At 70.3% G+C, this 115343-nt stretch carries 84 protein-coding genes and 3 pseudogenes (1 of these 87 cut by a window edge); 45 read left to right on the top strand and 42 right to left on the bottom strand.

All coding sequences use genetic code 11. The annotated features are described in order from the left end of the window. From KUM49_RS31215 to iolC, 6 genes are all read right to left on the bottom strand, one after another. On the bottom strand, positions 1-1255 hold the 5' end (the start) of the coding sequence (locus tag KUM49_RS31215; protein WP_217240318.1) for an alpha/beta fold hydrolase. It extends 1391 nt beyond the left edge of the window; the window shows 1255 of its 2646 coding nt (coding positions 1-1255); it begins with the start codon at positions 1253-1255; its stop codon lies beyond the left edge, outside the window. 627 nt (positions 1256-1882) lie between these two features. Next, positions 1883-3385, bottom strand: coding sequence for a CoA-acylating methylmalonate-semialdehyde dehydrogenase (gene mmsA / locus KUM49_RS31210; protein WP_217240317.1), 1503 nt, complete (start codon positions 3383-3385; stop codon positions 1883-1885). Positions 3386-3399: 14 nt separating this feature from the next. After that, entirely contained in the window at positions 3400-5283 is a 1884-nt protein-coding gene (gene iolD / locus KUM49_RS31205) for a 3D-(3,5/4)-trihydroxycyclohexane-1,2-dione acylhydrolase (decyclizing) (RefSeq protein WP_217240316.1), read from the bottom strand. Then, complete coding sequence (gene iolB / locus KUM49_RS31200) at positions 5280-6095, bottom strand: 5-deoxy-glucuronate isomerase (protein WP_217240315.1); 816 nt, start codon at positions 6093-6095, stop codon at positions 5280-5282. Before iolB ends, iolD begins: the two co-directional genes overlap by 4 nt. A gap of 7 nt (positions 6096-6102) precedes the next feature. Then, positions 6103-7020 carry a deoxyribose-phosphate aldolase gene (locus KUM49_RS31195; RefSeq protein WP_308406821.1) on the bottom strand — a complete coding sequence of 306 codons (918 nt, stop codon included), beginning with the start codon at positions 7018-7020 and terminating at the stop codon, positions 6103-6105. Continuing rightward, the gene (gene iolC / locus KUM49_RS31190) at positions 7017-7967 is read right to left on the bottom strand and encodes a 5-dehydro-2-deoxygluconokinase (protein ID WP_217240314.1); all 951 of its coding nucleotides are present in this window, start codon (positions 7965-7967) and stop codon (positions 7017-7019) included. The genes KUM49_RS31195 and iolC overlap by 4 nt, the downstream gene beginning before the upstream one ends. A 124-nt stretch (positions 7968-8091) precedes the next feature. Between iolC and KUM49_RS31185 the strand changes: the two genes are divergently transcribed. The 3 genes and pseudogenes from KUM49_RS31185 to KUM49_RS31175 all read left to right on the top strand — a co-directional run bounded on the left by KUM49_RS31185 (position 8092) and on the right by KUM49_RS31175 (position 10142). Further along, complete coding sequence (locus KUM49_RS31185; RefSeq protein ID WP_217240313.1) at positions 8092-9009, top strand: sugar phosphate isomerase/epimerase; 918 nt, start codon at positions 8092-8094, stop codon at positions 9007-9009. Positions 9010-9332: 323 nt separating this feature from the next. After that, positions 9333-9533, top strand: coding sequence for an AlpA family transcriptional regulator (locus KUM49_RS31180; protein ID WP_217240312.1), 201 nt, complete (start codon positions 9333-9335; stop codon positions 9531-9533). A gap of 49 nt (positions 9534-9582) precedes the next feature. Beyond that, positions 9583-10142, top strand: a pseudogene (locus tag KUM49_RS31175) (GNAT family N-acetyltransferase). On the opposite strand, the gene KUM49_RS31170 reads toward KUM49_RS31175, so the two are convergent. Then, complete coding sequence (locus KUM49_RS31170) at positions 10123-11166, bottom strand: zinc-dependent alcohol dehydrogenase family protein (RefSeq protein ID WP_217240311.1); 1044 nt, start codon at positions 11164-11166, stop codon at positions 10123-10125. The pseudogene KUM49_RS31175 and the gene KUM49_RS31170 sit on opposite strands and share 20 nt — an antisense overlap. A 44-nt stretch (positions 11167-11210) precedes the next feature. Next, positions 11211-13418, bottom strand: coding sequence for an MMPL family transporter (locus tag KUM49_RS31165; protein WP_217240310.1), 2208 nt, complete (start codon positions 13416-13418; stop codon positions 11211-11213). 124 nt (positions 13419-13542) lie between these two features. Between KUM49_RS31165 and KUM49_RS31160 the strand changes: the two genes are divergently transcribed. After that, positions 13543-14199, top strand: a complete 657-nt coding sequence (locus KUM49_RS31160) for a TetR/AcrR family transcriptional regulator (protein WP_217240309.1) — start codon at positions 13543-13545, stop codon at positions 14197-14199. A 96-nt stretch (positions 14200-14295) separates the two neighbouring features. Next, positions 14296-14535, top strand: coding sequence for a heavy-metal-associated domain-containing protein (locus KUM49_RS31155; RefSeq protein WP_217240390.1), 240 nt, complete (start codon positions 14296-14298; stop codon positions 14533-14535). A gap of 893 nt (positions 14536-15428) precedes the next feature. Here KUM49_RS31155 and KUM49_RS31150 read toward each other — a convergent pair. The 3 genes from KUM49_RS31150 to KUM49_RS31140 all read right to left on the bottom strand — a co-directional run bounded on the left by KUM49_RS31150 (position 15429) and on the right by KUM49_RS31140 (position 19830). Beyond that, complete coding sequence (locus KUM49_RS31150) at positions 15429-16718, bottom strand: citrate synthase (protein ID WP_217240308.1); 1290 nt, start codon at positions 16716-16718, stop codon at positions 15429-15431. A 211-nt stretch (positions 16719-16929) separates the two neighbouring features. Next, positions 16930-19173: an ATP-dependent RecD-like DNA helicase gene (locus KUM49_RS31145; RefSeq protein WP_217240306.1), complete on the bottom strand. Its 2244-nt coding sequence runs from the start codon at positions 19171-19173 to the stop codon at positions 16930-16932. 291 nt (positions 19174-19464) lie between these two features. Beyond that, positions 19465-19830, bottom strand: a complete 366-nt coding sequence (locus KUM49_RS31140) for a hypothetical protein (RefSeq protein WP_217240305.1) — start codon at positions 19828-19830, stop codon at positions 19465-19467. Positions 19831-20030: 200 nt separating this feature from the next. Between KUM49_RS31140 and KUM49_RS31135 the strand changes: the two genes are divergently transcribed. The 5 genes from KUM49_RS31135 (at position 20031) to rbsD (ending at position 26014) form a co-directional block, all read left to right on the top strand. Continuing rightward, the gene (locus KUM49_RS31135) at positions 20031-21101 is read left to right on the top strand and encodes a LacI family DNA-binding transcriptional regulator (protein ID WP_217240304.1); all 1071 of its coding nucleotides are present in this window, start codon (positions 20031-20033) and stop codon (positions 21099-21101) included. Beyond that, entirely contained in the window at positions 21098-22633 is a 1536-nt protein-coding gene (locus KUM49_RS31130; protein WP_217240303.1) for a sugar ABC transporter ATP-binding protein, read from the top strand. Before KUM49_RS31135 ends, KUM49_RS31130 begins: the two co-directional genes overlap by 4 nt. Next, the gene (locus KUM49_RS31125; protein WP_217240302.1) at positions 22623-24572 is read left to right on the top strand and encodes a substrate-binding domain-containing protein; all 1950 of its coding nucleotides are present in this window, start codon (positions 22623-22625) and stop codon (positions 24570-24572) included. The genes KUM49_RS31130 and KUM49_RS31125 overlap by 11 nt, the downstream gene beginning before the upstream one ends. Before the next feature lie 66 nt (positions 24573-24638). After that, positions 24639-25628, top strand: coding sequence for a ribokinase (locus tag KUM49_RS31120; protein WP_217240301.1), 990 nt, complete (start codon positions 24639-24641; stop codon positions 25626-25628). Beyond that, a complete protein-coding gene (gene rbsD, locus KUM49_RS31115) occupies positions 25625-26014 on the top strand; it encodes a D-ribose pyranase (RefSeq protein ID WP_217240300.1) in 390 nt (129 codons plus the stop codon). The genes KUM49_RS31120 and rbsD overlap by 4 nt, the downstream gene beginning before the upstream one ends. Positions 26015-26256: 242 nt before the next feature. On the opposite strand, the gene KUM49_RS31110 is transcribed toward rbsD, so the two are convergent. From KUM49_RS31110 to KUM49_RS31100, 3 genes are read right to left on the bottom strand one after another with little or no spacing between them, the layout of a single operon-like run. Then, the gene (locus KUM49_RS31110) at positions 26257-27057 is read right to left on the bottom strand and encodes a sugar phosphate isomerase/epimerase (protein ID WP_217240389.1); all 801 of its coding nucleotides are present in this window, start codon (positions 27055-27057) and stop codon (positions 26257-26259) included. Between the two features lie 32 nt (positions 27058-27089). Beyond that, complete coding sequence (locus KUM49_RS31105; protein WP_217240299.1) at positions 27090-28241, bottom strand: dihydrodipicolinate synthase family protein; 1152 nt, start codon at positions 28239-28241, stop codon at positions 27090-27092. Then, on the bottom strand, positions 28238-29389 hold the full coding sequence (locus tag KUM49_RS31100; RefSeq protein ID WP_217240298.1) for a Gfo/Idh/MocA family protein: 1152 nt from the start codon (positions 29387-29389) through the stop codon (positions 28238-28240). The genes KUM49_RS31105 and KUM49_RS31100 overlap by 4 nt, the downstream gene beginning before the upstream one ends. 328 nt (positions 29390-29717) lie before the next feature. Here KUM49_RS31100 and KUM49_RS31095 point away from each other — a divergent pair, with 328 nt between their 5' ends. From KUM49_RS31095 to KUM49_RS31080, 4 genes are all read left to right on the top strand, one after another. Continuing rightward, on the top strand, positions 29718-30764 hold the full coding sequence (locus KUM49_RS31095; RefSeq protein WP_217240297.1) for a LacI family DNA-binding transcriptional regulator: 1047 nt from the start codon (positions 29718-29720) through the stop codon (positions 30762-30764). 241 nt (positions 30765-31005) lie between these two features. After that, positions 31006-31626: a dihydrofolate reductase family protein gene (locus KUM49_RS31090; protein WP_217240388.1), complete on the top strand. Its 621-nt coding sequence runs from the start codon at positions 31006-31008 to the stop codon at positions 31624-31626. Between the two features lie 118 nt (positions 31627-31744). Beyond that, positions 31745-32677, top strand: coding sequence for a bifunctional helix-turn-helix transcriptional regulator/GNAT family N-acetyltransferase (locus KUM49_RS31085; protein ID WP_217240387.1), 933 nt, complete (start codon positions 31745-31747; stop codon positions 32675-32677). Between the two features lie 11 nt (positions 32678-32688). Then, positions 32689-33489: a sugar phosphate isomerase/epimerase gene (locus tag KUM49_RS31080; protein WP_217240296.1), complete on the top strand. Its 801-nt coding sequence runs from the start codon at positions 32689-32691 to the stop codon at positions 33487-33489. 201 nt (positions 33490-33690) lie between these two features. Here the strand turns inward: KUM49_RS31080 and KUM49_RS50820 are convergent. Then, positions 33691-33777 (bottom strand): annotated as a pseudogene (locus KUM49_RS50820) (hypothetical protein); the annotation flags it as partial. Positions 33778-33955: 178 nt separating this feature from the next. Further along, positions 33956-34684: an SDR family oxidoreductase gene (locus KUM49_RS31075; RefSeq protein WP_217240295.1), complete on the bottom strand. Its 729-nt coding sequence runs from the start codon at positions 34682-34684 to the stop codon at positions 33956-33958. A gap of 76 nt (positions 34685-34760) precedes the next feature. Between KUM49_RS31075 and KUM49_RS31070 the strand changes: the two genes are divergently transcribed. Beyond that, on the top strand, positions 34761-35138 hold the full coding sequence (locus KUM49_RS31070) for a MerR family DNA-binding transcriptional regulator (RefSeq protein ID WP_217240294.1): 378 nt from the start codon (positions 34761-34763) through the stop codon (positions 35136-35138). Positions 35139-35197: 59 nt separating this feature from the next. Here the strand turns inward: KUM49_RS31070 and KUM49_RS31065 are convergent, their stop codons facing one another. Both KUM49_RS31065 and aroA read right to left on the bottom strand, forming a co-directional pair. Continuing rightward, positions 35198-35833, bottom strand: a complete 636-nt coding sequence (locus KUM49_RS31065) for a GNAT family N-acetyltransferase (protein WP_217240293.1) — start codon at positions 35831-35833, stop codon at positions 35198-35200. Between the two features lie 13 nt (positions 35834-35846). Continuing rightward, complete coding sequence (aroA, locus tag KUM49_RS31060; protein WP_217240292.1) at positions 35847-37082, bottom strand: 3-phosphoshikimate 1-carboxyvinyltransferase; 1236 nt, start codon at positions 37080-37082, stop codon at positions 35847-35849. 397 nt (positions 37083-37479) lie between these two features. On the opposite strand from aroA, the gene KUM49_RS31055 reads away from it, so the two are divergent. Together KUM49_RS31055 and KUM49_RS31050 are read left to right on the top strand one after the other, a co-directional pair. Further along, positions 37480-39351 (top strand): glycoside hydrolase family 3 protein, encoded by a 1872-nt coding sequence (locus tag KUM49_RS31055; RefSeq protein ID WP_217240291.1) that lies wholly within the window; start codon positions 37480-37482, stop codon positions 39349-39351. A gap of 117 nt (positions 39352-39468) precedes the next feature. Continuing rightward, complete coding sequence (locus tag KUM49_RS31050) at positions 39469-40116, top strand: hypothetical protein (protein ID WP_217240290.1); 648 nt, start codon at positions 39469-39471, stop codon at positions 40114-40116. A gap of 37 nt (positions 40117-40153) precedes the next feature. Here KUM49_RS31050 and KUM49_RS31045 read toward each other — a convergent pair whose 3' ends face one another. From KUM49_RS31045 to KUM49_RS31020, 6 genes are all read right to left on the bottom strand, one after another. Further along, positions 40154-41614: a S28 family serine protease gene (locus KUM49_RS31045; RefSeq protein WP_217240289.1), complete on the bottom strand. Its 1461-nt coding sequence runs from the start codon at positions 41612-41614 to the stop codon at positions 40154-40156. A 176-nt stretch (positions 41615-41790) separates the two neighbouring features. After that, positions 41791-42183 carry a hypothetical protein gene (locus KUM49_RS31040; protein WP_217240288.1) on the bottom strand — a complete coding sequence of 131 codons (393 nt, stop codon included), beginning with the start codon at positions 42181-42183 and terminating at the stop codon, positions 41791-41793. Between the two features lie 124 nt (positions 42184-42307). After that, positions 42308-46033, bottom strand: coding sequence for an ABC transporter ATP-binding protein (locus KUM49_RS31035; RefSeq protein WP_217240287.1), 3726 nt, complete (start codon positions 46031-46033; stop codon positions 42308-42310). A 149-nt stretch (positions 46034-46182) separates the two neighbouring features. After that, on the bottom strand, positions 46183-47196 hold the full coding sequence (locus tag KUM49_RS31030; protein WP_217240286.1) for an esterase-like activity of phytase family protein: 1014 nt from the start codon (positions 47194-47196) through the stop codon (positions 46183-46185). A gap of 61 nt (positions 47197-47257) precedes the next feature. Further along, entirely contained in the window at positions 47258-48109 is an 852-nt protein-coding gene (locus tag KUM49_RS31025) for a serine hydrolase (protein ID WP_217240285.1), read from the bottom strand. A gap of 312 nt (positions 48110-48421) precedes the next feature. Further along, the gene (locus KUM49_RS31020; protein WP_308406820.1) at positions 48422-51577 is read right to left on the bottom strand and encodes a VCBS repeat-containing protein; all 3156 of its coding nucleotides are present in this window, start codon (positions 51575-51577) and stop codon (positions 48422-48424) included. 343 nt (positions 51578-51920) lie between these two features. Here KUM49_RS31020 and KUM49_RS31015 point away from each other — a divergent pair, with 343 nt between their 5' ends. The 7 genes from KUM49_RS31015 to KUM49_RS30985 all read left to right on the top strand — a co-directional run bounded on the left by KUM49_RS31015 (position 51921) and on the right by KUM49_RS30985 (position 64937). Then, the gene (locus KUM49_RS31015) at positions 51921-58808 is read left to right on the top strand and encodes a polymorphic toxin-type HINT domain-containing protein (protein WP_217240284.1); all 6888 of its coding nucleotides are present in this window, start codon (positions 51921-51923) and stop codon (positions 58806-58808) included. 26 nt (positions 58809-58834) lie between these two features. Next, positions 58835-59338, top strand: a complete 504-nt coding sequence (locus KUM49_RS31010) for an SUKH-4 family immunity protein (protein WP_308406819.1) — start codon at positions 58835-58837, stop codon at positions 59336-59338. A gap of 380 nt (positions 59339-59718) precedes the next feature. After that, on the top strand, positions 59719-60600 hold the full coding sequence (locus KUM49_RS31005; RefSeq protein ID WP_308406818.1) for a polymorphic toxin-type HINT domain-containing protein: 882 nt from the start codon (positions 59719-59721) through the stop codon (positions 60598-60600). After that, positions 60600-61019, top strand: a complete 420-nt coding sequence (locus KUM49_RS31000) for a hypothetical protein (protein ID WP_217240282.1) — start codon at positions 60600-60602, stop codon at positions 61017-61019. The genes KUM49_RS31005 and KUM49_RS31000 overlap by 1 nt, the downstream gene beginning before the upstream one ends. 123 nt (positions 61020-61142) lie before the next feature. After that, the gene (locus KUM49_RS30995; RefSeq protein WP_217240281.1) at positions 61143-61478 is read left to right on the top strand and encodes a hypothetical protein; all 336 of its coding nucleotides are present in this window, start codon (positions 61143-61145) and stop codon (positions 61476-61478) included. 225 nt (positions 61479-61703) lie between these two features. Then, positions 61704-63932: a glycosyltransferase family 39 protein gene (locus KUM49_RS30990; RefSeq protein ID WP_217240280.1), complete on the top strand. Its 2229-nt coding sequence runs from the start codon at positions 61704-61706 to the stop codon at positions 63930-63932. 192 nt (positions 63933-64124) lie between these two features. Beyond that, positions 64125-64937: an endonuclease I family protein gene (locus KUM49_RS30985; protein WP_217240279.1), complete on the top strand. Its 813-nt coding sequence runs from the start codon at positions 64125-64127 to the stop codon at positions 64935-64937. 31 nt (positions 64938-64968) lie between these two features. Here the strand turns inward: KUM49_RS30985 and KUM49_RS30980 are convergent, their stop codons facing one another. The 3 genes from KUM49_RS30980 to speB are packed head-to-tail and all read right to left on the bottom strand — an operon-like array spanning position 64969 to position 68663. Continuing rightward, positions 64969-65958 (bottom strand): phosphotransferase enzyme family protein, encoded by a 990-nt coding sequence (locus KUM49_RS30980; RefSeq protein WP_217240278.1) that lies wholly within the window; start codon positions 65956-65958, stop codon positions 64969-64971. A 45-nt stretch (positions 65959-66003) separates the two neighbouring features. Continuing rightward, on the bottom strand, positions 66004-67698 hold the full coding sequence (locus KUM49_RS30975) for a thiamine pyrophosphate-binding protein (RefSeq protein ID WP_217240277.1): 1695 nt from the start codon (positions 67696-67698) through the stop codon (positions 66004-66006). Next, entirely contained in the window at positions 67695-68663 is a 969-nt protein-coding gene (speB, locus tag KUM49_RS30970) for an agmatinase (protein WP_217240276.1), read from the bottom strand. The genes KUM49_RS30975 and speB overlap by 4 nt, the downstream gene beginning before the upstream one ends. A 201-nt stretch (positions 68664-68864) precedes the next feature. On the opposite strand from speB, the gene KUM49_RS30965 reads away from it, so the two are divergent. Together KUM49_RS30965 and KUM49_RS30960 are read left to right on the top strand one after the other, a co-directional pair. Beyond that, entirely contained in the window at positions 68865-70334 is a 1470-nt protein-coding gene (locus tag KUM49_RS30965; protein WP_217240275.1) for a PucR family transcriptional regulator, read from the top strand. A gap of 85 nt (positions 70335-70419) precedes the next feature. Further along, positions 70420-71208, top strand: coding sequence for a phosphatase (locus tag KUM49_RS30960; RefSeq protein WP_217240274.1), 789 nt, complete (start codon positions 70420-70422; stop codon positions 71206-71208). A 4-nt stretch (positions 71209-71212) separates the two neighbouring features. On the opposite strand, the gene KUM49_RS30955 is transcribed toward KUM49_RS30960, so the two are convergent. From KUM49_RS30955 to KUM49_RS30915, 9 genes are all read right to left on the bottom strand, one after another. Continuing rightward, on the bottom strand, positions 71213-72082 hold the full coding sequence (locus KUM49_RS30955) for an acyl-CoA thioesterase II (RefSeq protein ID WP_217240273.1): 870 nt from the start codon (positions 72080-72082) through the stop codon (positions 71213-71215). Positions 72083-72117: 35 nt separating this feature from the next. After that, positions 72118-73275 (bottom strand): acyl-CoA dehydrogenase family protein, encoded by a 1158-nt coding sequence (locus tag KUM49_RS30950; RefSeq protein WP_217240272.1) that lies wholly within the window; start codon positions 73273-73275, stop codon positions 72118-72120. A 179-nt stretch (positions 73276-73454) separates the two neighbouring features. Then, complete coding sequence (hisG, locus tag KUM49_RS30945) at positions 73455-74312, bottom strand: ATP phosphoribosyltransferase (RefSeq protein ID WP_217240271.1); 858 nt, start codon at positions 74310-74312, stop codon at positions 73455-73457. Between the two features lie 33 nt (positions 74313-74345). Further along, positions 74346-75695: a hypothetical protein gene (locus tag KUM49_RS30940; RefSeq protein ID WP_217240270.1), complete on the bottom strand. Its 1350-nt coding sequence runs from the start codon at positions 75693-75695 to the stop codon at positions 74346-74348. Next, the gene (locus KUM49_RS30935) at positions 75692-76699 is read right to left on the bottom strand and encodes a RimK family alpha-L-glutamate ligase (protein ID WP_217240269.1); all 1008 of its coding nucleotides are present in this window, start codon (positions 76697-76699) and stop codon (positions 75692-75694) included. The genes KUM49_RS30940 and KUM49_RS30935 overlap by 4 nt, the downstream gene beginning before the upstream one ends. 46 nt (positions 76700-76745) lie before the next feature. Further along, entirely contained in the window at positions 76746-77924 is a 1179-nt protein-coding gene (locus KUM49_RS30930) for an ATP-grasp domain-containing protein (protein ID WP_217240268.1), read from the bottom strand. Next, positions 77917-79128: an MFS transporter gene (locus tag KUM49_RS30925; RefSeq protein ID WP_217240267.1), complete on the bottom strand. Its 1212-nt coding sequence runs from the start codon at positions 79126-79128 to the stop codon at positions 77917-77919. The genes KUM49_RS30930 and KUM49_RS30925 overlap by 8 nt, the downstream gene beginning before the upstream one ends. Then, positions 79125-80342: an acetyl-CoA carboxylase biotin carboxylase subunit family protein gene (locus KUM49_RS30920; protein WP_217240266.1), complete on the bottom strand. Its 1218-nt coding sequence runs from the start codon at positions 80340-80342 to the stop codon at positions 79125-79127. The genes KUM49_RS30925 and KUM49_RS30920 overlap by 4 nt, the downstream gene beginning before the upstream one ends. Before the next feature lie 31 nt (positions 80343-80373). Next, positions 80374-81414, bottom strand: a complete 1041-nt coding sequence (locus KUM49_RS30915) for a pyridoxal-phosphate dependent enzyme (RefSeq protein ID WP_217240265.1) — start codon at positions 81412-81414, stop codon at positions 80374-80376. A 137-nt stretch (positions 81415-81551) separates the two neighbouring features. On the opposite strand from KUM49_RS30915, the gene KUM49_RS30910 reads away from it, so the two are divergent. The 4 genes from KUM49_RS30910 (at position 81552) to KUM49_RS30895 (ending at position 85615) form a co-directional block, all read left to right on the top strand. Next, positions 81552-83309: a non-ribosomal peptide synthetase gene (locus KUM49_RS30910; RefSeq protein WP_217240264.1), complete on the top strand. Its 1758-nt coding sequence runs from the start codon at positions 81552-81554 to the stop codon at positions 83307-83309. 11 nt (positions 83310-83320) lie between these two features. After that, positions 83321-84067 (top strand): thioesterase II family protein, encoded by a 747-nt coding sequence (locus tag KUM49_RS30905; protein WP_217240263.1) that lies wholly within the window; start codon positions 83321-83323, stop codon positions 84065-84067. Continuing rightward, entirely contained in the window at positions 84064-85314 is a 1251-nt protein-coding gene (locus tag KUM49_RS30900; protein WP_308406816.1) for a cytochrome P450, read from the top strand. The genes KUM49_RS30905 and KUM49_RS30900 overlap by 4 nt, the downstream gene beginning before the upstream one ends. Before the next feature lie 154 nt (positions 85315-85468). Then, a complete protein-coding gene (locus tag KUM49_RS30895) occupies positions 85469-85615 on the top strand; it encodes a hypothetical protein (protein ID WP_217240262.1) in 147 nt (48 codons plus the stop codon). A 5-nt stretch (positions 85616-85620) separates the two neighbouring features. Here KUM49_RS30895 and KUM49_RS30890 read toward each other — a convergent pair whose 3' ends face one another. Both KUM49_RS30890 and KUM49_RS30885 read right to left on the bottom strand, forming a co-directional pair. Next, complete coding sequence (locus tag KUM49_RS30890; RefSeq protein ID WP_308406815.1) at positions 85621-88656, bottom strand: BTAD domain-containing putative transcriptional regulator; 3036 nt, start codon at positions 88654-88656, stop codon at positions 85621-85623. A gap of 290 nt (positions 88657-88946) precedes the next feature. After that, positions 88947-89546 (bottom strand): TetR/AcrR family transcriptional regulator, encoded by a 600-nt coding sequence (locus KUM49_RS30885; protein WP_217240260.1) that lies wholly within the window; start codon positions 89544-89546, stop codon positions 88947-88949. Positions 89547-89641: 95 nt separating this feature from the next. Here KUM49_RS30885 and KUM49_RS30880 point away from each other — a divergent pair, with 95 nt between their 5' ends. Genes KUM49_RS30880 through KUM49_RS30865 form a run of 4 tightly spaced genes read left to right on the top strand, consistent with a single transcriptional unit; the run spans position 89642 to position 95456 of the window. After that, a complete protein-coding gene (locus KUM49_RS30880; protein ID WP_254402043.1) occupies positions 89642-91294 on the top strand; it encodes a carboxyl transferase domain-containing protein in 1653 nt (550 codons plus the stop codon). 14 nt (positions 91295-91308) lie between these two features. Next, positions 91309-93336, top strand: coding sequence for an acetyl/propionyl/methylcrotonyl-CoA carboxylase subunit alpha (locus tag KUM49_RS30875; RefSeq protein ID WP_217240258.1), 2028 nt, complete (start codon positions 91309-91311; stop codon positions 93334-93336). Beyond that, a complete protein-coding gene (locus KUM49_RS30870) occupies positions 93333-94289 on the top strand; it encodes a hydroxymethylglutaryl-CoA lyase (protein ID WP_217240257.1) in 957 nt (318 codons plus the stop codon). The genes KUM49_RS30875 and KUM49_RS30870 overlap by 4 nt, the downstream gene beginning before the upstream one ends. A 6-nt stretch (positions 94290-94295) precedes the next feature. Beyond that, entirely contained in the window at positions 94296-95456 is a 1161-nt protein-coding gene (locus tag KUM49_RS30865; protein WP_217240256.1) for an acyl-CoA dehydrogenase family protein, read from the top strand. Between the two features lie 56 nt (positions 95457-95512). Here the strand turns inward: KUM49_RS30865 and KUM49_RS30860 are convergent, their stop codons facing one another. Beyond that, positions 95513-97225 (bottom strand): glycosyltransferase, encoded by a 1713-nt coding sequence (locus KUM49_RS30860; RefSeq protein ID WP_308406814.1) that lies wholly within the window; start codon positions 97223-97225, stop codon positions 95513-95515. Between the two features lie 59 nt (positions 97226-97284). Then, positions 97285-97440: pseudogene (locus tag KUM49_RS50350) on the bottom strand (glycosyltransferase family 2 protein); the annotation flags it as partial. Positions 97441-97903: 463 nt separating this feature from the next. On the opposite strand from KUM49_RS50350, the gene KUM49_RS30855 reads away from it, so the two are divergent. From KUM49_RS30855 to KUM49_RS30825, 7 genes are all read left to right on the top strand, one after another. After that, positions 97904-99262 (top strand): VCBS repeat-containing protein, encoded by a 1359-nt coding sequence (locus KUM49_RS30855; protein WP_308406813.1) that lies wholly within the window; start codon positions 97904-97906, stop codon positions 99260-99262. 501 nt (positions 99263-99763) lie between these two features. Beyond that, a complete protein-coding gene (locus tag KUM49_RS30850) occupies positions 99764-100810 on the top strand; it encodes an ABC transporter substrate-binding protein (RefSeq protein WP_217240255.1) in 1047 nt (348 codons plus the stop codon). A gap of 134 nt (positions 100811-100944) precedes the next feature. Next, positions 100945-101814, top strand: coding sequence for a siderophore-interacting protein (locus KUM49_RS30845; RefSeq protein WP_217240254.1), 870 nt, complete (start codon positions 100945-100947; stop codon positions 101812-101814). A 164-nt stretch (positions 101815-101978) separates the two neighbouring features. Next, a complete protein-coding gene (desA, locus tag KUM49_RS30840; protein ID WP_217240253.1) occupies positions 101979-103445 on the top strand; it encodes a lysine decarboxylase DesA in 1467 nt (488 codons plus the stop codon). Further along, positions 103429-104709 carry a lysine N(6)-hydroxylase/L-ornithine N(5)-oxygenase family protein gene (locus tag KUM49_RS30835; RefSeq protein WP_217240252.1) on the top strand — a complete coding sequence of 427 codons (1281 nt, stop codon included), beginning with the start codon at positions 103429-103431 and terminating at the stop codon, positions 104707-104709. The genes desA and KUM49_RS30835 overlap by 17 nt, the downstream gene beginning before the upstream one ends. Next, positions 104706-105269, top strand: coding sequence for a GNAT family N-acetyltransferase (locus KUM49_RS30830; protein ID WP_217240251.1), 564 nt, complete (start codon positions 104706-104708; stop codon positions 105267-105269). Before KUM49_RS30835 ends, KUM49_RS30830 begins: the two co-directional genes overlap by 4 nt. Beyond that, on the top strand, positions 105266-107047 hold the full coding sequence (locus KUM49_RS30825; protein ID WP_217240250.1) for an IucA/IucC family siderophore biosynthesis protein: 1782 nt from the start codon (positions 105266-105268) through the stop codon (positions 107045-107047). Before KUM49_RS30830 ends, KUM49_RS30825 begins: the two co-directional genes overlap by 4 nt. A gap of 73 nt (positions 107048-107120) precedes the next feature. On the opposite strand, the gene KUM49_RS30820 is transcribed toward KUM49_RS30825, so the two are convergent. Together KUM49_RS30820 and KUM49_RS30815 are read right to left on the bottom strand one after the other, a co-directional pair. After that, positions 107121-108710 (bottom strand): beta-N-acetylhexosaminidase, encoded by a 1590-nt coding sequence (locus KUM49_RS30820; protein WP_217240249.1) that lies wholly within the window; start codon positions 108708-108710, stop codon positions 107121-107123. A 93-nt stretch (positions 108711-108803) separates the two neighbouring features. Continuing rightward, positions 108804-110024: an RNA-guided endonuclease TnpB family protein gene (locus tag KUM49_RS30815; RefSeq protein WP_217240248.1), complete on the bottom strand. Its 1221-nt coding sequence runs from the start codon at positions 110022-110024 to the stop codon at positions 108804-108806. Between the two features lie 281 nt (positions 110025-110305). Here KUM49_RS30815 and KUM49_RS30810 point away from each other — a divergent pair, with 281 nt between their 5' ends. The 4 genes from KUM49_RS30810 to glmS all read left to right on the top strand — a co-directional run bounded on the left by KUM49_RS30810 (position 110306) and on the right by glmS (position 115325). Next, on the top strand, positions 110306-111184 hold the full coding sequence (locus tag KUM49_RS30810; RefSeq protein WP_217240247.1) for a DUF4429 domain-containing protein: 879 nt from the start codon (positions 110306-110308) through the stop codon (positions 111182-111184). Between the two features lie 149 nt (positions 111185-111333). Beyond that, positions 111334-113064: a hypothetical protein gene (locus KUM49_RS30805; RefSeq protein WP_217240246.1), complete on the top strand. Its 1731-nt coding sequence runs from the start codon at positions 111334-111336 to the stop codon at positions 113062-113064. A 137-nt stretch (positions 113065-113201) separates the two neighbouring features. Next, a complete protein-coding gene (locus KUM49_RS30800) occupies positions 113202-113459 on the top strand; it encodes a hypothetical protein (protein WP_217240245.1) in 258 nt (85 codons plus the stop codon). 48 nt (positions 113460-113507) lie between these two features. Further along, positions 113508-115325, top strand: coding sequence for a glutamine--fructose-6-phosphate transaminase (isomerizing) (glmS, locus tag KUM49_RS30795; RefSeq protein ID WP_217240244.1), 1818 nt, complete (start codon positions 113508-113510; stop codon positions 115323-115325). The last annotated feature ends 18 nt before the right edge of the window (positions 115326-115343 follow it).

The following is a 115343-nucleotide window of genomic DNA, read 5'->3' as shown; positions in this document are numbered from 1 at the left end:
GCGCCGACTCGAAGCGGGCGAACTGGCCGGGGAAGTCCAGCGAGACGCCGACCCCGAGCGAGGAGAGCTGGGCGAGGCCGCCGCCGCCGAGGCCGGGAAGGGCCGAGACGGCGGGCGGGTTGGCGCCCGCCGGGTTGGCGAAACTCTGCTCGCGGCCGGTCAGGGCGAAGGTCTTCCGTCCGCTCTCCAGGCCGGGGTACGTGTCGTCGCTCGCGCCCCGCCGCAGCGCCTGGCCGTCGGTGGAGTCGACGCCTCCGGTGCGGGTGATGCGGAAGGCGGGGCCGGTGTCGGCGGCCTTGTCGTCCTTGAGGTACCGGTCGAACCAGGACTGCACGCGTGCCTGGACGCGGCTCGTCTCCATGTCGCCGCCGTCGTGGCCGCCCGCGATCCAGTCGACGTCGACCGGGGCGCCGTTGGCGCGGATCGCCTTCGCTGCCGCGTCGGCCTGGCCGAGCGGGAAGAGGGAGTCGGTCTGGCCCTGCATCAGCAGGGTGGGCACCTTGATGCGGCCGCCGACTGCGGACGGCGAGCGCTCCTGAAGGAGCTTGACGGCCTCCGGGTCCGGGGTGCCGGACTCGGCGACCCGTTCGTACATCTGGCACAGCTGCGGCTCGAACTTCTCGCAGCCGCCGCCGGAGTTGACGAAGATGCCCGCCCACAGCTTCTTGAACACGCCGTTCGGGAAGAGGGCGTCGGCGAGGTTCCAGTAGGTGATCGCCGGGGCGATGGCGTCCACCCGGTCGTCGTACCCGGCGGTCTCCAGCGCGATCGCGCCGCCGTAGGACGCGCCCGCCATGCCCACGCGCGGGTCGCCGGCCTTGTCGAGCTGGACCTGCGGCTGCTTCGCGAGCCAGTCGATGAGCTCGCGTACGTCGGCGACCTCGCCCCTCGGGTCGTTGAGCCCGATCCTGCCGGTCGACTCGCCGAAGCTGCGCGCCGACCAGGTCAGGACCGCGTACCCGTCCCGGGCGAGGTCCTGGGCCTGCTGCCGTACGTCGTTCTTGCTGCCGCCGAAGCCGTGGGCGAGGAGGACGGCGGGGCGGCGTCCCGCGTCGGGGGACGTGAAGTACGAGGTGTCGATGCGCACCCCGCCCCCCATGTCCATGACCCGGTCGGTACGGCGTACCGGCGGCGCGTCGTCGTCGGCGGCCGTCCATGTCCCGGCGCCGGCGAGCACCACGACGGCGGCCACGGCGGCGCCGAGCCGTCGTGGCCGCCGGAGCAGGTCTTGCAGCCGGGGCAGTCGAAGATCCATGCGTCAACGGTACGGGGTGAAACTGTCGGGAAGTTATCTACCGGGGGGTTGTAGCTGCTCGCCGGAGAGTGTGCATGAGGTCGAGTTAGCTCGCTCGTGTGATGGTCCGCTCGCAAGCTTGGGGGCCCTGGGCCGATCGGGTTAACGTGATCGTGCGATCTGGGACGCCGGGTACGGCGCCAGTGTGCGGGGCCCCCGCTCCACCAGAGGATGGTTCGGGGCCTCCCCGTCGCCTCTGGCCGTACCCACCTGGCCAGCTCGCGCAGGGAACTGGCCTCCCGGGATCGGACCACGCACAGGATGCATGTCGCCGCCCCAGGGTCGAGTACGCCGGGGACCAGTGCGCCCAAGACCGTTCGGGGCGTGCGGCTGAATGGGCTCACTCGCGCTCAGTCCTCAGGAACGGCGAACCACGCCCCATCCCTACGGGGACGGTTTCGTGTACCGCGGGCGTGGTACGGCGGCTGAGAGCTCGGTGGGCTCTGTTGTCGGGCGGGTGCGGGTGCGGGTGGCTGATCACGCCCACGCGGCGGAGCCGCATATTGAGCACAGCCCCGCGCCCCTGATGGCCGCGCAGCGGCCATAAAACGGGGCCGTCCGTGTCACGGACGGCCCCGACTGTCGGTGTCAGTGGTTGCGCGGGAAGCCCAGGTCGACGCCGGCCGGGGCGTCCGCCGGGTCGGGCCAGCGGGTGGTGACGACCTTGCCGCGGGTGTAGAAGTGCGTGCCGTCGTTGCCGTAGATGTGGTGGTCCCCGAAGAGGGAGTCCTTCCAGCCACCGAAGGAGTGGTAGCCGACGGGGACCGGGATCGGGACGTTCACGCCGACCATGCCGGCCTCGATCTCCATCTGGAAGCGGCGGGCCGCGCCGCCGTCCCGGGTGAAGATCGCGGTGCCGTTGCCGAACGGCGAGCTGTTGATGAGGGCCACGCCCTCGTCGTACGTGTCGACGCGCAGCACGCACAGCACCGGGCCGAAGATCTCGTCCTGGTAGGCCTTGGCCGACGTGGGCACCTTGTCGAGCAGCGAGATGCCGATCCAGTGACCGTCCTCGAAGCCGTCGACCGTGTAGCCGGTGCCGTCGAGGACGACCTCGGCGCCCTCGGCCGCCGCGCCCTCCACGTAGGAGGCCACCTTGTCGCGGTGGACTGCGGTGATCAGCGGGCCCATCTCGGAGGTCGGGTCGTTGCCGGGACCGATCTTGATCTTCTCGGCGCGCTCGCGGATCTTGTCGACCAGCTCGTCGCCGATCGCGCCGACCGCGACCACGGCCGAGATGGCCATGCAGCGCTCGCCCGCGGAGCCGTAGGCCGCCGAGACCGCCGCGTCAGCCGCCGCGTCCAGGTCGGCGTCCGGCAGGACCAGCATGTGGTTCTTGGCGCCGCCCAGGGCCTGGACGCGCTTGTGGTTCGCCGAGGCGGTGGTGTGGATGTGGCGGGCGATCGGAGTCGAGCCGACGAAGGAGACGGCCTTGACGTCCGGGTGCTCCAGGAGGCGGTCGACGGCCACCTTGTCGCCGTTGACGACGTTGAAGACGCCGTCCGGCAGACCGGCCTCGGCCAACAGCTCGGCGATCTTCAGGGAAGCCGACGGGTCCTTCTCGGACGGCTTCAGGACGAAGGTGTTGCCGGTCGCGATGGCGATCGGGAACATCCACATCGGGACCATCGCCGGGAAGTTGAACGGCGTGATGCCCGCGACGACACCGAGCGGCTGCCGGATGGACGAGACGTCCACGCGGCTGGCCACCTCGGTCGACAGCTCGCCCTTCAGCTGCACGGTGATCCCGCACGCCAGGTCCACGATCTCCAGGCCGCGCGCGACCTCACCGAGCGCGTCGCTGTGCACCTTGCCGTGCTCGGCGGTGATCAGCTCGGCGATGGCGTCGCGGTTCGCGTCCAGCAGCGCCCGGAAATTGAACAGGATCGTGGTCCGCTTGGCGAGCGACGAGGTGCCCCAGGTCGCGTAGGCGTCCTTGGCGGCGGCGACGGCGGCGTCCACCTCCTCGACGGAGGCGAACGCGACCTTGGTGGTGACCGCGCCGGTCGCGGGGTCGGTAACCGGCCCGTACGTACCCGACGCGCCTTCGACGGTCTTGCCGCCGATCCAGTGGTTGACGATCTTCGTCATGACCGAGTGCTCCTTCACAGATGGCGGCGTCGGGTGGAGACGTGCCGTTCGTACAGCTCACGTGCCTTCACCGCGGAGGGTCGGGTCGCGGTTTCGGCCACAGGTACATCCCACCAGGCCTGCGCCGGCGGCGGGCCCGACACTGTGTCTGCCGTTTCCGTCTCGACGTAGACACATGTGGGAGTGTCGGCCGCACGGGCTTCGGCGAGCGCGGCCCGCAGATCCCGTACGGTCTTCGCGCGCAGCACGCGCATGCCAAGGCTCGCCACGTTCGCGGCGAGGTCCACGGGGAGCGGCGCCCCCGTGTAGGTACCGTCCTGGGACTGGTAGCGGTACGCGGTGCCGAACCGCTCGCCGCCCACCGACTCCGACAGTCCGCCGATGGACGCGTAGCCGTGGTTCTGGATGAGGAGCATCTTGATCGCGATCCCCTCCTGTACGGCCGTCACGATCTCCGTCGGCATCATCAGATAGGTGCCGTCGCCGACCAGCGCCCACACGGGCCGATCGGGTGCCGCCATCTTGACGCCGATGGCTGCCGGAATCTCGTAGCCCATGCAGGAGTAGCCGTACTCCAGGTGGTACTGGTCCCGAGAGCGCGCCCGCCACAGCTTGTGCAGGTCGCCGGGGAGCGAACCGGCCGCGTTGATGATCACGTCCGACTCGTCCACGAGGGCGTCCAGCGCGCCGAGCACCTGGGACTGCGTCGGCCGTACGTCCGGCTCCTCGGCCTCGTAGCAGGCGTCGACGCGCTGCTCCCAGCGCTCCTTGTCCAGGGTGTACTCGCTGACGTACGCGTCCGTGACCCGGTGCGCGTGCATGCCCAGGGACTGGGTCAGCTCCTGGAGGCCGCTGCGGGCGTCCGCGACGAGCGGCATGCCGGCGAGCTTGTGGCCGTCGTAGGGGGCGATGTTGAGGTTGAGGAAGCGGACCCCGGGCTTCTCGAACAGGGTGCCGGAGGCGGTGGTGAAGTCGGTGTAGCGGGTGCCGACGCCGATGATCAGGTCGGCCAGGCGGGCGAGTTCGTCGGCCGTGGCGGTGCCGGTGTGGCCGACGCCGCCGACGTCCTGGGGGTGGTCGTGGCGCAGGGAGCCCTTGCCGGCCTGGGTGGAGGCGACCGGGATGCCGGTGGCCGCCGCGAACTCGGCCAGGGCCTCCTCGGCGCGGCTGTGGTGGACGCCGCCGCCGGCGATCAGCAGGGGGCGCTCGGCCGCCCGGATCGCGGTGACGGCCTCGGCCAGCTCGGTCGCGTCGGCGCCCGGCCGTCGTACGACCCAGGTGCGCTCGGCGAAGAACGCGTCGGGCCAGTCGTACGCCTCGGCCTGGACGTCCTGCGGGAGGGCGAGGGTGACCGCGCCGGTCTCCACCGGGTCGGTGAGCACCCGCATGGCCTGGAGTGCGGCCGGGATGAGGGCTTCCGGGCGGGTGACGCGGTCGAAGTACCTCGACACCGGGCGCAGGCAGTCGTTGACCGACACGTCGCCCGCGTACGGCAGTTCCAGCTGCTGGAGGACCGGGTCGGCGACCCGGGTGGCGAAGGTGTCACCGGGGAGCAGCAGGACCGGGATGTGGTTGATCGTGGCGAGCGCGGCACCGGTGACCAGGTTGGTCGCGCCGGGGCCGATGGAGGTCGTGACGGCGTGGGTGGACAGGCGGTTCGACTGCCGCGCGTAACCCACGGCCGCGTGCACCATGGACTGCTCGTTGCGGCCCTGGTGGTACGGCATCTCGTCGGCGTACTCCACGAGCGCCTGGCCGAGCCCGGCGACGTTCCCGTGGCCGAAGATGCCCCAGGTCGCGCCGATCAGCCGCTGCCGTTCGCCGTCCCGCTCCGTGTACTGGGCGGCCAGGAAACGCACCAGCGCCTGTGCGACCGTCAGCCTCGTCGTCGAGGTCATCGGTAACCCTCCGTATGGTCCGGGTGGAAGCAGATCCGCCATTCCCGGGTCTCGCCCGGGCCCGCCATGACGTTCAGGTAGTACATGTCGTGGCCGGGCTGGGCGATCGACGGGCCGTGCCATCCGTCGGGGACGAGGACGGCGTCGCCGGAGCGGACCTCCGCGAGGACGTCCGAACCGCCCTCACGGGAGGGGGATACGCGCTGATAGCCGAATCCGTTCGGGCCGTCGATCTCGAAGTAGTAGATCTCCTCCAGCTCCGCCTCCTCGCCGGGCCGGTGCTCGTCGTGCTTGTGCGGCGGGTACGAGGACCAGTTGCCGCCGGGCGTGATCACCTCGACGGCGATCAGCTTGTCGCAGTCGAAGGCGTCGGCCGAGGCGAAGTTGCGGACGTGGCGGGTGCAGTTGCCGCTGCCACGCTGTTCCTGCGGGACCTCCGGCGCGGGGCCGTAGCGGGCGGGGAGTCGTCGCTCGCACTTCGCTCCTGCCAAAGCAAAGCGGCCGCCCGCGCCGGAGGCGATCTGTGCCCGGGCGTCACGGGGCACGTACGCGAAGTCGGTGACTCCGCTGAACACGCTTTCCCGGCCCAGGAGTTGGAACTCGCTGCCCTCTGTTTGCACAGTACAGCCGCCTTGCAGCGGGACGACGATCCACTCGCTGTCCCCGGCGTCGAAGGCGTGCGTGCCGCCGGGCTCCAGCTCGACGATCCGCAGGCTGCTGTAGGTCCAGCCGGCCCGCTTCGGGTCGATGTCGACGGCGTACTGGGCGCCCGTCGTGGCGCCCTTCGCGAGGTACAGGTCGTTGCTCGTCATGCGGCCCTCACAGCAGTCCTACGGCGGTGTCCACGGCGGCGGCCACGTCGCCGTCCGCCGGGTACAGCAGCGAACGGCCGACCACCAGGCCGCGCACGGTGGGCAGTTGCAGGGCGCCCCGCCACTTCTCGTACGCCCCGTCCTGGTCGTCGCCGACCTCGCCGCCGAGCAGCACGGCGGGCAGCGTGGAGGCCGCCATGACCTCGGCCATGTCGTCGGGGTTCTCGGTGACCGGCACCTTCAGCCAGGTGTAGGCCGAACTGCCGCCGAGCCCGGAGGCGATGGCGATCGACTTGGTGACGGCTTCGGCGGACAGGTCGTTGCGGAGTTTGCCCTCGGCGGAGCGTTCGCTGATGAACGGCTCGACGAAGACGGGGAGCCGGCGCGCGGCCATGTCGTCGATGGCGCGGGCCGTGGACTCCAGGGTGGTGAGGGAGCCCGGGTCGTCGTAGTCGATCCGCAGGAGCAGCTTGCCGGCGTCGAAGCCGAAGCGCTCGATGTCCTCGGGGCGGTGGCCGGTGAAGCGGTCGTCGAGTTCGAAGCAGGCGCCCTGGAGGCCGCCGCGGTTCATCGAGCCCATGACGACCTTGCCGTCGAGGGCGCCGAGCAGCAGCAGGTCGTCGAGGATGTCGGCGGTGGCGAGGACGCCGTCCACGCCGGGGCGGCTCAGCGCCAGGCAGAGGCGTTCGAGCAGGTCTACGCGGTTGGCCATGGCGAACTTGCGGTCGCCGACCCCGAGGGCGCCGCGGGCCGGGTGGTCGGCGGCGACGATCATCAGCCGGCCGGCCTCGTTGAGCAGCGGGCGGCGGGAGCGGCGGGCGGCGGCCTCCGCGATCGCGTCGGGGTGGTGGGTGCGCAGACGGACGAGTTCCGTGACGTCGACGGAGGGCACGGGGCCGTTGCCGGCGGGGGCGACGGTGCTCACAGGACGGCTCCCGCCGCGAGGGCCGCCGTCACTTCGTCCGGCGTGGGCATCGCGGACGAGCACTCCAGACGGGAGGCGACGATGGCCCCGGCCGCGTTGGCGTGCCGCATGATCTTCTCCAGGTCCCAGCCCTCCAGCAGGCCGTGGCAGAGGGAGCCGCCGAAGGCGTCACCGGCACCGAGGCCGTTGAGGACGGTCACCGGCAGGGGCGGGACCTCGGCGGACTCGCCCTTGTTGTTGACGGCGAGGACGCCCTTGGGGCCCTGCTTGACGACGGCGAGTTCGACCCCGGCGTCCAGGAGCGCGCGGGCGGCGGCGTGCGGCTCGCGCACTCCGGTCGCCACCTCCACCTCGTCGAGGTTGCCGACGGCGACGGTGGTGTGGCGCAGGGCCTCTTCGTAGAAGGGGCGGGCCGTGTCCGGGTCCGTCCAGAACATGGGCCGCCAGTCCAGGTCGAAGACCGTGGTGCCGGCCTTGGCCCGGTGGGCGAGGGCCGCCAGGGTCGCCGTACGGCTGGGCTCCTCGCTCAGGCCGGTGCCGGTGACCCAGAAGATGCGGGCTTCGTGGACGGCGTCGAGGTCCAGCTCGTGGGCGTCGATCTCCAGGTCGGGCGCCTTGGGCCGGCGGTAGAAGTACAGCGGGAAGTCGTCCGGCGGGAAGACCTCGCAGAAGGTGACCGGGGTCGGCAGGCCGGGGACCGGGGTGACCCAGCGGTCGTCGACGCCGAAGTCCCGCAGCGCCTCGTGCAGGTAGGTGCCGAACGGGTCGTCGCCGGTCCGCGTGATCACCGCCGTGTGCCGTCCCAGGCGGGCCGCGGCGACCGCGACGTTGGCGGCCGAGCCGCCGAGGAACTTGCCGAAGGACGACACCTGCGGCAGCGGGACGCCCGTCTGCAGCGGATAGAGGTCCACTCCTATCCGCCCCATGGTGATCAGGTCGTACGCCATCGACTTCCCTTCGTGTCGGCTCTCCACGGCTTTCTAGCCCCGCATGGTGAGCCCTGTCAATGTTTTGTCCAGACATTCGGACCAGGGCTTGACACCCTCGCTCGGGATCCGCACGCTGGCGGCCATGACGTCGTTGTCACCTCAGACCTCACTGTCCCGCATCCGGATCGGATCGGCCCCCGACTCCTGGGGCGTCTGGTTCCCGGACGATCCCCGCCAGGTGCCCTGGCAGCGCTTCCTCGACGAGGTCGCGCAGTCCGGCTACGAGTGGATCGAGCTGGGCCCCTACGGCTACCTGCCGACCGATCCCGCCGTCCTCACCGAGGAGACCTCCCGGCGTGGCCTGAAAGTGTCGGCCGGCACGGTCTTCACCGGCCTGCACCACGGCGAGGCCGTGTGGGAGAAGACCTGGGACCACGTCGCGGACAACGCGGTCCTGGCGCAGGCGATGGGCGCATCCCACCTGGTGGTCATCCCGTCCTTCTGGCGGGACGACAAGACCGGTGAGGTGCTGGAGCCGGACACCCTCACGCCCGAGCAGTGGCGCAATCTCAGCTCCCTGACCGAACGGCTGGGGAGCCGGGTGCGCGAGGAGTACGGCCTGCAGATCGTCGTCCACCCGCACGCCGACACCCACATCGACAGCGAGGAGAACGTGGTCCGCTTCCTCGACGCCACCGACTCCTCGCTGGTGTCACTGTGCCTGGACACCGGGCACTACGCGTACTGCGGCGGCGACAGCGTCAAGCTCATCGAGACCTACGGCGAGCGGATCGGGTACCTGCACCTCAAGCAGGTCGACCCGGAGATCCTGGCGGACGTGCGGGCCGATGAGGTGCCGTTCGGGCCGGCGGTCGCGCGCGGAGTGATGTGCGAGCCGCCCACCGGGGTGCCCGAGCTGGGGCCCGTCCTGGAGGCCGCGCAGAAGCTCGACGTCGACCTGTTCGCGATCGTCGAGCAGGACATGTACCCGTGCGAGCCGGACAAGCCGCTGCCGATCGCGCAGCGGACGCGGGCCTTCCTGAGGTCCTGCGGGGCGTAGCCCCCACGGCCCCCGCAGGGCTCGCCGACGGCACGCCAGGCGTACGGCCGGCCGATCCGGAGGACACGGTCACCCACAAGTCAACACGCCCCGCCGACGAGCCCGCGTACGCCTTTGCGTCACCTCTGTCACAAGTACCCCCCTTGTGTCACGCATGTCGCAAGTACGCGGGTCTTGCGTCACAACCGGCGCCCAGGCCCTGCCCAGCCCTCGCGCCGCGTCGTTCACCGGTGCACAGGCTTTGTGATCGCCAGCGCTGTGCCCGGCTCCCCCGGACGGCCGCCCCCGGCCGCCGCCGCGGTACGCGCAGGGAGGGGCAACCCATGACCGACCGAAGGCTCTGGTCCTACAAGGACATCGCGGCGCACATCCGGGTGCAGCCGGACACCGTGCGCTCGTACCGCAAGCACGGGCTGCTGCCACCGCCCGACCACGTCGAGGGCGGCAAGCCCTTCTGGTACGCGCACACCGTCCGGGCGTGGGTGGCGTCCCGCCCGGGCAACCGGGGCCGACGAGAGTTCTGACTGCCGGAAAAACACCTGCGCCCCACTCGCCCGTGGGGCACAGTCCTCCATGGACTGCTCCGTCAAACCCGTCTTGACCGGCGAAAAGACCAGGCTGCGACCATTCACCGCGGCCGACGCCGAGCACGTCTGGGAGATCATCCAGGACCCCGAGGTCGTCCGCTTCACCTTCGAGCCGTCGACCGAACTCACCTTGGAGGGACTGCGCTCCTGGTACGGCTCCCGGGCCGGCCGGACCGCCTCGACCTCGCCGTCACCGACCGCGCCACCGGCGAACTCGTCGGCGAGGTCGTCCTGCACGAGTGGGACCGGCACGCTCGCAGTTGCACCTTCCGCACCCTCATCGGCCCCCGCGGCCGGGGCCGGGGGCTCGGCACCGAGGCCACCCGGCTCATCGTCGGTCACGGCTTCGAGCAACTGGGATTGCACCGGATCCAGTTGGAGGTCTACGGCAATAACCACCGAGCCCGGCGCGTGTACGAGAAGGTCGGCTTCGTGGTGGAGGGTGTCCGGCGGGATGCGGCGCTGCGCGAGGGCGAGTGGACCGACGAGGTGCTGATGTCCCTGCTCGACCACGAGTGGGCCGCCCTCAGCTCCACGGCTCGATGACGGTCACCCCCGCCCCCGGTGCCGCCCCCATCGCGGCCAGTGCGGACGGGGTCGCCTCCAGGGTGATCGTGGACGTGACCAGCAGGTCGGGTCGCAGCACTCCCGCACGGACCAGCTCCAGCATCGGCGGGTAGGTGTGCGCGGCCATGCCGTGACTGCCGAGGAGCTCCAGCTCCAGACCGATCGCGCGGGCCATCGGCACCGGTGTCGTGCCGGTCGGGGAGGGCAGCAGGCCGACCTGGACATGGCGGCCGCGGCGGCGCAGGCCGTTCACCGAGGCCGCGCAGGTGGCGGGCGAGCCGAGGGCGTCGAGGGAGAGGTGCGCGCCGCCGCCGGTCAGCTCGCGGACCGCCGCCGCCGTGTCCTCGGTGCCGGACGCGTCCACGCACTGCGCCGCACCGAACCTCCTTGCCAGGTCCAGGGCTTGAGGCGACACGTCGACGGCCACGACCCGCGCGCCCGACGCCGCCGCGATCATCACCGCCGACAGGCCGACGCCCCCGCAGCCGTGCACCGCGACCCACTCCCCCGCCGCCACCCTGCCCTGCTGCACCACCGCCCGGAACGCCGTGGCGAACCGGCAGCCGAGCGAGGCGGCGGTGGCGAAGGACATCTCGTCCGGGACCGCGACGAGGTTCACCTCCGCGTGGTCCAGCGCCACGTACTGGGCGAAGGAACCCCAGTGCGTGAAGCCTGGCTGTGTCTGCCGCTCGCACACCTGCTGGTCGCCCGCCGCGCAGGACGGACAGGTGCCGCAGGCGCACACGAAGGGGACGGTCACGCGATCGCCCGGGCGCCAGCCGGTCACCCGGGCGCCCACCGCCTCGACGACCCCGGCGAGTTCGTGCCCCGGCACATGCGGCAGCGTGATGTCCGGGTCGTGGCCCTGCCAGCCGTGCCAGTCGCTGCGGCACAGTCCCGTCGCCTCGACCCGCACCACGACCCCGTGCTCCGCGGGCTTCGGGTCGGCCACCTCCCGCACCTCGGCCGGCTCTCCGTACCGCTCGAACACCACTGCCCGCATATGCCTGCCCCGCCTGTCGCCGATCACCTCTGACTGACGGAACGCTAGCCGTGCGCCGCCACCTTGTCCCGGTCCCGCGTCACGGTCCGCTCGGGTCCGCCGCCGCCCTCGCTCAGGCCGAACCGCTGGTGGAACCGCCGCAGCGGCCCCGGCGCCCACCAGGTCGCCCGGCCCGTGAGGCGCATGACCGCCGGGACCAGGAGGCTGCGGACGATCATCGCGTCCATCACGACCGCCAGGGCGATGCCCAGGCCGAGCATCTTGGTGTTGGTCACCCTGGACGTGCCGATCGCGACCATCACCACCGCGAGGATGACCGCGGCCGCGGTGATCAGCCCGCCGGTGCGCTGGAGCCCGTGCCGGACCGCCTGGTCGTGGTCGCCGGTCTCGTCGTACTCCTCCTTGATGCGGGAGAGCAGGAAGACGCCGTAGTCCATCGACAGGCCGAAGGCCACGCAGAACATCAGGACCGGAAGGGTGGTCTCTATGGAGCCGGGGCTGGTGAAGCCGAGCAGGCCGGACAGATGGCCGTCCTGGAAGACCCAGACCACCGCTCCGAACATCGCGGTGAGGCTGAGCGCGTTGAGCACGACCGCCTGGATCGGTATCAGCACGCTGCCTGTCAGCAAGAACACCAGGAGCAGGGTGACGATCACGATGAAGGCGCCCGCGAGGGGCAGTTGTTCGGCTATCGCGTCCTTGGAGTCGACCAGCACCGCCGCCGCGCCGGTCACCTTGGTGTCGAAGGGGGCGTTGACGGCGCGCAGTTCGCCCACCAGGCGCTGAGCCGGGTCGTCGACGGCCTCGCCCTTCGGCAGCACCGTGAAGTACGCCGAGTCGCCCTTGACCAGCGGGCCGTCGACCCGCCGCACCTCGGACAGGTCCGCGATCCGCTCTTTGTACGCGGCGTACTGCGCCCGGGTCGCGGGTCCCTCGGCGAGCACGTCGAGTCCGCCGCCGGGGCTGCCGGGGAAGCCGTCCCGGATGTGATGCTGTACGACGTGGGACTCGGCGGAGGCGGGCAGTTGGCGGTCGTCGGCGGTGCCGAACTTCACGCCCAGGAAGGGCAGGCCGAGGAGGACGAGCACGGCGGTGGTGCCGAGGGCGAAGAAGGGGGCGCGGCGCATGACGAGGCTCGCGGTGCGCGTCCAGGCGCCACTGTCTTCCGTGGCCGCCCGCGGCGGCCCGCCGCGCCGGAACACGCGGCGCAGATCGAGGGAGTTGACCCGGTGGCCCAGCAGGACCAGGGCTGCCGGGAGCAGGATCAGCGCGGCCGCCGCGGCCAGCAGGACGACCGCTATGCCGGCGTAGGCGAAGGACCGCAGGAAGTACTGCGGGAAGAGCAGCATCGCCGCGAGGGAGACCGCGACCGTGAGCGCGGAGAAGAGCACGGTGCGGCCGGCCGTACGCAGGGTGGTGCCGACCGCCGTCAACGGCTCGGCGCCGGTGGCCAGTTCCTCGCGGAAGCGCCGGACGATGAACAGGGCGTAGTCGACGGCGAGGCCGAGCCCCAGGGCCGTGGTGAGGTTCAGTGCGAAGACGGAGACGTCGGTGACCTCGGTGAGGCCGCGCAGTACCGCGTTCGTGCCGAGTATCGCGACGATGCCGATGCCGAGCGGCAGCAGGGCGGCGACCGCGCTGCCGAAGACCATCACCAGCAGCACCAGTGTCACCGGCAGCGCGATGATCTCGGCGCGGACCAGGTCCTCCTGGATGATCGTCTGCATCTCGTGCCGGACGGCCACCGGGCCGCCCACCGTCACGTCCACCGGGCCGTTCCCGCCCCGGTACGAGGAGGCGATGCGGTCCAGGGTCCGGCCCATCTCCTTCTCGTCGCCGGTGATCCGGGCGGCGATCAGCGCCTCGTGGCCGTCCTTCGCGCGCAGAGCGGGGGCACCGGACTGCCAGTAGGAGCTGACGCCCACGACGCCCCGCTCCCCGGCCAGTCGCCCGGCGAGGCGCTCGGCTTCGGCGGCGACCGCCGGGGCGTCGACCGAGGCGCCGCCCGTGTCCACCAGGAGCAGGAGGTTGGGCTGGGAGTCGGGGAACTCGCGCTCCAGCGCCTTGGTCGCGTATGTCGACTCGGCGCCCGGATCCTCCCAGCCGCCGGCGCCCAACCGGTCGGCGACCCCGCTGCCGGCCAGCACGGCGAGCACGGTGACGACCAGGGCCGCGAGCAGCGACAACCGGGGTCGGGCGGTCACGAATCGGGTCCAGCCGCCGGCGTGGGGCGGGTCGTTGACTTCGGTCATCGGGCGGTGTCCCCTTCACCCAGGAAGGCATAAAATGGCAAACACGAGAGATCGCTCGCGTTCCACCAGAATGCGAGCGACCGCTCGTGTTTGTCAACCGCGTTCGGAGACTTGGGGAAAACGCGTGCCCGAGAGCCAGGAGAAGCAGGAGAAGGAGCAGCCGCCGCGCCGCCGCCAGGCCCGCGGTGAGCGCCGGATCGCCCAACTCCTCGAAGCCGCCGCCAACGTCTTCTGCACCACCGGCTACACGGCCGCCAGCACCAACGCCATCGCTCGCGAGGCGGGTGTCTCGCCGGGCACGCTCTACCAGTTCTTCCCGAACAAGGAAGCGATCGCGATCGAGCTGGGCGACCGGCTCATGCACGAGATGCGGGAGACGTACGGCGAGGCGCTCGCACCGATCGACCCCGTGACCCCGCTAGAGGAGGCCGTCGGCGCCGCCGTCGAGCGGTTCATCGACTTCAACTGCGAGCACCCGGTGTTCTTCGCCCTGATGCACGGTCCCGACATCCCCGGCCGGATCACCGAGGCGCACGACGCGCTGCACGCCACCCTGCTCTCCCGCATCGAGGGTCTGCTCTCCTCGTTCCTGCCCGACGCGCCGCCGGCGGACCTCACCCGTACCGCACACATGTGCCTGGGCCTGTACAAGGCGGGCCTGGAGCTCGTCCTCGCCCACGAGGGTGCCGAGCGGGCGGCCTACATCCAGGAGCTGAAGAACGTCCTGGTCCGTTACCTCGACCCGCTGGTCGGGGAGAGACTCGGCCACCCCGGCCCCTAAGGCCTGCCCGGCGGTCCGCGACCCGCCTTGGAGATGTACCCCCTAGGGGTATAACGTACGGGGGTGAGTCCCACCCGTCCCGACGAGGAGAACGAGATGACCGCTCAGACCGACACCCCCGGCTCCGTCACCACCGTCTACAAGGTGAGCGGCATGAGCTGCGGGCACTGCGAGGGCTCCGTCTCCGGCGAGATCTCGGAGATCCCCGGCGTCAGCTCGGTGAAGGCCGTCGCCGCGACCGGTGAGGTCACCGTCGTGTCCGCGGCCCCGCTCGACGAGGAGGCCGTGCGCGCCGCCGTCGACGAGGCCGGCTTCGAGCTCGCCGGCAAGGCCTGAGCGCCGGCCTCCCGCCCCGGACCGCTCCGGCCGGCCGAACCGGTTCCGTGCGGTCCCGCCGAGACCGCCCGAGACCCGCCCAGGGGCCGGCTCGGCGATCGTCAGGCCTTCGTCGGCGTTCGCGGTGACGAACAGCCTCCGGCCGCGAACGTTCCGTTAGCGGAATCGCGAAGTGCGCCGTTGTTACCGCCGGGTTGGTCGAAGTCGAGGCCAAAGCCCCTCTGGAGTCCTGCGCTCGCCTCACATAAGCTCTTCACAAGGCTCGCGCATCATCCTTACGCTTGGGTCTCGTTCGCCGTATCCGGGCCCTTGCGCATCTAACGGACATATGCAAGAGACCCAGATCACAGTGATGCGAACGTAACCATCGAAGGGGATCGAAGGTCTAAGTTGACGGTGTCAGGAAGCGTCTTGGGGGGCGCCGACTGGCATCTGGGGATGTCTTGGGGGACGTCCTCAGAGATGCGTTGCCGGGGCACGCACACCGGGGAGCTTTGAGCGGCCCTCCCAGCGTGCGCTGTCCCGGCAGACCGCACACAGCAGTAGTACGACGAGTTCTGCTCGTTTTGCTCAACAGCGAATTTCAGGCGCTGGTTTTCTCACAGACGCCCGGCCGGATCCCGTGGGGGGAATCCGCACCGGGACATGGGAAGGCGCCCTGGACGCCGGCCCGTGGGGGGACCGTCGACAGGGCGCCTTCCGCTTTTGTGCGCCGGGCGGCCGCTCGCTGGGTGTTGTCAATACAGCTGGGGCCTGTCCGGCGGATCATGTCGCAGACGCGGGGCCTGGCACGCCCACCTGCGGCATGCCAGGCCCCGTTCACCTGCGTCGATGAGGCGCCGCGGCTGTCCTGCGAAGTGATCCGCCGGACAGGCTCTAGGCGGCCGCGTCGATCAACGCGCCTCGACCGGAACGAAGTCGCGCTCGACGACACCCGTGTAGATCTGGCGCGGACGGCCGATGCGGGAACCGGGCTCCTTGATCATCTCGTGCCACTGGGCGATCCAGCCCGGCAGGCGGCCGAGGGCGAACAGGACCGTGAACATCTCGGTCGGGAAGCCCATGGCGCGGTAGATCAGGCCGGTGTAGAAGTCCACGTTCGGGTAGAGGCTGCGCGAGACGAAGTAGTCGTCGGAGAGCGCGTGCTCCTCCAGCTTCAGCGCGATGTCCAGCAGCTCGTCGGACTTGCCGAGGGCGGACAGCACGTCGTGCGCGGCGGCCTTGATGATCTTGGCGCGCGGGTCGAAGTTCTTGTAGACCCGGTGGCCGAAGCCCATCAGGCGGACGCCGTCCTCCTTGTTCTTCACCTTGCGGATGAAGGAGTCGACATCACCGCCGGTGGCCTGGATGCCCTCCAGCATCTCCAGCACCGACTGGTTGGCGCCGCCGTGCAGCGGGCCCCACAGGGCGGAGATGCCGGCGGAGATCGAGGCGAACATGTTCGCCTGCGAGGAGCCGACCAGGCGGACCGTGGAGGTCGAACAGTTCTGCTCGTGGTCCGCGTGCAGGATGAGCAGCTTGTCCAGGGCGGAGACGACGACCGGGTCGAGTTCGTAGTCCTGCGCCGGGACCGAGAAGGTCATGCGGAGGAAGTTCTCGACGTAACCGAGGTCGTTGCGCGGGTAGACGAACGGGTGACCGATCGACTTCTTGTACGCGTACGCCGCGATCGTCGGAAGCTTGGCGAGCAGCCGGATCGTCGAGAGGTTGCGCTGCTTCTCGTCGAACGGGTTGTGGCTGTCCTGGTAGAACGTGGACAGCGCGGAGACCACCGACGACAGCATGGCCATCGGGTGGGCGTCCCGCGGGAAGCCGCGGTAGAAGTTCTTGACGTCCTCGTGCAGCAGGGTGTGCTGCGTGATGTCGGTCTTGAACGAGGTGAGCTCGTCGACGGTCGGCAGCTCGCCGTTGATCAGCAGGTAGGCGACCTCCAGGAAGGTGGAGCGCTCGGCCAGCTGCTCGATCGGGTATCCGCGGTACCGGAGAATGCCCGACTCGCCGTCGAGATAGGTGACGGCGGATTTATAGGCGGCGGTGTTGCCGTAGCCGCTGTCCAGAGTCACCAGACCGGTCTGGGCGCGGAGCTTCCCGATGTCGAAGCCCTTGTCGCCGACGGTGCTGTCGATCACCGGGTAGGTGTACTCGCCGTCGCCGTACCGCAGTACTACAGAGTTGTCGCTCACGTCATCCCTCACCGACGTTGTGCCTCTTCTTCGAGGTTGCCCTGACTGTCTCTACCATCCCCCATTTGGCGCACGAGAGTGCACTCGGGGTCGACCATTGGGCTTATCGGCGGCACTGAGTGCCGCCAACTCGCCATCCTGCCCCTCCCCAACCCGCTTCCGGAAGAGCTCTGTGACCCACATGACTCATTTGATCGATCATTTTTTGTGCTCACAGTCCCGAGAGCCGGAAGTCGAGCGCCGTACAGCGGCGTCCCGCGGACACCGTGCGCACCGCCTGGCCGATCGCTTTGCGTGATCCGACGAGGACGACCAGCCTCTTGGCACGGGTCACCGCCGTGTACAGGAGGTTCCGCTGGAGCATCATCCAGGCGCTGGTGGTGACCGGGATCACCACGGCCGGATACTCGCTCCCCTGGGAACGGTGGATGGTCACCGCGTACGCGTGGGCCAGCTCGTCCAGCTCGTCGAACTCGTACGAAACCTCCTCGTCCTCGTCCGTCAGCACCGTCAGGCGCTGGTCGACCGGATCGAGCGAGGTGACCACGCCCACGGTGCCGTTGAAGACACCGTTGGTGCCCTTCTCGTAATTGTTGCGAATCTGGGTGACCTTGTCGCCGACCCGGAAGACCCTTCCGCCGAACCTCTTCTCTGCCAGCTCCGGGCGCCCGGGGGTGATGGCCTGCTGGAGCAGCCCGTTGAGGTTGCCCGCACCGGCGGGCCCCCGGTGCATGGGGGCGAGCACCTGGACGTCCCGGCGCGGGTCGAGGCCGAACTTGGCCGGAATCCGCCGCGCCGCCACGTCCACGGTGAGCCGGCCGACCTCCTCCGTGTCGTCCTCGACGAAGAGGAAGAAGTCCTTCATGCCGTCGGTGACGGGGTGCTGCCCGGAGTTGATCCGGTGCGCGTTGGTCACCACGCCGGACTGCTGGGCCTGCCGGAACACGCGCGTGAGCCGCACCGCGGGGATCGGACCGCCTTCGGCGAGCAGGTCCCGCAGGACCTCGCCGGCGCCGACGCTGGGCAGCTGGTCCACGTCACCCACGAACAGCAGGTGCGCCCCCGGGGGTACGGCCTTCACCAGCTTGTTCGCGAGCAGCAGGTCGAGCATCGACGCCTCGTCGACCACCACCAGGTCGGCGTCCAGCGGGCGGTCCTTGTCGTAGGCCGCGTCGCCGCCGGGCTTCAGTTCCAGCAGGCGGTGGACGGTGGAGGCGTCCGCGCCGGTGAGCTCGGCGAGACGCTTGGCGGCGCGGCCGGTGGGGGCGGCGAGCACGACCTTGGCCTTCTTGGCGCGGGCCAGTTCCACGATCGAGCGGACCGTGAAGGACTTGCCGCAGCCGGGGCCGCCGGTGAGGACGGCGACCTTCTGGGTGAGCGCGAGCCGGACGGCGGCCTCCTGCTCGGGCGCGAGATCGGTCCCGGTGCGCGAGCCGAGCCAGGCCAGCGCCTTGTCCCAGGCCACGTCCTTGAAGCCGGGCATCCGGTCCTGGCCGGTGCGCAGGAGGCGCAACAGCTGGGCCGAGAGGGACAGTTCGGCCCGGTGGAAGGGGACGAGGTAGACGGCGGTGACGGTGGCGCCGTCCGGACCGGGCACCTTCTCCCGTACGACACCGGGGTCCTCCCCCTCCTCCGGGGGCGCCGCGAGCTCGGCGAGGCACTCGATGACCAGGCCGGTGTCGACCTGGAGGAGCTTGACCGCGTCGGTGATCAGCCGTTCCTCGGGGAGGTAGCAGTGGCCCTGGTCGGTGGACTGCGAAAGGGCGTACTGCAGGCCCGCCTTGACGCGCTCCGGGCTGTCGTGCGGGATGCCGACGGACTGCGCGATCCGGTCGGCGGTGAGGAAGCCGATGCCCCAGACGTCGGCGGCCAGCCGGTAGGGCTGGTTCTTCACCACGGAGATGGAGGCGTCGCCGTACTTCTTGTAGATGCGGACCGCGATGGACGTGGACACCTCGACGGTCTGGAGGAAGAGCATGACCTCCTTGATCGCCTTCTGCTCCTCCCAGGCGTCGGCGATCTTCTTCGTCCGCTTGGGGCCGAGGCCGGGGACCTCGATCAGGCGCTTGGGCTCCTCCTCGATGATCCGGAGGGTGTCCATCCCGAAGTGCTGGGTGATGCGGTCGGCGAAGATGGGACCGATGCCCTTGACCAGGCCCGAGCCGAGGTAGCGGCGGATGCCCTGGACGGTGGCCGGCAGCACGGTCGTGTAGTTCTCGACGGTGAACTGCTTGCCGTACTGCGGATGGGAGCCCCACAGGCCCTCCATCCGCAGGGACTCGCCGACCTGGGCGCCGAGCAGCGCGCCGACGACGGTGAGGAGGTCGCCGCCGCCTCGGCCGGTGTCGACCCGGGCGACCGTGTAGCCGTTCTCCTCGTTGGCGTACGTGATGCGCTCAAGCACGCCTTCCAACGTTGCCAATCGGCGGTCCGCTTCTGCCTCTTGCCTGGACATGATCCGACGGTACCGGCCAGGTCCGACAGCGGGAGCGGCTCCCGCCCTCCAGCCCGATCACCGACTTGTCAAAACCATGTGATCCGCTCCAGCACGCCTTCGAGCACGGCCAGTCGCCGCTCCCCGCTCCCCGATCCCTGAGCCATGATCCGACGGTACCGCCCGGCACCGACAGGCCCGGCCGGTACCGCGTGACTGCGGGGCCGGGCCAGGGCTGCGGCCGCCCTGGACGCACCGAGGACGCGGTGGCCCCGCGGACCGCGGCCGGACGGGCAGCGGATCCGTCAGCCGCTATCCCGCCTGCGACGTGACGTGGTCGAGCACCTTCTGGAAGTCCTCGGTCGGGGAGAACTCGACGAACTCGCAGTCCTCCAGGGCCACCGGGACATGGCCGGGCCCCCAGTAGTACGCCTGGCCCGCCGTGTACTCCTCCTCGCCGGCGGCCGTGAGCATCTTCAGCCGCCCCTTCAGCAGGTAGCCCCAGTGCGGGCACTGGCACGCGTCGCCGTCCAGGCCCTTCAGGGCGGGACCCATGTCCGTGCCCTGCGGCAGACGGAAGAAGCCGACGGACATGCCGCCTCCCATGGGCTTGGTGCGTACGTCCAGGCCGTCGTCTTCGAGAGCGACGGGTACCTCGTCGCGAGTCGCCGCTGTCATGACTCCTCCGCTCCGGCCCACCGGGGCCTCGAGAAAACGCCCCCGCGTCTCCAGCCTGGCCCGCCCCGCGGCCCTCCGCGACATCACGATCCGGTGTCGGGGTCTTGTGGACTCGCGTGTAATCGATTCCAATCCTCTCAGCGCAACGCATGTAATCGATTCCATGCATTCCCCGAGTTCCACAAGGAGGTGGAGCGGCGATGGCGAGCATCAAGGACGTCGCTGCCGAGGCGGGCGTCTCCGTCGCGACGGTCTCGCGCGTCCTGAACGACCATCCGTCGGTCAGCGCGGACGCACGCACGCGCGTGCTGGCCGCCGTCGAGGTACTGGGCTACCGCCGGAACGCCGTCGCACGGTCGCTGCGCACCGACCAGACCCACACCCTCGGCCTGGTCATCAGCGACGTGATGAACCCGTACTTCACCGAGCTGGCCCGCTCCGTGGAGGAGGAGGCCCGCACGCTGGGATACAGCGTCATCATCGGCAACGCCGACGAGCGGCCCGACCTCCAGGACCATCACGTACGGAACCTGCTGGACCGTCGGATCGACGGCCTCCTCGTCTCCCCGACCGACGGCGGGTCGCCGCTGATGCTCGACGCCGCGCGCGGAGGGACGCCGATGGTCTTCGTGGACCGGTGGATCCCGGGCGTGGAGGTGCCCGTGGTCCGGGCGGACGGGCTGGAGGCGGTGCGCGACCTCGTCGCCCATCTGCACGGCCTCGGTCACCGGCGGCTCGCGATCATCGCGGGCCCCGCGGCCACCACGACCGGTCAGGAGCGCGTGGCGGCCTTCAGGGCGGCGCTGCACGCGTACGGTCTCGGGCTCCCCGACGTGTACATCGGCCAGGGCGACTTCCAGGCCGGCAGCGGGCGGCGGGTCACCGAGGGCTTCCTCGACCTGCCCGAGCCGCCCGAGGTCGTCTTCGCCACGGACAACCTGATGGCCCTGGGCGCCCTGGACGCGATCCGCGCGCGCGGGCTGCGCGTTCCGGGGGACATCGCGCTGGCCGCGTTCGACGACATCCCCTGGTTCGTGCACACCGACCCGCCGATCACCGCGATCGCCCAGCCCACCGGCGAGCTCGGGCGGGCCTCCGTGCGCGCGCTGGTCGACCGCATCGAGGGACGGTCCCCCGAGTCCGTCACCCTCCCCGCCCGTCTCGTCGTACGCCGCTCGTGCGGCGAGACGGCAGAGCCACCGGCTTCCCCTGAGCCGCCCCCCGCACAGTCCCCCGCTGTGCGGCCCCCCGTAAGAAGGAGCCAGTCGTGAGCAACCAGGACGAGTTGCTACGCATCGAGGGCATACGGAAGGCCTTCCCCGGCGTGATCGCGCTCGACGGCGTCGACTTCGATCTGCGCCGGGGCGAGGTGCACGTACTCCTCGGTGAGAACGGCGCGGGCAAGAGCACGCTCATCAAGATGCTCTCCGGCGCCTACACGCCCGATGGCGGGCGGATCCTGGCCGGTGGCGAGGAGGTGCGCATCCATGGTGCGCAGGACTCCGAGCGCCTCGGGATCGCCACCATCTACCAGGAGTTCAACCTCGTTCCCGATCTGACGGTCGCCGAGAACATCTTCCTGGGACGGCAGCCGCGCCGCCTGGGGATGATCGACCGGAAGAGGATGGAGGCCGACGCCGCCGTCCTCCTGGAGCGGGTCGGCGTGAACGTGTCCCCACGCGCGCGCGTGCGGGAACTCGGCATCGCGCGCCTCCAGATGGTGGAGATCGCGAAGGCGCTGAGCCTGAACACGCGCGTGCTGATCATGGACGAGCCGACCGCCGTCCTCACCTCCGAGGAGGTCGAGAAGCTCTTCTCCATCGTGCGCAGGCTGCGCGAGGACGGCGTCGGCATCGTCTTCATCACGCACCACCTGGAGGAGATCGCCGCCCTGGGAGACCGGGTGATGGTCATCCGCGACGGCAGGAGCGTCGGGCAGGTCCCCGCCGACACGTCCGAGGACGAACTCGTGCGCCTCATGGTGGGGCGGTCGATCGAGCAGCAGTACCCGCGCGAGCGGGCCTCCGCCGAGGCGGGGGCCGCAGCCGCGTTGCTCACCGTCGAAGGGCTGACCCGGGACGGGGTCTTCCACGACGTCACCTTCGAGGTGCACGCCGGCGAGGTCGTCGGCATCGCGGGGCTCGTCGGAGCGGGCCGTACGGAGGTCGTGCGGGCCGTGTTCGGGGCGGATCCGTACGACAAGGGAGCCGTGAAGGTCTTCGGTGCCTCGGTCCCCAAGGACGACGTCAACGCGGCGATGGGCGCGGGTATCGGGCTGATCCCCGAGGACCGCAAGGGCCAGGGGCTGGTGCTGGACGCGTCCGTCGAGGAGAACCTCGGGCTGGTGACCATGCGGTCGGCGACCCGCGGCGGGCTCGTCGACCTCAAGGGACAGCGCGCCGCGGCCGCCCGGATCGCCGAGCAGCTCGGCGTGCGGATGGCCGGGCTCGGCCAGCACGTCCGGACGCTGTCCGGCGGCAACCAGCAGAAGGTCGTCATCGGCAAGTGGCTGCTCGCCGAGACCAAGGTGCTGATCCTCGACGAGCCGACGCGCGGGATCGACGTCGGCGCCAAGGTCGAGATCTACCAGCTGATCAACGAACTGACGGCCGCCGGCGCCGCCGTCCTGATGATCTCCAGCGATCTGCCCGAGGTGCTCGGTATGAGCGACCGGGTGCTGGTGATGGCCCAGGGCCGGATCGCGGGCGAACTGTCCGCGGACGAGGCCACGCAGGACGCGGTGATGGCACTCGCCGTGAGCAACCCCCCTACCACTGAACCGGAGGCCGGCCGTGGCCGCTGACACGCTCAAGAGCGGGGCGGGCGCCGGCGGCGCCGCGGCGGTCCGCCGCCTGCTCCTCGACAACGGCGCGCTCACCGCGCTGATCGTCCTCGTCGTCGCCATGTCGGCGCTGTCGGGCGACTTCCTGACCACGGACAACCTGCTCAACGTCGGTGTCCAGGCGGCCGTGACCGCCATCCTCGCCTTCGGCGTGACCTTCGTGATCGTCTCGGCGGGCATCGACCTGTCGGTCGGCTCGGTGGCGGCGCTGTCGGCCACCGTCCTTGCCTGGAGCGCCACGTCGCACGGCGTTCCGGTGGTGCTGGCGGTCGTCCTGGCGGTCGCCACCGGCATCGCGGCCGGCCTGGTCAACGGCTTCCTCATCGCGTACGGCAAACTGCCGCCGTTCATCGCGACCCTGGCCATGCTGTCGGTGGCCCGCGGTCTGTCGCTGGTGATCTCCGAGGGCTCACCGATCGCCTTCCCCGACTCCGTCTCGCATCTCGGGGACACCCTCGGCGGCTGGTTGCCGGTTCCGGTGCTCGTGATGATCGTGATGGGGCTGATCGCGGCCTTCGTGCTCGGCCGGACGTACATCGGCCGCTCCATGTACGCGATCGGCGGCAACGAGGAGGCCGCCCGGCTGTCCGGCCTGCGCGTGAAGAAGCAGAAGCTCGCCATCTACGCCCTGTCCGGCGTGTTCGCCGCCGCCGCGGGCGTCGTGCTCGCCTCCCGGCTGTCCTCCGCGCAGCCGCAGGCCGCCGACGGCTACGAACTGGACGCGATCGCCGCGGTCGTCATCGGCGGCGCCTCCCTCGCGGGCGGTACCGGCAAGGCGTCCGGCACGCTGATCGGCGCGCTGATATTGGCGGTACTGCGCAACGGCCTGAACCTGCTGTCGGTGTCCGCCTTCTGGCAGCAGGTCGTCATCGGTGTCGTGATCGCGCTGGCGGTGCTGCTCGACACCCTGCGCCGCAAGGCCGGTTCGGCCCCGTCGGCCGCGGGCCTGTCCGGCGGGGGCCGGGGCAAGCAGGCGACGACGTACGCACTGGCCGCGGTGGTCACCGTGGCGATCGTCGGCGCGACCTCGTTCCTCCACGGCGGTACCTCCTCGTCCTCGACGCCGAAGATGGGCCTGTCGCTGTCCACCCTCAACAACCCCTTCTTCGTGCAGATCCGGGCAGGCGCCCAGGCCGAGGCGAAGAAGCGGGGCGTGGACCTGACCGTCACGGACGCTCAGAACGACGCCTCCCAGCAGGCCAACCAGCTGCAGAACTTCACCAGTTCGGGCTACGACGCGATCATCGTCAACCCGGTGGACTCGGACGCGGCGGGCCCGTCGGTACGGGCCGCGGACAAGGCGAAGATCCCGGTCGTCGCCGTCGACCGGGGCGTCAACAAGGCCACCACGGACGCGCTGGTCGCCTCCGACAACGTCGCGGGCGGCGAACTCGCCGCACGGACGGTCGCCGAGAAGCTGGGCGGCAAGGGCAAGATCGTGATCCTGCAGGGCCAGGCGGGCACCTCCGCCGCCCGGGAGCGCGCCGAGGGCTTCACCAAGGGCCTCAAGGCCTACCCGGGCATCCAGGTGGTGGCCCAGCAGCCCGCGGACTTCGACCGCACCAAGGGCCTCGACGTGATGTCGAACCTGCTCCAGGCTCACCCCGACGTCCAGGGCGTCATCGCCGCGAACGACGAGATGGCCCTCGGCGCGGTCAAGGCACTGGGCTCCAAGGCCGGCACGTCCGTCCAGGTCGTCGGCTTCGACGGCACTCCGGACGGCCTCAAGGCGGTCGCGGCGGGCACGCTGTACGCGTCCGTGGCGCAGCAGCCGACCCAGCTCGGCCGGATCGCCGTGGACAACGCGCTGAAGGCGCTGGAGGGCAGGAAGGTCGAGGAGACGGTCAAGGTGCCGGTGAAGGTGGTCACGAAGGAGAACGTGGCCGGCTTCAGCGGCTGAACATCGCCGAGGGGGCGGGCGCCACGAGGCCGCCCGCCCCAAGTCACTGACCAGGGGAGTTCCTTCATGTACGACCACGACCTACTGGTCGTCGGGTCGGCCAACGCCGACCTGGTGATCGGCGTCGAACGACGCCCCGGAGCCGGAGAGACCGTCCTCGGCTCCGACCTGGCCGTCCACCCGGGCGGCAAGGGCGCCAACCAGGCGGTCGCCGCCGCCCGCCTCGGCGCCCGTACGGCCCTGCTGGCCCGGGTCGGCGACGACGCGCACGGCCGGCTGCTGCTCGACTCGCAGCGGGCGGCCGGCGTCGACACGGCGGGCGTCCTGGTGGGCGGCGCGCCGACCGGGGTCGCACTGATCACGGTGGACCCGTCGGGCGACAACAGCATCGTGGTCTCGCCGGGCGCGAACGGCCGGCTGACGCCGGAGGACGTGCGGGCCGCCGCCGGTGTCCTGCACGCCTCGCGCGTGGTGTCGGCGCAGCTGGAGATCCCGCTGGAGACGGTCGTGGAGGTCGTACGGAACCTGGCGCCGGACTGCCGCTTCGTCCTCAACCCGTCACCGCCGCGTCCCCTGCCCCAGGAGGTCCTGGCGGCCTGCGACCCGCTGATCGTCAACGAGCACGAGGCGAAGGTGATCCTCGGGGACGCCCTCGTCGGCGACCGGCCCGAGGACTGGGCGCGGACGCTGCTCGCGAAGGGCCCCCGGTCGGTCGTGGTGACCCTGGGCGCCGAGGGCTCGCTGGTGGCGTCCTCGGAGGGCGTGACCAGGGTCCCGTCCGTGAAGGTGGCCGCCGTGGACACGACCGGCGCGGGCGACGCGTTCACCGCGGCACTGGCCTGCCGGATCGGCGCCGGTGCGTCGCTCGAGGAGGCGGCGTCGTACGCGTCCCGGGTCGGGGCGGCGGCGGTGACCAGGCCGGGCGCGCAGGAGTCGTTCCCCACGGCGACGGAGGTCGAGGCCCTGTGCTGTGCCTCCCCGGGGGGCAACCCCCGGACCCCCGGCCGCGGGTCGGGCAACGCATCCGGAACGGCCCATGGAGGGGGGTCCTGTTGAAAAGGGGCGGAATCCTGAACCGCCACCTCTCCGGCGCGCTCGCCGAGCTGGGCCACGGGGACGGGTTACTGGTGTGCGACGCCGGCATGCCGATACCCGACGGGCCGCGCGTCGTCGACCTCGCCTTCCGGGCCGGGGTGCCGTCCTTCTCCGAGGTGCTGGAGGGGCTGCTGGCCGAGCTGGTGGTGGAGGGCGCGACGGCGGCGACGGAGGTACGGGACGCGAACCCGGAGGCCTCGGCACTGCTGGACGACCGCTTCCCAAACCTGGCCCTGGTCCCGCACGAGAGGCTCAAGGAGCTGTCGGCGGGGGTGCGCCTGGTGGTCCGGACCGGGGAGGCACGGCCGTACGCGAACGTGCTGCTGCGGTGCGGGGTCTTCTTCTGAACCATTGGCCGTGGTTCTCAGCCACCGGCGGGGAAAAACTTCGAGGGGGTCCGGTCCTTCGACCGGCCCCCCTCGGGTTTTCCCCTCCACATCAGAACCCCCGCGATCCCCCCGGATCCCCCTCCGAGAAGTCCTGATGCCATGTACGACACAGGATGGGCGGAAAGGGTTGCACGGGATCCGCGATTTTTTTTCGCAGCCGTGCCGACGGGCCCGGTGACACGTTCGCCCGGCTCACGCGCTCATCGGATCACGTGCTCCACGAACCGGGCCGCGGTCTCCGCGAGCACCTCTCGCCCGTCCCGCGCCCACAACGCGTCGTTGAACAGCTCGACTTCGATGGGGCCGGTGTAACCGGCCGCCTCCACGTGGGCCTTCCACTCCCGCATGTCGATGGAGCCGTCGCCGATCTGGCCGCGGCCGTTGAGGACGCCCTCCGGCAACGGGGTGGTCCAGTCGGCGAGCTGGAAGGTGTGGATACGGCCGCCGGCGCCCGCGCGGGCGATCTGTTCGGGCGCGGCGTCGTCCCACCAGATGTGGTACGTGTCGACCGTGACGCCGACCTGGCGGGCCGGGAAGCGCTCCGCGAGGTCGAGGGCCTGCGCGAGGGTGGAGACCACGCAGCGGTCGGCCGCGTACATGGGGTGCAGCGGCTCGATGGCCAGCTTCACGCCGTGTTCCTCCGCGTACGGGCCCAGCTCGCCGAGCGCGTCGGCGATCCGCTCCCGCGCACCGCGCAGGTCCTTGGAGCCGGCGGGCAGGCCGCCGGAGACCAGGACCAGCACGTCGGTGCCGAGGGTGGCGGCCTCGTCGACCGCCCGGCGGTTGTCGTCCATGGCCTTGGCGCGCTCGTCCGGGTCGATCGCCGTGAAGAAGCCGCCGCGGCACAGGGTGGTGACGTTCAGGCCGGCGTCGCGGACCAGCTTCGCCGTCGCCTCCACACCGTACGACTGGACCGGTTCGCGCCAGAGGCCGATTCCCGGTACGCCCAGTTCGAGGCAGGTGTCGACCAGTTCGGGCATCGACAGCTGCTTGACCGTCATCTGGTTGATGGAGAAGCGTTCGAGTCCAGTGCTCACTGGGTCACTCCGTACAGGCTCAGCAGGTTCTTCATCCGTTCCTCGGCCAGCTTCGGGTCGGGGAACAGGCCCAGTTGGTCGGCGAGTTCGTAGGCGCGGGCGAAGTGCGGGAGGGAGCGGGCCGACTGGAGGCCGCCGACCATGGTGAAGTGGCTCTGGTGGCCCGCGAGCCAGGCGAGGAACACCACGCCCGTCTTGTAGAAGCGGGTCGGCGTCTGGAACAGGTGGCGGGACAACTCGACCGTGGGGTCGAGCAGTTCGCGGAAGCCGGTCACGTTCCCGGTGTCGAGGACACGGACCGCTTCCGCCGCCAGCGGGCCCAGCGGGTCGAAGATGCCGAGCAGCGCGTGGCTGAAGCCCTTCTCGTCGCCCGCGATCAGCTCGGGGTAGTTGAAGTCGTCGCCCGTGTAGCAGCGCACGCCCTTCGGGAGCCGGCGGCGCAGGTCGATCTCGCGCTGGGCGTCCAGCAGGGAGACCTTGATGCCGTCGACCTTGTCGGGGTGGGCGGCGATGACCTCGAGGAAGGTGTCGGTGGCGGCGTCCAGGTCGGACGAGCCCCAGTAGCCCTCCAGCGCCGGGTCGAACATCGGGCCGAGCCAGTGCAGGATCACCGGCTCGGTGGACTGGCGGAGCAGGTGGCCGTAGACGTCGAGGTAGTCCTCGGGGCTCTTGGCCGCCGCCGCGAGCGCCCGCGAGGCCATGAGGATGGCCTGCGCCCCGGACTCCTCGACGAGGGCGAGCTGCTCCTCGTAGGCCGCGCGGACCTCTTCCAGTGTCCCGGCGGCGATCTGGTCGGTGCCGACACCGCACGCGATGAGGCCTCCGACGGCCTTGGCCTCGGCGGCGCTGCGGCGGATCAGCTCGGCCGCGCCCGCCCAGTCCAGGCCCATGCCGCGCTGGGCGGTGTCCATGGCCTCGGCGACGCCGAGTCCGTGGGACCACAGGTGGCGGCGGAAGGCGAGGGTGGCGTCCCAGTCGACGGCGGCGGGCGAGTCGGGCGACACGTCCGCGTACGGGTCGGCGACGACGTGGGCCGCGGAGAAGACCGTACGGGAGGTGAAGGCGGTGCCGGAGGTGACGGCGAGGGGTTCGGGACGGGGCTCGTAGGCCCGCAAGCCGCCCTTGAAGTCGGGGAGTCGGATGGTCACAGCGCGATCTCCGGTACGTCGAGACGGCGGCCCTCGGCCGACGACTTCAGGCCCAGCTCGGCGAGCTGGACGCCGCGGGCGCCGGCGAGGAGGTCCCAGTGGTAGGGCGCGTCGGCGTAGACGTGCCGGAGGAACAGCTCCCACTGGGCCTTGAAGCCGTTGTCGAACTCGGCGTTGTCGGGCACTTCCTGCCACTGGTCGCGGAAGACCTCGGTGGCGGGGATGTCGGGGTTCCAGACCGGCTTGGGGGTGGCGGACCTGTGCTGGACCCGGCAGTTCCTGAGTCCGGCCACCGCGGAGCCCTCCGTGCCGTCCACCTGGAACTCGACGAGTTCGTCGCGGTTGACGCGGACCGCCCACGAGGAGTTGATCTGGGCGATCGCGCCGCCGTCGAGCTCGAAGATGCCGTAGGCGGCGTCGTCGGCTGTGGCGTCGTAGGGCTTGTCGTTCTCGTCCCAGCGCTGCGGGATGTGGGTGGTGGCGATGGCCTGGACGGTCTTCACCCGGCCGAACAGCTCGTGCAGGACGTACTCCCAGTGCGGGAACATGTCGACGACGATGCCGCCGCCGTCCTCGGCACGGTAGTTCCAGGACGGGCGCTGGGCGGTCTGCCAGTCGCCCTCGAAGACCCAGTAGCCGAACTCGCCGCGGACGGACAGGATGCGGCCGAAGAAGCCGCCGTCGATGAGCCGCTTGAGCTTGAGCAGGCCCGGCAGGAAGAGCTTGTCCTGGACCACGCCGTGCTTGATGCCCTTGGCGTTGGCCAGGCGGGCGAGGTCCAGGGCGCCTTCGAGGCCGGTGGCCGTCGGCTTCTCGGTGTAGATGTGCTTGCCCGCGGCGATCGCCTTCTGCAGCGCCTCCTCGCGGGCGGAGGTGACCTGGGCGTCGAAGTAGATGTCGACGGTCGGGTCGGCGAGGACCGCGTCCAGGTCCGTGGAGATGTGCTCCAGGCCGTGCTGCTCGGCGAGCGCGCGCAGGGCGTGCTCACGCCGGCCGACCAGGATCGGCTCCGGCCACAGCACGGTGCCGTCGCCGAGGTCGAGGCCGCCCTGCTCGCGGAGGGCCAGGATGGAGCGGACCAGGTGCTGGCGGTAGCCCATGCGCCCGGTCACGCCGTTCATGGCGATACGCACCGTCTTGCGTGTCACGTCATTCCCTTCGTAGGCGTCGTACGCGGCGTTCGCGCGCGTTTCGTACGCGGTTGTGCGCGCCGCGTACGCCTAGGCCGGGTCGTCGGATTCCCGCCCCGCTGATGAGCGTTACAGCAAGCGCTTTCTATCTGATGAGAAGCTAGCCTCTGATCAGCGGTCCAGACAAGACCGTGACGGGGTTGAGTTGTTCGAGGGGGCGAACAACCGGGGGCGGGGGCTTTAAGGTCTGCTCGACACCGTTGGCTCTCCTGTGCAACGAGGGACCGGCGTTGGTCGGTGTGTGTACGACGAGGTACGACGAGATGCGCGACCGGAGGACGACGAGATGACGGTGACCCTGGCGGACGTGGCGGCCCGCGCCCAGGTCTCCCCCGCGACGGTGTCGCGCGTACTGAACGGAAACTACCCCGTGGCGGCGTCCACCCGTGAGCGGGTGCTGCGGGCGGTGGACGAGCTGGACTACGTGCTCAACGGCCCCGCGAGCTCCCTGGCGGCGGCGACGTCCGACCTGGTCGGGATCCTGGTGAACGACATCGCCGACCCCTTCTTCGGGATCATGGCGGGCGCGATCCAGTCGGAGATCGGCGGGCCGGGCGGACGCGCGGGGGGCGAGCGGCTGGCGGTCGTGTGCAACACCGGGGGCTTCCCCGAGCGCGAGCTGACCTACCTCACGCTGCTGCAGCGGCAGCGGGCGGCGGCCGTCGTGCTCACCGGCGGCGCGGTGGAGAACGTGCCGCACGCGGCGGCCATGACCTCGAAGCTGCGCAAGATGGCGGACGCGGGGACGCGGGTGGTGCTGTGCGGCAGACCGCCGGCGCCCGACACCCAGGCGATCGCACTGACCTTCGACAACCGCGGGGGCGGGCGGGAACTCACCGAACACCTCATCGGTCTCGGGCACCGGCGGCTGGGCTACATCGCCGGCCCCGAGGAACGCACGACGACCCGCCACCGGCTGGAAGGCCACCGGGAGGCGCTGAAGGCCCACGGCATCGACGAGGACCCGCGCTGGACGGTCTATGGACGGTACGACCGGCGGTCCGGCTACGAGGCCACCCTGGAGCTGCTGCGCCGGGATCCCTCGCTGACGGCGGTGGTGGCGGCGAACGACTCCGTCGCGCTGGGTGCGTGCGCGGCGCTGCGGGACTCCGGGCTGCGGATTCCGGACGACGTGTCGGTGGCCGGGTTCGACGATCTTCCCTTCAGCATCGACGCGGTGCCCGCCCTCACGACGGTACGGCTGCCGCTCGCGGACGCCGGGGTGCGGGCGGGGCGCATCGCGATGGGGCGGGAGGAGCCACCGCCGGGCGGGATCGCGACGATTCGGGGGGAGCTGATGGTACGGGGGTCCTCCGGGGTGCCGCGGGACTGAGCTCGCCGGTGCTTGCGGGGTGACCCGGCGTCGGTGCACCGGGGGCTCCGCCACCGGCCCCCGGGGCCTTTGCCTTGTTCTGGGGGCTGCGCCCCCAGACCCCGCTGTCGGCCCTGAACGGGCCTCGTCCTCGAACGCCGGACGGGCTGGATGGTGCGCACCGATGAGTTTTGCGCCGCACCCTGGTCTGTACAGCCGTAATCGCCGATCACGGCACCCGCGAGGAACCGGCGTGAGTCCCATGCGCATCTTCATCACCGCGTTCATCAGCCTGGACGGCGTCGTACAGGCGCCCGGCGGGGCGGAGGAGGACACCGACGGCGGGTTCGCGCACGGTGGCTGGACGCACCCGTTCTTCGACCCCGAGGTGGTCGGCGGGGCCTTCGACGGGGCGCTGCGGGAGGCGGACGGGCTGCTGTTCGGGCGGCGGACGTGGCAGGCGATGGCGGGGGCGTGGCCGGAGCGGGCGGGGGATCCTCCCCCGCAAGCGGGGGCACCCCCAGCCGACCGGATGAACTCCATCCCGAAGTACGTCGTGTCCCGGACCCTCACGGACGACCAGCTGACCTGGGACAACACCACCCGTATCGCCGGTGACGAGGCCGTCGCCCACCTCCGCAAGCTGCGCGAGAGCGACACCGGCAACCTGCTGATCATGGGCAGTCCCACCCTCTCCCGCACGCTGCTGAGCGAGGGCCTGGTCGACGAGCTGCGGCTCATCGTCATGCCGGTGATCCTCGGCGGCGGCAAGTCGATCTTCCCGGACGACGGGACCAAGGCCGCCTTCGAGCTGGTGTCGACGGCGACCGCGCCGACCGGCGCGCAGGTGTGCGTCTACCGGGCAGCAGCCAAGGACGCGTAACAGCGAGGGGCCGGGCGCCGCACGGGCATGGACGGGCGGCGTCCCTCGGCCTACGCTCGACCCGACGGTATCTCTGACTGAGTCAACCATCTGAGTCAACATCCGGGGGTCAATGATCATGACCGTCCAGGACATCCGTGCCTTCAACCGCTTCTACACGAACGTCATCGGCGCCCTCGACTACAGCCGCAAGCTCTACGCCCCCTACACCCTCACCGAGTCCCGCGTCCTGTACGAACTCGCGCACTCCCCGCGGACGGACGCGGCCGACCTGCGTGCCGAGCTCTCCCTGGACGCCGGGTACCTGAGCCGGATCCTGAACAAGTTCGAGCAGGACGGGCTGATCGAGCGGGCCCCCTCCCGCCTCGACCCCCGCCGGCGGCGCGTCTCACTCACCGCACACGGACGCGAGACGGCCGGACTGCTCGCCGAACGGGCGAACGAAAGCGTCGGCGCCCTGCTCGCCACCGTGCCGTCCGCCGAGCGTCCCCGCCTCAGCGAGGCGATGCGGACCGTGCGGGAACTCCTCTCCGACGGCCGCGCTCCCCGCCGCGAGGATGTCGTCCTGCGCGAGCCCGGCCCCGGCGACCTCGGCTGGATCGTGCAGCGCAACGCCGCGCTGTACGCGGCGGAGTACGGCTGGAACGCCGACTACGAGGGGCTGGTCGCGAGGATCGTCGCCGACTTCGCCCAGGACCACGATCCGCACCTGGAGCGGGTGTGGATCGCCGAGTCGGACGGACGGCCGGTGGGCTGCGTGATGTGCGTACGGGACGAGGCGCCCGCCACCGCCCGGCTGCGGCTGCTGCTGGTCGAGCCGGACGCGCGGGGGCTCGGCATCGGCGACCGGCTGGTCGGGGCGGTCGTCGACTTCGCGCGCGGTGTCGGCTACCGCGACCTCGTCCTGTGGACCAACGACGTCCTCGCCTCCGCGCGCCGCATCTACCAGCGCCACGGCTTCGTCCTCGTCGCCGAGAAACCCCACCGCTCGTTCGGAAAGGACCTGAACGGCCAGGACTGGCGCCTGGACCTCGGCGGCACCGGCGAGTGACAGTAGGGACCATGAAACTGGCGTTCTCCACCCTCGGTGTCCCCGGCCTGCCCCTCTCCGAAGTGCTGCGACTCGCGACCACGTACGGCTACCACGGTGTCGAGCTGCGCGCGGATCCGGAGGAGCCGGTCCATCCCGGCCTCGACCTCGCCCAACGCATGGACGTGGCCGCCGAGTTCAAGGCGGCGGGCGTGGAGGTCCTGGGCATCGCGGGGTATGCGCGGGTGGCCGCGCCGGGCGACGACGCCCCTGTGATCGAGGAGATCCGCCGCCTGCTCGACCTCGCCCGCGACCTGGGCGCCCCCTTCATCCGCGTCTTCCCCGGCGGTGCCGCCGAGCAGAGCCGGGAGGAGGCCGACGCCACGGCCGCCCGGCGCCTCGGCACGGCCGCCGAGTACGCCGCCGACCTCGGCGTCCGCATCCTCCTCGAGACCCACGACTCGCACCGCACCGGCGCCGACGCCATCCGCGTCCTCGGCCTGGTCGGCCACCGCCAGGTCGGCGCCCTCTGGGACGTCATGCACACCTGGCTGGGCGGCGAGCAGCCCTCCCAGACGTACGCGGCCCTGTCCCCCTACCTCGGATACGTCCAGGTCAAGGACATCGCCTCCCCCGACGACACGACCCCCCTGCGCCTCGGCGCCGGCGTCCTCCCCCTCACCGAGTGCGTCGACGTCCTGTCCCGCCACGGCTGGGACGGCTGGCTGTGCTGGGAGTACGAGAAGCGGTGGTACGAGGCGGCCGCCCCGCTCCCCGACCTGCTGCGCGCGGGCCACGACCACCTGGCCCGGCTGCTCAACGAATCGGCTTGACTTCCGCTCCCTGGGCTGAAGCCCGGGGATTCCAGCCACGGTCGGCTTACCGGCTCGGTGGGTTCCTGCTTCACCGCGCTGGGCCGGTACGGGTACCGGTCTTACGTGCGCTCGACAGGCTGACACCGCCAGTCCGGCGGCCTTGGAGACGTTGACCGCCACATTGATCTCCCAGTCGAGGACGGCCCCGCAAGCCCCCCATTCCCGCACGCGGATGTGCAGGGGCTTGGGGCCGTCCTTGACGCCGCAGTGCGAGCAGACCTGGGAGGTCGGCTCGAACCGTCCGATGCGGTGGAAGCTGCGGCCGAACTTCGCGGCCTTGTGGACCGCTGCCTCGCCGAGACCGGCCTGACCATCGGACCCGCCTGATCAGCGACGCGACACCACGAGTTCAACCTCAAGCAGAGGAGTTCGGGAGGCCGATGGAGAAGCAGCCGACCGAGGTCCGTGCGGCCCGAGGGGCCCCTCAGGCCGCCATCAGCGCCGCCAGGGCGCGGTCCATCGCGGCGTTGAACTCTTCCGGCGTCAGCGGCAGACGGGACTTGACGTCCCGACTCCACTGGTCGGCGAGGACCTCGGCGGAGCCCGCCTCGACACCGTCGAGCGCCGCGTCGGCCAGGTCCGACGGAGCGATCTTGTCCACGGGCAGGCCCGCCGCCATGTCGGTGTCGGCCAGGCCGAGGTGTACCGCTGTGACGAGCGTGCCCTGCTCGGCCAGCTCCAGGCGGACGCCGTTGGTCATGGCCCAGGCGGCGGCCTTGGTCAGGTGGTAGGCATTGGCGCCCTTGGCCCCGAACCACGACATGGCGGAGAGGACGTTGACGATCGCGCCCCCGCCGTTCCTGGCGAGCGCCGGCGCGAACTCCCGGATCATTCCCAGGTGGCCGAACATGTTGGTCTCCAGTTCGTGCCGCACCGCGTCCAGCGAACCGGTCACCAGGTCGGTCCCCGTACTGATTCCCGCGTTGTTGATGAGTAGCGAGACGTCCGGGGCGGCCTCGGCGGCGGCCCTCACGGATGCGGGATCGGCGATGTCGAGGGGCAGCACCTCGACCCCGGGCAGGTCCACGGTCTCCGGTCGGCGGGCCGTCGCGTAGACCTTGCGGGCGCCCCGTTCGAGCAGGCGCTGGGCGAAGGCGCGGCCCAGGCCGCGGTTGGCTCCGGTGACAAGGGCGACGGAGTTGTTGATGTCCATGGCCGGTACGCTAAAACCTGACGCTAACGTCAGAGGCAAGTGCTGGCCGTCAGGGCCAGGGGTGAGAGGAATCACCATGACTGTCACAGTGGCCGCGGACGAGCGGTTGATCCGCATCGGCGAGGTGGCACGAGGTGCCGGCGTCTCCGTGCGCGCCGTGCGCTACTACGAGCAGCAAGGGCTGCTCATCGCGGAGCGCAGCCCGTCCGGCCAGCGCCTGTACCGGCAGGACGCCATCCCCCTGGTCCGCTTCTTCCAGGAGATGTTCGCCGCCGGCCTCACCAGCCGAAAGATCGCCGAACTCCTGCCGTGCTGGGACGCCGGGCACACCGACGCCGGGCAACGAGCCATGCTGCGAGCCGAGCGCGAGCGCATCCAGGCCAAGGTCGACGACCTGCAGGCCACCCTGGACCACCTCGACGAGGTCATCGCGAGCACGGACACGCACCCGTAGACGCGGTCGGCCAGACGTCTCGTCAGCGATCGCGCCACCCGGGGCCGGACGGGCTCCCGCTACCCCCCTGCGCGCGCCGCCAGCCTCGCCACCCGTTCCTCCAGTCGCCCCCGGCACTGCGGCCATTCCGCCGCCGTGACCGAGAAGATCGCGGAGTCGCGCAGCCGGCCGTCCTCGCCCGGTGCCCAGGAGCGGGACCAGTTCCGCAGGACGCCCTCGAAGCGGGCGCCGACGCTCTGGATCGCCGCGCGGGAGCGCTCGTTGCGGGCGTCCGTCTTCAAGTCGACCCGGGACACGCCCCACTTCTCGAAGGCGTGCCGGAACAGCAGGAGCTTGGCCTCGGCGTTGATGCCCGTGCCCTGGGCCGGGCCGGCGAGCCAGGTGAAGCCGACCTCGACGGCGTCGAGCCGGTCGTCCGTCAGCCAGCAGCGGGGCTCCCAGTACGAGGTGGCGCCGACCACCTGTCCCGTGCGCGTCGAGACCTGGACGTACGGCGCGAGTCGTCCCGTGGTCGCGCGGGCCAGCTGTGCGTCGATGTAGGCGCCGACCTCGTCGGCCCTCGGTACCCACGTGAACTCGTAGGTGCCCCGGTCCGCTTCCGCCGCCTCCGCCAGGCCGGCCGCGTGCCGGTGCTCCAGCGGTTCCAGGCGGACCAACGCCCCCTCCAGAACCGGTCCCTGCAGCATGAAGCTCACCTTTTGCCGCCCCTCACAGCCGTGCGCGCAGCGCCCCGAACTCCTCATGGAAACCGGGGAAAGTCTTGCGTACGCATCCGGGGTCGTCGAACGAAATACCCGGCACGCGGAGCCCGGTGACCGCGAACGACATCACGATGCGGTGGTCGCCGTACGACGTGATCTGCGTGCCGGAGGCGGCGGGCAGCCCCGGGCGGACCTCGATCCAGTCGGGGCCCGTCTCCACCGCCACGCCCAGCCGTCGCAGGTTCTCCGCGCAGGCCTCCAGGCGGTCGCATTCCTTGACGCGGGTGTTCGCCACGTCCTCGATCCGTACCGGACCGGAGGCGAAGGGGGCGATCGCGGCCAGGGTCGGCATGGTGTCCGAGATGTCCCGCATGGCGATCGTGAGGCCGTGCAGCCGGCCGGTTCCCCTGACCGTCGTGCCGTCCGCGCGGACCGACACCTCGGCGCCGATCCGCCGCAGTACGTCCACGAATCCCAGGTCGCCCTGGAGTGAACCCGTCCCGAGGCCCGGGACGGTGACCTCGCCGCCGGTCACGGCCGCCGCAGCGAAGAAGTAGCTCGCGGTGGAGGCGTCGGGCTCGATCGCGTAGGTCGTCGCCCGGTAGCCGCCCGGCGGGACGACGAAGACGTTCCCGTCCCTGCGCACTTCGACCCCGAACGCCAGCATCATCGCGATCGTGATCTCCACGTACGGCACCGAGACGAGGTCCGTCACCGTGATCCGCAGCCCCGTCCGCGTCAGCGGGCCCAAGAGCAGCAACGCCGTGAGGTACTGCGAGGACTGACCGGCGTCCAGCGTCACCTCGCCGCCCTCGACGCCCGCCGCCACCACCGTCAGCGGGTGGTGGCCCTCCGCCTCCTCGTGCCGCAGGTCCACGCCCAGGTCGCGCAGGGCGCGGGTCAGGGGGAGCAGCGGACGTCGGCGCATCTGGGGCGACGCGTCGAAGCGGTACGTGCCGTGGCCGGCCGCCGCCAGGGTCGGCAGGAAGCGGGCCGTGGTCGCACCGTCGCGGCAGTACACGTCGGCGTCGGGCACCGCGGGGCCCTGGGGGCGGCCGTCGACCTGCCAGGCGTCCGGGGTCCGGCCGACCCGGTAGCCGAGCCGTACCAGGCCTTCCGCGAAGCCCTCCGTGTCGTCCGAGCGGAGCGGTCGTACGAGGGTGGTGACACCGTCGGCCGCGGCCGCCAGGAAGAGGGCGCGGGCGGTGATGGACTTCGAGCCTGGAATGTCGACTACGGGCATGCCTCGATGATCGCCCCCCGTTCGCGTCCCGCGCCGGGACGTCCACGGGATGGAACGCCTCCCGCCACACCCCCGGTGAACCCACCCGCCCCACGGCTACCGACTTCGGAAATACGGCCCGGGCGGGGAACCCCGCCCCGCCTTCGCTCGTCCAATCCGCAAGCTGTCGGAGAGTCACCGTGGTGCGGTGTCGGCCTCGCTGCTGGCTGCGAACGCTGACCCACCCTTCCGCCGTACTGCGGCCGGCAGCACGCCGCCATCGGCGCGCCCCCCTCCAACTGCGCCGATGGCGGCCCCTCTCTGGTTACTGTGCGCTCCCTTGACCGGCAGAAACTTCCCGGATATTGGTGACCTCTCGGAAGTTTCCTTCAGTGGCTCTCCTCCGGAAGGAGCACACGTGCCCGACACCAGCACGGGAAGCACGGGAAGCACAGGTCGCTCGGGAAGCACGGGAAGCTCGGAAAACACCGCAGGTCCCTCCAGACGTACCGTCCTCGCCGCCACCGCCGGTGCCACCGCCGCGCTGACGGTCGGCACACCCTCGTACGCCGTCGCCGACGACAGGGACCTGCGCATGCTGGTCTCCCGCATGAGCCTGGAGGAGAAGGTCGGCCAGCTCTTCGTGACGCGGGTCTACGGCCACTCGGCGACCGCCCCCGACCAGGCCGACATCGACGCCAACCTCAGGGAGCTCGGCGTGCGCACGGCCGCCGAGCTGGTCGCCAAGTACCGGCTCGGGGGGATCATCTACTTCAGCTGGGCGCACAACACCCGCAGCCCCCACCAGATCGCGGACCTGTCGAACGGGATCCAGAAGGCGTCCCTGGAGCGGCCGCGCGGGCTGCCCGTGCTGATCTCCACCGACCAGGAGCACGGCATCGTCTGCCGGGTCGGGAAGCCCGCCACGCTCTTCCCGGGCGCGATGGCCGTCGGCGCCGGCCGCTCCCGCGCCGACGCCCGCACCCTCGGCCTCGTCGCGGGCCGCGAACTGCGGGCGATGGGCATCCGGCAGAACTACTCCCCCGTCGCCGACGTGAACGTCAACCCGGCGAACCCGGTGATCGGCGTCCGGTCCTTCGGTGCCGAACCGGGCGCGGTGGCCGGGCTGGTAGCCGCCGAGGTCGCCGGGTACGGGCGCGCACGGATCGCCGCGACCGCCAAGCACTTCCCGGGGCACGGCGACACCGCCGTCGACAGCCACTACGGCTTCCCGGTCATCACCCACACGCGCGCCCAGTGGGAAGAGCTCGACGCGCCGCCCTTCCGGGCCGCCGTCCGCGCCGGCATCGACTCGATCATGACCGCGCACATCATGGTCCCGGCGCTCGACGACTCCGGCGACCCGGCCACCCTCTCCCGCCCCATCCTCACCGGCATCCTGCGCGAGAAGCTCGGTTACGACGGGGTCGTGGTGACGGACGCCCTCGGCATGAAGGGCGTACGGGAGAAGTACGGCGACGACCGTGTGCCGGTGCTCGCGCTGAAGGCGGGGGTGGACCAGCTCCTCGACCCTCCCCACCTGGACCTCGCGTGGAACGCCGTACTGAAGGCCGTACAGGACGGGGAGCTCACCGAGGCGCGGCTGGACGCGTCCGTCCTGCGGGTGCTGCGGCTCAAGGCGAAGCTGCGGTTGTTCGAGGAGCCCTACGTCAGCCAGGCCGGCGTCACCGACACGGTCGGCACCGCGGCCCATCTGGCGGCGGCCGACCGGATCGCGGAGCGGACGACCACGCTGCTGGTGAACCAGGGGCGGCTGCTGCCTCTGTCCCGGCGTACGCATCCCAGGGTGCTCGTCGTGGGGGCCGATCCCGCCTCGCCGTCCGGGACGACCGGGCCGCCCACCGGCGTGCTCGCGGGCGCGCTCACCGAACTCGGCTTCACCGCCACCGCCCTGTCGACGGGCACCGCCCCCTCGGCCGCCACGACCGCCACGGCCCTCGCGGCGGCGCGGGACGTGGACGCGGTGGTTGTGGGGACGTACAACGTCACCGCGACCAGCACCCAGAAGACGCTCGTCGAGCAACTGGTGGCGACCGGGAAACCGGTGGTGGCGGTCGCGATCCGCAATCCGTATGACGTGGCCCAGCTGCCCTCCGTGCCGGCCTGCCTGGCTGCCTACTCCTGGACCGACGTCGAGCTGCGGGCCGCCGCCCGGGTCATCGCGGGGCGCGTCTCACCGCGCGGGAAGCTGCCGGTGCCGGTGGTACGGGCGGACGATCCGGCGCGAGTGCTCTATCCCGTCGGGCACGGGCTGTCGTATCAGACGTAGCCCACATACGCCACGCAACCGGTGTACGCCCCCCCAAAAGGCTCAAAGCACCCTGCATGTCTGGCGTGCGCCCGCCACGTCGGGTCACGCTGGGCGGGGGGACCCGGGGGGATGGCGATGCGCGAGAGAAGTTCCGTGGGGGTCGTGTGCGCCCTGCTGGCGCTGCTGGCCGCCCTGTTGACGGGATGTTCGGGACCGGCGTCCGGTGCGGGCGGCGGTGGCGAGGAGGACGGGCGCCTCAGCACGGCGGTGCCGCCCTCGCCCTCGCGGACGGCCGGGTACGGCGCGGTGTTCCTCGCGGTCGACGAGTGCAGCTCCTTCGGCACGACCAGCTTCACCGAGGTGGCGTGCACCGGTGAGCGGGCGGCGGCCCGGGTCGTGGCCCGCCACGACGGCACGGTCGGCGACGGACCGCAGTGCCCGGCGACCACCGACTTCGTGCTGCACATCAGCGAACAGAGCCAGGTCTCCGACGAGGACGGCGACGGAGCGATCCCCCAGGGCTACGCCTGCATGCGCAATCTGAGCCCGCCGCACCCCGGCGACCCCGGCGGCGGAGGCGGCCCCCGCACCATCGTCGGCGACTGCGTCTACGCCCTGGGCGACGGCCAGGTCCGCGAGACCGCGTGCGACGGCAAGGGCGACAAGAAACCGGAACACAGGGTGACCAAGGCGGTCGACAAACGCACCCAGTGCCCGCTGTCGACGGCCCTGTACGTCCAACTGGGCGGCGAACACCCGGTGGGCTGCGCCCGGCCGGTGTGACCCCCGAAGGAGCCCGGGGCCGGGCGCAGCACGTGCGTTACGGGCGCAGCGCCGGCTCCCGCTCCACGTCCCGCTTGTCCAGCTTGGCGTCGAACTTCGCCAGCGGCTTCGCCGCCGACGGGTTCGCCTGGACGGTGGCGGAGGCGACGCCCGCCCACTCCAGGATCCGGGCCGTGGCGAGTGTCTTCTGGTCGGGGACCAGGCCGGCCACGTTGGCTCCGTGGTTCAGGCCGGGCGCCGTGAAGACGTACGAGTCCTTCGCGCCCTTGCCGAGGCGGAACGGCTCCGCGCCCCACGGGTCGTTCTGGCCGTAGACGAAGAGCATGTGGCGGGCGTTGTGCTTGACCCAGGTGTCCACGTCACGCATCGCGTACGGCTGGAACGTCATCGGGATGTCGCGCGGGACGAAGTTCCGCGGCGGCTGGTAGCCGTAGCGGATGTACTTCTTCTCGATGTGCGGGAAGACGATCGACGGCGCGCCGAGCTGCGTGCCCGCCTGGTAGTAGTACGGCGTGTACGGCGACAGGCCCTGGTCGGTGTAGAAGGAGAACCCGGAGATCGTGTCGATCGAGGTCCAGATCTCGTCGTCGGTCGCGTTCTTCGCGTCCGCCGGGATCGAGTCGCAGTCGGAGAGCAGGCTGTACTGCCAGAAGCCCCAGACGTAGTCGAGGACGACCGCCTCGTAGGCGCGGTCGAGGCTGCCGACGGTGGTGAAGGTGAAGCCGTTCTCGGCCGCGAGCGCCTCGTACTTCTTCTCCAGCGGCTCCCGGCGCACCAGCGCCTCGCGCTGCACCGCGTTCAGCCGGTCGCGGCACTCCTTGGTGCCGACGGTGGCGAAGAAGCGGTCGTAGGCCGAGTCCTCCTTGTTCACGACGTCGTTGGGGGCGACGTACGCGACGACACCGTCCATGTCCTTCGGGTAGAAGCGCTCGAAGTAGGTGGCGGTCATGCCGCCCTTGGAGCCGCCCGTGGAGATCCACTTCTTGGTGTAGATCTTCTTCAGCGCCTTGAAGATGCGGTGCTGGTCACTGGCGGCCTGCCAGATGTCCAGCTTGGTCCAGTCGGCCGGGTCGGGCCGGGACGGGGTGAAGAAGCGGTACTCCATGGAGACCTGGTTGCCGTCCACGATCTGGGTCGGCTCGCGGCGGCCCGGGTTCGTGGAGACGTTGTAGCCGCCGGTGTAGAAGACCGTCGGGCGCGAGACGTCCTTGTGCAGCAGGGTGATCCGCTGCTGGAACGTGCCCTTGGACGGCTTCCGGTGGTCGACCGGCTGGGTGTAGTTGAGGACGAAGTAGCGGTACCCGGTGTAGGGCTTCTCCTCGATCAGGCTCATCCCCGGTATGGAGAGGAGTCGTTCCTTGATGTCCGTGGCCGCGGTGGTGCCGGTGAGGCCAGTGGTGCCTGTGGCCTCCGGCTCGGCGGCTGTGGCCGCCCCCGCCGTGCTCAACGTGCCTATGAGCACCGTGAGCGCCAGCAGCCATCTGAGCGCCTTGCGCATGCACCCTCCCCTGTGAGTACAGATGTGCGCCGGAAGCTAGCGGAGCAAGTCGCCTCAGCACCAGGGGAGATGGGCCTTTGATGGGGAAAACCCTGTAGGAAGTCTGTGTATAGGCCTGTGGGTTCGGCCTGTGGTTTGGTCGATTGTTCGGTTGCTCGGCCCGTTCGGTCCGTGGTTCAGCACAGGAACCAGTCGGATTTGTAGGATCCGCCGCCCACCACGCCTTGGACCCGCACGCAGCGCTGACCGGCGTGTACGGTCCTCGGCCCGGCCCAGCGCCTGTACTGCCCCTCGTCCACGACCGGTTGAAGGCCGTACGCGTGCACGCTGACCTTCATGTAGCGCCGCGTGCCGGGCTTCTTGGGCAGCGTGATCGCGCAGATGTACCCGCGCCGCTTGTACACCTCCACGGAGCCGGTGGAGAACGAGAACGACTTGATTTTGCGCCCCTCGCAGGACGAGGCGGCGGCCTGCGCGTCCCCGGGCGCGGCCACGGCGAGCAGCCCGGACGCGGTCAGCACGGCCAAACCGATCGCCAGCCGTCGGCGGATCCCAGCACCCCTGTCCACAGGCGTCCCTCCCGTATCGCGCGATGAGCGTACTGGTGTACGGACGCGGGACAGGTGTCGGATGGTTGCCAGTGCCCCGCGGGACAGGTGTGTCGGATGTTGCCGGTGACCTGCCGTCGGCCAGTCAGGCCGCCGCGGGCTCGTCCTCCCCCACGAACGTCCGCCACAGCTCGGCGTAGCGCCCGCCGCGCGCGAGCAGTTCGTCGTGCGTGCCGTCCTCGGCGACCCGTCCGTGGTCCATGACGACCACCCGGTCCGCGCGGGCCGCCGTGGTCAGCCGGTGGGCGACGACGAGTGTCGTACGGCGGCCCGCGATGCGGTCCGTGGCCTGGTTGACCTGTGCTTCCGAGGCCAGGTCCAGGGCCGCGGTCGCCTCGTCGAGCAGGAGGACGTCCGGGTCGACGAGCTCGGCGCGGGCCAGCGCGATCAGCTGGCGCTGGCCCGCCGAGAGGTTGCGGCCGCGTTCGGCGACCTCGTGCAGGTAGCCGCCCTCCAGGGTGGCGATCATCTCGTGGGCGCCGACCGCGCGGGCAGCCGCCTCCACCTCGGCGTCGGTGGCGTCCGGGCGGCCGTAGGCGATGGCGTCGCGGACGGTGCCCTGGAAGAGGTAGGACTCCTGCGGGACGACGCCGAGGCGGTGGCGGTACGAGGTGAGGTCGAGGGCGCGGAGGTCCGTGCCGTCGACGGTCACCCGGCCGCCCGTCGGGTCGTAGAAGCGGGCGACCAGCTTGACCAGCGTCGACTTGCCGGCACCGGTCTCGCCGACGAAGGCGACCGTCTGGCCGGCGGGGATGCGCAGGTCGATGCCGGTCAGGGCTTCTTCGGGTTTACCGGTGGAGCCGTACGTGAAGTGGACGTCCTCGAAGGCGATCTCGCCCCGCAGGGAGAGGACTTCGAGCGGTTCGCCGGCGCTCTTGGTCGAGGTCGGCTCCTGGAGCAGCTCCTGGATGCGGCCCAGTGACACCGTGGCCTGCTGGTAGCCGTCGAAGACCTGGGAGAGCTGCTGGACGGGGGCGAAGAACAGGTCGATGTAGAGGAGATACGCGACCAGGGCACCGGTGGTGAGGGTTGCCGCGTCGACCCGTCCGGCGCCCGCGATCAGTACGGCGGCGGCGGCGACCGACGACAGGAACTGGACGAACGGGAAGTAGATCGAGATCAGCCACTGGCCCCGGATGCGAGCCCGGCGGTAGCTGTCGCTGCGCTCCGCGAACCGCCGGCTGCCGTCGTGCTCGCGGCGGAAGGCCTGCACGATCCTGAGCCCGGACACCGACTCCTGGAGGTCGGCGTTGACCAGCGACACCCGCTCCCGGGCCAGTTCGTACGCCTTCACGCTCGCCCGGCGGAAGAAGAACGTGGCGATGATCAGCGGGGGCAGGGTCGCGAAGACGACGAGGGCGAGCTGTACGTCGATCACCAGCAGGGCACCCATGATGCCGAAGAAGGTGACGACCGAGACGAACGCGGTGACCAGGCCGGTCTGCAGGAAGGTCGAGAGGGCGTCGACGTCCGTCGTCATCCTCGTCATGATCCGGCCAGTCAACTCCCGCTCGTAGTAGTCGAGTCCGAGCCGCTGGAGCTGGGAGAAGATCTTCAGGCGCAGGGAGTACAGGACCCGTTCGCCGGTCCGCCCGGTCATCCGGATCTCGCCGACCTGCGCGGCCCACTGGACGAGGACGCTGAGCAGGGCGAGGAGAGAGGCGGCCCAGACCGCGCCCAGGGCCATGTCGGTGACGCCGTCGTCGATGCCGTGCCGGATCATCACCGGGAGGAGCAGGCCCATCCCGGCGTCCACGGCGACGAGGCCGAGGCTCACGAGCAGCGGCAGGCCGAAGCCCCGCAGCAGCCTGCGCAGACCGTACGACTCCTCCGCGGCGACCGCCCGGGCCTCGTCGATGTCGGGGGTGTCGGTCGCCGGGGGCAGCGCGTCGACCTCCGCCAGGAGCTCGGGGGTGGCCGGGGTGCCGTCCATGGCGATGTCCCGGCGCTCCCGCTCCCCCGCCCAGAGCCGGGGCGTGATGCCGCTCTCGGCGTCGAACTCGGCGTCCAGTTCGTCCCGTACGGAGGTGTCCTCGGCCGGCTCGGCGGGGCGGGCGTGGCCGGGTGAGACGCCGCCGAGTTCGTCCGGGTCGGTGAGGAGGCGGCGGTAGAGGGCGGACCGCTGTTGCAGTTCCTCGTGGGTGCCGAGGTCGGCGAGCCGGCCGCCGTCGAGGACGGCGATGCGGTCGGCGAGGTTGAGGGTGGAGCGGCGGTGGGCGATCAGCAGCGTGGTCCGGCCGCGCATGACGTGCTGGAGGGCCTCGTGGATCTCGTGCTCGACGCGGGCGTCCACGGCGGAGGTGGCGTCGTCGAGGACCAGCAGGCGCGGGTCGGTGAGGATGGCGCGGGCGAGCGCGACGCGCTGGCGCTGGCCGCCGGAGAGGGTGAGGCCGTGTTCGCCGACCGTGGTGTCGTAGCCGTCGGGCAGTTCGACGATGAAACGGTCCGCCTGGGCGGCGCGGGCGGCTTTCTCGATCTCGTCCTGGGTCGCGTCCGGACGGCCGTACGCGATGTTGTTGCGGACCGTGTCCGAGAAGAGGAAGGAGTCCTCGGGAACCAGGCCGATCGCGGCCCGCAGCGAGTCGAGGGTGAGCTCGCGGACGTCGTGGCCGCCGATGAGGACGGCGCCGCGCGTCACGTCGTAGAAGCGGGGCATCAGCAGCGACACGGTCGACTTGCCGGAGCCGGAGGAGCCGACGACGGCGAGGGTCTCGCCGGGGCGGATCTCGAAGCTCAGCCCGTCCAGGACGGGGCGCTCGTCGTCGTAGCCGAAGGAGACGTCGTCGAACTCGACGGTCGCGGGCGCGTCGGCGGGAAGCTCCTTCGTGCCGTCCCGCATCGAAGGCTCGGTGTCGATGAGCTCCAGGACGCGTTCCGTGCCCGCACGGGCCTGCTGGCCGACCGTGAGGACCATGGCGAGCATGCGGACCGGGCCGACGAGCTGGGCGAGGTAGGTGGAGAAGGCGACGAACGTGCCGAGCGTGATGTGGCCGCGGACCGCGAGCCAGCCGCCGACCGCGAGCATCGCGACCTGGCCGAGGGCGGGAACGGCCTGCAGGGCCGGGGTGTACCTGGAGTTGAAGCGGATGGTGCGCAGCCGGCCGGCGAAGAGGCGGCGGCCGACCTCCCGGAGCTTCCCGGTCTCCTGGTCCTCCTGCCCGAAGCCCTTCACCACGCGTACGCCGCTGACGGCTCCGTCGACCACGCCCGCGACGGCGGCGGCCTGGGCCTGGGCGTACCACGTGGCGGGGTGCAGCTTGCTGCGGCTGCGCTTGGCGATCCACCACAGGGCCGGGGCGACGGCCAGCGCGACCAGCGTGAGCGGCGGCGACAGCCACGCCATGATCACCAGGGAGATGAGGAAGAGCAGGATGTTCCCGATGGTCATCGGGAGCATGAAGAGCAGGCCCTGGATCAGCTGGAGGTCGCTGGTGGCACGGCCGACGACCTGGCCGGTGGACAGTTCGTCCTGACGGCGCCCGTCGAGGCGGGTGATCGTCTGGAACATCTCGGTGCGCAGGTCGTGCTGGACGTCGAGGGCGAGGCGGCCGCCGTAGTAGCGGCGGATGAAGGTGAGGACGTACACGACGACGGCCGCGGCGATCAGGGCGCCCGCCCAGGGGGCCATGTCCCGGCTGTGGTCGCCGATCACGTCGTCGATGATCACCTTGGTGACCAGCGGGACCAGCGCCATGACGGCCATGCCGCCCAGCGAGGAGCCGAGGGCGAGAACGACGTCCGTGCGGTGGCGCCACGCGTAACCGCCCAGCCTGCGCGCCCAGCCCTGTGTCTCCCCCTGTTGCGCTGCCACGCCGGTGCCTTCCGTTCGTCCTGCTCGTCTGATCGTCCTGCTCGTCCGGAAGGCACCAACACGAATGGAAGCGGATTTCATCCCTCCGCAACAAGACGGGAGCGAAGCGGTCGGACGCGCACCCGCAGGTAGAAGAGGTCAGATGCTGGTCAGACGCGTACCCGCAGGTAGTAGAAGCGGGTCGTCTGTACCGCGTTCTGGTTGTCGTCGCTGACCAGGAGCACCTTGAGACCGCCCTTGCCCCTGCCGGTGATCGCCATCCCCTCGATGTTGTCGAGGAGCGGGTTCGGCTGGGGCTGCTTCGCCGTGGCGCCGAGGGACGGGCAGGCGGCGAGATCCGTGAGCAGGGTCTTCTTGATCAGGCGTACGCCGTCCTGACCTGTCAGGTTCTCGATACCGCTGGTGTCGGTCGCGCGGCGCGGGTCGGCCAGGTAGAGACGGACGGTGTTGCCGACGCCGGCGGTGAAGCCGCGTTCCAGGACGAGGAGGCGGCCGTCGGGGAGGGCCTGGACCTCGGGGACGCCGAGACCGGTGTCGGTGCGGTAGGCGTACTGGGCGCCGAGCTCGAAGGCCCTGGCGTGCCGCTGCCAGGTCTGGAAGCGGACGATGCCCGCGCTGTCGCCGGAGAGGGCGTACTCCATGGACGCGAGCAGGGTGCGACCGCCGGGGAGCATCGTCAGTCCCTCGAAGGTGCCGTTGGAGACGGCCCGGCCGGCCGGGGCTACCTGGAGGGAGGGCGGGACGGGGAGGCGGTCGAGGATGCGGCCGTCCGGGGAGTAACGGCGGATCGACGGTTCGGTCTCGGAGGTCACCAGCCGGGTGCCGTCACGGTCGATGACCAGCCCCTCGGAGTCGAGCGCGGTGCCGTTCTCGTCGGCGAGCGGGACGACGCCCTCGGGCTGGAGGGTCTTCGCGTCGAGGTCGAAGAGCGACGACCGGTCGGAGAGGGCGGCCGGCGAGCCGTCCCTGTCCACGGCGAGCGCGGAGAGGTTGCCGACGAAGGTGCCGTCGTACGTCGTCTTGTCGAGCGCGTCGGAGAAGCGGTCGATGGAGACGGACGGGGAGCAGGCGTGCGCGACGGCGTGTGCGGGACCGGCGGCGGTCAGGCAGGTGGCCGCCGCCAGGGCCGCGGAGGTGCTGGCGAGTACGGTTCTCAGGCGCATGGAGGTCACGGTAGGACGGCCCGGTGACGGGCGGGAGACCGGCTCGTGAAGCGTCGTGGCCTCAGCTCGCGGCGAGATCCCTGTGGACGACCTTCGCGACGCCCTGGATCGTGGCGACCCCGTAGTTCATGGTGCTGTTGCCGTGCGTGAGCACCGTGATCATGTAGTCGTGGCCGTTGCCCTTGAACGCGCCGACGCTGTGCACCCGCCAGCCGTTGGTGGCCCGCTGCAGCCAGCCGTTCTTGACGGCGACGGAGACTCCGGACGGCACTCCGTACGGCGTTCCCCAGCGCTGCGAGGAGATGACCTGGCCCATCAGCTTGAGGATGTAGGCGCGGGAGTTGTCACTCAGGACCGTGTTCTTCGCGGTGACCAGCTTGAGGAGCTTCTGCTCGTCGGTGACGGTGATCTGGGTCAGCCCCCAGTAGCCGTTCGCACCGGGCTTCGTCTGCGTCATCCCGGCCGCGGTGAGGAAGCCCTTGATCTTCGTCAGGCCGAGCTGCTTCCAGAGCGTGCTGGTCGCGGCGTTGTCCGACTTGGTGATCATGGCCTTGGCGAGCGTCGTCTCGCGGTCGGTGAGGTAGCGGTTGTGCTTCTTCGCGTCCCACAGCAGCGCGGCGAGCACGGTGACCTTGACGACGCTGGCGGAGTCGAAGGCCGTCGAGGGGCGCAGGGTGCACGTCGTCTTGGTGGTGCGGTCGTAGACACCGACGGCGACCGTGCCCTTGCGGGTGGCGAGGGCCGCGGTGATGTCCTTCCTCAGCTTGTCGGCGAGGCCCGCCTTGGCGGACGTACAGCTGACGGCCGGTGTGGCCGCGGCGGCGGGCGCGGCGGCGGCCACGACGGGGATGAGCACACCGGCGCCCACGCCCGCCGCGAGCACTCTCGCGCGTCTCGATATCCCTTGAGTCATGCCCCTGTTGACTCACGAGTTCGAGTGAATGGTTGTACGCATCGGCGTACGGGTTGGGCAAAGGCTGCACAAGGCGTTACTGGAGCAGTCGGGTTACGACGCCCACGCCGATCCAACCCGGCTGCCCGCACCCGGCCAGCAGTCAAGAACCCGCCCCGCAAACCCTCGGAGACCACGTCAGAACCACGTCGGTGGATCGAGGCTCGGACGGCGTCCGCCTGTCCGCCGGACGAAAGGAAAGGCGGCCGGTCGCGTGGTGCGACCGGCCGCCTCGTTCCGCGGTCCGGCAGTCCGGCAGTCCGGCAGTCCGGGTCAGGAGATCGACTTGATCGTCTGCCAGCCGCCGCCGCCGACCACCGCCGAGGGGCCCACCAGGCCGCTCCTGCGGCCGGGCACGAACACCAGGCCCGCCGTGGTGTTCGCCGTCGTGGCCCACAGGTCCGGGACGCCGTCACCGTCGGTGTCGCCGGAGGCGGTGAACAACGGACGGGCCGCCATGGTCCAACCGGTGGCGTACGGCGTGCGGCTGGAGCCGAGGCCCAGGGACGCCGGATCGGTGCCGCCGTCGGGGACCCCGTCGCCGTCCGCGTCCCCCCGGCTGCGGCCGTGGTACAGCCACAGCTCGCCGTTCTCGGTGTTGCGGGCGATCAGATCGGTGAAGCCGTCGCCGTCGACGTCCCCGGGCGAGGCGAGCTGCATCTTGGCCCAGCCGACGGCGCCGATGAGGTATCCGGAGTCGAGCGTGCCGTACGTGTAGCCCGGCAGGAACCACAACTGGTCGCCGATGACCGCGACGAAGTCGGGGTTGTACGCCTCGCTGTCCGGCGTGACGTCGCCGATCGACACGATCTGCTTGATCGTCGAGGGGTTGAGCGCCACGTCCGTCTCCGCGTCCGGGAAGACGTACACCTCCTGCTTGGTGTCCTCGGTGAACTCGCCCTGGCCGTCGTTGGGGTAGAGCCACAGCTTGCCGTCGGAGCGGCGGGCCACCAGGTCCTCGTAGAAGTCCTCGGTCCAGTCGCCGCGGTGGGTCAGCAGGGAGCCGCTCCAGCCGCCGCCCGAGGAGAGCGGGAGCATCGTCGCCATATTGCCGCCACCGATGCCGCCGTACAGACGCAGGTTGTCGGTGCCGTCGACGGCGAAGAAGTCGGGCATGCCGTCGCCGTTGACGTCGCCGGGCTTGTCCATGACGCCCGGACTCTTCACATAGAAGCGGTACGGATAGACCGGGCCGACGTTGCCGCCCGCGTCCACCATGCGCACGTACAGCGTGTGCGGTCCCGGCGTGAGCGGAGTGATCTTCGCCTGGGCCACGCCGCCCTTGGCCGCGGGCTTCGCCGAGGTGCTCGGCGGCGTGCGGTCCAGGCCGTACAGGTACTCGGTGGTGTCCGACACGCCGTTGGCGCCGAACTCGAAGACGCCCTCCGTGCGGGCCAGCGCGCCCTCGACCGGCTCGATGTCGGGCGTCGTCTCCGGGTACAGGTCGTCCTTCGAGTCGACGACCGGCATCACGGTCGGCGCGTTCGGGTCGAAGCCGAAGCGGCAGCCGGCCGCGCCCGACGTCGGCGTCCAGTCGGAGGCGAAGGCGGCGTCGGCGGTGTCCTCCGCCTGCGCCTTCCAGGAGAACTGCCCGTTGCTGGCGGTGATGTACTTGGCAAGCAGGTCCTTGCCCACGGTGACCTGGGCTCTCGCGCCCTTGGAGTCACTCGCCTTGACGGTGACCTTCACCCGTTTGTCGAAGATGATCCCGGGCGAGGCGTCGTGCTTGCCCGTCGCCCACAGGTGGAACTGGACGTTGACGTCACCGCCGTCCTGGTCCCAGACCTGCGCGGTGAGCTTCACGTCCGTGTTGCCGAGGGTGACGTACGACGAACCGTTCCCGCAGTCGGTGCTGCTGACCTTGGTGCTGGGGATGGTGTCGAGCGACCAGGGCGCCTTCGGCAGGCGGTTGAACTCGACGATCAGCTTGGCGTCCGGCTTGAACTTCTTCCAGCTGTACTCGTCCTTGTTGTCCTCCGCGCTCTGCGGGGCCCGCAGTCCGAAGGTGATGTTGGGCCACTTGGCGGCCGCCGCCTTGACCGCCGCGTCCTTGGCCGCGAAGTCGACCGGCGCGTTCGCGCAGCCCCAGTCCTCGTTGCCGTGGGCGACGCTGCGGCTGTCCTGGCGGGTGGACCAGGACGGCTGCTTGCTCCAGGTGGTCGCCGAGCTGATGGAACCGGTCAGGTACAGCTCGACCGGCTTGGGCGTGCAGGACCACGAGTGCGTCTCGGTGATCTGGAACTGGGCGTCGATCACCTTCACGCCCGCGAGGAACTTCGAGCCGACGCGGAAGAAGGAGCGGGCCGTGCCGCCCGTGGACGACTCGTAACCGACGCGCGCCTCGCTCGTCGTACCGCCGTCCCAGCCGGTGCCGTTCCAGTAACTGCTGGTCGGATGCGGCTTGTAGGCGATCGTCCAGGCCTCGCGGGTACCGGTCATCCGCGGGTCGATGTAGACCGGGAACTCGGTGTCCGCGGCGTCCAACAGCTTCTGGTCCGGCATCAGCGAGATCCGGTCGTCGGTGACTTCGACGCCGACCTCGCTGCTCTTGGTGCCGGGGGTGAGCGGGGAGGGCTCGGTATCGGCGGCCGCGGCCTGAACCGTGGCGGCACCCGCCGTACGCAGCGACTTGGCGCTGCCGGACGAGGAGGCGGTCCGGGCCTTTGTCCCGGACGAGGCCGTCTGCGGCGCCGTCTCCTCCTCCGCCGTGCCCGAGGAGTCCCACATCCGGGCCGTGGACGACGCGAACACCGTCTGCCCGGCCGCGTTGACCGCCCGGAGCGTGCCCGTCTCGGTGTCCTTCTGGACGTCCAGGCCCTCGGTGCGCAGACCGAAGCCGATCTCCGCCAGCTCCGGACGGTCGGCCGCCTCGGGCGTCTTCACGATCAGCGCCTGACTGAAACCGTCCAGGCTCGCCCGGACCGCCAGGTCGACGCCGGGGAACACCTCGCGGTAGGTCGCGGTGGAGCCGTCGAGAACCGGCTCCGGCAGGGCTTTCGGCCAGGTCAGGGCCAGTTCGCCGCCCTGGTCGGCGAGGGTCACCAGACGGGTGTCGCCGCCGGCGGAGAACGTGACGTGACCAGGTGCCGCCTTGGGCGAGATCCGGCCGGTCACCTCGGTGAGCGTCGTGTCCACCGGGGTCCAGGCGCCCTCGCGCTTCACGCGGACGGGCAGAGTGTGCTGGGTCTGGCGCAGGTTCCCGTTGGGTAAGGCGTGTGTCTCGCTGGTCTCGGTGCGGGCGGACGCCACCTCCACGGGCTCCCCGGTCCGGGCGGCCTCCTGGAGCGCGTGCTCCTCGGCGTTCGTGGCGGTCTCGGTCACCGTGGTCGAGTCGGTGTCGGCCGCCGCGGCCGTGAGCGATGTCATCGGTGTCAGCGGTGTCAGCCCGAGCGTCCCGCCGGCGAGCGCCGCGACGAGTGCGGTGCGCACTAAGCGCCTGGTCGGGCGCTGTCTTCGGGATGGTTGTGGCATGGGCGAATCCCCCCGGAGTCGTTGCCATGCGAGCCCCTTTCGGGGGTCGCTGCGCGCCCTTTCACGCGGGCCGCGACGCCGAACAGTACACGTCAACAGGGGAATTCTTTACGGACCCATGGGAGAAGTGGGGGTTGTCGCATGGCCTTGGAATTACTTGTCAGGATGATCGAGAGCGCTTACTGTCTGACCGTTCAACGGTCACACAGAGTGAGGGGGAGGTCCTTTAGTGGACCATTTCATAAGACAGTTACGCTATCTCGGCCACTGGCACAGATCCGTTTCCGTGTTAGTGGGGCTCATGCTGTTCGTCGGACTGATACCCGACGACGCGAGCGCCGCCTCCGGGAGTACTCGGATCTCCGATGTGAAGCGCGATCCGTCCGTTCCCGGACGGGAGTTCAGCAAGAAGCGCCCGAAGGTTCGCGACGACGTGGCGGGCGACTTCAGGCCGGCGGCCGGCAAGGTCGCGACCGGTACGTTCACGACGCTGGTGACCGACAGCCGTGACAAGTTGCCGCAGCGCGCGTCGCTCATCACCGACGCGGCCCCGGGCTCGACCGCCCTGCGGACCAGCATGGTGAAAGCCCGACAGACATCCACCGCGGCATCCACCGCCAAGAAGGGCGTCCGCACCCGCGGCCTGACCCCGAAACAGGCGGCCGCCGACGTCGGCACCGCCGTTCAGGTCGAGGTCCAGGACACGGCCGCCGCCCGCAAGGCGGGCGTACAGGGAGTGCTGTTCACCGCGGCACCCGCGGCCGAGAGCACGGCTCCCGCCGCATCCGGCTCCGTCGAACTGGAGTTGGACTACAAGACCTTCAAGGACACCTACGGCGGCGACTGGGGCTCCCGGCTCCGGCTCCACCGGCTTCCCGCCTGTGCGCTGACCACGCCCGAGCTGGAGCGCTGCCGCACCCGTACCGCACTGCCCGGCGCGAACGACCCGGCCGCGAAGACGGTGACCGCCAGCGTCGACCTCGCCGCCGCGAGTGCCGGACCCACGGTGCTCGCCGCGACCGCCGACGCCTCAGGGCCCGGCGGCAGCCACGAGGCCACCTCACTGTCGCCCTCCGGTTCATGGATGGCGGGCTCGTCCTCCGGCGGGTTCTCCTGGGCGTACCCGATCGAGGCTCCCGAGGTCCCCGGCGGCCCGCAGCCCGAGGTCGAACTGTCCTACTCCTCGCAGGCCGTGGACGGCCGTACCGCCTCCACCAGCGCGCAGTCCTCGTGGATCGCCGAGGGCTGGGACTACGAGCCGGGCTTCATCGAGCGGCGCTACCGCTCCTGCTCGGACGACAAGGCGGCCATCAAGGACGACGCCGGCAAGGAGCTGAAGCCGAACAACACCGGCGACAGCGGAGACCTGTGCTGGGGCTCGGACCACGTGGTGATGTCGCTGGGCGGCAACACCACCGAACTCGTCAAGAAGGACGGCACCGACGAGTGGCGTCCCGCCGACGACGACGGCTCCCGCCTGCAGCGCAAGAGCGGCGCCGCCAACGGCTCGAAGGACGGTGAGTACTGGGTCCTGACCACCACCGACGGCACCCAGTACCACTTCGGCCTGAACAAGCTGCCGGGCGCCCCGGACGGCACGGTCACCAACTCGGCCCTCACGGTGCCGGTGTTCGGCAACCACCCGGACGAGCCGTGCCACGCCACCGCGTTCATGGACTCAGACTGCAAGCAGGTCTACCGCTGGAACCTGGACTACGTCGTCGACCCGCTGGGTGACGCCATGACCCTGTGGTGGACCAAGTGGGCCAACTTCTACGGCCAGAACATGAAGGCCGACCAGCAGGCGTCCTACGACCGCAACGCGCAGCTCTCGCGCATCGACTACGGCCTGCGTTCCGACAAGCTGTTCGGCGTCCAGCCGGCCGGCCGGGTCGCGTTCACGCTGGCCGAACGGTGCATCGCCGACGCCGCGTTCGACTGCGCGGAGTCCAAGCGGACCACCGCCAACGCCAAGCGCTGGCCGGACACCCCGCTGGACCAGGAGTGCGCGTCGGGGGCCAAGTGCACCGACAAGTACTCGCCGACGTTCTGGTCGACCAAGCGTCTGACGAAGATCAGCACCAGTGTGCTGTCCGGCACCGCGCTGAAGCCTGTCGACTCCTGGACTCTGGAGCAGACATACCCGCCCACCGGTGACGGCACCTCCCCGGCCCTGTGGCTGGAGTCGATCACCCGTACCGGCCACGGTGCCGGCGCCACCGCGGAGATGCCGAAGGTCACCTTCGCCGGCCTCCAGATGGACAACCGCGTCGACAAGGTGGAGGGCCTGCCGCCCTTCTCCCGCTACCGGATCCACGCCATCGACACCGAGACCGGCGGCCGTATCGGCGTGACCTACTCGCCGCGTGACTGCCAGGCCCTGGAGCCGAAGCGGATGCCGGCGTCCCCCGAGACCAACACCATGCGCTGCTTCCCGCAGTACTGGACGCCCAAGGGTGCCCTCGCACCGGTGAAGGACTGGTTCCACAAGTACGTCGCCACCGAGGTCCGCGAACAGGACCTGGTCATCACCGACAGCGTCGTCAAGGTGACCAGCTACCAGTTCCTCGACGGCGCCGGATGGGCCTACGACGACAGCGAGTTCACCGAGAACAAGCACCGCACCTGGTCGCAGTACCGCGGCTACCAGCGCGTCCGCACCCGGCAGGGCGCCGGCGACGACGTCAAGCAGCTCACCGAGCACCGCTACTTCCGCGGCCTGCACGGCGACAAGATGCCCTCCGGCACCCGTAGCTCGTCCGTCGCCACCAGCGACGGCACGAACCACGACGACCTGCCCCAGTACCAGGGGCAACTCCTTGAGCAGATCACCTACGAGTCCGACGGCGGAGCCATCGACTCCGCGACCGTCACCACCCCCTGGGCGGTGAAGACGGCCACCCGGACCCGTGCCGGAACCACGCCGCTGGAGGCGTGGATGACCCGCCCCGAGACCGTCCGCACCCGCGAGCGAGTCAAGGGCGACACCTGGCGCACCTCCACCGAGACCACCAAGTACGACAGCTACGGCCTGCCGTACCAGGTCGAGGAGAAGACACCCGGCGGCAAGGTCCGCTGCTCCACGGTCGGCTACGCCCGCAACACCACGGCGTACCTGATCGAGTCGGAGTCCCGCGAGAAGACGACGCTCGGCGCCTGCGGCACCACCGGCGGCGAGGTAGTCGAGGACACCCGCACGCTCTACGACAACCTGGCCTTCGGCGCGGCCCCCACCAAGGGGCTGCCCACCGAGGTGCAGGAGCTGAACGGCACCGGCGACGGCTACGTCACCATCGACAAGACCGCGTACGACATCCACGGCCGCGAGACCGCGACCTGGGACGCGGAGAACCGCAAGACGTGGATGGAGTACACGCCGGTCACCGTCGCGCGGCCGACCAAGCAGGTCTCGCACGACCCGCTCGGCCACACGGAGACCACGGTGTTCGACGACGTCCGCGGCCTGCCGCTGACCGAGGAGGACGCCAACGGCAAGAAGGCCACGATGGAGTACGACCCGCTGGGCCGGCTCCTGAAGGTCTGGGAGATCGACCGCGATCCGGCGACCCAGACGCCCACGGCCACGTACGACTACACCGTCCGCCGCGACGGTCCGACCATCGTCACCTCGCGCACCCTGAAGGACAACGGCCAGTACGCCGTGTCGTACGAGATCCTCGACGGCCTGCTGCGCGAGCGGCAGACGCAGGACGAGGCGGTCGGCGCGGGCCGGATCGTCAACGACACCTTCTACGACAGCGCCGGGCGGGTGTGGAAGGAGAACGACGGCTACTACAACGTCGCCGAGCCCGAGGCGAAGCTTCTCCTGGTCGGGGACAACGACGTCCCGTCCCAGAACCGCATCACCTTCGACGGCATGGGCCAGCCCACCGCGGAGATCACGTACTACCGCGGCACGGAGAAGCTCCGCACGACGACCGAGCGTGACGGGGACGTCTCCACGACGATCCCGCCCAAGGGCGACACGGTCACGGCGACCTTCGAGGACGCCGAGGGCCGCCCGGAGCGGCTCCGCGAGTACACCAACGCGGAGCGCACCAAGTGGCGGGACACCGTCTACGAGTACGACGACCTCGACAACCTCCGCAAGGTGACCGCCCCCGGCGGCGCCGTCACCTCCTTCGAGTACGACAAGCGGGGCCGCCAGACGGCCTCGACCGACCCCGACGGCGGCCGTACCGAGATGCGGTACGACAGCTCCGACAACGTGGTGGAGACCATCGACCCACTGGGCCGGTCCCTGTTCACCACGTACGACGTCGGCGGACGCCTGACCACCCTGCGCGAGGGGAGCGAGACCGGCCCCAAGCGCCTGGAGTGGACCTACGACTCCCTCTACAAGGGTCTGCCGACCGCGCAGATCCGCTACGAGGGCGGCCGTGAGTACCGGGAGGAGGTCACCGACTACGACAACGCCTACCGGGTGAAGAAGTCCCAGACGGTGATCCCCGCCGAGGAGACCGGCGTGGCCGGCACGTACGAGTACGAGTACTCCTACACGCCGACCGGCAACCTCGCCTGGGTCTCCGTGCCAGGTGTGGGCGGTCTGGTCACCGAGCGGGTCGTCTTCCGCTACAACACGGACGACCTGCCGATCGCCATCGGCGGCGCGTCCACGTACCTCGCGGACGTCGAGTACTCGGCGTTCGGCGAGATCCTGCGCACCGACGCGGGACCGGCCGGCAAAAAGGTGTATGGCACCTACGTCTACGACGAGTTCACCCGTCGCCTGCAGACGGCCACCTTCGACCGCTCGGTCGCCCCAGGCCGCATCAGCGAGACGCGGTACGGGTACGACGAGGCCGGCAACGTCACCAAGATCACCGACGTGCCCGGCAGCGCGGCGCCCGGAGCGGGCGGGACGGACACGCAGTGCTTCGTCTACGACCAGCTGCGACAGATGTCCTCGGCCTGGACGGCGAAGACGGATGACTGCACGGCGGCCCCGTCCAAGGACACCGTCGGCGGCCCGGACGCCTACTGGAACTCGTACGCGTACGACACGGCGGGCAACCGTAAGACCCTCGTCGAGCACGACCCGGCGGGCGACACCGCCAAGGACGTCACCCGCTCCTACCTGTACGGAAAGGAGGGCGTGGGCGGCCCGAACGCGCTGGCCGAGATCAAGTCGGTCGGCCCGCAGGGTGAACGCCTCAACACCTTCGCCTACGACAAGGCCGGCAACACCACCGGACGCCAGCACGGCGGCACCAACCAGACCCTCGAGTACGACATCGAGGGCCAGCTCCGCAAGGTGACCCAGCCCGTCGAGGGCGGCGGCACGAAGACCACGTCGTACCTCTACGGCGCGGACGGCGCACGCCTGATCCGCACCGGCGCGGACGGCAGTCGCACGCTCTACCTCGCCGACGCGGAACTGACCGTCAACGCGGCCAACACCAGCGCGAAGGCGGAACGCTTCTACCCTCTGCCGGACGGTTCCACGATGGTCCGCGCGACCGGCGGGGTCCGTCAGATGATGCTCGCCGACCACCACGGCACGTCCCACACGGTCGTGGACATGGTGGACCCGGCGATGCGCGTCACGCGGCGCAAGTCGATGCCGTTCGGTGAGGCGCGGGGCCAACAGCCCTCCACCTGGCCCGGAGAGCGCGGCTTCGTCGGCGGGACGGTCGACCAGGACACGGGTCTGACCCGCCTGGGCGCCCGTGACTACGACCCGGTGACGGGACGGTTCATCCAGGTCGACCCGATGGTCGACTACGGCCAGCCGGCCACGATGAACCCCTACGCCTACAGCAACAACGCACCGGCCACCTTCTCCGACCCGTCGGGCGAGTTCTTCCCGATCCTGATCGGGATCGCGGCCCGCATCGCCATCCAGGCGGCGATCCGCGCGGCGGCCCGCCGGGCGGCGATCATCGCGGCCCGCAAGGCGGCCCAGGCGGCGGCCCGTCGTGCCGCGGCACTGGCCCGCAAGCGGGCCCTCGAGGCCGCGAAGCGCGCGGCGGCGAAGGCCCGCCGAGAGGCGGCCCGCAAGGCCGCTGCGGCCAAACGAGCGGCCGCCAAGCGGGCGGCGGCACGAGCGGCGGCCAAGCGCGCGGCGGCGCGTAGGGCGGCAGCCCAGGCCCGTGCCCGTGCGGCGCGAGCGGCGGCCAGGAAGGCGGCGGCCAAGCGTGCGGCGGCCCGCAAGGCAGCGGCCCGTCCCAAGCCGCGCGCCAAGCCGCGTTCCCAGCCGAAGCCCCGTCCGAAACCGTCGCAGGTGAAGCGGGCGGTGAAGAAGGTCGCGAAGGAGGTCAAGGAGACCGTCAAGGAAGAGGTCCAGTCAGCGGCCTGCGAGTCCAACAGCTTCAAGCCCGGCACCCGGGTGCTGATGGCCGACGGCTCGACCAAGCCGATCGAGAAGGTCAAGGCCGGCGACAAGGTCCTCGCCACCGACCCGAGGACGGGGAAGACCTCCGTCCAGACGGCCACGGCGACCATCATCGGCAAGGGCAGCAAGGACCTCGTCCGGATCACACTGAAGATCCACGACGGCTCCTCCGCCAAGGCCGAGACCACGACCGTCACCGCCACGGCCGGCCACCCCTTCTGGGTGCCGTCCCTGCGGGAATGGGTCGACGCGGGCAAGCTCGAGCCCGGCCAGTGGGTCCAGATGTCGTCGGGCACCTGGATCCAGATCAGCGCGGTCAAGGCGTGGACGGCGAAGGCGACGGTCCACAACCTGACCGTCACCGACGCGCACACGTACTACGTACTCGCCGGTGAGGCGCCGGTTCTCGTCCACAACTGTGGTGCGACACAAGTTCCTTACGGTGGTGACAACCTCAGCCAGGTCGCCATCCAAGCTCGCAAGGACAACGGGTGGACTACCGGCGGGAGAAACGTCGCAGTAGTGGCCTACGAGGATGCCAACGGAGCCACAAGGCACATCGTGAGGCGTAGCTCCGGGCGTCATTCGGAACGTTTGGCCGTGGAAGCCTGGGCTTCGCTGGGGCTTGACTCCAGCAGTCTGAAGGGAATTTACACCGAGCTGGAGCCGTGCGGTTCCGACTACCAGAACTGTTCAGCCTGGCTTGGGAGGAACACCCCTGGAGGGGTGCCGGTAACATATAGCTACAAGTATGGCCCTGATCGGAAAGGCAGAAGAGACGGCATGAACGCACTCAGGCGCGGTCTGACTGCTATCCGGCAAGGGCGGTTGTAGGTTCTCGGTGCTCCTGGAGGTACGGTGTGAGTGCAATTCGATGGCTTCCCTTCGAGCAAGTGGCTTTGCGGTCTGCGGGGTTGAGGAGTGCCGACGCAGAACTGCTGGCCGAACGCGGTTTGCCGAATGACTCGAATCGGATGTTCGTGCGCAATGCGCGCCGCGAACTGCACCTCCAGGAGTTCCCCAGGGTGGGGCCTGCGGTGTTCCTCGGTGACTTCGAAGACGGAGTCAACAGTTACTGGCTCTCGGTGGCTGATGGGTCGGTCTGGATCAAGAAGGGGTATGAGGGTACGGAGGGCGATTTCACAAGGGTGAATTCATCGCTGTACACCTTTCAGCGGATGCTGGAGATCTGGGAAGGATTCATCTTCTCTGGTGTTCAAGAGGAGGATGACTCCTATGACGCCTTGGTGGAGCAGGTTGTTACCGAGGCCGGCGATGCAGACCCTGAGGTCTTCGAGGATGAGGATTCCTGGTGGTCTCGGGTATTTGAGGAAATCGAGCTCGGGTCTCTTGCTCCGGAATGATGAACCATCCGCCGTCGAGAGACGGCGGCGGTCCAGAGGAACGGGTGGGGCAGAACGCCCATTGCCTCATTACGCCACATGTACCAGGTCCACGACCCAACCATGTGACCGAGATAAACATTGCTTCTCTGAGACCTTGAGGTGGGTCCCTGAAGGACCAACTACGGGGGATCCCTTCTCCTCAGCGACCATGTGCATCATTGAATGAACCATGACGCGTTGGGACGCTGAGCGCAGCGACTGACCAAATAGCGGCGGGACGAAAGATCTCCGCCCGTACGTGAGCGAAGCTCCCGGTCAACAGCCAGTTGGCCGGGAGCTTCGGGTTCTTCAGTGGTGATGGCGTAGCCCTGACGTGTCCGGCCTCAATACCGGTGGCCGTGACGACGCGGAATCGACGGGTCGTGTTGTACGAGGTCGTCTTCCACTCTTCCAGCGACCTCGGCAGGCGCCGCTGGGACTTTTCCCGATACAGCGTGGAGTTCTCGTCGGCAACCGCGCCCGACAGGTCGCTCAGCGTGGGCACCTGGTGCTGCGGGCTGGAGACGGCCACGGCGACCATCGTGGGCAAGGGCAGCAAGGACCTGGTGCGGATCACGCTGACGATCCTTGACGGCCCGTCGGACAGCCGGTCCAAGACCACCACGACGGTCACCGCGACGGCCGGCCACCCCTGCTGGGTGCCGTCCCTGCGGGAATGGGTCGACGCCGGTGAACTGAAGCCGGGCCAGTGGCTCCAGACGTCCTCGGGCACCTGGATCCAGATCAGCGCGGTCGAGGCGCGGACGGCGAAGAAGGCGACGGTCCACAACCTGACCGTCACGGACGTCCACACGTACTACGTGCCGGCGGGGGCGACACCGGTTCTCGCCCACAACTGTGGTGACGCGGGCTACGCGGACGTCTTCTTCGACGACCGGAAAGGCCACGCCTCCATCGCCGTGACGCACGGCGGCAGGACGTTGCACACCGAGGCAGGCTCGCGTGAGGGCGAGGACTCCATCGGCCGAGTACGGACTGCCCAGCATGCCCCCGGAACCATCGTGATCCGGGTTCCGTTGGCGAACGCCAGGAATGCGCGCCTGGCACAGGAAGCCACGGAGGACCATAACTTCGGCCCGCACGACAACCAGCGGAGGAACTGCGTCACGTACTGCGCGATGATCCTCAGAGCCGGGGGGGTAAGTATTCCGGATGAGAGTTCGGACAACATCGCAGGCAGGTTGCTGAACTCGAGTTACCCACAGAGGAGGCTCCGCTAGTGGCATCGGACGGCTGGGAATGGATCAAGGACCAGCCTCGCAGCTGGGAGGCGCCCGAGCTCCTGAGTACACCGACCGCGTCGCCAGACCTCAACCTCGGGGTTCAGGTGATCGGCAGCAACATCGTCGGCAACGACGTGGTACTGGTCGCAGCGGAGTACATGGCCGCTCATGCACGGCTGGAGCTGTGGATGGGCCGCCATGAGCCGCCGTTGACCTTGCGGCGGAAGTTCGAGATCGGCCACGCCGGGTCCGAGGCCCTGCGCCTCGCCTACGAGGCATGGGTCGAGTTCGAGACGGCCTACCATGCCTCGGGCCGCAAGGTGGATCAAGTGCGGGACGAGCGAGAGAGGCTGAAGGCGGCTCTGCGCGAGGCCACCGAGACTCTCGTGCGTGCTCGCAGCGACGAAGTCGACTGATCCGCTCCAGCCTGTCCCGTTTCATGCACCCGGGGGCCCACCAGCAGCATCTGGTGGGCCCCCGGGCGTAGGCGCCTCGACAGGCGCGTTCTGTATTCGGTGGGGAGGAGCTCAAGATCATGGATGGCGCAACAGGCCGTGGCGCCCGATGGAGCACGCGCGGCGGTCGAGTCCAGTTCGAGGGATGGCTATGAGATCGTTCTCCGTCCAAGGGCGTCAGTTCATGGTCCGATCATCCTGAGCGACCACAATGACTACGAGTCGATGGAAGTCGTCGAGATGATCGACGGCCAGCGGGAAGAGCTCCTGTTGGAGTTCCGCTTCGACGACAGTTCGGCCCGGCTGAGCTACGTCCGTCCGGAGATCGACATTCCTCTGCTCAGGGCTTCCCTGGACGTGTTCCGGGAGGAGTTCCTGGAGCCGAGGAAAGCGAGTGGCTTGCCATGTCCGCCCTGGTGACAGGGTGTGACGCGGGGCTCTGCCGGCCCTCGCGGGACATGTGAGACGACAGCTCCCCCGGAGATCACTCCGGGGGAGCTGTCCGTTGCGTGCCCCCTCCACAACCTCCCGGGACAGAACACCTGGTGCACCAAGCCGCACACTCTTACCGGTATCTCATCCATCCACAGCCTCCCCCCAGGCAAGGCACAGTCCGCACCCATCCGGCGCAGGCATCGTGCCCGGGTGACATCAGCCACCGATCCCCACCCCCACCCGACCGTGACCCCCGAACAGCCGCCGCCGGCCCCGCCCGCGGCGCCGCCGGACAAGGCACCCCGCTGGTCGCTCCCCGCGCTGATCGCGATCATGATCCTGGCGGCGGTGCTCTACGCCTGGAACCTGTCCGGCTCGGGCCTGAACAGCTTCTACAGCGCGGCCGTGCTGAGCGGCACGCAGAGCTGGAAGGCCTGGTTCTTCGGCTCGTTGGACGCCGGGAACTTCATCACCGTCGACAAGCCGCCCTTCGCGCTGATGGTCATGGGCCTGTCGTGCCGGATCCTCGGGTACGGCACCTGGCAGATGATGGCGCCGGTGATCGCGGCCGCGCTCGGCACGATCTGGATCCTGCACGCCTCCGTGAGGCGGGTGTTCGGGCACGCGGCGGCGGCCGTCGCAGCGCTGGTGCTCGCCCTCACGCCGATCACGGTCGCCATCAACCGGGACAACAACCCCGACACGCTGCTCGTGCTGCTGATGGTGGGCGGTGCGGCGCTGGCGCTGCGGGCCGTCCGCAATGACAGGCTCCTGCCGCTGATCGGCACCGCGGTGTGCTTCGGGCTCGCCTTCAACACCAAGATGCTGCAGGGCTACATCGCCCTGCCGGCCGTCTTCGCCGTGTACGTGTACGCGTCGAGGCTCGGCTGGAGGAAGAAGATCGTGAACTTGGTTCTGGCGGCCGTGGCGCTCGCCGTGTCCAGCTTGTGGTGGGCGGCCGCCGTGTCCCTGGTGCCCGCGTCCGAACGGCCGTACATCGGCGGCTCGACGGACGGCAGCGCCTGGAACCTGATCATGGGCTACAACGGCCTGGGCCGGATCTTCGGCGGCGAGGGCAACGGCGGGGGCGGCGGCGGAGGGGGCGGCTTCTCCGGTACGGCCGGACTCGGACGCCTCTTCAACGACACCCTCGGCGGCCAGATCTCCTGGCTGATCCCCTTCGCGGCGATCGCCTGCGCCGGCGGTCTGGTGCTGTGTGGCCGAGCGCCGCGTACGGATGTGACACGGGCCGCGCTGGTGCTCTGGGGCGGCTGGACCACGCTGCACTACCTGACGTTCGCCATGGCCGAGGGCACCATGCACCCGTACTACACGACCGCGCTCGCTCCGGGCATCGCGGCGCTGTGCGGGGGCGGCGGCGTCCTGCTGCTGCGCGCCTTCCGCGCCGACCGGCGCTGGGCGTGGGTGCTGCCGGCGGCGCTGGCGGTCACGGCGCTCTGGTCCGTCGTACTGCTGCGCCGGGCCTCCGGCTGGAACACCTGGCTGTGGCCGACGATCGCGGTGGTCATGGCGCTGGCGATCGCGGGTCTGCTCGTCTTCCGCTTCCGCTCCGGCAACCGGGTACGGCTGCTGGCGGCCTCGGTGGTCGCGGCCATCGTCGCCGCGGTGGCGGGCCCTGCGGCGTACGCCTGGTCGGTGCCGTCCGGTTCGGGCGGCGGAGGCGGAATGGGCGGCGGTACCAACCCGACCGCTGGGCCTTCTACGGGCAGCGGCTTCGGCGGCGCGGGCGGCGGCCGGGGCGGCTTCGGCGGCGGTGAGATGCCGGACGGTGGTACGCAGCAGGGCGGTCAGGCGGGCAGCCAGGCAGGCAGTCAGCCGCCGAGCCAGGACGGCGGCGGCCAGATGACGCCCGGCGGCGGCAACGGTGAACTGCCCGGCGGCCAGAGCGACGGCCAGAGCGGCCAAGCTCCCGGCGGTACCGGTGCGACGGGCGGTACGCCACCCGGAGGCACCGGCGGCACCGGCCGCGGCGGCGACATGGGTGGCGCGAGCAGCGAGCTCGTTTCGTACCTGGAGAAGCACCAGGACGGCGCCAAGTGGCTGCTGGCGGTGTCGAGTTCCCAGAGTGCCGCGCAGCTGATCGTGAGCAGCGGCGAACCCGTCATCTCCATGTGGGGCTGGTCCGGCAGCGACAAGGCGATGACCCTCGCCAGGCTCAAGGAACTGGTGAAGAAGGGCGAGCTGCACTACATCCAGCTCGGTGGCGGCGGGATGGGCGGCGGCGGCACGGGTGGTGACTCCGGAGTCACCTCCGAAGTCACGGAGTGGGTGCAGAAGAACGGGACGGCGGTGAAGGAGAGCGAGTACAGCTCCTCCGCCACCGACTCCAGCTCCAGCTCCGACTCCAACTCGGACACGTCCTCGTCCACCCAGAGCCAGTCGACTGTCTACCGGCTGGACGCGTCGGACGTCGGCTGATCCGGCCCCCCGCCCCAACGGCCCCTGACCCTACGATCGGGGGCCGTTTTGGTATGTCAACTCGCGTAGACAAGAGGCAAATTGTCGGTTCCAGTCACCTGATGGACATGTTCGATTCATGGACACGCTCGCATGTCCATGTCACGATCCCGATTGCCTGCTCAATCAACCCGCGTAGAACGGACACCCCCGATGCCCGTGACCCCCATACGCACGCGCCGCCGCTGGAAGCCCCTGGCGCTCGCCGTCTCCACCGTCCTGGTCGGCCTCACCGCCCCCGCGCTGACCGCGACCCCGGCCGCCGCCACGACGACCGCGTACGACACGACGTACTACAAGAACGCGGTCGGCAAGACGGGGACGAGTCTCAAGTCCTCGCTGCACACGATCATCACCCCCCAGACGAAGCTCTCGTACTCGGCCGTCTGGGAAGCGCTGAAGGTCACCGACCAGGACCCGAACAACACCGCCAACGTCAAGCTGCTCTACTCCGGGATCTCCCGCAGCAAGACCCTGAACGGCGGCAACACCGGCAACTGGAACCGTGAGCACGTGTGGGCGCAGTCCCACGGCGACTTCGGCACCTCGGCCGGTCCCGGCACCGACCTGCACCATCTGCGTCCCGAGGACGTGCAGGTCAACAGCATCCGTGGCAACAAGGACTTCGACAACGGCGGCAGCAGCTTCACCAACTCCGGTGGCAGCCTCACCGACTCGAACTCCTTCGAGCCCCGCGCCGCCGTCAAGGGCGACGTGGCCCGCATGATCCTCTACATGGCCGTCCGCTACGAAGGCGACGACAGCTGGCCCGACCTGGAGCCCAACGACGCCGTGACCAACGGCAGCGTCCCCCTCCACGGCCGCCTCTCGGTCCTCAAGGCCTGGAACGAGGCGGACCCGCCGGACGCCTTCGAGGAGCGCCGCAACCAGGTCATCTACGACACGTACCAGAAGAACCGCAACCCGTTCATCGACCACCCGGAGTGGGTCGAGGCGATCTGGTAGCAGCAGGGCGGCAGGGGCCCGGCCGACGAGATCAGGCCGGGCCCTCCACCGCTTCCACCAGACGGGACACGGCGGCCAGGTCCGGCAGTTTCCGCAGCGAGGCGACGACCTGACCGCCCGCGAACTCGCGCTGTTCGGCGGTCACGGTCGGATCGACCGCGCACTCGGCCTGTACGCGGACGTAGTTCAGGTCCGTCGCGAACAGCATCGAGAACGAGTCCAGGCCCTTGAGGACCCCGGGGCCTCCGGCATCCCGATATGCCCGCACCAACCGCCGTGCGGATGCGGCGTGGAAGTCGTTCCCGCCCGCCCACACGTACACGGCACGGGCGAGTTCGCGTTCCGCCGATATGACCCCGGCGTTGTCCCAGTCGAGGAGAACCGGCCCGGCCGCGCCGACCAGCACGTTCTGGGGCCGCATGTCGAGATGGGACGTCACCAGGTCTCCCGGGTCGGACGGCGTGACGTACCGCGCCAACTCCGTTGCCGACGTGGCGATGAACCGGCCCAGCGCGTCCGCCCACGGCACGCCGGCCCGCCGGGTCTCCTCGTGCAGCTTCTCCCAGTCGGCCTCCTGAGGGCACTGCTCGTACCAGGCACTCGGCGCCCCGATGGCGGCGCTCTCTCCCGCCCGGTGGAGCAGGGCCAGGGTCCGGCCGCACCAGCTCAGCATCTCCGGCTTGGAGGCGTCCGCGTCCGTGCCCTCGATCCAGTCGTACAGCTTCACGTACGACCCGCCCAGCGGGGGCGTGAGCCGGGAGACGTACGCACCGTCTCTGTTCGGCATGAGCCGTGGCGAGGAGATGCCCAGCTGCTCCGAGGCGTTGCGCAGTGCCGCCTCCCGGTCGACCTGACCCTCGTCACAGCCGAAGAGGAGCTCCTTCACCGCCCACGAGGAACTGCTCCCGTTCCCCGTCAACTTCCAGATCTGGCCCAGCGCGCCGCGGGTGACCGGTGTCGTCGTCCATGGCCCGGCGCCGAGCCCGTAGGTGTCGGCGATGAAGTCGGCTGCGCTCTGCATGAGGGCCTCTCTCCGGCTGCGTGGTCGGGCCCTCAGCGTTTCACCTCAGCCGAGGTGCGTCGGCGCGAACATCCGTAGTACCGCGGGGAGTACGACCACCGCCGGGCCGGGTGACATCAGCGCCTTCGTCAAGTCGTCCGACAGGGTTTCCGGGGTCGTACGCACCCCCGGCACCCCGAACGACTCGGCCAGCGCCGCATAGTCCGGGCGGGTCAGGTCCGTCGCCGTCGCCTCGCCGAAGGCGTCGGTCATGTACTCGCGCAGGATGCCGTAGCCGCCGTCGTCGACGATCAGCCAGGTGACGTTCAGGTCGTACTGGCGGGCGGTGGCCAGTTCGGCGATCGAGTAGAGGGCACCGCCGTCGCCGGAGACCGCGAGTACCGGGCGGGTGGGGTCGGCGGCCGCCGCGCCGAGCGCCGCGGGGAAGGCGTAGCCGAGGCCGCCGGCGCCCTGGGCAGAGTGCATGGTGTTCGGGGACTTCGCGTCGAAGGCCGACCAGGCCCAGTAGGAGAGGATCGTCATGTCCCAGAAGGACGGGGATGCGGCGGGCAGTGCCTTGCGGACGGAGGCCAACACGCCCTGTTCCAGGGTGAGTTCCTGGGAGTCGATGCGGGTGCGCACTCGCGAGAGCAGGTCACGGACCCGCTCGTGGACGGTTCCGTCCTGCCTCGGCTCGACCGTGTCCACCGTCTCCAGCAGAGCCTGCAGCGCCAGTCGCGCGTCCGCGTGGATGCCGAGGGCCGGATGGTTGGACTCCAGTTTGCCGAGGTCCGCCTCGATCTGGATGACCCGGCCTCGTGGCTTGAACGTGTGGTAGTTGGAGGAGAGTTCGCCCAGGCCCGAGCCGACGACGAGGAGGACGTCCGCGTCCTCCAGGAAGTCCGTGGTGTGGCGGTCCTCCAGCCAGGACTGCAGGGACAGCGGGTGCTGCCAGGGGAACGCGCCCTTGCCTCCGAAGGTGGTCACGACCGGGGCCTGGAGCTTCTCCGCCAGCTGCTTCAGCTTGCCCGACGCGTCCGCCCGTACGACTCCCCCGCCCGCGATGATCGCCGGCCTCTCCGCACGCGACAGCAAGTCGGCTGCCACCGCCGTCAGTTCGGGGCGCGGGGGCAGTTCCTCGGGGAAGGCGTCGCCGCCGGTCACCACGGGGATGGCCGTCTCGGCCAGCAGGACGTCCTGCGGGATCTCCACCCACACCGGGCCGTGCGGGGCCGTCAGCGCCGACTTCCACGCCTCCGCGATCGCGGACGGAATCTGGGACTGGGCGCGGGCCGTGTGAACCGACTTCACGACGCCCCGGAAGGAGGCCGACTGGTCCGGCAGTTCGTGCAGATAGCCGTGACGGCCGCCGCCCAGCCCCGCCGTCGGGATCTGGCTGCTGATCGCCAGAACGGGGGCGGAGGCGGCCGCCGCCTCCTGCAGGGCGGCGAGCGAGGTCAGCGCGCCCGGTCCCGTCGACAGCAGCAGTGGGGCCGCCTCGCCGGTGATCCGGCCGTACGCGTCCGCCGCGAAGCCCGCGTTGTTCTCCACCCGCAGGCCGATGTACCGCAGGTCGGAGCGGCGCAGGGCGTCGAACATGCCGAGGGCGTGCTGACCGGGCAGGCCGAACACCGTCGTCGCGCCGAGCCCGGCCAGCGTCTCCACGACCAGGTCTCCGCCGTTGCGCCCGGGGGGCGGGTTCAGGGCGGCTGATGTCTGGGCGGCCGTCGGACGGAGCACCAGGTCGTGGTCGTGAGTCACTTCGCGCGGGCCTCTGCAATCTGGCGGGACATGATCGTGGTCAGTTCGTACGCCGTGTGGGATGCCGCCACCGACGTGATCTCCGCGTGATCGTACGCGGGGGCCACCTCGACGACGTCCGCCGAGACCAGGTTGCAGGACGCCAGGCCGCGCAGGATCTCCAGCAGCTCGCGGGAGGTCATGCCGCCCGCCTCGGGCGTACCCGTGCCGGGCGCGTGCGCCGGGTCGAGGCAGTCGATGTCGATGGAGATGTAGAGCGGGCGGTCGCCGATGCGCTGGCGGAGCTGGTCGGCGACCTCGTCGGCGCCGCGCCGGTAGACGTCCGCCGACGTGACGATGCCGAAGCCCATCTTCTCGTCGTCGGTCAGGTCCTGCTTGCCGTAGAGCGGGCCTCGGGTGCCGACGTGGGAGAGGGCCGAGGTGTCGAGGATGCCCTCCTCCACCGCCCGCCGGAACGGGGTCCCGTGGGTGTACTCCGCGCCGAAGTACGTGTCCCAGGTGTCGAGGTGGGCGTCGAAGTGCAGCAGCGCCACCGGGCCGTGCTTCCTCGCGACCGACCGCAGCAGCGGCAGCGCGATCGTGTGGTCGCCGCCCAGGGTCATGAGACGGGCGCCCGTGCCCAGCAGGTCGTCCGCCGCCGCCTCGATCGTCTCCACGGCCTCGTGGATGTCGAACGGGTTCACCGCGATGTCGCCGCCGTCCGCCACCTGCGCCAGCGCGAAGGGGGACGCGTCCTGCGCCGGGTTGTACGGCCGCAGCAGCCGGGACGCCTCGCGGATCGCGTTGCCGCCGAAGCGGGCGCCCGGCCGGTACGAGACGCCCGAGTCGAACGGCACCCCGACCACGGCGACGTCGGCGCGGCCGACCTCGTCGAGGCGGGGCAGCCGGGCGAAGGTCGCGGGACCGGCGTACCGCGGGATGCGGGACGAGTCGACGGGGCCGCGGGGCGTCTCGTTGCTGCTCATGAGGTACTGCCTTCTTTCCTCTGCGTCATCGCGCATGGAGCGTTTGCTGCGTTATGTACTACTTCTCGTACGACCCTACTGAGGAGCCGGAACCCCGCGGCCGTACCGCCGGTTCGTGGGTCGACCCTAGGTGGCCGGAAAGAGCCCCGGAAGTGTACGTTTCCTCCATTCGTGCCGCTTCGAATGGAGAGAACATCCACCATGCCGGAGCCCGCCGTCCCTCCCGTCCCACCGGTACCGCTCGCCTCGCTGCTGGCCCGCGAGGACCTGGCTCTGCGGCAGATCGCCGGGCCCGCCGGTGCGGACGTCGTCATCCACTGGGCGCACACCTCGGAGATGGCGGACCCGTACCCGTACCTGCTGGGCGGCGAGCTGCTGCTGACGGCCGGGGTGCACATCCCGGAGGCGGCCGGCTCGGGGCCGTACCTCGACGACTACGTCGCCCGGATCGTCGCGGCGGGTGGCGCGGCCCTCGGCTTCGGGCTGGCGCCCGTGCACGACACGGTGCCGCGGGCGCTGGTCGCGGCCTGCGAGGCGTACGAGCTGCCGCTGGTGGAGGTGCCGCCGCAGACCACCTTCTCCGGGGTGGCCCGCGCGGTCTGGCAGCTGATGGCCCAGGCCCGCCTGGCCGAACTCCGCCGCGTCACCGAGGCCCAGCAGAGCCTGGCCGCCGCGGCCTCCCGCCCCGACCCGGTCCCCTCCGTCCTACGGCAGCTCGCCCGGCGCGTGGGCGGCCGGGCGGTGCTGTACGGGCCGGAGGGGACGGAGATCGCGGCGGCGGAGAGAGCGGAGCGAGGGGGTGCGGCCCGGACGACGGAGGTGCGGGAGGCGCTGGCCGAGCTGGCCCGGAACCTCGCCGGGCGCGCCTCCGCCACCACGGCCACCGACACCGTCGCCGGCACCCGTCTCGCCGCCTACGCCCTCGGTGCCGGTCAGGGGTTCGTGCTCGGGGTGGCGGCGCCGCGGCGGGACGCCGGTGACCACACCATCGCCTCCGTCGCCGCCGTGCTGCTCGCGCTGCTCACCGGCGAGCAGCAGAGCGGTTCGGGGGCGGCCAGGTCCTCGGCGCTGGTACGGCTGTTGCTGGGTGCCGCGCCGGAGGCGGTCGCACCGCTGCTCGGCGGCGAGAGGTGGGTCGTCGTGCACGCGCGGCCGGACGGTCACGCTCCCGACGCCGTGGCGGCCTCCGCCCTGGGGGCGTCGCTCGGGTCCCCGCTGGTCGACCTGGCGCGGGACGTCGTACGGGTGCTGGTGCCGGCCGGTCGCGAACCGGCCGCGCAGCCCGGCTGGACGCTGGGCGTCAGCGCCGCCGTCGGACCCGGCGCGTGGGCTTCCGCCGACGCCCAGGCGGGCCGTGCCCTCGCCCGGGCCCGCGCCACCCGCACCCCGCTGGTCCGGCACGGCGCACGCCCGGCCCTCGCCGACCTGGTCCCCGAGGAGGAGGCCGAGGCGCACACCCGGGCACTGCTGGCGCCGCTCACGCCGGTGCTCGCCGAGACGCTGCGCGGCTGGCTGTCGCTGCACGGCAGCTGGGACCGTACGGCGGTGGCGCTGGGCGTGCACCGCAACACCGTGCGGCAGCGCATCGCCCGGTGTGCGGCGCTGCTGGCGGCGGACCTGGACGATCCGGACGTACGGATGGAGCTGTGGTTCGCGCTGCGGCGGCTCTGACCTCGCCGGGGAGGCACCACGTGACCCACGTCGCAGCGCGCGGGACGACGGGTGTTCGCACCCGGCTCTGCCTCACAATGGGGGCATGCCGATATCCGGGACACCCAGCCGCGACGAGCTCGTCGAGCACCTTGTGAAGACCCGTATCGCGGGCGACGTCGCCACGCCGCGCGAGAACAACCTCTCCCACTACCGCCAGCTCGCCAACGGCGTCCGCAACTTCTGGCTCGGCCTGGAGCTCGGCGACCGCTGGACGGACGAGCAGGACGTGCTCGCGGTGATGGCGGAGCGGGTGGGTGTCAACGACGACCCGGAGTACCGCTACGGCCAGGACACCATCGACCCCGAGCTGACGGTGGCCGGCCTGGAGCGGATGGCGGGCCGGCTGCGCAAGGCGGCCGGCGGGCAGCAGCGCGTCCTGTTCGCGACCGGCCACCCCGGCGGCCTGCTGGACGTGCACCGGGCCACGGCCGCCGCCCTGCGCACGGCGGGCTGCGAGATCGTGGTCATCCCGGACGGGCTGCAGACGGACGAGGGGTACGTCATGCAGTTCGCCGACGTGGCGGTCCTGGAGCACGGCGCCACCCTGTGGCACACGCACTCCGGCGAGCCGATGAAGGCCATCCTCACCGCCCTGGAGCGGGACGGCCGCCCGCTGCCCGACCTGGTCGTCGCCGACCACGGCTGGGCGGGCTACGCAGGGCAGCACGGCGTGGACTCCGTCGGGTACGCCGACTGCAACGACCCGGCGCTGTTCCTCGCCGAGTCGGAGGGCACGGTCCAGGTGTCGGTCCCGCTCGACGACCATGTGGTCAGCCCGCGCCACTACGACCCGATGACGGCGTACCTGCTGTCGGAGGCGGGACTGGCCTGAGCCCTCAGCGTCTGGGGGCGCGGACCACGCCTTCCTGGATGACCGAGAGGGCGAGCTGGCCGTCCTGCGTGTAGATGCGGGCCTGGCCGAGGCCGCGGCCGCCGTGGGCCGAGGGCGACTCCTGGTCGTAGAGGAGCCATTCGTCGGCGCGGAACGGGCGGTGGAACCACATCGCGTGGTCCAGGGAGGCCCCGACGACGTCGCCGACCGCCCAGCCGCCCCGGCCGTGCGCGAGCAGGACCGAGTCGAGCAGCGTCATGTCGGAGACGTAGGTGGCGAGGACGACGTGCAGGAGCGGGTCGTCGGCGAGTTTGCCGTTGGTGCGGAACCAGACCTGGGAGTGCGGCTCGCGCGGCTCGCCGAAGGCGCCGTACGGCGGCTCGTCGACGTAGCGCAGGTCGATCGCCTCGCGGGCCTCCAGGAACTTCTCCACGACCTCGGGGGCGAGGTGACCGTAGCCGCGCAGCCGCTCCTCGGAGGTGGGCAGCGTGACGGGGTCGACGGAGGGCGGCATGGGGGCCTGGTGGTCGAAGCCCTCCTCGTGCCGCTGGAAGGAGGCGGACAGCGCGAAGATCGGCTGTCCGTGCTGGACGGCGACGACGCGGCGCGCGGTGAAGGAGCGGCCGTCGTTCATGCGGTCGACCGTGTAGACGATCGGCGCGCCGGGGTCGCCGGGGCGCAGGAAGTACGCGTGGAGCGAGTGGGCGAGGCGGTCCTCGGGGACCGTCCGCCCGGCGGCGACGAGCGCCTGGGCCGCGACCTGCCCGCCGAAGACGCGCGGGACGACGGCGGACCGGGACCGGCCGCGGAAGATGTTCTCCTCGATCTGCTCGATGTCGAGCAGATCGAGGAGACTCTGCAGTGCCTGACTCATGCAGTCATTTCTACGGGTCAGTGTTTTCCGGAGCCTTACAGACCCATGTCCTTCGCGATGATCGACTTCATGATCTCGCTGGTGCCGCCGTAGATGCGGTTGACGCGGTTGTCCGCGTACAGGCGGGCGATCGGGTACTCGTTCATGAAGCCGTAGCCGCCGTGCAGCTGGAGGCAGCGGTCGATCACGCGGTGCGCGACCTCGGTGCAGAACAGCTTGGCGCTGGCGGCCTCGGCGGGGGTCAGCTCGCCGGCGTCCAGGGCCTCGAGCGCGCGGTCGGCGACGGCCTCGGCCGCGTCCACCTCGGCCTGGCAGGCGGCGAGTTCGAACTTGGTGTTCTGGAAGGAGGCGACGGTCTTGCCGAAGACGGTGCGGTCCTGCACGTACTCCTTGGCGAACCGGACGGCCGCCTTGGCCTGCGCGTAGGCGCCGAAGGCGATGCCCCAGCGCTCGGAGGCCAGGTTGTGGCCGAGGTAGTAGAAGCCCTTGTTCTCCTCGCCGAGAAGGTCCTCGACGGGCACCTTGACGTCGACGAAGGCCAGCTCGGCGGTGTCGGAGGTCTTCAGGCCGAGCTTGTCGAGCTTGCGGCCGATGGAGTAGCCCTCGGACTTCGTGTCCACGGCGAACAGGGAGATGCCGAAGCGGCGGTCGTCGGCGGTGGGCGCGGAGGTGCGGGCGCAGACGATCACGCGGTCGGCGTGGACGCCACCGGTGATGAAGGTCTTGGAGCCGTTGAGGACGTAGTGCGTGCCGTCCTCGCTCAGCTTGGCGGTGGTCTTCATGCCCGCGAGGTCGGAGCCGGTGCCCGGCTCGGTCATCGCGAGGGCCCACATCTCCTCGCCGGAGACGAACTTCGGCAGGAACCGCTTCTTCTGCTCGTCGGTGGCCAGCATCTTGATGTACGGCAGGCCGAGCAGCACGTGCACACCGGAGCCGCCGAACTGGACGCCGGCGCGGGCGGTCTCCTCGTACATGACGGCTTCGAACTTGTACGAGTCGATGCCTGCGCCGCCGTACTCCTCGTCGACGCGGATGCCGAAGACGCCGAGCTCGGCGAGCTTGTAGTAGAAGTCGCGCGGCGCCTGGCCGGCCGCGAACCACTCGTCGTAGACCGGGACGACCTCGGCCTCGATGAACGCCCGGAGGGTCTCCCGGAACGCCTCGTGATCCTCGTTGAACACCGTACGGCGCACCGCCGCCACCCTTCCTTGCGCCTAAACCGGCGCCGCTCTCGCGTACGTGGTTGCTCGCCGTCGGGGTTCCTCGACTGATGGTCGCGACCCCATGGCTAAGCGCTTGCTCATCCAAGGTACCGGCGAGTAGGGAGCCGCGTCCACGTAATGCTCGTCACGCCCGCCCGGCCGGAAACAACTCAGAGGCGGCAGGCGTGGATCGAGGCGGTCAGGATGGCCCGGGCGCCCGCCGCGTACAGGTCGTCCATGATCTGCTGGGCGCGGTCGGCGGGGACCATCGCGCGGACGGCGACGCGGCCCCTGGTGTGCAGCGGGGAGATGGTCGGGGACTCCAGGCCGGGCGTGAGGGCGATGGCCCGTTCCAGGTGCTCGGCCGGGCAGTGGTAGTCCATCATCACGTAGGAGCGGGCGACGAGAACCCCCTGGAGACGGCGCAGGAAGCGCCGGGCCGTGGTGGCGTCGTCGCCGGACGCGTCGGCACCCGCGCGGCGGACGACGATCGCCTCCGAGCTCATGATCGGCTCGCCGATGACCTCCAGGCCCACGTTGCGCAGACTCGCCCCGGTCTCCACCACGTCGGCGACGACCTGGGCGACGCCCAGCTCGATGGCGTTCTCCACGGCACCGTCGAGGTGCACGACCGAGGCGACGACACCGGCCTGCGCCAGGTGCTTGGCGACGACGCCCTCGTACGAGGTGGCGATCGTCATGCCGTCGAAGTCCTCGACGCCCCGCGCCGTGCCGGGCCGGGCGGCGAAGCGGAACGTGGAGCGGGCGAAGCCCAGCGACAGGATCTCCTCGGCGCCCGCGGCGGAGTCGACGAGCAGGTCACGGCCGGTGATGCCGAGGTCCAGGCGGCCGGCGGAGACGTACACGGCGATGTCGCGCGGGCGGAGGTAGAAGAACTCCACCTCGTTGACCGGGTCGACGAGGGCGAGCTGTTTGCTGTCCTCGCGCTGCCGGTACCCCGCCTCACGCAGCATCTCCATGGTGGGTCCGGACAACGAGCCCTTGTTGGGCACGGCTATGCGCAGCATGCGTCGGCTTCCTTCGCCTCGGATTCCCATACGTCAGGTGTCGGACGTGCTCTGGTCGCGGAGGGTCAGCACCGCCGCGACCTCGGCGCCGCTGGACGCGTTGATCGTCGACTGGGGCCGGGGTGTCGCCTGGCGCAGGAACACTCCGGCGAAGGTGCCGCCGAAGACCAGGGGTGCCAGGACGACTTCGCGCTCGGGGGTGGGCCGGGAGCCGGGCACCGAGACCACGGCCGGGTACTGGCGCGCCTGGAGGACGTACCGCTCGTCGGCGTCGGCCAGCCGGTCCCGCAGCAGGGCGCGCCACTCGTCGTCGCCCGTGCCGGAGCCGAACACCAGGTCCTTGCCGCCGTAGGCGGAGGCCGGCTTGCAGATCAGCGACTCCCGCTCGGCGACCGCCCGGTCGAGGCTCTCCGGACGCAGGCGGAACGTCACCGGCACGTACCGGCGGACCAGGGACCGCTCGTCCTCGCTCAGCAGGCCGTCGAACGCCTCGTCGTGGAGCAGCGCCAGGTTGCCCTTGTTGTCGTGGAGGGCGGCGGCGGGCGACCCGATGAAGTCCACCAGTCCGGCGGCGTCGAGTTCCATGAGCCTGCGGGTGAGCGCGGGCGGCACGAACTCCTTGGTCTCGTGCCAGGTGTACGCGGTGAAGACGGCGTCCACCGGCTCGCCCTCGAACCGAACGCCGGTGTCGGTGAGCTCCAGGTCGCCGATGAGCCCGCAGCTGATGTGGTGGCCGGCGGAGCGGATCATGTCGACGAAGAACCGGCGGCCGCCGTCCAGGTCGGCCGGGTCGGCGGTCGCCTCGAACACCCGCAACGGCCCCTCCCCGCGCGCCCGGGTCAGCCCCGCGAAGACCTCCAGCCAGATCGCCGCCGTGTCCGGGGCCTCCACGGCGAGCCCGCGCTCCGCCAGGAAGGCCGCGTACGCCGACTCCCGGGTGGCGGCGGTGTACGGGGCGAGCGTGCTGAGCCCGCCCAGCGAGGTGGCTACGTTCAGTTCGACCAGCTTCAGGCCGTCGTCGGTCAGCACCAGGTCCGGGCGCATGAAGGCGGTGGCGACGCGCCGCAGCCGCGGCTGCCGCAGCGCCTCGCCCATGAGGGCGGCGTCCTCGGCCGGAACCCCCAGGTAGTCGACCCACGCGTCGAGGTCCTCCCCGAAGACCCGCCGAGGGAAGGCGGAGATCAGCTCGGCGAGGCGCACACCGGCCGTCGCCGTCTCGGACGCGGCGTCGGCGGTGAACACCTGCGGCGGGTAGGCGGTTCCCCAGCCTGGCCGCCACAGCGCCTTCTCGAACCGCTCCCGGTCGGGGCCGGCCTCCTGCCCGGCCGCGAAGTCGTCCCACGCCGTCAGGGCCCGCGGGTCGGCCCAGGACCAGGCGCTCACGTCAGCTTCCCGGCGGTGCGCAGCGCCTCCAGCACGGTGTTGACCGCATCCGACGACTTGTCCTCACCGGTCGCGAGCTGGTGGTAGCTCAGGCCGCCCGGGTTCACCATGTTGACCTCGATGACATAGGGGTACGCCAGGTCGATGCCCGAGTAGAAGATGCCGAGGTCCATCAGCCGCTTGCCGAGGGCGCGGACGAACTCGTCCTCCTCCGCGGTCAGTTCCAGCTTCTCGAAGCGGGCGCCGAGGGTGGCGTTCGAGCGGTTGTCGTGCTCGGGGTGGAAGCGGAGGAAGCCGGAGACCGGTTCACCACCGGCGATGATCACGCGCTTCTCGTTGTCGCGGACGTTGGGGATGTACTCCTGGACGGCGGTGTGCCGCTTGGCCATGCCGATGATGTCGCGGCCGTACCGCCCGTAGCGCGACATCGCGTTGCCGGTGGCCGAGCCCAGCAGTGCCGAACGGTTGCGGTCGTACTTGTTGACGACGAACACGTCCGCGCCGCAGCCGTCGTTGGTCGGCTTGACCACCCAGGAACGGTCGGGGTCGGACTCGACCAGGTCGTTCAGGAAGTCGAAGTCGTTCGTCACGTACGACTTCGGCAGGTGCTCGCCCGGCACGATGGCGACCAGGTTGGTCTTGGTGTTCAGGTAGAACAGCGCGGACGCGTCGTTGACGAACGGCACCCGCTGGTTGAGCAGCCACAGCAGCTGGAAGGAGTCGTTGCCCGCCTCCGGGTGGGTGCCCGCGAGCACCCACACCAGGTCGAACTCCTCCGCGGAGGCGTAGGACTCGCTCAGCGACGGGAAGTCGCCGCCGGAGGTGAACTCGTCGGTCACCTTCATGCGGTCGCAGACGACGACGGCGTCGTGCACGCTCAGCGTGTCGATGTCACCGATGTGCACCTCGTGACCCTCGCGGTACAGGGCACTGGGAATGATCGAGTGGTTGTCGAGTTCGAACTTGGACGCCTCGGAGACGAGGACGAGGATCTTGTACGGCACCTCAGGACACCTGTTCTGGAGAAACGGGGCGGAAAGTAGGGGCTGTTCAGGCCTTCGCGGTGAGCGTGCGCACCGCGCGGGCCAGGTTGGTCTCGAGCTCGTCGCGGGTGTTGCCGGTGGCGACGACGAAGCCGTGCCGGTCGGCCGACCTGCGGACCTCCGGCGGCTGCTCGCCGGCCGCGACGGTGATGGCCGTCTCGGCGACGCCCGGCAGCGAGGCGACGAGTTCGGTGCTGATGCCCGGCATCGGGACCGTGCGGTCGTAGGTGACGTAGCGGATGCCGGCGACCTGCTTCCGGGTGGCCGCGGCGGGTGTCGGCAGGCCGAAGACGGCGGTCATCATCTGCGCGAACACGTCCTCGCCGAGGGCGAGGACCAGCAGATCGCTGATCCGGTCGCCGCCGGGGCGGCCGTGGGACTCGATGAGGCGCGGGCCGGCCTCGGTGAGCATGACCTCGGTGTGCGAGGGGCCGTAGCGGTAGCCGATCGCGTCCAGCATCCCGGTGACGAGGTCGGTGATCGCGGCCTCGGACGCGGGATCGAGCCTCACCGGCAGGGTGTGGCCGGTCTCGACGAAGTGCGGGGCGCCGGTGGTGGTCTTCTCCGTGATCGCCAGGATGCGGTGCCCCTCCAAGGAGCTGACCGCCTCCACGCTGTACTCGGCGCCGACCAGGAACTCCTCCACGATGTGCGGGGTGTCGAAGCTCAGGGCGGCGAGGTACCGCTCCGTCTCCTCCCGGTCCGCCAGGTACCGCACACCCGAACTCCCGGTGCCGTCCACCGGCTTGACCACACAGGGGAAGCCGATCCGCTCGACGGCGGGGCGCAGCTCCTCCTCGGTCGCGCAGGTCACGTGCGCGACCGGGGCGCCGGCGCGATCGCCGACCTCGGCCCGCAGCCTCGCCTTGTCCTTGAACGCGGCGAGTGCCTCGGGCGGGTTCCCGGGCCAGCCCAGGCGCTCGTTGACCACCGCCGAGGTCGCACAGCCCAGCTCTCCGAAGCCGAAGCAGCTGACGGGCGCGGGCAGGTCGAGGGCGCGCAGTTGCTCGACGAGCTGGTCTACGTCGGTGATCCACGGGCTGCGGAGGACCGGCTCGGGGGCGTTGCCGGGCAGCGGTGCCTCCGGGTCGCCGACGACGATCACCGAGAAGCCGAGTTTCTGGGCGGCGGTGACGACCAGATCGCGGGGGTTGAGCAGGACGGCTGTCGGCCGGGTGTCAGGCATGCTGCGTGTGCACCTTCGGTAGGAGGAATGAGGTGGCTGCGGCGGCGAGGGAGAAGAGGACGAGCACCAGCCAGACGCCCGTGCCGCCGTGCAGTGTCTGGAGGAGGTAGCCGCCCATGCTGGATCCGAGGAGGCTGCCGACGGCACCGGCGGCGCTCATGGTGCCGAGGGCGAGTCCGGTGCGGCGGACGGAGCTGACCTTGACGGCCTGCTCGTCGAGGCTCGGGGCGATCAGCATCTCGGCGACGGTGACCGGCAGGACGAAGGCGAGCAGGGAGTACCAGCCGGCGAGCGGGATGAACACGGCGTAGGCGCAGGCGAACGCGACGAAGCCGACGACGAGCAGGGTGCGGGTGGCGGCCTTGCCGAACACGTGGTGCAGCAGCGTGTACTGGAACAGCACGCACAGCACTCCGTTGAGGGTGAAGACGACCGAGATCGCCTCGGTGCTCCCGGTCAGTTCCCTGGCGGTGATGGGCAGCAGCACGTTGAGCTGGCTGTAGATGGCCCAGAACGCGGCGCCGACCAGGCACAGCGGCACCCACCGCCAGCGCTCCCACCGCGGCGGGCCGTCATCAGGCGGGCCGCCGGCCGCCGGGCCGTTCTTCGCCGCCTCGGTGGCGGCCGGCGGCCCGGGGAGCGCCCGCGCCGCCGGGCGGAGCGTCAGCCGTATGCCGAGGAGCAGGTGCGACAGCACGCAGGCGGCGAGGATGTAGGAGAAACCGAGCGGGTAGACCACCGCGCCGAGCGCCGGTCCGGCGACCACGCCGATGTTCACGAAGGTCGAGCGCAGCGCCAGCATCTCGCGCGGCTGGACACTGTCCTCCCGCACCAGCAGCGTCTTGATGGACAGCCCCAGCAGGGAGCCGCCGACACCGATGGCCGCGATACCGGCGACCAGCGGCACCATCCGGCCGCCGTCGCCGAGCGCGAGCAGCAGATAGCCGACGATTCGCAGCGCGAACCCGCTGGTCAGCACCACGCGGGTGCCCAGCCGGTCCACGATCAGCCCGCACACGAGGGAGAAACCCTGGCTGCAGAAGGCGAGCAGGCCCACGAGGAAGCCGACCCGCCCCGCCGGAAGGCCCTCGGCGGTGAAGTGGATGGCCAGCAGCGGCAGGAACATGAACGTCGTGAGGCCGGTGACGAGCACGGCCACCAGCAGCGCCCGCCCGTTCGCCGACGTCCGGCGCCAGGTCTTCATGACGCGCGGGCTTCTTCCGCGGCTTCCGCATCTTTTGCGGCGTCCGCTTCTTCCAGGTTCTCCATCAGCCAGGTCTCCGCCTGGAGCAGCCGCTCCTCGACCTCGGCGAGATCACGGCCGCCGACGATGACGAAGCAGAGGAACGAGGTGCTGTTCTGCGCGACGGCACCGGGGGCCAGCTTCTCGTTGACCTCGTAGTGCCGCACCCACGCGAACGGGGGCCGGCGCGGCGCGCGTACGGGGCGGCCCTGCGGCAGGATCGAGATCGAGCCGTGCACCTCGGCGGGCGGAGCGGCCGGGGGCGGGTCGACGGGCAGGCCGCAGGACTGGCGCAGCCAGCTGGCGTGCAGGTCCACGCCGTAGGTGAGGCGGGTGAGGGCGGGGATGCGGTCGCCGCCGACACGGGAGGCGATCTCGCACAGCACCAGTTCGTCCTCGGGGGTGTGGAACACCTCCAGGTGGTAGGCGCTGATCTCGGGGACCTCGAACGCCTCCAGGACGCGGTCGAGGAACTCCTCCAGGCGTCCGGCGAACTTCTCCTCGGGGTGCAGCTGGATCGAGCCGTTGTTCTCGCCGGAGAAGACGCCGAGGCAGCTGCGCACATAGCGGGAGGAGGCGACGAACCGGTAGCCGGGGGCCAGCACCGCGTCGACGTGGTACATCCGTCCCTCGACGAAGTCCTCGACCATCAGGTCCTCGCGCCAGTGCCGGCGGCTGAACTCCATCAGGTCGTCCTCGCCGCGCAGCACCGAGATGTCGCGGGAGCCGCCCTGCTTCACCGGCTTGACCACGACCGGGTACGCGTGGGCCGCGATGAAGCCGGTGAGGTCGGTGATCGTCTCCAGCCGGGCGAAGGCGGCCGTCGGGACGGTACGGCTCGCGACCTCCTTCATCACGACCTTGTCGCGGAAGGACAGCGCGCTCGCCGCGGACTGGCCGGGAATGCCGAGGTCCTCGCGGATGCGGGCGACCCGTTCCAGGTCGTACTCGTTGTCCGTGATGAGGTGGGTGAACGGTTTCTCCGCGGCGAGCTGCCTGATCCGCAGTTCCGGGTAGGGGACGAATTCGCAGTCGGGTACGTGTTCGTAGCGGGCGAAGGCGTCGGTGTTGTGCAGCTCGTTGTGGGTGAACACGTGGAGGGTGTCCGCCAGTTCCGGCAGCATGGCGGCGTAGTCGCTCTTCGGGCCGTAGTTGATGACGGCGACACGGGTCATGGGAGTGGCCTCACAGTGGGATTCCGGGACATCAGGTCTGCAGCGCGAAGACGGGCAGGTCGTCCTGGACGTCGTACGGGCGGCGGGCCCAGTTCATGGCGCACCAGGGGCCGGTCATGTCGGCGAGATCGGTGATGATCTCGGGGCGGTACGCGGGGTCGTCCTCGACGGGGCCGTCGGGCGGGAAGACGCGGTCGACGTAGCGGTGTCCCGGGTCGGCGGCCAGGAACACGACGGGGCCGCTGTCGGGTTCGGTCGCGCGGATGTGGTTGGCGACCTGCCAGCCCGCGCCGGCGGAGAGGCCGGCGAAGACGCCCGTGGTGGCCAGCAGCCGGCGGCAGCCGGCGGCGGAGACGTCGAAGTTGATCCAGTGGATGTCGTCGTAGGCGCGGTAGTCGATGTTGCCGAACCGGATGCCGCTGCCGATGCCGGCGATGATGAACCCGTCGAGCGGGATGGTCTCCGAGCCGAACGAGCGGCTGCCGAAGGGCTGGATGCCGACCACCCGCGCGTCGCAGCCGGCCTCCCGCAGGTAGCGGCCCATCGCGCTGGTCGACGCGCCCGTGCCGACCCCTCCCACCAGGGTGACCCCGGCCGAACCGAGCTCCTTGACCACGGTGTTCGCGACGCTCTCGTAGCCGATGTAGTGCACGTCGTCGTGGTACTGCTGCATCCAGTACGCGTCCGGGTTGTCCTTCATGTAGGCGTGGACGAGCCGGACCCGGGTCTCCTGGTCGTGCTGGAGGCCGTCGTCGCCGGAGGACGGGACCTGGGTGTAGGTCGCCCCCAGGTACTTGAGCTGGGTTCTGATGGCCGCGTCGACCGCCACGGAGGCGAAGATGTGACACTTCAGGCCCAGTTCGCGGCAGACCAGCGCGAGGGCGTGGCCGTAGATGCCGCTGGAGCTGTCGACCAGCGTCTGGCCCGGGCGGATGACCTTGCGGTCGAGCAGGTCCTTGACCGCGGCCCGGACGGAGGTGACCTTCATGACCTCGAAGCGGACCACGTAGATCCCGTTGCCCAGGTCTATGAGATCCGGTTCTGACAGTTTCTCGGCGAATGAGGAGTACACCGCGTCCCTTTCCCATGACTGCGAATGCCGGTCGTCGACAGTCGAAAGGTAGGAGGACGGGATCCCGGGGCATTCCCGATCCGTTCCCGGACCGTGCCGGGAAGATTTCCGGAATGAGGTGCGGAGGATCTTCGTCCATGACGAGACTTCAGCTTCGCGGAATGCCCGACGAGCTCCATCTGCCCCCTCCCGGACCACGCGTCTGCGACGCGGTCATGGAGCGGGCGGGGCAGCACCCCGACCGTCCCGCCGTGATCTGCGGGGACGACACCCTTTCGTACGGCGAACTCGCCGCGGCGGCTTTGCCGCTGGCCCGGGAGCTGAGCACGGACGGCCGGTACGCCGGCTCCCGCCGGATCGGGATCCGCTCGCACCGGACGGTCTCCACGGTCGCCCTCGCGCTGGGCGTCTCGCTGTCCGGCCGGTCCTTCGTGTTCCTGAACCCCGAGGCTCCGGACGGTGTCGCCCGGCACATCCGGTCCTCGTCGGGGGTGTCGGTGGTCCTCGATCCGCGGACCGGGGAGCGGGTGACGTATCCCCGTGCGGACGCGGAGCCGGCCGCGGCCCCCGCACCGGAGGACGAGGCGTACGTGCTCTACACCTCGGGCACGAGCGGCAGGCCCAAGGGCGTCTCGGTCTCCCACGACAACCTGGCCGCCTCCAACGCCGCGCGGCTCACCGTGTACGACGGGTTCGGCACCCCAGTGTTCCTGCTGCTGTCGCCGTTCCACTTCGACTCGTCGGTGGCCGGGATCTGGGGCACCCTGGCGGCCGGCGGCACGCTCGTCGTGGCCGGGGAGGACGAGCGGCGCAATCCGCGGGCGCTCGTCGGGCTGGTCGCCCGGCACGGCGTGACGCACACCCTGACGGTGCCGAGCTTCTACACCGAACTCCTGCACACGGTGCGGGAGGACGACCGGCTCGCCGGGGACCTGGCCTCGCTGCGGCTGGTGATCTGCGCGGGCGAGTCGCTGACCCGTGGTGTCATCGACCAGCACTTCGCGCTGCTGCCCGCGGTCAGCCTCGGCAACGAGTACGGGCCGACCGAGTGCACCGTCTGGTCCACCTGCCGCGTCTACGACAAGCCCGCCGAGCCCACCATCGGCTTCCCGGTACCGGGCACCGCCGTCCACCTCCTCGACGGCCACCTGCGTGAGGTCCCGCCGGGCGAGGTCGGTCAGATCGCCGTCTCCGGCGTCGGCGTGACCCGGGGTTACGTCGGCGACGAGGCGGAGACGAGGGCCAGGTTCGTCGAGGTGGAGGCCGAGGCCGGGCGGACCGTACGGGTCTATCTCACCGGCGACCTCGGACGCTGGTCGGACCGGGGCGGGCTGGAGTTCGTGGGGCGGCTCGACAACGAGGTCAAGATCCGCGGGGTGCGCGTGCACCTGGAGACGATCGAGGAGGCGCTGGCCGCGCATCCCGGCGTCCAGTCCGCCGCGGTCGCCTACGACACCGGGACGTCGGTCTGCTACGCCTTCGCCGTCAAGGAGCCCGGCGCCGAGGTCGACGCGGCGTCGGTACGCCGGTTCGTCACCGAGGCGCTCGGCGCCGCCGTCGTCCCCGACCGGATCCTGTTCGCCGACACCCTGCCGCGCTCCGCGCACGACAAGATCGACCGGGCCGCGCTGCTGGCCTCGGTGCGCACCGCCGTACCGAAGTCGACCGCGGGGGACGGCCTCGCCGATCAGGTCGCGCAGGCCTGGGAGCAGATCCTCGGAGTCCCGGTGCGGCAGGGCGAGACCGGCACCTTCTTCGATCTCGGCGGCAACTCGCTGACCGTGCTCAAGCTGTCTCGCGCCCTCGGGAAGATCGTCGGGCGGCCCGTCGGGGTGAAGCAGGTGTACCGCTGCGGCACGATCCCCCAGCAGGTGGACCTGCTGACCCGGTCGTGAGGGGGCACTCCTTGCCGTCGGTCACCTCCCTCGGCCCGATACGACGGTTCGGCTCCGCCGACGGCTCGCTCCCGGCCGTGCTGTGTTTCCCGCACGCCGGCGGCTGCGCGTCGTTCTTCCGGTCCTGGCAGTCGCTGCTGCCCGCGGCCCGGGTGCACGCCGTGCAGTACCCGGGGCGGGAGGACCGCGTCCTGGACGAGTCGCCGGCCCGGCTGCGCGACCTCGCCGAGGCCGTGGCCGGTCAGATCCTCGCGGGTTCCGAGCGGTACTCCGTGCTGTTCGGGCACAGCATGGGCGCGTACGTCGCCTTCGAGGTCGCGCACTGTCTGCGCGAGGCCGGAGCAGGCGTACCGACGCTGGTGGTCTCGTCCGCAGCGGCGCCCGCACTGCGGCCACCCGTCCCCTTCGAGGACTCCGCGGACGTACTGCGGTATCTCGAACGCTACGAGCCGGTGAGCCCGGAGATCCGGCAGGACGAGGAACTGCTCGAACTGATCCTCGACTACATCAAGGACGACCTGCGTCTCGTCGCCCGGTACCGGGAGCATGCCGGCAAGCGGATCGACGCCCGGCTGGTGGCCGTGGTCGGCGAGGACGACATCCCGGAGATCCGGTCCCACACCGGGCAGTGGCGGGACCACACGGAAGGCGCGTTCGTCCCGGTGGTCACGCCGGGCGGGCACTTCTACCTGCGCAACGATCCGCCCACCGGGCTGATCGCCGCCGAGCTCGCTCGTTCCTGGGGGAAAGCACTGTGATCGACACAAGCACCGTGATCGACGGCATCCATGCCGTCCATGGCGTCCACGACGTCCACGACATCGGCCGGCTCGTCGACGGGGAGACCTACCGGCACGGCAACCCGTTCGGGCTGTGGCGCTGGATGCGGGAGAACGAGCCGGTGGTCCGCCACGAGCCGGGCGTCTTCCCCGCGTTCTGGTCGCTCACCCGGTTCGACGAGGTGAAGGAGGTGCTGCGGGACGCCGAGACCTTCAGCTCCTCCTCCGGCATCCTGCTGCGCCCGCTGGCCCAGGGCGAGGACCCCGGCAGCAACCGGACCCTGGCCCTGTCCGACCCCCCGCGTCACCAGCTGCTGCGCGGCGCCGTCGCGGGCTGGTTCGCGCCCAGGAACCTGCGGCGGCTGTCGGACTCCCTGGACTCGGCGGCGTACTCGATCGTCCGGTCGGCCGTCGCGGCCTCGCGGATCGACTTCGTCGGCGATGTCGCCGCGAAGCTGCCGATCGAGGTCGTCTGCTCGTTCCTGGGCGTTCCCGACGAGGACCGGCCGTCCCTCGTCCAGTGGTCGACGGACGCGTTCTGCGCCGGCACCGCCGAGGACCGCAGCATCGCCCACCTGGAAATCCTCGACTACTTCGGCGACCTGGTGGAGCGGCGGCGGGCCACGCCGGGCGAGGACCTGGTCAGCGTTCTCGCCGGCCTGACCCACCAGGGCGAGCACCTGCCCGTCGACGAGGTCGTCCTCAACTGCGACAACCTGCTCGTCGGCGGGACCGAGAACGTCCGGCTCGCCATGTCCGGCGGGATGCTCGCGCTGCTGGAGCACCCGGAGCAGTGGGCGCTGCTGCGCGACGACTTCGACACCGTGGTGAACACCGCGATCGACGAGATCCTGCGGTGGACGTCGAGCGCCACGCACATCATGCGCCGGGCGACCCGGGACGTGGAGCTGGGCGGGCGGCTGATCCGGCGGGGCGAGCTGGTGGTGTGCTGGCTGACGTCCGCGAACCGCGACCCGGCGCACTTCCCCGACCCCGACGTCTTCGACGTCCGCCGCGGCCCCAACCGGCACCTCGCCCTGGGCGCCGGCCCGCACTACTGCGTGGGCACCCAGCTGGCGAAGCTGGAGATCCGGGCCGTGCTGCGGGAGTTCTTCGCCCAGGTCGGCGACGCGGCCGTCGACGGCGAACCCGAGTACCTGGACTCCATCGTGGTGAACGGCCTGCGCGCGCTCCCGCTGCGGCTGACACCGCGCCGAACCGAATGAGAGACGAGATTCCGTTTTCCCGGTACCGGTCCTTTCCCCGGACCGGCCCTTTCCCCGGTACCGGTCCGGGAATCGATCGGGAACGGGCGCCGTGAGTATCCACACCACCGAAGGAAAACAGGGACGAAAGTCCACAGCACAAAGGTGGAACAAGATGCTCAGCAAGCTCGCCACGGTCGTGGGAATTCTCGCGCTGGCCGTCACCGTCGGGTTCGGATCCGCCGCCCCGGCCGCCGCGCACCCCGCATTCGAACTGGGCGTCCTGGACAACGGAACCGGACCCGGAAGCGCCGGTTCCTGACCGGGTCAGACCGTGGACGAGCGCTTTACAGGGACCTCCATTCCCTGGAAAAGGTCGTGTGCCCGCGTCCGGTGAAGCGCGGACTCCTGGAACTCGCCCATGCCCTTGAGGACCTCCGCCATTCCGTCCAGGGCGTGGGCGATTTCTATGCGGTACTCGACGGTCACCGCGTGCCGGTGCGCGCTCGCGTGCAGTTCCAGCGCCAACGGGAGATCGCCACGCCGGCGGTGGAAGCGCCCGAGAAGGTTCTCCACGGTCGCGTTCCGGGTGGCGGTTCCCTTGGACTGGATCATCCGCAGCGCCTCGGCCGCGTACTCCGTCGCCCGCTCCACCGCGCCGAGCCGTTCACTCGCCTCCGCGGCGAGCGCGAAGGTGAGGGCCAGGTTCTCCGGCATCCGGGACTCGTCGCCCAGCTCCAGCGCCCGCTCCAGGCTGACGAGGGCCGCGGCATGCTGCCCCGTGCCCAGCCGGGCCGTCGCCAGGTCGGTCAGGGCGATGATCTCCTCGCCGCGGGCCTCGGCGCCCTGGCAGAGGAACACCGCGCGTTCGGCCGCCGCCGCCGCGTCCTCGTACCGGCCGAACCAGGCGTACACCGAGCTCAGGTTGCACCAGGCGTAGGCCCGCTGGCGGCCGTCGGGCAGGTCCTCGTGCAGGTCGACGGCCTGCTCCAGGTAGCGCCGGGCCTGCGCGAGATGGCCGAGGCAGCTGTGCAGGAGCCCCAGCATGTCGAGGCAGACGGCCTCGCCGCCGCGGTCACCGAGACGCCGGGTGACGTCGAGAGCCTCCGTGGCGGCCGTGATCCCCTCCCGGAACCGGCCGAGCTTCCACAGCACGGCCGCCAGGTTCGTCAGGCTCAGGCGCAGGGTGCGGGGCGCGCCGAGCCTGCGGGCCGCGGACACCGCGACGCCCGCGGCCCGCCGGTACTCCTCCAGATAGCTGCGCGAGTTCAGATGGAAGATCAGGTTCCGGGCCAGGTGGACGGCATGGTGGTGGAATTCCTCCTGTTCCGCGCGCTCGACGGCGGCGAGCAGCGTGACGTGTTCCCGGTCGAACAGCCCTTCCGCCTGGGCCGCGGTGGTGATCGCGGGCAGCTGGGCCGCCGCCGGGGCGCCGGACCGCTCACCGATCGGGGCCCGTCCCGGATAGAGGGTGCGGCAGGCTTTCTCGGTCACCGACAGGTAGTAGTCGAGCAGCCGCCCGAAGGCGGCCCGCTCCTCCTGGGGGCGCTGGCCCTGCAACCGCCGGGCGAAGCTGCGCACCAGGTCGTGGAACGCGTACCGGCCGATCTCGTACTGCTCGACCAGATGCATGTCCAGGAGGTGTTCCAGCACCTCCTCGGCCTCGCGCACACCGGTGCCGAGCAGCGCCGCGGCCGAGTGGGCGTCGGTCTCGGTACCCGGGTGCAGGCCCAGCAGCCGGAAGGCGTCGCGCCGTTCGTCGTCCAGTGCCTGGTACGACAGCTGAAGCGTCGCCTCGACACTGTGGTCACCGGACTTCAGCTCGTCCAGCCGCCGGGCCTCGTCGCCCAGCCGGTCGACGAGGTGCCGCACGGTCCAGCGCGGCCGGCTGCGCAGCCGGGCGGTGGCGACGCGCAGGGCGAGCGGCAGCCGGCCGCACAGCGCGCTCAGCTCCGCCACGGCCTCCGGCTCGCCCGCCGCGCGGTCCTCGCCGAGCGCCAGTTTGATCAGCTCCAGGCTGTCCGACGGCGACATCATCCCGATGGACAGCCAGTCGGCGCCGTCCAGCCCGACCATGTGGTTCCGGCTCGCGACCAGGACCAGGCAGCCCGTCGACGCGGGTATCAGCGGCCGGACCTGCGCGGCGTCCAGGGCGTTGTCCAGGACCAGCAGCACCCTGCGCCTGGCGAGGGTGGCCCGCCACAGGGCGACCCGGCCGTCCACGTCGTCGGGGATCCGCTCGCTCGGCACGCCCAGGGTGCGCAGCAGCGCGCCGATGACGACGGCCGGCCGGCGGGGTTCCTCGCCGGGGGTGAAACCGCGCAGGTCGACGTAGATCTGCCCGTCCGGATAGCGGTCGGCGAGGCGGTGTGCGGCGCGTACGGCCAGGGAGGTCTTGCCGCTGCCGCCCATGCCGTCGATGGCGACGATGCGGACGGTACCGCCGTCGGTCAGCTCCGCGGACTCCAGCAGCCTGCGCAGTTCGCGGTCCCGGCCGGCGAAGTCCATCAGGTCGTGCGGCAGCGTGCACGGCGCCATGCCCTGCGGTGCCGCCGGCCGGTGCGCGGCGGCCTCGGTCTCCTCCTGCCCCAGGGCGCCCGGCGCCACCGCGGCCAGTTCGGGGCTGTCGCGCAGGATCGCCTCGTACAGACGGGTCAGCTGCGGGCTGGGGTCGATGCCGAGCTCCTCGACGAGGAGGTCGCGGACCCGGCCGAACTCCTCCAGGGCCTCGGCCTGCCGCCCCGAGCGGTACAGCGCGACCATGAGATGGCCCCGCAGGGTCTCCCACAGCGGGTGCTCGGCGATGAGCTGGCGCAGATCCCCGACGAGCTCCCCCGACTCCCCGAGTGCGAGCCTGAGCTCGACGAGCTGTTCGACGGCGGCCAGCCGGCGCTCCTCCAGCACGGCGGAGGCGGCGGCGATCACCGAGCCTCCGCTGCCGGACATGACCGGGCCCCGCCACAACGCGAGCGCGGCCCGCAGCCTGCCCGCCGCCTCGGCCGTACGGCCGTTCTCCTGTGCCTCGCGCGCCTGTCGCAGCCGGAGCGAGAACTGGCTGAGGTCCAGGTTCGCGGGGTCGACGTCCAGGCGGTACCCCGGACCTTCGGTGACGAGCAGCGAGCCGCCGTCCGGCATGCGCTGGCGCAGGTCGGCGATCGCCTTGCGCACCTGGTGGGCGGCGGTGCGCGGCGGTTGTTCGCCCCAGGCGGCCTCCACCAGCCGGGAGACGGGGACCATGCGCCCCGGTTCCAGCAGCAGCGTGGTCAGGATCCGCTTGGGAACCGGTCCGCCCAGTTTCAGCCGGATGTCGCCGACCCTGACTTCCAAGGAGCCCAAGACGGCGAAATGAACGTCCCCACCCACGCGATCCTCCCTCACTACCGCCTCCCCCGAGGCCCTGCGTACAGCCGTGCGGCTCAGAGCAGAGTATGCGCTGCGCATTCGGTTGCATACAAAGTGCAACCCTCTCGGAGGATTACGCGCGCCCCCTAGGGGGTGTTTCGAAAGTCCTGTGCGGTGCCCGCGGTGTCCGGTGCGTGCTCTCGGCGTGCCGGACGAAAGCTCTCGTACTGGACGTACTTGGGCTTTTGGCCGGTGCGGCGAGAGTGCGTGCCGGGCGCCGTGGGTGCTGTGCGGGACTTTCGAAACACCCCCTAGGCCACCCCGCCCGCCGCCCCGAACGCCCCCCGTGCCATCCGGTGCAGCAAGCCCGCCGTGACCGCCCGCCCGGGCAGCGCCCCCGGCCTTCCGAGGTGCGGCGTCGAGTTCAGCAGCCCGAACACCGAGTGCACGGCGGACCGCGCCGCCGGTTCACCGAGCGCCGGGTACACCTCCCGCACCACCTCCACCCACAGCTCGACGTACTGCCGCTGGAGCTGCCGTACCAGCTTGCGGTCGCTGTCCCGCAGGCGGTCCAGCTCGCGGTCGTGCAACGTGATGAGTGGGCGGTCGTCGAGGGCGAAGTCGATGTGGCCCTCGATGAGGGAGTCGAGGAGGGCATCGGCACCCACGCCGTCCGCCTCCTGGACGCGTCGCTTCGCTCCGGTCAGGAGCTGCCCGCTGATCCCGACCAGCAGCTCGGCGAGCATCGCGTCCTTGCCGGCGAAGTGACGGTAGAGACCGGGGCCGCTGATGCCGACCGCGGCGCCTATCTCGTCGACACCGACGCCGTGGAAACCGCGTTCGGCGAACAGCCGCGCAGCCTCTTTGAGGATCTGCTCGCGGCGGGTGGGGGCGTCGGTTCTGGTGGCCATGGAAGTAATTCTAGACAGGGAGGTTAGCGGTCGTTAACCTGATGGAAATGGTTAACGCTCATTAACAGTCGATCGCTGGGTGAGGGGACCGCAGGATGCACGAGGCAGCGGAACTGACGAGCGATGGGGGTCCCCCCGCGCGAGTCCTTTCGAGCGTGGGGGAAGATCCCGCGTCGGAGGCCTGGCGGGCCAACGAGAAAGCCCACCTCGCACTCGTCGAGGAGCTGCGCGGCAAGCTGGCCGCGGCCCGGCTGGGCGGTGGTGAGAAGGCGCGGGCACGGCACACCGCGCGCGGGAAACTGCTGCCCCGGGACAGGGTCGACACGCTCCTCGACCCCGGCTCCCCCTTCCTGGAGCTGGCGCCCCTCGCGGCCGACGGGATGTACGAGGGACAGGCCCCGGCCGCCGGTGTCATCGCCGGGATCGGCCGGGTCAGCGGACGCGAGTGCGTGATCGTCGCCAACGACGCCACCGTCAAGGGCGGGACGTACTACCCGATGACGGTGAAGAAGCACCTGCGCGCCCAGGAGGTGGCGCTGGAGAACCGCCTCCCGTGCCTCTACCTCGTGGACTCCGGCGGCGCCTTCCTGCCCATGCAGGACGAGGTGTTCCCCGACCGGGAGCACTTCGGGCGGATCTTCTACAACCAGGCCCGGATGTCGGGGGCGGGGATCCCGCAGATCGCCGCGGTGCTCGGCTCGTGCACGGCCGGCGGGGCGTACGTCCCCGCGATGAGCGACGAGGCCGTGATCGTGCGGAACCAGGGGACCATCTTCCTCGGCGGTCCCCCGCTCGTGAAGGCCGCCACCGGCGAGGTCGTCACCGCCGAGGAGCTCGGCGGCGGAGAGGTGCACGCGCGCGTGTCCGGCGTCACCGACCACCTCGCGGAGGACGACGCGCACGCCCTGCGGATCGTGCGGACCATCGCCGCCACGCTCCCCGGGCGCGGCCCCCTGCCCTGGAAGGTGACCGAGGCGACCGAGCCGAAGGTCGACCCGTACGGGCTGTACGGCGCGGTGCCGGCCGACTCCCGCACCCCCTACGACGTGCGCGAGATCATCGCGCGCGTGGTCGACGGTTCCCGTTTCGCCGAGTTCAAGTCCGAGTTCGGGCAGACCCTCGTCACCGGCTTCGCCCGCGTCCACGGCCACCCGGTCGGGATCGTCGCCAACAACGGCATCCTGTTCTCCGAGTCCGCCCAGAAGGGCGCCCACTTCATCGAGCTGTGCGACCAGCGCGGGATCCCGCTCCTCTTCCTGCAGAACATCTCCGGCTTCATGGTCGGCAAGGACTACGAGGCGGGCGGCATCGCCAAGCACGGCGCCAAGATGGTGACGGCGGTGGCGTGCACGCGCGTGCCGAAGCTGACCGTCGTGGTCGGCGGGTCGTACGGCGCGGGGAACTACTCCATGTGCGGCCGGGCCTACTCCCCCCGCTTCCTGTGGATGTGGCCCAACGCCAAGATCTCGGTCATGGGCGGCGAACAGGCCGCCTCCGTCCTCGCGACCGTCAAGCGCGACCAGTCGGAGACCCGCGGAGAGATGTGGCCCGCGGAGGAGGAAGAGGCCTTCAAGGCACCGATCCGCGCGCAGTACGAGCGCCAGGGCAACGCCTACTACGCCACCGCCCGCCTGTGGGACGACGGGGTCATCGACCCGCTCGACACCCGGCAGGTGCTGGGACTGGCTCTGACCGCTTGTGCGAACGCCCCGCTGGGTGACCCCCAGTTCGGCGTCTTCCGGATGTGAGGGACTTCCACACGATGTTCGACACAGTGCTTGTGGCCAACCGGGGCGAGATCGCCGTCCGCGTCATCCGTACGCTGCGGTCGCTCGGCGTGCGCTCGGTGGCCGTCTTCTCCGACGCGGACGCGGACGCACGGCACGTTCGGGAGGCCGACACGGCCGTACGGATCGGTCCCGCGCCGGCCGCCGAGAGCTATCTGTCCGCCGAGCGGCTGCTGGCGGCGGCCGCCCGCACCGGCGCCCAGGCCGTCCACCCCGGCTACGGCTTCCTCGCCGAGAACGCCGGCTTCGCGCGCGCCTGCGCCGACGCCGGGCTCGTCTTCATCGGGCCGCCGGCCGAGGCGATCGCGCTCATGGGCGACAAGATCCGCGCCAAGGAGACGGTGCGGGCGGCCGGCGTGCCGGTCGTGCCCGGATCCAGCGGCAGCGGACTCACCGACGCCGAACTGGCCGACGCCGCCCACGAGATCGGCATGCCGGTGCTGCTGAAGCCGAGCGCGGGCGGCGGCGGCAAGGGCATGCGGCTGGTGCGCGATGCCGCGGTGCTCGCCGACGAGATCACCGCCGCCCGCCGCGAGGCCCGCGCCTCCTTCGGTGACGACACGCTCCTCGTCGAGCGGTGGGTCGACCGGCCCCGGCACATCGAGATCCAGGTCCTGGCGGACGGCCACGGGCACGTGGTCCATCTCGGCGAGCGCGAGTGCTCCCTCCAGCGCCGCCACCAGAAGATCATCGAGGAGGCGCCCAGCGTGCTCCTCGACGAGGAGACACGCGCGGCGATGGGCGAGGCGGCGGTCCAGGCGGCACGTTCGTGCGGGTACGCGGGCGCGGGCACGGTCGAGTTCATCGTCCCAGGGAACGACCCGTCCTCGTACTACTTCATGGAGATGAACACCCGCCTCCAGGTGGAACACCCGGTCACCGAGCTCGTCACCGGCCTCGACCTGGTGGAGTGGCAACTGCGGGTCGCCGCGGGCGAGCCGCTGCCCTTCGGGCAGAAGGACGTCGAGCTCACCGGGCACGCCGTCGAGGCCCGTATCTGCGCCGAGGACCCCGCGCGCGGGTTCCTCCCCTCCGGCGGCACGCTGCTGAAGCTGAGCGAGCCGCAGGGCGACGGGATCCGCACCGACTCCGGGCTCAGCGAGGGCACCGAGGTCGGCAGCCTGTACGACCCGATGCTGTCCAAGGTGATCGCGTACGGGCCGGACCGGGCGACCGCGCTCAGGAAGCTCCGGGCGGCCCTCGCGGAGACGGTCACGCTCGGCGTGCCGACCAACGCGGGGTTCCTGCGGCGGCTGCTCGCGCACCCGGCGGTGGTGGCGGGCGAGCTGGACACGGGGCTGGTGGAGCGGGAGGCCGAAGGACTCGTCCCGGCCGACGTGCCGCGGGAGGTCTACGCGGCGGCGGCACTGCTGCGCCAGACCGCCCTCGGCGCGGAGGGGACCGCGCAGGGGACCGGCTGGAGCGACCCGTTCTCGGCCACCACCGGCTGGCGCCTGGGCGGGGAACGGGCGTGGACGGCGCACCACCTGCGGGTGGCCGGGCACGACCCGTGCACGGTACGCGTGCGCAGCACGCCGGACGGCGGGACGGAAGTGCTCCTCGAGGGCACAGAGGTACCCCTCCCGGTACGCGGGGGCCCACCCCCGGGCGAGGGCGGCCCGGCCCGCTTCACCGTTCACCTCGACGGCGTCGCCCACACCTTCGCCGCGCTGCCGGACGGCACCTGGCTGGGCCGCGACGGCGACGCCTGGCAGGTGCGCGACCACGACCCGGTCGCCGCCTCCCTCACCCGGGCCGGGCACGCGGGCGCCGACTCGCTGACCGCGCCCATGCCCGGCACGGTCACCGTCGTGAAGGTCGCCGTGGGCGACGAGGTGACCGCCGGGCAGAGCCTGTTGGTCGTCGAGGCGATGAAGATGGAGCACGTCATCTCCGCCCCGCACGCCGGCACGGTCGCCGAACTGGACGTGGCGCCGGGGTCGACGGTCGCCATGGACCAAGTGCTGGCCGTCATCACCCCGGCGGAGGAGGAGACCGCATGAGCACTCCCGAACGGGGCCTGCCCATGGTCGTACCGGCCCCGGGCCTGCCCGCCCGCGTCCGCATCCACGAGGTCGGCGCGCGCGACGGCCTGCAGAACGAGAAGAGCACCGTCCCCACGGAGGTCAAGGCTCAGTTCGTCCGCCGGCTGGCCGACGCGGGCCTGACGACGATCGAGGCGACCAGCTTCGTCCACCCGAAGTGGGTGCCTCAACTGGCCGACGCGGAAAAGCTCTTCCCGCTGGTGAGCGACCTGGAGGTGGCGCTCCCGGTCCTCGTGCCGAACGAACGCGGCCTGGACCGGGCCCTCGCGCTGGGCGCCCGCCGGGTCGCCGTCTTCGCCAGCGCCACCGAGTCCTTCGCCAAGGCCAACCTCAACCGCACGGTCGACGAGGCACTGGCGATGTTCGAGCCGGTGGTGGCGCGGGCGAAGGCACAGGACGTCCATGTCCGCGGCTACCTGTCGATGTGCTTCGGCGACCCGTGGGAGGGCGCGGTGCCGGTCCCGCAGGTCGTCCGGGTCTGCCGGGCCCTCCTCGACATGGGCTGCGACGAGCTGAGCCTGGGCGACACGATCGGCGTGGCGACGCCGGGCCACGTCCTCGCACTGCTCACCGAGCTCACCGAACAGCGGGTCCCCACGGGCACGCTGGGCGTGCACTTCCACGACACGTACGGCCAGGCGCTCGCCAACACCCTGGCGGCGCTCCAGTACGGCGTCACCACGGTCGACGCCTCGGCGGGCGGCCTCGGCGGCTGCCCGTACGCGAAGTCCGCGACCGGCAACCTCGCCACCGAAGACCTCGTGTGGATGCTTCAGGGCCTCGGCATCGACACCGGGGTCGACCTCGACCACCTCGTCGCCACGAGCGCGTGGATGGCCGCACAACTGGGCCGACCCAGCCCTTCTCGTACCGTCCGAGCCTTGTCTCACGAGGACCCCAAGGAGCAGTGACCTGTCATGGACCACCGTCTCTCCCCCGAGCTGGAGGAACTCCGCCGCACGGTAGAGGAGTTCGCGCACGACGTCGTCGCCCCCAAGATCGGCGACTTCTACGAGCGGCACGAGTTCCCGTACGAGATCGTCCGCGAGATGGGCCGCATGGGCCTGTTCGGGCTGCCGTTCCCGGAGGAGTACGGCGGTATGGGCGGCGACTATCTCGCCCTCGGTATCGCGTTGGAGGAACTGGCGCGCGTCGACTCGTCGGTGGCGATCACGCTGGAGGCGGGCGTGTCGCTGGGCGCGATGCCGATCCACCTGTACGGCACGGAGGCGCAGAAGCGGGAATGGCTCCCCCGTCTGTGCACGGGCGAGATGCTCGGCGCGTTCGGCCTCACGGAGCCGGACGGCGGCTCGGACGCGGGCGCGACGCGCACGACGGCCCGCCTGGACGAGGCGACCAACGAGTGGGTGATCAACGGCACCAAGTGCTTCATCACCAACTCGGGCACCGACATCACGGGCCTGGTGACGGTCACGGCGGTCACGGGCCGCAAGCCGGACGGCGGTCCGCGCATCTCCGCGATCATCGTCCCTTCGGGCACCCCGGGCTTCTCGGTCGCGGCGCCGTACTCGAAGGTCGGCTGGAACGCCTCGGACACCCGTGAGCTGTCGTTCTCCGACGTCCGGGTCCCGGCGGCGAACCTGCTGGGCGAGGAGGGCCGGGGTTACGCCCAGTTCCTGCGCATCCTCGACGAGGGCCGGATCGCGATCGCGGCGCTGGCGACGGGCCTCGCCCAGGGCTGCGTGGACGAGTCGGTGAGGTACGCGAAGGAACGCCACGCCTTCGGCCGGCCCATCGGCGCCAACCAGGCCATCCAGTTCAAGATCGCCGACATGGAGATGAAGGCCCACACCGCCCGCCTCGCCTGGCGCGACGCGGCGTCCCGCCTGGTGTCCGGCGACCCCTTCAAGAAGGAGGCCGCCCTGGCGAAGCTCTACTCCTCGACGATCGCGGTGGACAACGCCCGCGACGCCACCCAGATCCACGGCGGCTACGGCTTCATGAACGAGTACCCGGTCGCCCGCATGTGGCGCGACTCCAAGATCCTGGAGATCGGCGAGGGCACGAGCGAGGTCCAGCGCATGCTGATCGCACGGGAGTTGGGCCTGACGGGCTGAGTGCCGGACGCCGGCCCGCGTCCGCGCGGAAACGGGCCGGCGAGGTCCACTCGGCCCTAAGCGCCCAACCGCCGCCGTACACGCCGGACCTGACGGTTGTCGGCGACAAGGTCCCGGAGCCGACGCCCGGTGCCGGCCTCGTACGCCGGGCCCTCCAGACGCAGCAGGGTCCCGTCCCGGACGACGGCGTACGCGACCGGGGTGTCCGCCTTCGGGAGGGCGACCGGGTGGCGTCCGGCCGGCAGCTTGAGGCGGGCCGGGAGGCGCAGCCGCGCCGTTCCGTCGGCGCCGGAGGTCAGCTTGGCCTCCACTGTCAGGGCGGACACGGTGACCTTGACGGGAACCGGGGCGCTGTCCGCCGTCACCACGTACGGCAGCGGGAGTGACGTCTTGCCGCGCGCGGCGTTCACGGCGGCGGCACTGGTCGTGTCGGGGCCGAGTCTTCGCAGGCGCTGGTCCAGGTCGAGGGTGAGCTGGCCCCTGCCTGCCGTCCAGTACGGGAGAGCGAGCCGCCCGCCGGTCAGCGCCGGGCCCGCGGCCGGGGCGCTCGGAGTGCCGTCGCCGGTCATGCGGACCATCCGGTCGACGCCCAGCAGTTGGACGTACGCCCACACTTCGTGAACCCCGCGCTCCAGCGGCCGGCCGCCCGCCAGCCGCTCCGGGTCGAGGCGCAGCCGCCCGGTCCCGACGAGCCGCGACCGACCCTCCTCGAAGGGCTGCAGCCGCACCTCCAGGTCGCCCTCCGGGTACCACCAGTCCTCGCGATCCCGGTCCTTCACCACCAGCTCCGCGTAGGCCAGCCGGAACGGATCGCGGACCTCCCAGCCGCCGCCCGTTCCCGGCACGCCGTCCAGCAGCGCGGGGTCCAGCCACCACTTCCCCTCCCGCTCTACGAGGACCAGGGGTTCGCCGTCGCCGCGCACCAGGTCCAGCGTGACGTCGGCGACCAGGCAGCCGTCCTCCCACCGCGGTTCGCCGAGCTCGCTGCGTGCCTGCACCTCACGGATGCGCTCCGCTAACGCCACCGCCCCGTCGAAATCGCCGCGTTCGAGCAGTTCGGCCCGCAGCCGTGACACTGCGGGCAGGCCCTCCCGGACAGCCACTGGAAACTCCTCCAGCACCACCGCACGGGCCATCTCTAATCGCTGCCGCTGCTCGGCCGGGTCCTCGCGCAGGATCTCGGGCTCACGGGCCCGGGAGAGGATCTCCACGTGGTAGAGGCGGTGCAGCAGCCGGTTCTGCAACGCGTCGAGGTCGTCGGACGGGGTGGTGCCGTCCTTGATCTGGCGGACGATGGTGCGCAAGTTGGGCCAGAACCCCTGCTGCGGGTTGAACCGGTGCCGGGTGTTATTGCCACCGTCGTCCCGCTTCATCCAGTAGTAGCAGGGGTAGTCGGCGAGGATCGATATCCGTTCGGCTTTGAGGTAGGCAGCGCTGACGAAGGCCAGATCCTCCATGATCCACGGCCCTTCCGGGAACCGCAGCCCGTGTTCCTCGATGAAGGCCCGCCGGAACATCTTGTGCGGCGACAAGCTCTGCATCAGCTCGTCGTTCTCGATCGTGCAGGCGTCCACCGTGTACCGGAACAGCCGCCGTGGCCGCGCCATCGTGGTGGACATCTTTCCGATCACCACATCGGCGTCGTTGCGCTTCGCGTGCTCGTAGAGCCGCTCCAGGGCCTCGGACCCGAGCGTGTCGTCGTGGTCGACGAACTGGACGTACTCACCCTTGGCGTGCCGCATACCGAGGTTGCGTGGCGCACCGGCCACCCGGAGTTCGGCATGGTGTGCACCTGGACGTTCGGATGCGCTAACGCGATCTTTCCCAGCCGGGCCGGCGTGTCGTCCGTCGACCCGTCGTCGACGTAGATCACCTCGTACTCGTCGGCGGGCAAACTCTGCCCCGGCAGCGATGGCGCACATTCGTCCACGTACTTCCCGGTGTTGTAGACGGGGACGATCACGCTGACCTTGATTCTCCGCATCCCACGGACCTTACCTGCCGGCCTGGGCGTCGACGGATTGTTCGCCGAGCAACAGGATCGATTCGAGCGCAGAGACAATCATCGAAATAGCCGCCCCGGCCGTCGTTACGCATTTCCCGAAGAGCTGACAGGCATAACAGACTCGGCGGTATCGCGTGACTTTCACCGCCCGCGCCAAGCGTAATTTGCATTCAAGAAGTCTCGTTGAGTAGTGAAGATATAACGACTCCCCTGCGCCCGCCAGATGAGAGTTTGATGAAGTAGTGGCCAATCGCTGGACCTTGAGGCGCCGAGCCGACCCGTTTGCCCCGATTCGAAGCCAACAGTCCATTTCTCACTAATTGCAGTACGTAAGGCAAAGATCAACGCAATCGATGCAATTGCTGTATGCAGCCAGTTTTCCGATAAGTCTTGACGATCTTTATTTGGATCGCATTTAGTCTCCTCTTACATCATTCATAGGGTGGCCTTACGTTGGCGTGCTCGAAGAAAAACAAGGGGTGGGAGTGTGCGAGCGCGTACACATCTGGCCGGGGGGTTAGCCGCGCTGGCCAACTTGCTCCTGGCCGCTATGGGGGTCGTGACGCTGGCGTCGCCACAGGCAGCGGCGGCCACGTGCACGGCTGGGACGACGAGCGATTTCAACGGCGACGGGGTGACCGACACCGTGATCGCGGACCCGGACGCCACGGTCAACGGGGCCAAGCAGGCCGGCCTGGTGCGCGTAGTACTCGGCGGCGGCAAGGGGGTCTCGGAAGTCTCTCAGGCCACCACCGGAATGTCGGCGGCGCCGGAGACGGGTGACAGCTTCGGGGCCTCCGTCGCCTCCTATGACGCCGACAGTGACGGCTGTAGCGACCTGGTGGTGGGGGCGCCGTACGAGGATGTCGTGCAGGACGGCGTCAACGTCGTCAACGCGGGGGCAATCTTCATCGTCCATGGCACGCCCACCGGCATCGGGGCGGGCTCCAAGATCGGGGGTTATACCCAGAAGGGGCTCGACTCGACCACCGGGATCGAGGCGTCCGACTGGTTCGGCTTCTCCCTGAAGGCGGGCTCGACCGCGAGCGGTGCGCCGTACCTGATCGTCGGTGTCCCCGGTGAGAACGTCACCGTGGACGGCAAGACCTACTCGGACGCCGGCTGTATCGAATACGTGCAGGGCAGCACCAAGAAGCCCCTCAGCCAGAACGACCCTGATATCCCCGGTGCGGTCGAGGCCAACGACCGCTTCGGTTACTCGCTCGCCGGGACCAACCGCTACTTCGCGGTCGGCAGCCTGGGAGAGGCCATCGGTGACGAAAAGTTCGCCGGAGGCGTCGCGGTCTTCACCCACAACCTCTCCAATGGCATGCCCACGCCACTCCTCGGACTCGACCAGAACAGCACCGGGATCGCCGGCGCGCCGGAAGCCGGCGACGGCTTCGGTACCTCGATCTCCATGACCGGCCACCGGCCGAGCGACCAGACGTACAACTCCGACGTACTGCTCGCCATCGGGATGCCCGGCGAGGACGTCGGAACGCTGGCGGACGCCGGTGGTGTCGCGGTCGTCCGCGTCCAATCGTCCGGCGCATACACCCAGGTCAGGAAACGTACGGGCGGATCGTGCCGGTGTACCTCGTGCTCGACATGCAGGTGCAGGAGGTCTCGGTCTTCTGGGACCCGTCTCCGAAGGGATACCGGTCGCGGACCAACGTCCCGTTCGGGCGGCCCGTGCGGGTTCCCGCCCCTTTCGACTTCGAGCTGGACACCTCAGGGTTCATTCGCCGCGCACCTGAAACCGAGCTTGAAGCGGATTCCGGTCACGTCCCCGACGTGAACTGGCTCTGACGAGCTGTAGCGGCATCGCCCACGGCAACATGCCGTCGTCGTCCGTGGGTTCGCGGCTGGTGGTGCCCAGGGCCGCGAGGGGGTAGTTGCTCGCGAACTGCACGAGAAACCACGGGGGAACGACGGCGACCACGCCCAGGACGAGGTTCGCGGCGCCGGGGAGCACCCAGGGAAGCCGAGGCGATGACATAACTGACGACGGCAGTGGACGTCCCTGCCAGCCGCGCCACGTCATCCCCGCCGCAGGGGCGAAGAGGCGGGCGCCGTAAGGGAGTTCACCGGCGTGATTCCGCAGGAGCCGTTCCGCGGGACCCGGCCCGTTTGTGGCTCGCCTCACAGAAGTCCCGGGTATCGCCCTCCGCAGCCGGGGAACAGGTACCGGGTGCCTTCTGGACAGCGTGCAAGGTTAGGCTAACCTAAGTCTGATTCCAGCCACCCGCAGGCGCGGACCCCCCAGTGGCCCCCGTACGCACGAAAGCAGACCCATCCCATGTCGAACGCCACAACCGCCAACTTCTCCCGCCGCGGGATCCTCGCCACCGGGGGTGCGCTCGGCCTCGGCGCCTTCCTCGCCGCGTGCGGCGACAGCGACTCGGAGAGCAGCGGCTCGGACTCGACGGCGTCCGCGAAGGCCTCCGGCCCCTGGAGCTTCAAGGACGACCGCGGCACGACCGTGAAGCTGGACAAGGCCCCCGCCAACATCGTCGCCTTCACCGGCGTCGCCGCCGCCCTCTTCGACTACGGCATCTCGGTCAAGGGCGTCTTCGGCCCGACCAAGACCGCGGACGGCAAGGCCGACGTCCAGGCCGGCGACATGGACATCAGCAAGCTCACCGTCCTCGGCAACGCCTGGGACCAGTTCAACGTCGAGAAGTACGCGGCCCTCGCGCCCGACGTGCTGATCTCCACGCTGTTCGACGACGCCGGCACCCTCTGGTACGTCCCCGAGGCGTCGAAGGACAAGATCGCCCAGCTCGCCCCGAGCGTCGGCATCTCCGTCTACGACCGCCAGCTCACCCAGCCGCTGGAGCGCATGTGGCAGCTGGCCGAGTCCCTCGGCGGCGACCTGACCTCCGCCAAGGTGACGGACGCCAAGAAGGCCTTCGAGGCGGCCGCCACCCGCCTGCGCGCGGCCGCCAAGGCCAAGCCCGACATCAAGGTGATGGCCGGTTCCGCCAGCGCGGAGCTGTTCTACGTCTCCGGCACCAACCTCTCCATCGACCTGGAGTACTTCAAGGCCCTCGGCGTGAACTTCGTCGAGCCCCCGGAGAGCGCGAAGAAGGTCGGTGGCGGCTGGTTCGAGTCGCTGAGCTGGGAGAATGTCGACAAGTACAAGGCCGACATCATCATGATGGACGACCGCTCCTCGACCATCCAGCCGGCCGACATCACCGAGGCCACCTGGAAGAAGCTGCCCGCCGTCAAGGCCGGCCAGGTCATCGCGCGCTCCCCCGAGCCGATCCTGTCCTACGCCAAGTGCACCCCGCTGCTCACCAGCCTCGCCGAGGCGCTGGAGAAGGCGAAGAAGGTCAGCTGACCAGGGGTCGCTGAGCTTTGCCGGAGGTGACCGCGGGCCGGTTGTGGCCGGTCGCGCCCCGCGGCGAAGCCGCATACCGGCCCAGCCCCGCGCCCCCAGGCACCTGTACCTGACGTCGATTCAGGAGTTACCCCATGGCCACCGCCGTAGCCGCCCCGTTCCGTTTCTTCTCCCTCCAGGTCGTGCGGACGAGGCGGCTCGGCCCGTCCCTGGTCCGGGTCACCTTCGACGGCCCCGACCTCCGCGACTTCCACTCCGACGGACAGGACCAGTCCCTGTCGCTGTTCATCCCGCAACCCGGCCAGAAGGAGCCCCGGGTTCCGATCGAGCTCGGCGACGGCTGGTGGCAGGGCTGGCGCGAACTCCCGGACGACGTACGGGCGGTGATGCGCTCGTACACGCTCCGCGCCCTGCGGCGGGACGCCGACGGCCATACGGACGAGATCGACATCGACTTCGTGCTGCACGGCGTCGAGCCGGACGCGGCCATCGAGGCCGGCCCCGCCTCCCGGTGGGCCGCGGACGCCGCCGCCGGCGACCAGGTCGTCCTGCTCGGCCCGGCGATCGCGGACAACCGGGCGATCCGTTTCCGCCCGCCCGAGGACACCGACCTGGTGGTGATCTGGGGCGACGAGACCGCCGTACCGGCCGCCTGCTCCATCGTCGAGTCGCTGCCGGCGGGCCTTGGCGCCCGGGTCTGGCTGGAGGTCCCGCACGCCGGTGACATCCAGGACGTGGTGACGCAGGCGGACGCCGAGATCACCTGGCTGGTGCAGGACGAGAAGAGCAGCATCCAGAGCTCCCCCATGGCGCTCAGCGCCCTGCGTGACACTCAACTCCCGCCCGCCGAGCACCCGTACGTCTGGATCGCGGGCGAGTCCGGGTGCGTGAAGGAGCTGCGTCGGCACTTCGTGCGCGAGCGCGAGTTCGACCGCCGCAGAGTCACCTTCGTCGGCTACTGGCGGCAGGGCCTGACCGAGGAGCAGCTGCGCGAGCAGGAATGACCGAAACGTCCAACTCGTACAAGGCAGGGCTGCGTTCAGAGTGACCGCAGTCACGGCAGGGGCTGCATTTCCTGCACGTTACTTAGGTTAGGCTAACTTAAGTTGAAGCCGAGGCTCCGCCCCGCTCCCAGCCCCACGGACTGTCCCCACCGGAGGACTTGCACATGCGCTCGCACCTGCTCAACGACACGACCGCGGAGCACTACCGCCGCTCCGTGACGGAAGGAATAGAGCGGGTGGCGGCCAAACTCGCCACCACGAACCGTCCGTTCACCGGCGTCACGGTCGACGCCCTCTCCCCCACGATCGACGAGATCGACCTCGACAAGCCGCTGCACGACACCAGTGCGGTGCTCGACGAACTGGAGGACGTCTACCTCCGGGACGCGGTCTACTTCCACCACCCCCGCTACCTCGCCCATCTCAACTGCCCGGTCGTCATCCCGGCCGTGGTCGGCGAGGCCGTCCTCTCCGCCGTCAACTCCTCCCTGGACACCTGGGACCAGTCGGCCGGCGGCACCCTCATCGAGCGCAAGCTCGTCGACTGGACCACGGCCCGCATCGGCCTCGGCGAGAACGCCGACGGCGTGTTCACCTCCGGCGGCACCCAGTCCAACCTCCAGGCGCTGCTCCTCGCCCGCGAGGAGGCGAAGCCGGGCCGGGACGGATGGGACGGGCCGGCCTCCTTCGCCAAACTGCGCATCTTCACCTCCGAGGTCAGCCACTTCAGCGTGCAGAAGTCCGCGAAACTGCTCGGCCTCAGCCAGGACTCCGTCGTGTCGATCCCCGTCGACACCGACAAGCGCATGCAGACCGTCGCGCTCGCCCACGAGCTGGAGCGCTGCAAGCAGGACGGCCTCGTCCCCATGGCCGTCGTCGCCACCGCCGGCACCACCGACTTCGGCTCCATCGACCCGCTGCCCGAGATCGCCGAGCTGTGCGACCAGTACGGCGTGTGGATGCACGTCGACGCCGCCTACGGCTGCGGACTGCTCGCCTCGGTGAAGTACCGCGACCGCATCGACGGCATCGAGCGCGCCGACTCGGTCACCGTCGACTACCACAAGTCGTTCTTCCAGCCGGTGAGTTCGTCCGCGGTGCTGGTCCGGGACGCGTCCACCCTGCGCCACGCCACCTACCACGCGGAGTACCTGAACCCGCGCCGCATGGTGCAGGAACGTATCCCCAACCAGGTCGACAAGTCCCTGCAGACCACCCGCCGCTTCGACGCCCTCAAGCTGTGGATGACGCTGCGCGTGATGGGCGCCGACGGCATCGGTCAGCTCTTCGACGAGGTCTGCGACCTGGCGGTGGAGGGCTGGAAGCTGCTGGCCGCCGACCCGCGCTTCGACGTCGTGGTCGAGCCCACCCTCTCCACCCTCGTCTTCCGCTACATCCCGGCCGCCGTCACCGACCCGGCCGAGATCGACCGCGCCAACCTGTACGCCCGCAAGGCCCTGTTCGCCTCCGGCGACGCGGTGGTCGCGGGCACCAAGGTGGCCGGCCGCCACTACCTCAAGTTCACCCTGCTCAATCCCGAGACGACGACCGACGACATGGCCGCCGTACTCGACCTGATCGCCGGCCATGCCGAGCAGTACCTGGGAGAGTCCCTTGACCGCGCTTCCTGAATCCGCCCGCAGTTACGACTTCGTGGGGATCGGGCTCGGCCCGTTCAACCTGGGCCTCGCCTGCCTCACCGAGCCCATCGACGAACTGAACGGCATCTTCCTGGACTCGAAGCCCGGCTTCGAGTGGCACGCGGGCATGTTCCTGGACGGCGCCCACCTCCAGACCCCTTTCATGTCGGACCTGGTCACCCTCGCCGACCCGACCTCGCCGTACTCCTTCCTCAACTACCTGAAGGAGAAGGGCCGGCTGTACTCGTTCTACATCCGCGAGAACTTCTACCCGCTGCGGGTCGAGTACGACGACTACTGCCGCTGGGCCGCGGACAAACTGAGCTGCGTCCGCTTCAACACCACCGTCACGGACGTCCAGTACGACGAAGGCGACGAGCTGTACGTCGTGCGGACCACGGCCGGCGAGACCTTCCGCGCCCGCCGCCTGGTCCTCGGCACCGGCACCCCGCCTTATGTCCCCGAGGCCTGTCAGGGCCTGGGCGGCGACTTCCTGCACAACTCCCGCTACATGCAGCACAAGCAGGAGCTGCAGAAGAAGGAGTCGATCACCCTCGTCGGCTCCGGCCAGTCCGCCGCCGAGATCTACTACGACCTCCTCAGCGAGATCGACGTCCACGGCTACCAGCTGAACTGGGTCACCCGCTCGCCGCGCTTCTTCCCGCTGGAGTACACGAAACTCACGCTGGAGATGACCTCCCCGGAGTACGTCGACTACTACCACGCGCTGCCGGAGAAGACCCGCTACCGCCTCACGGCCGAGCAGAAGAACCTGTTCAAGGGCATCGACGGCGACCTGATCAACGAGATCTTCGACCTGCTCTACCAGAAGAACCTCGGCGGTCCGGTGCCCACCCGGCTGCTCACCAACTCCTCGCTGCACAGCGCCCGGTACGAGAACGGCACGTACACCCTGTCCTTCCGCCAGGAGGAGCAGGAGAAGGACTACGAGCTGACCTCGCAGGGACTGGTCCTGGCCACCGGCTACAAGTACGCCGAGCCGGAGTTCCTCAAGCCCGTCCGCGACCGGCTGCTCTACGACTCCCAGGGCAACTACGACATCGCCCGCAACTACGCGATCGACGTGACCGGCCGGGGCGTGTTCCTGCAGAACGCCGGCGTCCACACGCACAGCATCACCAGCCCCGACCTGGGCATGGGCGCGTACCGCAACAGCTACATCATCCGAGAGCTGCTCGGCAGCGAGTACTACCCGGTCGAGAAGACCATCGCGTTCCAGGAGTTCGCCGCATGACCCCCACCACCGGCACCCGCACCGACCTGGGCACCCTCACCCTCCGCCCCCTCGACCCCCTCAAGGACGCCGAGCTCGTGCACTCCTGGGTCACCCACCCCAAGGCGGCCTTCTGGATGATGCAGGACGCCAGACTGGAGGACGTCGAGCGCGCGTACATGGAGATCGCCGCCGACGAGCACTGGCACGCGCTGATCGGCCTGCACGACGGCGTGCCCGCGTTCCTGATGGAGAAGTACGACCCCGCCCACCACGAGCTGGTCGGTCTGTACGAGCCCGAGCCCGGAGACGTCGGCATGCACTTCCTGGTCGCCCCCACCGACCGGCCCGTGCACGGCTTCACCCGCGCGGTCATCACGGCCGTGATGACGCACCTCTTCGAGGACCCCGCCACCGCCCGGGTGGTCGTCGAACCCGACGTGTCCAACAAGGCCGTCCACGCCCTGAACGAAGCCGTCGGGTTCGTGCCCGACCGCCAGATACAGAAGCCGGAGAAGAAGGCGTTGCTGAGCTTCTGCACCCGGGAACAGTTCGCCGCGGCGACGGGGGTGGCGGCATGAGCCTCGCCGACGCCGTGGCCCACCTCTCCCCCGAGCGCTGGGAGACGGCCAACCGCCTGCTCATCCGCAAGGCACTGGCCGAGTTCGCGCACGAACGGCTGATCGCGCCGGAGAAGGACGGAGACGGGGGCGGGGACGAGTACGTCGTACGGAGTGACGACGGCCTGACCCGCTACCGCTTCTCCGCCACCCGCCACGCCCTCGACCACTGGCAGGTGGCCGCCGACTCGATCACCCGCACCCGGGACGGCAACGAACTTCCCCTGGCGGCCCTGGACTTCTTCATCGAGCTGAAGCGGACCCTCGGTCTGAGCGACGCGATCCTGCCGGTCTACCTGGAGGAGATCTCCTCCACCCTCTCCGGCACCTGCTACAAGCTCACCAAGCCCCAGATCCCGGTCGCCGAGCTGGTGAAGAGCGACTTCCAGGCCATCGAGACCGGCATGACCGAGGGCCACCCCTGCTTCGTCGCCAACAACGGACGGCTCGGCTTCGGCATCCACGAGTACCTGTCGTACGCCCCCGAGACCGCGAGCCCGGTCCGCCTGGTGTGGCTGGCCGCGCACCGCTCGCGGGCGGCGTTCACGGCGGGCGTCGGGATCGAGTACGAGTCCTTCGTGCGGGACGAGCTGGGCGAGGCCACGGTCGAGCGGTTCTCCCAGGTGCTCAAGGACCAGGGACGGGACCCGGAGGACTACCTCCTCATCCCCGTCCACCCCTGGCAGTGGTGGAACAAGCTCACCGTCACCTTCGCCGCCGAAGTCGCCCGTGGTCACCTCGTGTGCCTGGGCGAGGGCGACGACGAGTACCTGGCCCAGCAGTCCATCCGGACCTTCTTCAACACGTCGCACCCCGAGAAGCACTACGTGAAGACGGCCCTGTCCGTCCTCAACATGGGCTTCATGCGTGGGCTCTCGGCCGCCTACATGGAGGCGACCCCCGCGATCAACGACTGGCTCGCCCAGCTCATCGAGGGCGACCCGCTACTGAAGTCGACCGGCCTCACGATCATCCGGGAGCGGGCGGCCGTGGGCTACCGGCACCTGGAGTACGAGCAGGCGACGGACCGCTACTCGCCGTACCGCAAAATGCTCGCCGCGCTGTGGCGCGAGAGCCCGGTGTCCTCCCTCCAGGACGGCGAGTCCCTCGCGACGATGGCCTCCCTGGTCCACGTGGACCACGCGGGCGCTTCGTTCGCGGGCGCGCTGATCGAACAGTCCGGACTGACGCCGGCCGAGTGGCTGCGCCACTACCTGCGGGCCTACCTCACCCCTCTCCTGCACAGCTTCTACGCCTATGACCTGGTGTTCATGCCGCACGGCGAGAACGTGATCCTGGTCCTGAAGGACGGCGTGGTCCAGCGCGCGATCTACAAGGACATCGCCGAGGAGATCGCCGTCATGGACCCGGAGGCGGTACTGCCGCCGACGGTGGAGCGGCTGCGCGTCGAGGTCCCGGACGACAAGAAACTCCTGTCGATCTTCACGGACGTCTTCGACTGCTTCTTCCGCTTCCTCGCCGCGAACCTCGTCACCGAGGGGATTCTGGAGGAGGACGACTTCTGGCGCACGGTCGCGGAGGTGACCCGCGACTACCAGCACTCGGTGCCCGAACTCGCCGACAAGTTCAAGCGGTACGACATGTTCGCCCCCGAGTTCGCGCTGTCCTGCCTCAACCGGCTCCAGCTGCGCAACAACGAGCAGATGGTGGACCTCGCGGACCCGGCCGGCGCCCTCCAGCTGATCGGCGACCTGGAGAACCCCATCGCGGGACTGTGACCACCAGTCCCCACAGACGGACGGGCACCCCGGAGTACGGTCCTTCGGGGTGCCCGTCATCATGTCCCGACTCCTACGCCTCGGGCCAAGGGACCTGGGGCGAGCGGTAGTAGCCGATCCCCAACGCGTCCCACCGCGGCCCCTGCGCCGCCAGCCGGACCCGGTAGCCGTCCCAGTCGTGCGTGGCGGCCGGCGACCAGCCGAGTTCGGCGGCACCCGCGAGCCGCGGGAAGGCCATGTACTCGACGTCCTCGCCGGTCACGATCGTCTCGGTCCAGATCGGCGCCTCGACGCCCCGCACCGCCTCGGGCGGCGCTCCCGGCAGGTAGGTGCCCGGATCCCAGTCGTAGGACCGCTTCACGTCGACGAAGCCCGCCCATGACAGCCCCAGCGGGGTGTCCTCGTCGTACTTCATGTCGAGGTAGATCCGGTCGGCGGGCGAGAGGATCAGCCCGGTCCCGCTCCGCGCCGCCTTGGCGACCCGCGCCTTCTCCTCGGCGCTGGTGGAGTCCAGGCCCCAGTACTGGGCGAGCGCCCCCTTCGCCGGGGTCGCGCCGGTCAGCTGGTGCCAGCCGACCACCGTCTTGCCGTACTCGGCGACGATCGGCTGCACCCGGTCCATGAACTGCACGTAGTCCTCGTGGCTGGTGGAGTGCGCCTCGTCGCCGCCGATGTGGAGGTAACGGCCCGGGGTGAGGGCGGCGAGTTCCCGGACGACGTCGTCCACGAAGTCGTACGTGATCTCCTTGTCCACGCACAGGGAGCTGAAGCCGACCTCGGTGCCGGTGTAGAGCGGGGGTGCGACGCCGTCGCAGTTGAGCTCGGCGTAGGAGGCCAGGGCCGCGTTGGTGTGGCCCGGCATGTCTATCTCGGGGACGACCTCCAGGTAGCGGGAGGCCGCGTAGCCGACGATCTCCCGGTAGTCGGCCTTGGTGTAGTGGCCGCCGGCGCCGCCGCCGACCTGCGTGGAGCCGCCGTGGGTCGCCAGGCGCGGCCAAGCGTCGACGGCCAGGCGCCAGCCCTGGTCGTCGCTGAGGTGCAGGTGCAGCTTGTTGATCTTGTAGAGGGCCAACTGGTCGATGTGGCGCTTGACCTGGTCGACGGTGAAGAAGTGCCGGGAGACGTCGAGCATCGCGCCGCGCCAGCCGTAGCGGGGGGTGTCGGTGATCGTGCCGCCCGCGACCAGCCACGGTCCGGGCTGGACGGAGTCCTTCTCGACGGCCGCCGGGAGGAGCTGGCGCAGAGTCTGCACGCCGTGGAAGAGCCCCGCGGGCTCGGCCGCCGTGATGGTGACGCCCTTGCCGCCGCTGTCGAGGCGGTAGCCCTCGGCCCCGAACGGGCCCTTGGCCAGGCGCAGTCGGATGCCGCCCTTGCCGTGCGTGGTGACGGGCAGGCGGTAGCCGGTCGAGGGGCGCAGGACGTCCGCGAGGTAGGCGCCGATGCGGCGGCCCTCGCGGGTGTCGTCGACGCGGATGTGCGTGTCCCGGGTGAGGCGGTACGGCGACCCCCCGGGGGTGACCGAGGCGGGGGCCGGGACGATCCGGTCGAGCGGCTGGGCGCTCTGCGCGGCGGTAGTCGGGGTCGCGCCGACGGCGGAGACACCCGCCGCCGCGACGAGCAGCAGCGAGCCGAGAAGGCGGGTCGTTCTGTGGTGCTGTCTCACCTACGGTCCCTTCCTTGAGCCCGAACAGGTATGGACCAACTCTCCCTCGAAACCATTGAATCCTCCCCTCCCTGAAGGGAGGGGATTCCTGGCTCAGGCAGCCTCCTGGAGCAGCGCTCCAGGAGGTCTTGCGCCATCAGCACCAGCCGGGTTGAGACCAGCCCGGACGAGCATCACGCGTGCGGAGTTCTTGTCCCGTGGGGACACCGCTCCGCACGCGGCGCGGGTGTAGGTGCGCATTCCCAGCGGCAGTGCGTGCTTGGCTCTCGCATCGCAGTGCGCGCAGTCCATCGTGGTGTGCGCGGGGTGTACCAGGCGGATGTCCCGCCCGTGCTTGCGGCCCATCTCGATCAGAGCGGCCTTGGTGGCGCCGATGGCGGCGTCAGCGGCCTTGCGGGCCATGCTGGTCCGAGCGAGGAACTTCGGGCGGAAGTCCTCGACAGCGATGATGTCGTGGTCGCGGACAACTTTCTTGGCCCACTTGCGGCCGGTGTCCTGACGCTGCCTGGCGACCTTCTTGTAGGCCTTCGCCCGCAGTTTCTTCGCCTCGCGGTAGCCCTTCGATCCGGGCCGGCCCTTCTCCGGCCTGCGGCGGGCCATCATCCGGTCATACCGCGTCAGCTTCGCCTGGGCCTTCCTGCCGTACCCGGCGTGCGGCAGGTCGTGCGCGTCGGACGTGGTGGTCGCGGTCTCCTTCACACCCCAGTCGACGCCGAGTACGCGACCGGTTTCCGGCAGCGGCTGGACCTGGGCGGGGACGACGAAGGAGCAGTACCAGTACCCGAGGCTGTCCTGGTACACGCGCACCGAGGACGGCTCACCAGGCAGTTCCCGCGACCACACCACCGTCACCACGATGCCGCCCCCCAGGTGCAGCCGGCCCTCCTTCAACCGGAACCCGCGCTTCGTGTAGTTGAGGGTCGGCAGCGCCTCGCGCTTGGTCTTCCACTTCGGCATCCCGGTCCGGCGCGCCATGGGCAGGCGCTCCGTGATGTCCTTGTGCGCCTTGGCGCGGGAGCGGCCGAAGTCGCGGATGACCTGCTGCTGGGGAACCGACGATCCCTCACGCAGCCACGGCGTCGTCTTCCGGGCTTGGGTCAGCATCCTGTCGAGCTGAGCAGGACCGCACGTGGCCTTGTGGCCGGTGGACTTGTTCTGCAGGTTTACGGCCTGAGACTTGGCGAGGCATTCGTTCCACACCCAGCGGCACCGGTCCCACTCCGCCGCCAGGGCGGTGCGAGCGGTCAACGACACGCGCAACCGGTACGTGTAGCGGGCATGCCCGACCCCCGCCGCCACTCCCCCATGTGTCATCTCGCCCCCACAGCCCCGGCCAGGACATGCGCCGCCCCGAACCCTTTGAAGGACCGTATGTACGACAGCCGCACAAACGCACCCCGATCCCACGGCAACCACCCCGACCAGCGATCACAGGAACACGCGTTCGCATCACCTCGGCGATACCGGCAGCAGTACGGGCGCTCCGCGCCCTGAACCGGATGCGGCGACGCTCCGCGTCGCGACCCCCGGATGCGATTCCTCCCCAGCGTGAACGCCAGGGCCTCCTCGCAAGGAACAGGTGAAACAATCCCCCCATGGCGGAAATCCTCCAGAAGGACGGCACTTGGGTCTTCGACGGCGACGCCCTGCGGCTGACCCCCGGACGGGACAAGAACGTCAGCCTGCTCCGCAGGACGCTGGGCGAACTCGTCGTGCCGCTCGGCGCGTTGGCCGGTGTCTCCTTCGAACAGGGCAAGAAGACCGGGAGGTTGCGGCTGCGGCTGCGCGACGGCTCCGACCCGCTGCTGCACGCGACCGGCGGCCGGCTCACCGAGCCGCACGACCCGTACCAGCTGGTCGTCGAGTCGGACCGGTACGGCGTCGCCGAGTACCTCGTGGACGAGGTCCGCGGCGCCCTGCTCCTGGACCAGGTGCCGACCGGCCCGGTCGACGCCTATCTGCTGCCGGGCCCGGCGCTGCCGCTGTCCGTGTCCGCCGGGGACGGCACCGCGAGCTTCGACGGCGAGCTGATCCGGCTGGAGTGGAACTGGAAGACGGAGGACGCCAAGGCCGCCGCCGGCCCCCGCACCCTCGCGGTCACCGACCTCACCGCCGTGGAGTGGCATCCGGCGATCGGCCTGGACAACGGCTACCTCCGCTTCAGCGTGAAGAACGCCCCGACCAAGGCCCCGCCCAAGTACGACCCCAACGCCGTGGAGCTGTGGGGCTTCAAGAAGGACCCGTTGATGGCCCTGGTCGCGGCGGCCGTCCAGGCCCGGCTCCCGCATCCGGCGGCGGCCGCCCCGGGGGACGTCCGGCCGCCGGAGGCCAAGGCACTGGCCGCGCCCGCCGCCGAGGACGGCCACGACGCCCTCCTGCGACGGCTGCGCGAGCTCGGCGAACTGCACCGCACGGGCGTGCTGACGGAGGAGGAGTTCACGATGGCCAAGCAGGCGATCCTCAAAGGGATCTAGGCATACGGGAGTTTAGCGTCGCATCGGAATGCCCGTTCGGCCCTCGTACGGGTGAACAGCGGCTGGTTCCTCAGACCTTGCCAGCGCGAGACAGGCATAGTCGGCAGTGGCAATTGGCTCGTTGTGACCCGTGGGGAGGGGGTCGGCTGGTGGCACTCGTTGCGCCTAAGAGGAAGCGCGAACTGCGCGAGTTGGCTGATCCATTCACAGTGGCGGCGCCGTCGGGGGCCCGGATTCGTGACCGGCTGCGGCTCCTGGTGTCGGACGAGACGGTCTTGCGGCTGGTCGGCGAGCATCTGGGCCGCCATCAACGTGCCGATCTGGCCGAGCGCGTCCGCATTGGCTCAGTCAGGGCCAAGGACGCCCAGCGGGCCGAGCGGAAGAAGTCGTTGACGGCAGTCTCGTCCTCGCGATGGGCAGGAGCGATCACACGCCTCTCGGAGGACCAGTATCAGCTCTCCCTGCGCTGCCTGCGCACAGAACGGGTCGCACTGCTCCGGACCATCAAGGCGATCCGCCGTCGTCTGCTGGTGCCGTGCGGAGAACGCCGAGGCAAGGTGCGGGGCTATGCGAACCAGAGCGAACGCTTCCAGAAACAGCGGCGCCTGCAGCTGCTCACTGACCGCCTCCACATCGTGGAGGAGCGCATCGCAGCCGGTCGCCCCTCGATCGTGGTCGGCGGCAAGCGCCTGGCGAAGCTCCGGCACCACTTGACCCAGGGGCGACTCACGTCAGAACGGTGGAGGCAACGGTGGGACGCAAGCCGACTGTTCCTGACCGCCGATGGAGAGTCAGGTGCCCCGCTCGGCAATTACACGATCTCCGTGGATCCGGAGACCGGCACGGTGACGATCGTGCTACCGCAGCCGCTGCGGCACCTGGCGAATGCACCCCGCGGCCGGTATCAGCTCGCCTGCACCGTCGCCTTCCGCCACCGCCGAGAAGAATGGCTGGACCGCGTGACGGCGAACCGAGCGGTCCGCTACGACATCGTGTACGAGCCCGGCCGGGACCGCTGGTACCTTGACGCCTCCTGGAGCTCGGACAAGACCGCCCCACCCGCGCTGGAAGAGATCAAAGCGTCCGGGCAGCACCTACTCGCTGCCGACCTGAACGCTGACCACCTGGCCGCATGCATGCTCGACCCGAACGGCAACCCCATCGGTGAGCCGATCACGATCCCACTTGCCCTGACCGGCCCCGCCTCCCAACGTGACGGAAGGCTACGCGCTGCGATCAGCGAGCTGCTCGCCTTCGCCCGCGAGCACCACTGCGCGGGGGTCGTCGTAGAAGACCTGGGTTTCGCCGACGCTCGAGCCGCCGGACGGGAGACCATGGGCCGGGGTGCGCGCGGCAGGCAGTTCCGGCGCACCGTGGCCGGGATCCCGACAGCGAGGTTCCGCGAACGCCTACGCGGCATGGCCTATCACTCCGGACTCGTCGTGATCGCGGTCGATCCCGCATACACCACGATCTGGGGCGGCCAGCACTGGAAGGCTCCGCTCCAGCGACAGACCAAGACCACCGTCACGCGGCACCACGCTGCCGCCGTGGCAATCGGCAGACGTGGCCTCGGACATCGGATCCGGCGTCGGCCAGGTGTGACCGGCAACCACCAGAGGATGGTTGCACGGAGAGCTACCGGCCAGACCGCATTCGTTCCTCGGCCACGCGGGACCGCGAGCCCACCCAGGACCACAGGCGCGCCACATCGGGGCGACAAGACCTGGCGGCGCCGAAGTGACCAGCTCGCGTTGTTCCCTGCTCCTCAAGACCGTTCGGGGGAGCTCCGGCGCGGACCGGGTTCATTCGATACGGCCAGCGATGGTCGGTATCGACAGGAACGGTACTCCCATGCGAGGAATGCCCATGGCTCATGAAGCTCATCCCCGCAGGCAACGAGTTGCGGGACGAAAGAGGCTGCTCACGAACAACCTCACACAGGTTTCAGCATCCGCTTGCCCGAAACCGGGCAGCGTTCTTGCGAAAGCGCCGCCGATACCCCAGGATCTACCGGGTGCACGACGAACTTGTTGATCATCTGACGCGGTCCACGCCCCTGAGCCGGGGCGAGGCACTGCGGGTGGTCCAGGACGTGCTCGCCTTCTTCGACGAGACGACCGAGGAGTACGTCCGTCGCCGCCACCGCGAGCTCCAGGCACAGGGCCTGGTGAACGCGGAGATCTTCGGACGGATCGAGGCGGACCTGAAATATCGCACGGTGGCGCCGCCGGAGCTCACGCTCCGGCAGCTGCGGCGGATCGTTTACGGCTGAGCCGAGCCGGCCTCCTTCCACCGGGCCCAACCTGAGGAATACGTATATATGTGCGGAATCGTCGGATACATCGGGAAGCGTGACGTCGCCCCCCTCCTTCTGGAGGGTCTGCAGCGCCTGGAGTACCGCGGCTACGACTCGGCGGGCATCGTCGTCACCTCCCCGAAGGCGGCCGGCCTGAAGATGGTCAAGGCCAAGGGCCGGGTCCGGGACCTGGAGGCCAAGGTCCCGGCCCGCTTCAAGGGCACGACCGGCATCGCCCACACCCGCTGGGCCACCCACGGCGCCCCCTCCGACGTGAACGCCCACCCGCACCTCGACGCCGAGGGCAAGGTCGCCGTCGTCCACAACGGCATCATCGACAACGCCTCCGACCTGCGCCGCAAGCTGGAAGCGGACGGCGTCGAGTTCCTCTCCGAGACCGACACCGAGGTCCTCGTCCACCTCATCGCCCGCTCGCAGGCCGAGAAGCTGGAGGACAAGGTCCGCGACACGCTGCGGGTCATCGAGGGCACGTACGGCATCGCCGTCCTGCACGCCGACTTCCCCGACCGGATCGTGGTCGCCCGCAACGGCTCCCCGGTCGTCCTCGGCATCGGCGAGAAGGAGATGTTCGTCGCCTCGGACATCGCCGCCCTGGTCGCCCACACCCGGCAGGTCGTCACCCTCGACGACGGCGAGATGGCCACCCTCAAGGCCGACGACTTCCGCACCTACACCACCGAGGGCACCCGCACGACGGCCGAGCCCACCACCGTGGAGTGGGAGGCCGCCTCGTACGACATGGGCGGCCACGACACGTACATGCACAAGGAGATCCACGAGCAGGCCGACGCCGTGGACCGCGTGCTGCGCGGCCGCATCGACGACCGCTTCTCCACCGTGCACCTCGGCGGCCTGAACCTGGACGCCCGCGCGGCACGCCAGATCCGCCGCGTGAAGATCCTCGGCTGCGGCACCTCGTACCACGCGGGCATGATCGGCGCCCAGATGATCGAGGAGCTGGCCCGCATCCCCGCCGACGCAGAGCCGGCTTCGGAATTCCGCTACCGCAACGCGGTCGTCGACCCCGACACCCTCTACATCGCCGTCTCCCAGTCCGGTGAGACGTACGACGTACTGGCCGCCGTCCAGGAGCTGAAGCGCAAGGGCGCGCGGGTCCTCGGCGTGGTGAACGTGGTCGGCTCGGCGATCGCCCGCGAGGCCGACGGCGGCGTGTACGTCCACGCGGGCCCCGAGGTCTGCGTGGTCTCGACGAAGTGCTTCACGAACACCACGGTCGCCTTCGCGCTGCTCGCCCTGCACCTGGGCCGCACCCGTGACCTCTCCGTCCGCGACGGCAAGCGGATCATCGAGGGCCTGCGCAAGCTGCCCGCGCAGATCTCCGAGATGCTGGAGCAGGAGGACGAGATCAAGAAGCTGGCCGCGGAGTACGCCGAGGCCCGCTCGATGCTCTTCATCGGCCGTGTCCGGGGCTACCCGGTGGCCCGTGAGGCCTCCCTGAAGCTCAAGGAGGTCTCCTACATCCACGCCGAGGCCTACCCGGCCTCCGAGCTCAAGCACGGCCCGCTGGCCCTGATCGAGCCGGCCCTGCCGACGGTCGCGATCGTCCCCGACGACGACCTCCTCGAGAAGAACCGCGCCGCCCTGGAGGAGATCAAGGCCCGCAGCGGCAGGATCCTCGCGGTCGCCCACCAGAACCAGGAGAAGGCCGACCAGACGATCATCGTGCCCAAGAACGAGGACGAGCTGGACCCGATCCTCATGGGCATCCCCCTCCAACTCCTCGCCTACCACACGGCATTGGCCCTGGGCAGGGACATCGACAAGCCGCGCAACCTCGCCAAGTCGGTAACGGTGGAGTAAGGGGTCCTTTCACTATGG

The sequence above is a fragment of the Streptomyces sp. AC555_RSS877 genome, assembly GCF_019049245.1.
In the GTDB taxonomy this organism is placed as follows: domain Bacteria; phylum Actinomycetota; class Actinomycetes; order Streptomycetales; family Streptomycetaceae; genus Streptomyces.
Note: the sequence above shows the minus strand (reverse complement) of the source record. Positions and strands in the feature narration are given on the sequence as shown.

What these genes read in the sequence shown, in the direction of transcription:
- mmsA (WP_217240317.1), bottom strand. Translation starts at nt 3,385, where the DNA reads ATGACGAAGATCGTCAACCACTGGATCGGCGGCAAGACCGTCGAAGGC.
- iolD (WP_217240316.1), bottom strand. Translation starts at nt 5,283, where the DNA reads ATGACCTCGACGACGAGGCTGACGGTCGCACAGGCGCTGGTGCGTTTC.
- iolB (WP_217240315.1), bottom strand. Translation starts at nt 6,095, where the DNA reads ATGACGAGCAACGACCTGTACCTCGCGAAGGGCGCCACGACGGGCGCC.
- iolC (WP_217240314.1), bottom strand. Translation starts at nt 7,967, where the DNA reads ATGGCGTACGACCTGATCACCATGGGGCGGATAGGAGTGGACCTCTAT.
- KUM49_RS31185 (WP_217240313.1), top strand. Translation starts at nt 8,092, where the DNA reads ATGACGTCGTTGTCACCTCAGACCTCACTGTCCCGCATCCGGATCGGA.
- KUM49_RS31180 (WP_217240312.1), top strand. Translation starts at nt 9,333, where the DNA reads ATGACCGACCGAAGGCTCTGGTCCTACAAGGACATCGCGGCGCACATC.
- KUM49_RS31170 (WP_217240311.1), bottom strand. Translation starts at nt 11,166, where the DNA reads ATGCGGGCAGTGGTGTTCGAGCGGTACGGAGAGCCGGCCGAGGTGCGG.
- KUM49_RS31165 (WP_217240310.1), bottom strand. Translation starts at nt 13,418, where the DNA reads ATGACCGAAGTCAACGACCCGCCCCACGCCGGCGGCTGGACCCGATTC.
- KUM49_RS31155 (WP_217240390.1), top strand. Translation starts at nt 14,296, where the DNA reads ATGACCGCTCAGACCGACACCCCCGGCTCCGTCACCACCGTCTACAAG.
- KUM49_RS31145 (WP_217240306.1), bottom strand. Translation starts at nt 19,173, where the DNA reads ATGTCCAGGCAAGAGGCAGAAGCGGACCGCCGATTGGCAACGTTGGAA.
- KUM49_RS31140 (WP_217240305.1), bottom strand. Translation starts at nt 19,830, where the DNA reads ATGACAGCGGCGACTCGCGACGAGGTACCCGTCGCTCTCGAAGACGAC.
- KUM49_RS31135 (WP_217240304.1), top strand. Translation starts at nt 20,031, where the DNA reads ATGGCGAGCATCAAGGACGTCGCTGCCGAGGCGGGCGTCTCCGTCGCG.
- KUM49_RS31120 (WP_217240301.1), top strand. Translation starts at nt 24,639, where the DNA reads ATGTACGACCACGACCTACTGGTCGTCGGGTCGGCCAACGCCGACCTG.
- KUM49_RS31110 (WP_217240389.1), bottom strand. Translation starts at nt 27,057, where the DNA reads ATGACGGTCAAGCAGCTGTCGATGCCCGAACTGGTCGACACCTGCCTC.
- KUM49_RS31095 (WP_217240297.1), top strand. Translation starts at nt 29,718, where the DNA reads ATGACGGTGACCCTGGCGGACGTGGCGGCCCGCGCCCAGGTCTCCCCC.
- KUM49_RS31090 (WP_217240388.1), top strand. Translation starts at nt 31,006, where the DNA reads ATGCGCATCTTCATCACCGCGTTCATCAGCCTGGACGGCGTCGTACAG.
- KUM49_RS31085 (WP_217240387.1), top strand. Translation starts at nt 31,745, where the DNA reads ATGACCGTCCAGGACATCCGTGCCTTCAACCGCTTCTACACGAACGTC.
- KUM49_RS31080 (WP_217240296.1), top strand. Translation starts at nt 32,689, where the DNA reads ATGAAACTGGCGTTCTCCACCCTCGGTGTCCCCGGCCTGCCCCTCTCC.
- KUM49_RS31075 (WP_217240295.1), bottom strand. Translation starts at nt 34,684, where the DNA reads ATGGACATCAACAACTCCGTCGCCCTTGTCACCGGAGCCAACCGCGGC.
- KUM49_RS31070 (WP_217240294.1), top strand. Translation starts at nt 34,761, where the DNA reads ATGACTGTCACAGTGGCCGCGGACGAGCGGTTGATCCGCATCGGCGAG.
- aroA (WP_217240292.1), bottom strand. Translation starts at nt 37,082, where the DNA reads ATGCCCGTAGTCGACATTCCAGGCTCGAAGTCCATCACCGCCCGCGCC.
- KUM49_RS31050 (WP_217240290.1), top strand. Translation starts at nt 39,469, where the DNA reads ATGCGCGAGAGAAGTTCCGTGGGGGTCGTGTGCGCCCTGCTGGCGCTG.
- KUM49_RS31045 (WP_217240289.1), bottom strand. Translation starts at nt 41,614, where the DNA reads ATGCGCAAGGCGCTCAGATGGCTGCTGGCGCTCACGGTGCTCATAGGC.
- KUM49_RS31030 (WP_217240286.1), bottom strand. Translation starts at nt 47,196, where the DNA reads ATGCGCCTGAGAACCGTACTCGCCAGCACCTCCGCGGCCCTGGCGGCG.
- KUM49_RS31025 (WP_217240285.1), bottom strand. Translation starts at nt 48,109, where the DNA reads ATGACTCAAGGGATATCGAGACGCGCGAGAGTGCTCGCGGCGGGCGTG.
- KUM49_RS31015 (WP_217240284.1), top strand. Translation starts at nt 51,921, where the DNA reads ATGCTGTTCGTCGGACTGATACCCGACGACGCGAGCGCCGCCTCCGGG.
- KUM49_RS30995 (WP_217240281.1), top strand. Translation starts at nt 61,143, where the DNA reads ATGGCGCAACAGGCCGTGGCGCCCGATGGAGCACGCGCGGCGGTCGAG.
- KUM49_RS30985 (WP_217240279.1), top strand. Translation starts at nt 64,125, where the DNA reads ATGCCCGTGACCCCCATACGCACGCGCCGCCGCTGGAAGCCCCTGGCG.
- KUM49_RS30980 (WP_217240278.1), bottom strand. Translation starts at nt 65,958, where the DNA reads ATGCAGAGCGCAGCCGACTTCATCGCCGACACCTACGGGCTCGGCGCC.
- speB (WP_217240276.1), bottom strand. Translation starts at nt 68,663, where the DNA reads ATGAGCAGCAACGAGACGCCCCGCGGCCCCGTCGACTCGTCCCGCATC.
- KUM49_RS30965 (WP_217240275.1), top strand. Translation starts at nt 68,865, where the DNA reads ATGCCGGAGCCCGCCGTCCCTCCCGTCCCACCGGTACCGCTCGCCTCG.
- KUM49_RS30960 (WP_217240274.1), top strand. Translation starts at nt 70,420, where the DNA reads ATGCCGATATCCGGGACACCCAGCCGCGACGAGCTCGTCGAGCACCTT.
- KUM49_RS30955 (WP_217240273.1), bottom strand. Translation starts at nt 72,082, where the DNA reads ATGAGTCAGGCACTGCAGAGTCTCCTCGATCTGCTCGACATCGAGCAG.
- hisG (WP_217240271.1), bottom strand. Translation starts at nt 74,312, where the DNA reads ATGCTGCGCATAGCCGTGCCCAACAAGGGCTCGTTGTCCGGACCCACC.
- KUM49_RS30930 (WP_217240268.1), bottom strand. Translation starts at nt 77,924, where the DNA reads ATGCCTGACACCCGGCCGACAGCCGTCCTGCTCAACCCCCGCGATCTG.
- KUM49_RS30925 (WP_217240267.1), bottom strand. Translation starts at nt 79,128, where the DNA reads ATGAAGACCTGGCGCCGGACGTCGGCGAACGGGCGGGCGCTGCTGGTG.
- KUM49_RS30920 (WP_217240266.1), bottom strand. Translation starts at nt 80,342, where the DNA reads ATGACCCGTGTCGCCGTCATCAACTACGGCCCGAAGAGCGACTACGCC.
- KUM49_RS30910 (WP_217240264.1), top strand. Translation starts at nt 81,552, where the DNA reads ATGACGAGACTTCAGCTTCGCGGAATGCCCGACGAGCTCCATCTGCCC.
- KUM49_RS30895 (WP_217240262.1), top strand. Translation starts at nt 85,469, where the DNA reads ATGCTCAGCAAGCTCGCCACGGTCGTGGGAATTCTCGCGCTGGCCGTC.
- KUM49_RS30885 (WP_217240260.1), bottom strand. Translation starts at nt 89,546, where the DNA reads ATGGCCACCAGAACCGACGCCCCCACCCGCCGCGAGCAGATCCTCAAA.
- KUM49_RS30880 (WP_254402043.1), top strand. Translation starts at nt 89,642, where the DNA reads ATGCACGAGGCAGCGGAACTGACGAGCGATGGGGGTCCCCCCGCGCGA.
- KUM49_RS30875 (WP_217240258.1), top strand. Translation starts at nt 91,309, where the DNA reads ATGTTCGACACAGTGCTTGTGGCCAACCGGGGCGAGATCGCCGTCCGC.
- KUM49_RS30870 (WP_217240257.1), top strand. Translation starts at nt 93,333, where the DNA reads ATGAGCACTCCCGAACGGGGCCTGCCCATGGTCGTACCGGCCCCGGGC.
- KUM49_RS30865 (WP_217240256.1), top strand. Translation starts at nt 94,296, where the DNA reads ATGGACCACCGTCTCTCCCCCGAGCTGGAGGAACTCCGCCGCACGGTA.
- KUM49_RS30850 (WP_217240255.1), top strand. Translation starts at nt 99,764, where the DNA reads ATGTCGAACGCCACAACCGCCAACTTCTCCCGCCGCGGGATCCTCGCC.
- KUM49_RS30845 (WP_217240254.1), top strand. Translation starts at nt 100,945, where the DNA reads ATGGCCACCGCCGTAGCCGCCCCGTTCCGTTTCTTCTCCCTCCAGGTC.
- desA (WP_217240253.1), top strand. Translation starts at nt 101,979, where the DNA reads ATGCGCTCGCACCTGCTCAACGACACGACCGCGGAGCACTACCGCCGC.
- KUM49_RS30830 (WP_217240251.1), top strand. Translation starts at nt 104,706, where the DNA reads ATGACCCCCACCACCGGCACCCGCACCGACCTGGGCACCCTCACCCTC.
- KUM49_RS30825 (WP_217240250.1), top strand. Translation starts at nt 105,266, where the DNA reads ATGAGCCTCGCCGACGCCGTGGCCCACCTCTCCCCCGAGCGCTGGGAG.
- KUM49_RS30815 (WP_217240248.1), bottom strand. Translation starts at nt 110,024, where the DNA reads ATGACACATGGGGGAGTGGCGGCGGGGGTCGGGCATGCCCGCTACACG.
- KUM49_RS30810 (WP_217240247.1), top strand. Translation starts at nt 110,306, where the DNA reads ATGGCGGAAATCCTCCAGAAGGACGGCACTTGGGTCTTCGACGGCGAC.
- glmS (WP_217240244.1), top strand. Translation starts at nt 113,508, where the DNA reads ATGTGCGGAATCGTCGGATACATCGGGAAGCGTGACGTCGCCCCCCTC.